We start from the raw sequence: 115343 nt of genomic DNA on the forward strand, positions 1-115343 counted from the left end.
CATAATCAAAAAAGAAGCCTATCTTGTGATAAGCTTCTCTTTTACACATTCATTGTATATCTCCATTAGTTCCCTGTCATCCATTGCAAAGACTTCCTCTTCTGTTAAACTTTTCATTGAATCAAGGACTATTTTTTCTTTCTGGAACCGTTCGATATCACTTAAGAAATAATGTTTTAATACTAGCATTTAGCTCTCCCTCTCTTTGTTACTCTATTTCTATTTTCGTCTGCTGCGAAAATTTTTAAACCATAAGCTATTTTTTCAGAAGATATTTTTGCCCATCTTCGATCTTTAAGCTTCTTAAAGCGTAACAATCAAAGGTCCATTATTTGTGATGATGATTGTATGTTCAATTTGAGCGACAAAACTTTTGTCTTTTGTAATATATGTCCAGCCGTCCCCTTTCTCAATCACTTCTTCGGCACCTGTTGAAATAAAAGGTTCGAATGCGATGACCATGCCTTCTTTTAGCAATTCTTTATCCCAGGAGTCATAATAATTTAAGATATGGTCCGGGGATTCGTGCAAACTTAAACCAATTCCATGCCCGGTTAGGTTTTTGATTACGGTAAAACCATGTTGTCTGGCGGTTTGATAAACAGCTTTTCCAATACCGCTTTTTCTTGAAGCCGCTTTGATTTTATTTAATCCTGCATCAAAGGCTTTTTTTGCAACTTCGCAAAGGTTAAATAAAACCGAATCTCCTTTTCCAACCACAAAAGATAACCCGGTATCTGCAAAATAGCCATTCTTGGAGCCGGAAACATCAATATTTACTAAGTCCCCCTCTTGAATGATACGCTGCCCGGGAATCCCATGTGCAACTTCTTCATTAACGCTTATACAAGTAAAGCCCGGAAAGTCATATTGACCTTTCGGCCCTGAAACTGCTCCAAATTTCTCAAAAAGCTTTCCTGCAAAATGATCCAATTCTTTTGTTGTAATACCGGGCTTTGTTTTTTGAATCATTTCATCCCGTATTGTTGCGACAATTTTTCCTATCTCTTGCAGCCCTTTAAGATCTTCTTCCGTTTTTACTATCACAACTAATAATCCTCCTGCATCTATTTATCAACATATTTTAAAATAAACAAATAAGTTCTATGTATATCCCTTGTAAAACGATAAATTTCGCTTTGTAATCACTGTTTTATTATTATACCTGTTTTTTAGTACACTGCTAAGAAAATTCTAAATACTTTTTCACATAATTAAGTTTTGCTCAAAAGGCTATCCATCACTCAACATTAATTGCATGAATTTCAAACGATCATCATAAAAATAATGATGGGAACACTCATCTGCGGAGGGAGCTGATAAATTGTATCCTTATTATTATCGTGTTAATAACTGGACACAAGTTTTAGGTTTGCTAAATCAAAGTTTATATGCGGAAGAAATGGTATGTGCTATGAGCAGTGAGCTGTACCATATTCCAGCAACAAAAGATTTAAAAGGAAATAGTGAAATGCATGATCATTTAATCCCTGCTTCCTATCATCGGGTTAGCGCAGCAGGTTCAGCCCAAAGGTTAGCAAATGGAGAGCAACGGAAATCCATTATAGACACACTTGTCACATGTATAAAAAATGCTGAGAACCAGGATAAAAAAGTACGTGATGGTTTAAAAGTAATGGAACAAAATGCGGCTCCTGAATTTAAACCATTCATGAAACTGATTATGAAGTGGCAGCAACAAGCTGAATCTACTTTAAATCAAGCAAAAGTAACTTTGCAGTCTATGGGTATTTCTTCTGCAAACGAAAGCGGGCAGCAGAGCGAGGAAGTAAATTTTTATTAGGTTGGTTCTGCCGGCCTTTTTCTTTTTTTAAAAAAATTAGTTATTTCTAAGCTTAATGCCGAAAGCCGCTCCCTTTTTGTGCTGTTTTGTATTTTTGCAACTTTATATTGTTTCAAAAAAAGAAGCCCATGAAGGCTTCTCTAAAAACGGTGCAGCGATCCGGCATTTTATTTTTTTAATCGATACGGCACCGTCGTGACTATCACATTTTTTTGATAAAGAAGGTATAACCTCAAAAGTAATCCTGATTGATTATGCAATATATCGTGCCATCTTTTCTTTGTGATGAACTGAGGTATTAACACTGTTAAGGTGTGATTGTTTTCTTCGGCTTTTTCCTCGACTAAATCAATAAATCGGGCAAGTGGTTTCATTACACTTCGGTATTGGGAATACAGGGTTACAAGGCGAATATCGGGCTTCCATTCCTTCCACTTTTCCTCCATCCGTTTTTCGCTTTTACGGTCAAAGGCGACATAAACAGCAATTACTGTATCCCCGATCAAGCGGGCGTAGTTCAATGAATTTTCAACCACTTTTGTAATCCCTGCAACCGGAACAATCACAACATTACCTTCCAGCTTCAAAGGTTCCTCATTTTGATTAATCCTGAGCTGTTCTCCTACAGCTTCGTAATGGCTTTTAATTCGATGAAACAAAAATACAATGACCGGTAAGAAAACAAGCACTGACCAAACTTGAGAAAATTTCGTCGTAAAGAAAATAATCACGACAGTTAAGGTAATAAGGGCACCAATTAAATTTACGGTCAGCTTATATACCCATCCTGTCGGCTTCTCTCTCACCCATTTGACAATCATGCCTGTTTGCGAAAGAGTGAAAGGTATAAAGACCCCAACTGCGTACAACGGAATGAGGTGTTCTACTTCCCCTCTAAAAGCAACAATAAGGATAATGGACGCGATGCCCAGGGTGATAATTCCATTGGAATAGCCAAGCCTGTCTCCGCGAATTAAAAACATTCTCGGTATATATTTATCAGAAGCCAGGTTGACGGCCAGCAGCGGGAAAGCAGAGAAACCTGTATTTGCTGCGAGAACTAAAATAAGAGCCGTAGTTCCTTGAATAAAATAATAGAAAAGATTTCTTCCAAAGACTTCAGATGCAATTTGAGAGACAACGGTTTCTTCAGCTTTCGGTGCAATTCCCAGCCAATAAGCGAGAAACGTAATGCCCGAGAAAAGAATTGCCAGGATAACACCCATCATGGCTAATGTATTGGCTGCATTTTTTGCTGCAGGTTCTTTAAAGTTTGGGACCGCATTCGAAATAGCTTCTACTCCAGTAAGGGCCGAACAACCGGATGAAAATGCTCTTAGCAGCAAAAATAAGCTAATCCCGGGAACAACTGTGCCGATAGGTGTATGCAAATCCGCCGGCCCTTGACCAGTGAGTATTTTCCATGTTCCCACACCTATTAAAAGTACTAATGCGAATACAAATAAATAAACGGGATAAGCGAGAACAGAGGCAGATTCCGTAACACCCCTGAGGTTTAAAATCGTTATAAAAACAACTAATAAACAAGCGATTACTACCTTAAAATCGTGTAATCCCGGAAACGCAGATGTTATGGCATCCGTTCCGGCTGAAACGCTTACGGATACTGTTAAGATGTAATCTACTAACAACGAACCTCCGGCAATGAGCCCGGGATTTTCCCCAAGATTGCTCCTGGAAACGATGTAGGCGCCGCCCCCGTACGGATAAGCATAAATAATTTGCCGGTAAGATAAAATCAAAGCAGTTAAGAGAACTAATACGCCTATCGCAATTGGAATGGAATACCAAAATGCAGCAACACTTATTGTCGCTAAGACAATTAAAATTTGTTCAGTGCCATATGCAACTGAAGAAAGGGCGTCTGACGACAAAACGGCAAGAGCCTTTAATTTATTTAGCTTCTGTTCTCCTAATTCACTTGTTTTGAGAGGTTTCCCAATAAGAACCTTTTTGACCATTGAAAAACGCATAGCAACACTCCTGTTTAACAAACCGAATTTTGAATAAGTATGTAATTAGTATGGAGACGCATCGCTCAATTAATGAGTACAATAATATGGTATTTTACTTATTTTTATTCCGTTTAAGTTGAATAGGGAAAAGCGGAAAAGGTATGTATTGAATTATTAATTTCACTCAGCAAAATATACCCCTGAAAAAGCTTTTTGTAAAGTAAAAATTTTATATAAATTATTTACGGCAGAAACATTTTAAAAGCAATACAACTGATTTTTTAGCTTTCAAAAAAAAAAAGAGGCTGAGCCATAAGTGCCTTGCTCCCTTAAGCAGTTGGGGCTGTCTCATAAGGGTCTGACCCTTAGGCTTTTGAGACAGCCCCAACTAAGGGTGCCTGGCACTTATTTTTCGGTCAGCGTTCATAAAATTTTGAGATGCGGTCCAATTATTTCATCCAATCCGGCCAGACGTAACCTTCGTACTTTTCGTTTTCCTCATTTAATTTCTTAAATTCTTCTGATTTATAAGCTTCTATAATGTCTTTGACGAATTGGGCGCCTTTATCTTTCCCTCTGACGGTTACTCCAATCATATAATGCGGCGGAGTTTTTTCCAATACGACGGCATCTTTCAACTTTAACCCCGAAGAAATGGCGAAGTTTCCATTAATAAAAGAGTAATCGACATCTTCAAGCGCTCTTGGAAGCTGCGCCGGTTCTAGCGGCTTAATGACGATCTTTTTATTATACTTGGCAATGTCTTTTTCAGACGCTTTTGTCGGATCAACTCCTTCTTTTAAAGTGATCCAGCCAAGCTGCTGAAGCATGATAAGGGCGCGAGCCTGGTTTACCGGGTCGTTGGATGTCGCTACAGTCGTTCCTTCCTCGACCTCGTCTATCGATTTATGCTTTTTGGAGTAGATTCCAATTGGAGCTGTCGGAACTTTGATCACCTCGACGATATCCAAGTTTCTTGATTTGGCAAACTCCTTCATATAAAGCTCGTTTTGAAACACGTTTGCATCAATCGACCCTTTATCAAGGGCGATGTTCGGCTGAACATAATCGTTAAACTCGACGACTTCGACCTTGTATCCTTTTTTCTCGAGGTAAGGCTTAATGCCCTCGGTTACCTGATCGCTGTATGGCCCTGCTGTAGCACCGATTTTAATCTCCTTTTTCTCTGAACCATTTGCCTCTTGGTCCGAGCCCGAGCATGCTGTTAAAGCCATAGAAAACAATAGCGCGACTGCAAAAAATACTATTTTATAAGCTCTCATTTGTTTTCCTCCTTTTTCAATTGAACATCATGTTTTTTATAATGGTTTAGCACCGGATATTCCACTTCAAATCGATTAATTACTTTATTTTATTGAAAATGTTGCAATGCATGTTTTGCAAGCAAAGAAATAACTGCATCATCCATCGGCGGATTGTGAAGCCCTGTCCTGACATCTCTGTAAAAACGCTGAAGCGGGTTGGATTTTTGCAGGCTTCTTGCCCCTACAATTCTCATCGCTAAATCAACCACCTTATTGGCGCTGTTGACTGCTATATGTTTGGCTGCTGCCAGTTCTCCGGCCATTCCATCACGTTTGCCGGGTTCTGTATCCCATCGTTGTGCCACAGAGTAAAGAACGTGTCTTGCTTTTAATAGCTCCAAATCCATTTCGCCAATTTTCCTTTGCACTTCTGGAACATTTTTAATTGGGCTTTGAAGACTGTTCGGCTGATATTCTGCCGCGAACGAAACCGCATAATTTCTTGCCGCTATCGCAACTCCGAGATAGCAGGCCGGAATATGAAGCAGCCACGCCCTTGGGGTATTAACATTGGGATTATCCAATTGATCCAATTCAACAAGCGCCTCCTCCGGCAGCTCGACTTGATCAAGCACAAGGTCATCGCTCCTCGTACCGCGCATCCCGAGCATATCCCAGTTTTCTTCCACACTGACTCCTTTAAGCCGATGATCAACCAAAAAGGAGCCGACCTCACCTGATTCTTCGATCGTTGCTGTTACAAGCGAATAATCAAGGGCAACTGCCATTGACGTAAACCACTTTCTTCCTGTGATGATCCACTTGCCATTCTTTTTAACTGCGGTCGTTTGCGGTTTGCCGCCTCTCGTTGGACTTCCTGTTGCAATCTCTGTCGCCGCGCGGTTAATCAACACCTTGTTTTGCACAATTTCGCGGCAAATCCGTTCAAACTTGGCGCTTTCCCATGTCTGTCTTTCTCTGAGGTCGTAAATAACCCCAACGTGCCAGCCAATACATAAAGCTGTCGATGCATCGCCCTGGGCGATCCGTTCCTGAAGCAGGAGAAATTCGTAAAGCGAAATCTCTTTGCCTCCATATTTTTCAGGAACAGAAAGAGAAACGTATGAGGAGTCTTTCAGTTCCTGAAAGTTTTCAAACGGAAACCTTCCCTTTTCATCGATTTCTGCCGCCCTCGTTTGAAAACGGTCTGCAAGCGCCGCTGCCTGACGAAAAAGCGCTGCCTGGCGGTCATTTTGAATAAACGGCTTTGACAATTCTTCTGATAGATCAATTTGTTTATGTTCATTAGCCAATATACTCAATTCCCTTCCCCTTTCGGTAATTTCCCTTAGCGCTTCACTGTTTTTCAAGGTTGAAATATCACCCGGCGACTCGCCGAGATACGATGATTTGATGACCCTTCTGGCAATTTTCCCGCTCTGAGTAAATGGAAGCTCTGAAACGATATGGACTTTATCCGGCTTCAAAGCTTTCCCGAGAGAACGTTCTGCTAAAGCTTGCAATTCCTGTTCCAATTCAGGATGTAAATCCTCACGTTTGTGTAAAACGGCAAAAACAACAGGAACTTCTCCTTTTACCGGGTGCGGGATTCCGACCGCTGCCGCTTCCTTTACCGCTTCATGAGCCGAGACCGCTGCCTCGATTTCTGAGGGGCCGATCCGTTTCCCGGCCACCTTGATTGTGTCGTCAGAACGTCCAAGCAAATACCAGAATCCATGGCGGTCCACTGCGGCAAAATCACCGTGCGACCAAGTTCCTTCCCACTTGGACCAATAGGCTTCTAAATAGCGCTTATCATCGTTCCAGAATGATTTCGTCATTCCTACAAACGGAGCAGTAATGGTTAAATCCCCGACTGTTTGGTTTACTTTTTCTCCACGGTCATTGACGACAACAGCAGCCATTCCCGGTATTGGCCCATGGAATCCGCATGGTTTCAGTGGAAAAATTGGAAAAGTACCCAATATTCCTCCAGACACTTCTGTTCCGCCTGAATAATTAACAATCGGACACCGCCCATTGCCGACATTTTCTAAAAACCAGTACCAAGCCTTCGGATCCCACGGTTCCCCTGTCGAACCAAGAATACGCAAAGATGGAAGAGTTGGCGCGCCAACATTTTTTGCCATCAGTGATCGGATGAGAGTAGGAGATATCCCAAAGATCGAAACTTGATGGCGGTCAATTAATTCCCATAACCGCCCCTCATGGGGAAAATCCGGGCTTCCTTCATAGAGGATAACCGCTGCGCCATGCACTGCGGCACCGAGCAGCAGCCACGGTCCCATCATCCAGCCAAAGTCTGTCAGCCAAAATATGCGGTCCGTTCTTTTTAAATCGAAACAAAAATACAAATCGAGCGCGCTCTTTAACGGAAATCCTGTATGCGTATGAACGGTTCCTTTCGGCCGTCCGGTCGTACCGGATGTATACAAAATCATGAAAGGATGATCAGAATCGACGAATTCGTTCTCTGTTGCCCGGGATAAATGATTTTTAATTAAGTCCCCATACCATATATCTTTACTCGGATTAATGGCAATTTTCCGGTTTAAGCGGTTCACAATAATCACTCGCTGCACCGATGGAGCCAGCTGAATGGCCCTGTCAGCTTCCTCCTTCATCTTGACCTCCTTTCCACGGCGGTAAAATCCGTCGGCTGTGATCAATACTTTTGCTTCACCGTCATTCAGCCTTGACGCGACGGCATCAGCCCCGTATCCTGAAAACACTGGTATGACAACCGCACCAATTTTTGCACAGGCAAATAAAGAGATTGGCACTTCCGGAATGGGCGGAAGGTAAATTCCGATGCGGTCTCCCTTAGAAACTCCAAGGGATTTAAGGGCAGCTGCAAACTCATTTACTTTTTCGTTTAGTTCTTTGTAGGTATAAGATATCGAGCAGCCATCTTCTCCTTCCCAGATCAGTGCAATCTTGTTTCCTCTTCCAAGGCTGATCTGTTTTTCAATGGTGTAATAATGAAGATTGGTTTTTCCCCCTGTAAACCATTTTGCGAATGCAATGCCTTTTTCAGTATTCAAAAGTTGTTCATACTGCTGATGCCATGGAATTTCAAGTTCTTCAAGTACGCTTTCATAAAACCATTCTAGGTTCTGTATCGACTTTCTGTGGAGTTCTTCGATGTTAGGGATATTGTGTTTGTTCATAAATAATTGGATGTTTGCATTTTCAGTGAGTGTTTTATCAGGATGCCATACCGGTTCTTGCTGGTTGAGGAAATCAAAAGTTTCTTGAATATTTGCTGTCATGCTACCACCTCTCCGGAACTTCTACTAGGACTGCTGTTCCCTGGCCGCCCCCGCCGCAAAGCGCCGCAATTCCCTTTCCGCCGCCGCGCCGTCTTAATTCATGAACAAGTGTTAACAGCAGCCGGAAACCGGTGCCTCCTAAAGGATGGCCGATGGCGATCGCTCCGCCGTTAACATTAACTTTTTCATAAGGAATCCGGAGTTTTTTGCAGCTGGCAATTGCCACACTGGCAAACGCTTCGTTAATTTCAAACAAGTCAATATCATCAACCTCAAGCCCCGTCTTCTCGAGGACTTTTTCAATTGCCTGAGCCGGTTTGAAATGGAGGCTCGTATCCGGACCCGCAATATCTGCCCAACCAATAATTCTTGCAAGCGGTGTGTATCCAAGTTTTTCAGCAAGCGTCTCACTTGCGACAATTCCGGCACTTGCTCCATCCGACATTTGCGATGCGTTTCCTGCTGTAATCGTTCCATCTTCTGTAAAAACGGGACGGAGTTTCGTTAATCCTTCAATAGTGGTGTTTGGACGAATGCCTTCATCTTCCTTTACCAATTCTTCATTCACGTATACAGGAGTGATTTCTTCCTGCAAACGGTTTTCTTTTAATGCTGAAAAGGCTCGTTGTTGTGAAAGGTATGCATATTCATCTTGTTCCTTTCGAGTGATTCCCAGTTCTTTGTTTTTCTTGTCAGTCAATACACCCATTGATTCATTTGAGAGGGAGCACCACAGGCCGTCATTGATTAATGTGTCCGTAAACTCTGCTTTTCCAAGAGGGACACTTTTTCGCAAGTTGGCTGTGTGTGGAGCGTTCGTCATCGAATCATAGCCTCCTACTATGTATAACTGCCCTTCCTGTAAAGCAATCCGGCGGGCAGCATCCGATACGGAAGCCAATCCGGCAAGACAAACATTATTAAGCGTAATGGCAGGTGCCGAAAGTTCCACTCCGGCCTCAACGGCCACTTTTCGTGCCGGATTTTGTCCTTCTCCGGCCTGAATTACTTGGGCAAGCAAAACTCCGTCAGCCTTTCTTGCTTCCGGAATGCGGCGAAGCAATTCCTTGACTGCAACGGTTCCCAGCTGTTTGGCTGTTACATCAGCCAGTTTTCCTCTAAATTTTCCAAATGGGGTGCGGACTCCTTCTAAAATTACGGTTGCCATATTTTCTTATCCTTTCCTGTTCAAATAATGGTTTGTAAAAATTGCCCCTGACAAAAGGGTTTTGCAATAATCCAAAAACCTTATCCAACGCAGAATTCTCATGGCACTAATATGAGCAATAAGAAAAGCCTCTTTCAATCTGAAAGAGGCTGCTTTTTTCCGATCTGTTTCACCTTATCTTTCAGAATGAAATTCTCATTCTGCAGGATTTGGCACCGTTCCATAAAGGAGGTTGCCGGACGTCATAGGGCCTGTTCCCTCGGTCACTCTTGATAAGACTTTATTTTATTTTTTAATTTTCTTGATAGTTTGAATATTAAAACCCGTTTGCGCTATTGTCAACCTTATTTTTTGCAAAATAAAAGTTAGAGAGCGTTTACATCATTGACACTGTAAGGAGAAAATTTTTTTCTTTTCTGCGTCAATTTTTCACGCCTTTTCAGTTAAGTGTGTGCTTTCGTTCCTTTTTGGCGATAACAGTAATAATCAAAATGGAGCGGAGGTTTAATATGCAAGGCATTTTTTTCATTAATGAGAGGAAAAGATTATTTGGCTTATCAATAAACGAAAGCATCCAACTGCAGAAAGAGGCACTTTTCGATTTTGCAGAAAATAAAAAAATACAAATGGTCAAGCTAAATCCCTATCAACTTTATGACCATTACACCATTCCGCATGCTCTTTTATATGATTTAAAGTTGAACAAACCCAATCTTGATTGCCTGGTAATGTACTCACTGGAAGTAATAGAAGATTTTATTCATTTTTATCCCGCCCGGTGGATTTTGCTAAAAAGTTATTTTAATGAAATATTAACTGCCAGGTCATGATCAAATTTTTATTAATCAGGAGGGTCAAAACCCCTCCCCTAAACATATAGACAAATTCTAAAAACCCATTCTATAATATTGTCATTGTCGGAAGGATCCAGACCATCTCCTTTTAATTTTCTGTCATTTTCTTAACCTTCTCGCGGACTTCTGCGATGTTTCGTACTTTGTTCTCCCAGCACTTTTGGCTCAAGTCAACCGGATATACCTCAGGATTCATCGTGCGTTTGTATTCGTCCCAAAGCAAAGCGAGGTTTTTCCGGACATACTCGCGTGACTCTTCAAGGCACGGCAGCTCATAAACAAGCTTGCCGTCTACGTAAATGTCTTCATGCAAATCTTTTGCGATAAAATTAGATACTGATTTGCTTATGTACCTATGGACCGGATGGAACATTTTCAGGTGGTCTTCCTGATGTGGATTCTCATCCTCCAACGCAATGTAGTCGCCCTCTGCTTTGTTGCTGACAGTATTAATGATTCGATAAACTTTTTTTAGTCCGGGTGTCGTGACTTTTTCAGGATTGGATGAAATTTTGATTGAATCAACCATGTTACCGTTTTCATCTTCGATAGCTACAAGCTTATAAACAGCTCCCAGAGCAGCTTGATCGTAGGCGGTAATCAACTTCGTGCCGATTCCCCAGCTGTTGATCTTCGCACCCTGGGACTTCAAGTTGCTGATCGTATATTCATCAAGATCGCTTGAAGCGACAATTTTTGTGTCATGAAAACCGGCTTCGTCAAGCATTTTGCGCGCTTCTTTTGATAGATAGGCAAGGTCGCCGCTGTCGAGGCGGATCGCTGTAAAATTAATTTTATCTCCAAGCTCTTTCGCCACACGAATTGCGTTCGGCACGCCTGAATGAAGCGTATCATACGTATCAACCAGGAAGACACAATCTTTATGAGCCTCCGCGTATTTAAGGAAGGCAGTATACTCATCTTTATATGCCTGCACCATAGAATGAGCAAGAGTTCCGGCAACAGGGATGCCAAACAATTTTCCGGCACGGACGTTGCTGGTTGAATTAAAGCCGGCAATATACGCCGCTCTTGTTCCCCATATCGCTGCGTCCATTTCCTGTGCTCGTCTCGTACCGAACTCCATTACTTCTTCATCTCCGACAACTTGCTTGATACGGGCAGCCTTTGTTGCAATCAGCGTTTGGTAGTTCACGATATTCAAGAGGGCCGTCTCAATCAGCTGCGCTTCTGCAAGCGGAGCATCAACCCTGAGAATCGGCTCATTCGCGAAAACCAATTCTCCTTCTTTCATGCAGCGGATGTTTCCAGTAAAGCGCAAGTCCTTTAAATAACTAAGAAAGTCCTCACTAAAACCGATTTCTTCCCGCAAATATTCAATATCGCTATCGGTAAAACGGAAATCTTGAATATATTGAATTATTCGCTCCAATCCGGCAAACACAGCATATCCGTTTCCAAACGGCTGTTTCCGAAAAAACATTTCAAATACCGCTTTCCTGTTATGAATGTTATCGCGCCAGTAAGCCTCAACCATATTAATCTGATAAAGATCGGTATGCAGCGTCAAGCTGTCATCCTTGTAAATCTGTTTCACTTTTTTCCCTCCAACCACTTTGTCCACATTGTCAAAATATTTCCTTTATCCAAACGAATTCGTCCCACAAAAGCATTCCCCTATTTATCCTGCATTGAATCTTATAAATGAAATATTTACCGGAATAGCAATTGCCTTCATTTCCCTTTATTATATGCTAAAAAACTTTATGAAAAAAACAATAGGTCTCTAACTCCAATAGAACTTCTTCAAACTATATCTACAATTTTTTAAAATAGGAAATTTTTAGAACTAGCGTTCGTAAAGTTATTTTAACATATTAAGAGTTTTTTTGTAATTAAAAATATTGCAAAAATACAAAAAAGTGCCATTCATTTCCCGCTTATCAGAGAGTTAGAGCAATAGGTGAATGGCAGGGAATGAGAAAAAAGAGATGAGACCGGGAGGAGGTTTCCTGGTACCATCTCATTTACAACATTTATTTATCTAAATTCGACAAGTACTTTCTTAATCAAATATTTTTATTGCATAATCAAATGTCGTTAAATAAAATGAAAGCCAGGCCCCTTTTCATAATGGGCGGTCTTGCGGACGAATTTTTTCAATTGGCACGAATACTTCGAAATGCCGGTACAGGTTTTCAAATTCCGCCGGAAGTAATCCACCGTATTCTCCGTCAAGGTTCAATTGAACTTTTTCTTTGGAATGAACCTTAACTCGGTTTGCTTTTGTATAAATAACATTTTCATCATTTATATGTTCACCGCGAATCGCCAATGTTGCGATACGGATAAAATCAGCAAGATTGATTTTTTTCAGGATTAATAACGTAAACAATCCGTCGTTAATAGATGCGTCAGGGGCCAGTTTTTCAAAACCGCCGACAGAATTCGTCAAGGCCACAAGGAACAGCATAGCCTCCCCTTCAAACAGCTTTCCGTCATATTCGATGCTGACTTCTGTTGCCCGGATGGACGGAAGCATCTCGATCCCTTTTAAATAATAGGCGAGCTGTCCAAGCACTGTTTTCAGCTTGCTCGGCACCTCATATGTCAACTCTGTCAGACGGCCGCCCCCGGCGATATTAATGAAATAACGGTTATTCATTCTTCCGATATCGACCGGAATCGTATCACCTTTTACAATAATATCCGCCGCCGCCTCGACGTCCCGCGGAATATGTAGAGCCCGGGCAAAGTCATTGGTTGTCCCGACCGGAATAATCCCAAGCTTTGGCCGGTAAGCCTGTTCCGCCATCCCGTTAACCACTTCATTAATTGTGCCGTCTCCGCCAGCAGCAATGACAATATCGTAGCGGCGCTCCACCGCAGTCCTTGCCGCTTGAATCCCATCACCCTCGCCGGTCGTTGCATGGCAGGACGTTTCATAACCGGCCATTTCCAGCTTTTGCAGCACTTCCGGAAGGTGCTTTTTAAACAATTCACGGCCCGAAGTTGGATTATAAATAATTCTTGCTCGTTTCATACCCATCATCCTATTAATAAAATTACTTATTAGGTTTATCAAAAAACAAAACTCTTATGAACTTTTCTTAAACATTGTCAGGTTTATAAGACGCACTTATACCCTGATCTACCGGACATTATCATATACCTTTTCAGGCAATTTGCCAAAAAAACAGCATTTTATAGCGATTTTTAAGAACATGACAAAGCATGTATTACTTTTATATAGACGAAATTAGCGATAAAAAGATGCCTTTATTCGAAAAAATTATTTGATTAGAAGTAAAAAATATAAATTACGAGAGCTAAAAGTATCCGATAAATCGCAAAAGGCACGAGTTTAATTTTATCAATGAGCTTAAAGAAAAACTTAATCGAGATCAAAGCAAATACAAATGCACTAATAAAGCCGACAGTAAAAAACGGCATAGCATCGAACGAAATATACTCAATGTTTTTAAATAATGAAATCCCGCTTGCCCCGGCCATAATAGGGACTGCCATTATAAACGTAAAATCAGCGGCAGCGCGGTGGCTCAGTCCTGTCAAAACGCCCCCGGAAATTGTTGCGCCTGAACGGGAAAATCCAGGCCATAAAGATAAGCATTGAATAAGTCCTATTATTAAAGCTTGTTTATATGTAATTTGGTCAACCGTGTGAACTTTCGGATTTTTGCCCCCAAATACGTCAGCAATAATCATCAAAACAGCACCAATGACCAAACCAATTAACACGGTAGCAGTCGAAAATAAATATTCATCAATATAATCTTCAAATAAAACACCTAAAATGCCGGCCGGGATTAATCCGACGATCACGTGTGATAATTTAAGTCGTCTTTGCCCTTCAGCTCCCTCTTTGCTGCGGCGCCCCAAGCCTAACAAATCAATAAATCGGTCCTTCATAGCGACCACTACAGCTAAAATCGAGCCGAGCTGAATAAAAACTTTGAACGTATTTGCCCCATATTTTGTTAAAAACTCCTTTGATTTAAGCCACATATCATCCACAATAATCATGTGGCCCGTTGACGAAATAGGTGCAAATTCTGTTAATCCTTCTACAAATCCTAAAATAATTGCTTTTAAAATCGTGATCAATTCCATATTCTAAGTTTCTCCTCTTTCCATTTTTACCTGAACAAAAAACGGGAGCGGCTTTTCTTTTTTGCTCCCCTCCGAGTGCAGAGCATATACCCGTTTCCCCTGAAACATTTTCTTCCAAGCAAATTCTTCATAGAACTTTTAACACTTTCTCTAAAATCATGCCATAGACTGAACGAAACTGCAAAAAGGAACCATTTCCACACCACAGTCATAAGTGGCCGGTTGCTGAAAACAAGGGCGAATCAAATGTTGACTATTTGCGAATATCCAGGAATACAAATTTTTCCCTTTCCAGCGTTCCCTACTTTATCGATTATACTTATTGCGCTTAAAACCGCAAAACCAATTCGCACCATTCCTATAATGTAATGCCAACTTCCTTTTCGTTTTTTGTCAATCAGAAGGGGTGATCTGATTACCTTTACAGAAAAAATAATTTTATTGCAAAAATTTTCCTATTATTGAATTGCAAAAAAATCAAGAATTTAGTCTCACTGTACAAAAAGAAAAAATCCCCGCAATAACTTGACCCAGTCATATTTGCGGGGTGATTTGCACTAACTTCTGATTCTGGTAAAAATTTATGGTAACCACACCTTGGTATGATTTCATACCAAAGTTTTTTTATGACTCAAACCATTTTATATTTCTTTACTTTAGGTATCCTCCTCTTAGCCTGCATAGTATGTTAAAATACGATCCACAGACGGGCCATAGGATTCACCAAACAAATTCAAGTGCACAAGCAAATAATACAACTGATAAAGCGGACGAACTTCCTCATAATTATCTGATAGCGGCTGTACATCACGATAGGCAGCATAAAAACGAGGGGAAAAGCCTCCAAACAGTTCGGTAAAAGCAAGTTCAAACTCCCTTTCCCCATAGAAAACAGCCGGATCGATCAGATAAGGTTCTCCCCGCGGGCCAGCCAACCAGTTCCCGCTCCACAGATCCCCGTGCAGCAGGACAGGCTGGCGATAATCGGGAACCCATTGCTCAAGTCTGTCTAGCAGCTTTTCCAGCCTTGTTTTTCGTCCTGCGGGGAGCCTTCCCCTTTTTTCGGCTAATTTTGCTTGAAAACCTAAGCGATGTTCTCTTAAAAAACGAGTCCAGCTCTTTTCCCACCTATTAGGCTGTGGCAGCCTGCCAATATAATTATTTTCAGCCAATCCATAGTGTGTATGGGTGTGCTGGTGTAATAATGCGAGGCCATGCCCTAAACGGGATTCGGTATTAGGTGCTGATTCTCCTTTAACCCATTCCATGATTATATAACCATCTTCGGCTGATGGGGGGCTGACATAATAGACCTGAGGAACAGGTAAGGCGCCTGCTTGGCGTAAAAGGTTTAGTCCCTCAGCTTCTTTCAGAAAGAAATCCTCAGGAGCCTTATCGTTGATTTTAATAAAATAGACACCATTGGCTGTTTTCGCTTGAAAGGCCCGGCTGATATCACCACCGGAAACTGGTGTCACCTCATTCAGCGCTGATTGGTCTCCCATTTCACGCAAAATGGCCTCTACTTTATTTTTCATAGCTGCTCACGCTGCCGGATATAGGATAACAAATGATCGCAACTCTCATTAATCAGCTTATACACATGCTCAAAGTTTCCTGTAAAATAAGGATCCGGGACATTCAGAGTGTCACTGCCGGGGAGAAGCTCCAGCAAACGGACAATTTTAAAATGGTGCTTCTCGGGCGCCAACTGCTTCAAATCGCGGACATTTTCCTCATCCATGGCGATAATATAATCAAACTCTTCCAGATCTTCCGCGTTTATCTGCCTGGCTCTTATCCCAGCATAGTCAATTTTGTTCTCAGTGAGGATCCGTCGGGTGCCTTCATGAGGAGGCTTCCCTATGTGCCAGCGGCCGATTCCGGCCGAATCTATTGAAATTTTATCCTCCAATCCTGCTTCTTTGACTTTTTGGCGAAAAACTGCTTCAGCCATGGGAGAGCGGCAAATATTGCCCAAACAGACGAACAGTACTTTAACCATGTTTGACCTCCTTTCAATCATAGGCATTTTTAGAGTAAAACAGTTTTGACGGAAAATTTTTTGATGTTTGCGAATTTAAAATACAAATATAACAGGCATAATGCAAGGATGAAACTATTTTTTTAGAATATTTTAAATTATCATTAAGATAAAAAATATTATATTGTAAATTGCTGTTGAATACAATTAAAATAGGGCACCCCTTGGCCTATTCAAAAAAAACGAATATTTCCTTGATAAGTAAATTCATTTAAACTCAAGAAAAACTTCTCTTATTTATCGACATACTTAAAAGAAAAAATCGTAAGAAAACCACTTTCTTTGCCGAATAAAAACTTGTTTTGTCAACCGGAAAGGAATTCCTCTAAGAATAGCGAACTGTTTTAAAAAAGAGGAGGGAATCATGATGAATACAAGTGCTGTTGCAAAGTTATTAGGAGTTTCACAAAGCACGGTTCAGCGGTGGGTAAAGCAGCTGAATCTTAAAATGGAACGAAATGAACTAGGCCATTATGTGTTTAAAGATGAAGATATTGAACTTTTAAAACAAGTTCATGAGCAGCTCAAAAACGGTGTTCCTCTTCAAGATCTTGCCGTTAATGCTAAAAAAATACGCAAAGGTACGGGTAAGATATCAAATGATAGAGTAAACGAGGAACTAGTCAACAAAATAAATGATTTGGAAAAAAGACTTGATGATAAAGCAGATTCCGTAGTCTCCTATCAGCTTCTCCAGCACCGCCGCGAAATCGAGGAACTGCAAAATGAAATAAAAAAACTCCATAAACGCATAGAACTTCTAGAGCAAAAGCATAGCGAGAAGAAAAAATCAGAAAACCTGCTTGTTTTTGATCAAACAGGCCAAAAAAAGAATCAGAGAAAAAAATTTATCAGCATGCTGTTTGGTTTTTAAAAGAGGCTGAACCCAAACTAAGAGCCAGGCACCCACAGTTATTAAATATAGAAACATGAGCAAGGTTTCTACAATATTTAGTAACTGCCGACGGGAGCCGGGAACTTGCGGGTCAGCCTCTTTATAGGTCATTTTTTCTTACTTTTTAATAATATTGAACATCAATTTTCTGACACTTTATGCATTTTCTGAAGCCCTCAAATTCAAGGAAAACATGTTTGCAATTTTTTTGAATGTAGTGAATTTGCTGTTCTAATTGATTAATATTTTCCTTGAGACGTTTCACCTCTTCCTGCAGCTCTTCGACAACAAGAGATTCCCGATCTTTATTTATATATAACTGATCCATTGTCGACAAACTCCTGTGCTTTTTCTTTCATTCCGGTCTTAATAAATTCATCTTCTGTCATGCCGTTTTCCTTTGCCATATTTCGAATATCCTGTGAAATCCGCATCGAACAGAACTTAGGACCGCACATTGAGCAGAAGTGAGCCGTTTTTGCTCCTTCGGCTGGAAGTGTTTCATCATGAAACTCCCTCGCCCGGTCAGGATCAAGAGAAAGATTAAACTGGTCATTCCAGCGAAATTCAAAACGTGCTTTTGACAATGCGTCATCTCTTATGCGGGCACCGGGATGTCCCTTTGCTAAATCAGCAGCATGCGCTGCAATTTTATACGCAATAACCCCTTCTCTTACATCATTTTTATTCGGCAAGCCTAAATGCTCTTTTGGCGTAACATAACAAAGCATTGCTGTGCCGAACCAGCCGATCATCGCTGCGCCAATCGCTGATGTAATATGATCATATCCCGGAGCTATATCTGTTGTTAATGGTCCCAATGTGTAGAATGGAGCTTCTTTGCAAATTTCCATTTGCTTTTCCACATTTTCTTTTATAAGATGCATCGGTACATGTCCCGGACCTTCAATCATTACTTGGACGTCATGCTTCCAAGCTATTTCAGTAAGCTCGCCTAACGTTTGAAGTTCTGCAAATTGCGCTTCATCATTCGCATCGGCAATCGAACCCGGTCTTAGACCATCTCCAAGTGATACCGAAATGTCATACGCTTTTAAGATTTCACAAATCTCTTCAAAGTGGGTATACAAGAAATTTTCCTCGTGATGGGCCAAACACCATTGAGCCATGATCGAGCCCCCGCGGGATACAATCCCTGTTGTCCGTTTTGCAGTGAGAGGAATATAGCGAAGCAACACTCCAGCATGAATCGTAAAGTAGTCAACTCCCTGCTCGGCCTGCTCAATTAATGTATCCCGGTAAACTTCCCATGTCAAATCTTCAGCCACACCTTTTACTTTTTCAAGTGCCTGATAAATTGGCACTGTTCCAACTGGAACCGGAGAATTTCGAATAATCCATTCTCTCGTTGTATGTATATTTTTTCCTGTCGATAAATCCATGATTGTATCGGCACCCCAGCGGACGGCCCAAGTCATTTTTTCAACTTCTTCTGAAATCGATGAGGATACAGCTGAATTCCCAATATTCGCATTAATTTTCACATGGAAATTACGCCCGATAATCATTGGCTCGGCCTCAGGATGATTAATATTTGCCGGAATGATTGCTCTGCCCCTGGCTACCTCACTGCGGACAAATTCAGGATCGAGCTGTTCTCTGATTGCAATGAACTCCATCTCAGGGGTAATAATTCCCTTTTTTGCATAATGCATTTGCGTGACATTGCTCCCTTTTTTCGCTCTCAGCGGCAGGTTGTTAGTATTTGGAAAAATCTCGATCTTCCGGTTCGCTTCTTCTTCGCTGCGGTAGCCATTGTCCTCAGGCTTAACAGATCTGCCTTGATATTCCTCAACATCTCCTCTTTCCAAAATCCACTTTCTGCGAAGCTTTGGAAGCCCTTTTTTCAAATCAACCTCATAATTTGGATCAGTGTATGGACCACTTGTATCATACACACGCACAGGTTTATTTTCCTCTTTTCCAAACATGGATTCTGTCGGGCTGAGCGAGATTTCCCGCATCGGAACTTGAATATCAGGTCTTGATCCTTCCACATACACTTTTTTGCTTCCCGGAAAAGTATACATCATTTGAGTCAAATTGGTTGTCATAAAATTGTTCCTCCTCAAAATTTATATATTTATTGAATACTGCAGCTTTCCAATAATCAAATCCTATAATTAAAAAATGTCTTTTAAATTAACTTCTCTTTCACCGCAGTATTTCTTAAGAAAACAGTCAGAATGACATAACTGATAAAAGCACCTGATAAGGAGCTGGCCATAAACGAAGGAATGAATCCAAATATTGTTGCTTCTTTTCCTAGCAAGAGTACTGCGATCGGATATGAAGCAAGAGCACCCATTAACCCGGTTCCGGTGACTTCACCAACAAAAGCCATTGATGTCTTTTTCGTCTTCGAAAATAAATAAGCTGCCAAAAAAGCGCCGATCATACTTCCCGGAAACGCAAAAACGGAGCCGGTCCCCATTAGATTTCTTAAAATAGATACGCAAAGCGCCTGAGCCACTGCGTAATACGGACCTAATAGAACTGCTGACATAACATTAATAAAATGCTGCATAGGGAAAACTTTGGTGAATCCTATCGGGATAAAAAACATGTGGCTTGTCAGTGTACCAATCGTAATCATCATGGCAGTTAACGTAAGCTTCTGTGTTTTTTTCACAAAAAAATCCCTCCAATGTTCAGGCACTGGGGGACAGGAAAAACTATGCAAATATTCACAATCGCCGGAGTCAAAAAAGCAGACTCCAACGGAAGGAATCTGCTTTTGTATGACTAAGTCAATACACTTCCCTACGCTGGTACTAACCAGATCAGGTAAAAGGGTCAAAGATTCGGATCTTTATCTCAGCCGGCCGTTCTCCGGCACCCCTAGTGCCAATTATATTATTGTCATAGTTTAATATAACACAGTCATTGATGATTGCAACAACTTTTTTGATTTTTTTCTCCCTTTTGAAAATTCCATTTAATAAAGAAACGGCAAAAAAGGGTCTGACCCTTTGCTATTGCGTCAGCCCCTTTTGAATATGATTATAACTCTTCAATATAAAAAATCGGGATAACAGGATTCGAACCTGCGACCCCTAGCACCCCATGCTAGTGCTCTACCAAGCTGAGCTATATCCCGACGGCACATATATTTTACTATATTCACTCGATATATGCCAATATCCTTTTCTACACCATTTTTCAAAAATCGATGAACAAATTATTAATCAAACGTTTGATTAAATTTCGAAAGAGTGCATGAATATCATACATTTTTCCCGGGAAATAGATGCTAAAATTGTCAAAAGCTGCTGAGCTCATTTCTACAAAAAAAATGCCGACCAGAAGACCGATCTTAATCTCTTAAAAATTAAAAAGAGGCTGTTTCAAAAACCTAAGGGTCAGACCCCATAACACAATATATAGGACATAACGTTGGATAAATGTGCTATATATTGATAAATGCACATGAGGTCAGACCCTTATGAGACAGCCTCTCCAGAATTATAGCTTTTGCAATTCTTGATTTAATAATTTATTGACCAACGGCGGATTAGCTTGCCCTTTTGTCGCTTTCATTACCTGGCCGACAAGGAAGCCGATTGCTTTGCCCTTCCCATTTTTAAAGTCTTGAACTGATTGTGGGTTTGCCTCAATGACATCAGCAATAATTTTTAGAAGCGCGCCTTCGTCGGAAATTTGAACAAGTCCTTTTTCTTTGACGATTTGCTCTGCTTCTCCGCCATTTTCAATTAACTCTTTAAATACTGTTTTGGCGATTTTCGAGGATATTGTGCCATTTTCGATAAGCTTAATCATGCCTGCGAGGCTTTCAGGTGTTAAAGATACTTCGTGAAGTTCTTTTTGTTCCGCATTTAAGTAAGCGGACACCTCTCCCATCATCCAGTTGGATGCTTGTTTCGGATCTGCACCGGCTTTGACGGCCGCTTCAAAGAAATCAGCCATTTCTTTTGTTACTGTTAAAACGGCTGCATCATAAACGGGCAATCCAAGTTCTTCGATGTATCGTTTTTTCCGCTGATCAGGCAGCTCAGGAATTTCCGCTCTCACGCGTTCTTTCCACTCTTCATCAATATGCAATTCCACAAGATCCGGCTCCGGGAAGTAGCGATAGTCATCCGAGCCTTCTTTCACACGCATTAAAATCGTCGTATTTGTCGCTTCATCATACCGGCGTGTTTCCTGTTGAATCGTTCCGCCTGCAAGCACAACTTCCCGCTGGCGTTTTTCTTCATACTCCAATCCCTTGCGCACGAAATTAAAAGAGTTTAAGTTTTTCAACTCGGTTTTTGTTCCAAATTCTTTTTGGCCAACCGGGCGGATTGATATATTTGCATCACAGCGAAGCGAGCCCTCTTCCATTTTACAATCAGACACACCTGTATATTGGATGATTGATTTTAATTTTTCAAGATAGGCATACGCTTCGTCAGGAGTACGGATATCCGGCTCCGAAACAATTTCAATTAACGGCGTGCCCTGGCGATTTAAATCTACAAGGGAATAGCCGTTTTCGTGGTTTAATTTCCCTGCATCTTCCTCTAAATGAAGGCGGGTAATTCCAATCTTTTTCTTTTTCCCGTTCACTTCGATTTCAATCCAGCCATTCTTGCCGATCGGCTTATCGAATTGGGAAATCTGATATGCCTTCGGATTGTCCGGATAAAAATAGTTTTTGCGGTCAAATTTCGTTTCTGTTGCCACTTCGCAGTTTAGTGCCATGGCCGCTTTCATCGCATACTCGACAGCCTTTTTATTCAAAACAGGCAGTACGCCCGGATATCCGAGTTCAATGACAGAAGTATTTGTGTTAGGTTCAGCGCCAAATTGGTTCGGGCTTGCAGAAAAGATTTTGGAATCAGTTTTTAATTCTACGTGTACTTCAAGGCCTATCACTGTTTCAAAGTTCATTCTTCTCACCCCTTACAATTGTGGTTTTTGTTTATGAAAATCAGTTGCCTGTTCGAAAGCATGGGCAACACGATATACGGTGCTTTCATCAAAATGTTTGCCGATAATTTGCAGGCCGAGCGGCAAGCCATTTGTAAAACCGCAAGGAATGGAGATTGCCGGAACACCTGCGAGATTGACAGGAATCGTTAATATATCGTTTGCATACATCGTTAACGGATCATCCACTTGTTCCCCGATTTTAAAGGCAGGCGTCGGGGTTGTCGGCCCGATAATTACATCATATTTTTCAAAAACATCTTCGAAGTCTTTTTTAATAAGCGTACGCACTTTTTGCGCTTTTTTGTAATAAGCATCATAATACCCCGAACTTAAAGCAAACGTACCGAGCATGATCCGCCGCTTGACTTCATCGCCAAAGCCTTCAGCACGGGTTTTTTTGTACATATCAATCAAGTTCTCCGCATTTGGAGTCCGGTATCCGTAACGGACGCCGTCAAATCGGGCAAGGTTGGCGGATGCTTCTGAAGAAGAAAGCAAATAATAAGTAGCCAGTGCATATTTTGAATGCGGCAAGGATACTTCTTCCCATGTTGCGCCTAATTTTTCCAGCATCTTGATCGCATCAAGGACAGACTGGCGTACTTCCTTTGTTACCCCTTCGCCGAGATATTCTTTCGGAACCGCGATTTTCAACCCTTTAATATCGCCTGTCAGTGCTTCCGAAAAATTCGGAACATCCACATTCGCTGATGTGGAATCCATTGGATCTACACCTGAAATAGCCTGTAATAAATATGCATTGTCTTCAACTGTTCGCGTGATCGGACCGATTTGATCAAGGGATGACGCAAACGCCACGAGGCCGAAGCGTGAAACGCGTCCATACGTCGGTTTTAGTCCTACCACTCCGCAAAACGCTGCCGGTTGGCGAATGGATCCTCCTGTATCAGAACCTAAAGAAAACAGCACTTCGCCTGCTGCGACAGATGCCGCTGACCCGCCGGATGACCCGCCGGGCACCGTTTCCAGATTCCATGGATTTCGTGTCTTTTGAAATGCGGAGTTTTCAGTTGAAGACCCCATCGCAAATTCGTCCATGTTCAACTTTCCGATTGTGATGGTTTCTGCATGATGTAATTTTTTCATGACCGTTGCGTCATAAATAGGATCAAAATTTTCAAGTATTTTGCTTGCACACGTAGTTCGCAAATTTTGCGTAACGATATTGTCTTTTATTCCGATTGGCATGCCAAACAGCAATCCTTTTGATTCATCCGCACCAAGCTTTTTGTCCATTTTTTTGGCTGCAGCACGGGCATTTTCTTCATCCAATGTTAAGAAAGCCTGCACTTTATTCTCAACCGTGCTAATTCGTTTATACGATTCATCAACAAGGTCGGAAACGCTGATTTCTTTTTTATGTAAAAGCTCATGGAGCTCTGAAACTTTATGTTCAAATAAGCTCACTTTTATCCCCCCTTATTCTAATATGGACGGTACTTTGAATTGTCCTTTCTCATGTTCCGGCGCATTTTTTAATACTTCTTCCTGTGGAAGTCCTTTCTCAGGCTTGTCCTCGCGCAGCACATTTTTCATATCCAGAACGTGCGAAGTTGGTTTTACGCCTTCCGTATTAAGCTCATTTAATTGCTCGGCAAACGAAATAATTGCATCTAGCTGTTTCGTAAATTTTTCTGTTTCTTTTTCTGTAATCGCGAGTCTTGCCAGATGGGCGACATGCTCCACCTGGTCTTTTGAAATCCTTGACATGCTGGTCACCTCCAAATGTATCCTTTTCACTCAAATAATTTGATCATATCAGACTTTATCGCTTTAGAGCAATATTGTTTGAAACACTTTCCTGCAATTATTCAAAAATGAAGAAAGGTTCAAAACACCATATCTTTCGTTATTTTACCATGAATTTAATCAAGTTCTTAGTGTTAGACTGCTCATTTTTCCTTATTTCTTATGAACATGAAAATAGCGTTTTCCATTAGATACGTCCAGCTGCTACTTTACTTTTTTAAATACGTTTCTGAATACTGACAGCAGGCCTTTTTTGCTTTTTCCTTTTTGGAATTGCTGCTTTTCCTCTTTCTGCTTCGAAAGATAAATATCTTTCTTATCGATTGCATAATCATAGGCAAGTACAAGGCCAATTTCTGTGTCATGGTCTTTATTTGCCACGATTGTAGACTCAATTCTGTATTTTTTTGCCACTTTCATATATTTGGACAAATGGGAATAATCCATATTCCCGTTTAAATAGAGGTGGGCTTTCGGGTTTTCCTTCATTAGAGTCTCAGCTTCTTTATAAATCCCGTTTTCTCTCACTTGCTTTTGTGTAAGGGCAACGACAATCCTTTCTCTCAGTGTGCCTAAAAATTTACGCCGTTCATCCGGTTTTGTTTCTTTCGGGCCATGAATCCCCTGCTGGATATAATCATCAACATTTTGTTTCGCCAACACCAATACCTCCTTTACCATATGGCTATTATTATGTATGTAGGTTCCTTAATAAAAGTGCATTCTCATGGTATCCATCAAGAAAAAAAAATCCTCCTTTACCACTTTAAAGCGGTGCGGGTCTGGCCCGCGGTGCTTTAAAGCGGTAAAGAAGGTAATTAATTTGGGAGATATATAGGTGAATTAAGGTGAAAAATCATGGAAACAAAGGTTAGAACTATTACTTTGCGACAACGGTGAATTGTTCTTCTTCTGTTGAGCCTTTCAATGCAGTTGTTGAAGAACTTCCGCCTGAGATTACCATTGCAACTTCATCGAAGTAGCCTGTTCCGACTTCACGCTGGTGTCTTGTAGCAGTGTAGCCGTACTTTTCGCTTGCAAACTCCGCTTGCTGCAATTCTGAGTAAGCTGCCATTCCACGGTCTTTGTAGCCTCGTGCTAGTTCGAACATGCTGTGGTTCAAAGTATGGAATCCTGCAAGTGTAACGAATTGGAACTTGTAGCCCATTTTTCCGAGTTCAACTTGGAATTTCGCGATTGTTTCATCATCAAGCTTTTTCTTCCAGTTAAAAGATGGTGAGCAGTTGTAAGCTAACAGCTTTCCAGGGAACTTCTCATGAATAGCTTCCGCAAAACGTCTTGCTTCCTCTAAGTTTGGCTCAGATGTTTCGCACCAAATCATGTCGGCATACGGTGCATACGCCAATCCGCGGGCAATCGCTTGGTCTAAACCGGCTTTTGTGCGGAAAAATCCTTCTTCTGTACGCTCTCCAGTAGTGAACGGAGCATCGTACGGATCCACATCACTTGTTACCATATCCGCTGCGTTCGCATCTGTCCGGGCAATTAACACTGTTGGTACACCCATTACGTCAGCTGCGAGGCGGGCTGCAATCAAGTTTTTCACTGCAGTTTGTGTTGGAAGCAATACTTTTCCTCCAAGGTGTCCGCATTTCTTTTCTGAAGAAAGCTGATCTTCGAAGTGTACTCCGGCAGCACCGGCTTCAATCATCGCTTTCATCAATTCAAACACGTTTAGCTGGCCGCCGAATCCTGCTTCCGCATCGGCTACGATTGGAGCAAACCAATCAATAGAATTGTCTCCTTCAGAATGATGAATTTGGTCAGCGCGCTGCAGAGCCTGATTAATTCGTTTTACTACGTGAGGCACACTGTTTGCCGGATATAAGCTTTGGTCAGGGTACATATGTCCAGCCAAGTTTGCATCAGCTGCAACTTGCCAGCCGCTCAAGTAAATAGCTTTCAACCCGGCTTTTACTTGCTGAACAGCCTGATTACCTGTAAGTGCACCAAGGGCATTAATAAAATCTTCTTCATTTACAAGCTTCCAAAGCTTTTCCGCACCGCGGCGTGCCAATGTATACTCAATGTCAATTGATCCTCGTAATTTGATTACATCTTCTGCTGAATAAGGACGGGTAATTCCTTTCCAGCGAGAATCCTTTTCCCAGCTTTCCTGCAATTGTTGTACTCTAGAATCTGTCATGTTTAAAATCCTCCTTAAAATTTATTAGTCTATTTATCTATAAAATTTCATAACCCGGAAGAGTTAGGAAATCAGCAAACTCATCTTCTAAAATCAGCTTGTCAAACAATTCTACTGCCTCATCAAAACGGCCATTTACAAAATTTTCCGCACCAATTTCCTGCTTAATTTTCTCAAGCTCTTCTTTCTTAATCTGCTCGTACATCTCAACTGTTGCTTTTCTGCCGTCATCTAATATACCTTTTGGATGGCGGAGCCATTGCCAAAGCTGCGCCCTTGAAATCTCGGCTGTAGCAGCATCTTCCATAAGATTATGAATTGGCGCTGCCCCTCTGCCGCCGAGCCATGATGCAACATATTGGATTCCGACATTAATGTTCATTCGGACACCATTTTCAGTAATCGTGCCTTCAGGAACTTCGAGCAAGTCGCCGGCTGAAACGGTAAGATCTTCAAGTTTTTTTGTTTCAATTTGATTGGCATCAGGCATCTCCCGGTTAAAAATTTCAAGCGCAACCGGAACTAAAGCAGGATGTGCTACCCATGTCCCATCATGACCGTCGCGTGCTTCCCGTTCTTTATCTGCGCGTACCTTTGCAAAAGCTTCTTCATTTGCTTTCGGATCATTTTTAACAGGAATTTGGGCCGCCATGCCTCCAATTGCCGGTGCTTTGCGGCGATGGCATGTTTGAATTGTCAAAAGTGAATAAGATCTCATAAACGGAACAGTCATTGTCACCTGTGATCTGTCAGGCAGGATGACATTCTCGTGATTGCGGAACTTTTTCAAATAGCTGAAAATATAATCCCAGCGTCCGCAGTTCAATCCGGCAGAATGCTCCCTTAATTCATATAAGATCTCATGCATCTCGAACGCAGCCAAAATCGTTTCAATAAGAACCGTTGCTTTAATTGTCCCTTGAGGGATGCCGAGCTTTTCCTGCGAATAAACAAATACGTCATTCCACAGTCTCGCTTCAAGATGGCTTTCAAGCTTCGGCAAGTAAAAATACGGACCGGTTCCTCTCGCAATCAGATTCTTCGCATTATGGAAAAAGTACATTCCAAAATCGAAGAAACTGCCGGAAATCGGTTTTCCATCAAGAAGCAAATGTTTTTCTTCAAGATGAAGGCCTCTAGGACGAACAAGAAGTACAGCTGTTTTTTCGTTAAGTACATATTTCTTGCCGTTTGGATTTTCGAACGAGATCGTCCGGTTCACTGCATCTCTAAGATTAATCTGCCCTTCGACGATGTTTTCCCAAGTTGGTGAAGTGGCGTCCTCACAATCCGCCATAAAGACTTTGGCACCGGAATTCAACGCATTTATAATCATTTTTCGATCGGTTGGTCCGGTAATTTCCACGCGTCTGTCACGGAGATCGTCCGGAAGCTGCGCAATTGTCCAATCTCCGTTTCGAATATACTCTGTTTCAGGAAGAAAGTCCGGGAGTTTTCCTTGGTTGATTTCTTCTTGCCGTATTTGCCGGAGCTGTAATAGTTCTTTTCTCCGCGGACCAAACTTTCTTTCTAATTCTTCAATAAAGTTGACTGCTTCAGTCGTTAGGATTTCTTCATATCCCGGTTTAATCGAACCAACAATTTCAATGCCTGTCGTTTGAGTGGACATGAGTTTTGATACACCCCTTTGTTATAATACACATATTTTTGATATTTTGTATTATATAACAGATTTTTTAAAAATGAAACCCCTTTAAAAATTTTTTAAAAAATATTTTAAAGCCTATCTTCTCGAAGTTTTTTGATTTATGCCAATGAATTTCTATTGAGGATTAGAGGATAGAAACAAGTTGGATGAAGCTAAAAAACCCCTTCCCAAAATGAGAAGGGGCTGAAAGTTCCTAGAACATTTCTGAAGTTGTTTTTGCTTGCATGTGAAGAAGCAAGTAGTCAGGACCTCCTGCTTTTGAGTCTGTACCGGACATGTTGAATCCGCCAAACGGCTGGTACCCAACGATGGCGCCAGTACATCCGCGGTTAAAGTACAGGTTTCCGACATGGAAATCTTCGCGCGCTTTTTCGATATGTTCACGATTATTTGAGATAACTGCACCTGTTAAACCATACTCGGTATTGTTCGCAATTTCAATTGCATGGTCGAAATCTTTCGCTTTTGCAAAACCGACAACGGGTCCGAAGATTTCTTCCTGCATGATGCGTGCATTAGGATCAAGGTCGGCAAATACAGTCGGCTTAATGAAGAAGCCTTTAGAGTTGTCTCCTTCCCCGCCTGTCATCAATTTGCCTTCCTGCTTCCCGATTTCAATATATTCCATAATTTTGTCATACGCGTTTTGATCAATCACAGGACCCATGAAAGTGTTTTGATCTTCAGGATTTCCTAGTGTTAATTGATTCGTTAACTCCACGACGCGGTTTAATACTTGATCATATACATCCTCAACGACAACCGCACGGGAACAAGCCGAACATTTTTGCCCGGAGAATCCGAACGCAGACGCTACGATCGATTGCGCTGCCAGTTCAAGATCAGCTTCTTTATCAACGACAATGGTATCTTTTCCTCCCATTTCAGCGATCACTCGCTTCAGCCAAATTTGGCCCTTACTTAATTTCGATGCGCGTTCGTATATGCGTAAGCCCACATCGCGGGATCCCGTGAAGGAAATGAATCGAGTATCTTTATGATCAACTAAGTAGTCGCCTACTTCTGCACCGCTTCCCGGAACAAAGTTTAACACGCCTTTTGGAAGGCCTGCTTCTTCCATCACTTCTACGAATTTCGCTGCGACAACCGGAGTTGCAGAAGCAGGTTTTAACACAACTGTGTTTCCAGATACAATAGCCGCAACCGTTGTTCCCGCCATGATCGCTAACGGGAAGTTCCAAGGGGAAATAATAACTCCGACTCCTAATGGAATGTAGTCGTAGCGGTTGAACTCATTTGGACGGCTGTTTACCGGTACACCATCTTTGATACGAAGCATTTGGCGTCCATAGTATTCAAGGAAGTCAATCGCTTCTGCTGTATCGGCGTCCGCTTCTTTCCATGGCTTGCCCGCTTCTTTTGTCAATAACGCTGAAAATTCGTGCTTGCGGCGGCGAATGATCGCTGCAGCTTTAAACAGCACATCTGCACGTGTTTCCGGCTTCACTTTTCTCCAAGTTTTGAACGCTTCTACGGCAGCCTGCATCGCTTCTTCAGCAAGCTCTTTGTTTGCTTTTGAAACCCGGCCGATAACTTCATCTTTATTGGAAGGATTGATGGAAACAATCTTATCTTCTGTTGAGATGCGCTTCCCGCCAATAACTAAATCATAGTTTTGACCTAAATAGCTCTCAACTGTATTTAAGCCTTGCAGGTACGCTTTGCGGTTTTCTTCCACAGTAAAGTCTGTAAAAGGTTCATGTTTGTATGGTTGTACCATTTTCCTGCCTCCTTATGAATTAAGCGTTTACATACAGTTACCATTCTATCATGTTTCTTTTCTTCACTTCAAACAGAGGAAATATTCTTATTTTTCCTAGTATTCCTAAAGATTAATATCCAAAATAAAAAAGGAGGCTGCCTCGTAAGGGTCTGACCCTTAGGCTTTTGAGACAGCCTCGCGCATTTTACTCGTAAATATGAACAAACGGTTCATCTTGTTCGGCCTTTCGGACAATTAGTGCTTCCGGACCGTTTACAGAGGTGATGCTCACACTAACGGAAATATAGTCAGGAAAATGTTCCATTACCAATCCGGTTACATATTGGGAAAATCCTACTGCTTCGGCTTTTCCATAGAATTGGATCGGAATATTAATATTTAGTTCCTGCAGCTGCCCTTCTGCATAAAAAGCTTTTCCGATAACGCCGTTAAAGTTAGGAAAATATTCTTCTACATCCTGTTTAAAGTTTTGAAACATTGTCCAATCCTCACGGTGTTTCTCTTCCGCCTCCGGAGAAGGAAACAGCATATAATCCTCATTCACTTTTTCCCATTCACCGATACTTGAACTGCCTTCCGCTACATTTGTGTAAGCAAAAAAGTTGCCGGGTACGACAGAAGTACGGCTTTCCTGTTCAAACAACCCTATCATAATGGGCACATCCTTTAATCCATCCATTTTTCTTAACCGTTTGACCACTTCTTCAGCTATTTTTTTCCCTTCTCTCTCAAGTTCCTCATGTGGGATTTTCTTTTCAAAAGTGGCTCCAAATTGTTCTTTTTGATAATAATGGACTGAATTTAAAGCCAGGCCGATCACAACACCGCCAAGATGGTATGTTTCATTTTCTCCCTTTTCGAGATAGTCGTGTTCTAAAATATGGGCAAGGTAAATCGGATTCCTATTATTCCGTTCTTTTATATCGCCTTTTCCGTCATCAAGCGGGTTAAGCCCAATGTTTTCTTCTTCGCTGAGATTTTCTTCCTTTAACTGTTCAGATGTAAATTTTCGGTTTAACCAGAGTTGTACGGTTTTCCGGTCAAGATTTTGTCCTTCTTTAAATACATATTTATCAGGATCAAATGTATTTTGGGCCAGCCTCATCAAGCCTGTTTCAAACTCACTAATGTCATATCTCGTATTAAGATTGTTCACAACAAGGCCGCGAGCTTTACTCGGCTCAAAAGGAATAATCGTCCGATAGTATTTTTCCGAAATTTTGTATTTAGGAATAATCGCTTTTTCTTTTTTCGATTCGTCTGTTTTTTGAACGACTTCCTCCTGCTTTTGAAAATTCGGTGCACATGCAGTCAGCAAGAGGACAAAAGATAACGCGATTATTGAGAGTTTTCTCACCGTATTTCCACCTCTTATTTCGTTAATTCTTCAAGCAGTCTCTCCTCATTCCAAACCTCAATTCCCAGTTCCTCTGCCTTTGCAAGTTTCGAACCGGCATCTTCTCCCGCAATGACAAGATTCGTTTTCTTACTCACGCTTCCGGAAACATTTCCTCCAAGAGCCTCAATTTTTTCCTTTGCTTCATTTCGTGTGAGCTGTGCTAATTTCCCTGTTAGCACAATCGTCTTTCCGGCAAAGTATGAACCTGATTCTGCAGGTGATGCTGGGATTGTCCCTTTATATTCCATATTAACTCCGGAAGCTTTTAATTCCTTGATTAATTCTCTGACTTCTTCCATTTCAAAAAATGCCACAATGGAATCAGCCATTTTTTCCCCAATTTCATTTATGGCTGTCAGCTCTTCCCTGGTTGCAGACGCCAGTCTGTCCATTGTACCGAATTCTATCGCAAGCGTTTTGGCTGCTTTTGCACCGACATGGCGAATTCCAAGCCCGAAAAGGAGTCTTTCAAGTGAATTTTGCTTCGATGCTTCAATGGCCTGAAGCAGGTTGTTGACGGATTTTTCACCCATTCGTTCCAATCCGAGCAGCTGTTCCCGGGTTAATTTATAAATGTCGGCAACATCATGGACAAGATTTGCAGCAAAAAGCTGGGAAATGACTTTCTCCCCAAGCCCTTCAATATTCATCGCATTTCTTGAGACAAAATGAATAAGGCCCTCACGTATTTGAGCCGGGCATTTCGGATTTATGCAGCGAAGAGCCACTTCTCCGTCAAGCCTGACTAATTCACTCTCGCATTCCGGGCAATGGGCAGGCATGTTGAAATCTTTTTCTTCACCGGTTCTCATATCTGCCAGCACATTTACAACTTCCGGAATAATGTCACCGGCTTTTTTCACGACGACATGGTCACCGATCTTGATATCTTTTTCCCGTATTAAATCTTCATTGTGCAAGGATGCCCTTTGCACCGTTGTCCCTGCAACCCGGACGGGTTCTAAAATGGCTGTCGGAGTGATCACACCTGTACGCCCTACACTCAATTCGATATCTTTTAAAATCGTAACAACTTCCTCTGCCGGAAACTTATAGGCAATCGCCCAGCGGGGGCTTTTGGCCGTTGTTCCAAGCTTTCTCTGCTGCTCTAAAGAGTCTACTTTAACTACAATGCCATCGATGTCATATTCAAGAGCCGGGCGTTTTTCAATCCAGCTGTTGACATACTTAATCACTTCATCAATGTGTGCAAGTTTCTTGCGCTCTTTGTTCGTTTTAAATCCGAGCTTTTCAAGTAAATCAAGGCCTTCACTATGGCTGACAACACCGGTTTCCCCAGGATCACCAATTCCGTACAGGAAGATGTCAAGATTGCGGGAAGCAGCAATTCGCGGATCAAGCTGCCTCAAAGAACCGGCAGCAGCATTTCTCGGGTTTGCAAACGGTTCTTCGCCTCGTTCCTCCCGGACTTTGTTTAACGCTTCAAAAGACCGCTTAGGCATGAAGGCTTCCCCTCGAACTTCGATTGTTACAGGCTCGTTAAGCCTCAATGGAATCGAGCGAATTGTTCTTAAGTTTGCCGTAATATCTTCTCCGGTTGAGCCGTCCCCTCTAGTTGCACCCAACACAAACAAGCCGTCTTCATAACGAAGAGACACGGCAAGGCCGTCGATTTTCAGTTCGCATACGTATGAGAAGTCGTCACCGATCATTTGGCGGATGCGCCGGTCAAAATCACGCAAATCCTGCTCGTTAAACGCATTGGCAAGACTGAGCATTGGCGTCCGGTGCTCCACCTTTTTAAACATGTCAAGAACTTCTCCGCCGACACGCTGGGTTGGTGAATCAGGAGTCTTGAATTGCGGAAATCGGGATTCCAATTCAATCAGGTCACGCAAAAGGCGGTCATACTCGGCATCTTGTATGGATGGCTTATCGAGGACAAAGTATTCATAATTATATTGGTTAAGAAGATTTTGCAAATCTTTTATTCGCTTTTCAGCTGTTTGTAAATCCATAAGCCCAACCCTTCCATATTAAGATTTAGAAATTAAATGTGAAAAGGACCTTATGCTTTCTTAATCGGTGCAAATTTTGCCAGCAGCCGCTTGATTCCAATCGGGTTCGGAAATGCTATATCAAGCTCCGTTCCTTCACCATCGCCTTTTACGCTGACAACGGTGCCTATCCCCCATTTGCCATGCTCGGCCTTGTCTCCCACTTTCCAGTCGATACTATCGCCTCCGGTAGAGGCTGCCACCGGTCTCATTACCGGACGCCTCTCGGGTTGTCTGAATGGTATTCCAAACGACGCAGCCTGGTTCTGAACCTTATGCATTTCCTCTAATAGATCATCAGGGATCTCTTTAATAAAACGGGATTCAGGATTCATTTTCGTCTGTCCAAAAAGCGTCCTCATCTGAGCATTGGTTATATAAAGCTCTTCTTCGGCGCGTGTGATTCCGACATAGGCAAGACGGCGTTCCTCTTCCATTTCCGCTTCTTCCATTAACGAACGGCTGTGCGGAAATACTCCTTCTTCCATGCCAATTAAAAAAACTACCGGAAATTCAAGCCCTTTTGCAGAGTGCAATGTCATTAACACGACCGAATCTGATTTTTGGCCGTCTTCATCAAGACTGTCAATATCTGCAACAAGCGCTAAATCTGTTAAGAAAGCTATTAAGCTTTTATCTTCGCTCGTTTCTTCAAAGTTTTTTGTAACAGACAGAAATTCTTCCAAGTTTTCCAGCCGGCTCTGGGCTTCAAGTAATTTTTCCGCTTTCAGCATTTCGCGGTAGCCTGATTTATCAAGAACTTCATCAACGAGTTCCGTTACAGATAAATACTCTTGCATTCTTGTATAATTTTGAATGAAATCGCGGAATTCAGCCGCCGCTTTCGCAATTTTAGGGCTCAAGCCAATCATGTCAATTGCCTCCAGCGCCTGATACATCGACATGTCATGGGTAACCGCAAAGTTCGCGATTTTATCAATCGAGCTTGATCCTATACCTCTTTTCGGCACGTTAATAACACGCTGCAGGCTGATATCATCATCCGGATTGGCAATCAAGCGAAGATAAGAGAGGATGTCTTTAATTTCTTTGCGGTCATAGAATTTAATCCCGCCGACAATCGAATATTCGATGTTCGATTTCAGCAGCACTTCCTCTATAACACGCGACTGGGCATTTGTCCGGTACAAAATGGCGATATCAGATAGCCGCCGCTTTCCGCTTTCAACCATTTCTTTAATTTTTCCCGCAACAAACTGTGCTTCTGCCTGTTCGCTAACCGCTCTGTAATAAACAATCTTATTTCCTTCAGCGTTTTCCGTCCAAAGATTTTTAGGCTTGCGGTTTTCATTATTGGCAATCACTTCATTTGCCGCTGACAAGATTCTTTTTGTCGAGCGGTAATTTTGTTCTAATAAAATAACCTGGGAATTCGGGTAGTCTTTTTCAAATGATAAGATATTGGCAATATCCGCTCCGCGCCAGCGGTAGATTGACTGATCCGAGTCTCCGACAACACAAAGGTTCTTAAATCGTGCTGCCAGCATCTTTATAAGCATATATTGTGCTTTATTCGTATCCTGATACTCATCGACATGAATGTACTGAAATTTTCGCTGATAATATTCTAGAACTTCAGGAACGCGCTTGAACAGTTGAATGGTTGTCATAATTAGATCATCGAAATCAAGCGCCTGATTTTTGCGGAGCCGTTTCTGGTATTCAGTGTAGACATCACTGACAACCTTTTCGTAATAACCTCCGGCTGTCTTTGCAAATTCTTCAGGATCAATTAATTCATTTTTTGCCGAACTGATTGACCCTAAAATCGCCCGTGGGTCAAACTTTTTCGGATCTATGTTTTTGTCTTTCAAAATACCTTTAATCACTGATTGCTGATCTGTTGCATCGAGAATGGTAAAATTTCTGTTAAATCCGATCCTGTCAATATCTCTTCGCAAGATTTTTACACACATGGAATGGAAGGTTGATATCCAGATTTCCTCCCCGGCACCGCCCATCAAATTTTGAATCCGTTCCTTCATTTCACGGGCAGCTTTGTTTGTAAACGTTATCGCCAGAATATTGTACGGATTTACGCCTTTTTCAACCATCAAATAGGCAATGCGGTGCGTCAGCACTCTCGTTTTTCCGCTTCCGGCTCCGGCCATAATTAAAAGAGGCCCGTCCGCTGCCTTGACGGCCTTTTGCTGCTCTGGATTCAATCCGCTCAACAATTTTTCAGTTAAAAATTTCATTTTATTTTTTCACCACCAAACGAACGCTTGTTCTCATTTTACATTAGACACTATACCTTCTTCAACCGGTATTTAATGATTTAACTGCTGAGACTGTTTTTAAGGCCTCGTCCAAATTTTTATAAACAGCATTACCGACGACGATTACATCCGCATGGACTGCCATTACCTTTGCCTGTTCTTCTGATTCAATTCCGCCGCCATAAAAAAGAACCGTTTCTTGAAGCACTTCTTTTACCTCGCGGACCAATTCCGGATCACCGTATTTGCCGCTGTACTCAAGGTAAAAAATCGGCAAATGGAACATTTTTTCAGCCATCATCGCAAATGATGCGACATCCTCTTGATCGAGGTATACATCTGCGCTTGTTAGCCGGGCAACCTTACAGTCTTCATTTAAAATACAGTAGCCCTCCATAATAATTTCTTCCCAGTTCATAATCTTCCCGTATTCCTTCACTGCCTGCCGATGCAAGCCGGTAATCCACTTAGGGTCGCGGCTGTTTAAAACTGTTGGGATAAAATAGAAATCAAAACCCGGTGTGACAGAATCAATGGTTGAAACCTCCAGTACACACGGAACCGAAAATTTGCGAATCCGAGACATTAAATCAAGAACATTTTCGAGGGTAACGCCGTCCGTTCCCCCTACAATAACGGCATCGGTGCCAGATTCACAGATTCTTTCGAGATCTTCATCGTTTATGGATTTATTTGGATCGAGCTTAAACACATGGCGCCACTCGCGAATATCATACATTGCCAACTGCCTCCTAATATTACTTCCATTACACCATTATAGCATTGATAAAAGTGAACCAAAAAGAAAAAACCGAAGCCAGTCTTCGGTTTAAGAGATATTTATTCACTTACAGTTTCTTGTTCTTTTATTCGATCTAATGCAATTGCATAGGCATCGTTTCCGTAGTTTAAGGAGCGCTTCACGCGTGAGATCGTAGCAGTGCTGGCTCCTGTTTCTGTTTCAATCTTATGATACGTATTTCCTTCACGGAGCATGCGGGCCACTTCTAAACGCTGGGCAAGCGACTGGATTTCATTGACTGTGCAAAGATCATCAAAGAAACGGTAGCATTCTTCCAAATCTCTTAAAGAAAGGATTGCCTTAAACAATTGATCAAGTTGCTTTCCTCTTAGTTTATCAATTTGCATATTTTAATACTCCTTTTTAAGCTAGAAATATTATTTTAGCTGGATTCAAAAGAAACGGATTCCGTTAATCCCGGATCAGATGGAATCACATTGACCCATGTTTTTCCGGGCACGAAGGATGCTTCTTTCCCATTAAAATATGGAACAATTTTGCCGTCCTCGTTTCTCCATTCTACTTCGTTCCATTTCCCTTTTTGCAGCAAATATCCTTTTCCGCCTGAAGTTAAATTGATATCACGCCTGCCGTAATTATCAACCACTTTATGTTCCATTTCAAGAATTAAAATATTGTCAATGAGCACAGGCTCTTTTGATTCATAGTCTGCCGTAAGTTCTTCATTTGTATAGCGTCTGTATTTCTCAAGCTCAGGATCATATTCGTAGCTGACATTAAAAAAGTCATTGAAAAAATAAGAAATCATAACGGAACCAGCTTCCTTGCCGGTTATCTGGTCAAGCTCTTCTTTTTGATAAAATTTCAGCGGATCAGGACTTTCCATTAAATCATAATTGTTTAGTTCAGCTCCCTTTGTAATATTTGCAAACGAAATATAAGAATTATGAGGAGCTTTTCGAAAATCTGCCCGCTTGAACAAAGTGCCGTCATACTTCATCCCGTTTAGGTTGTCAATATATCCTTGTTCAAGCATTTTTTTTGCTTCAGGGCTGTAACCGTGCGCAATAAACAAGCTGTTAAAACCTTTGGCAAGTTCGATAAGATAGTCCCTTGCACTTCGGACAGGTCCAACTTGATCAGGCATTTCACTTTGGAAAACAGCGAGAAATCTTGTTACATCTCCTTCTGCCAGCACCTCATAAACAATGTCTGCTTTTTGCAAGCCTGACTGCGGCCTGGCAGCAGGGTGATTATTAATCACAACAGCGATTGCCCGGTGTTCCGATTGTTGTTCTGTACCGATTCCCGTCAATGGGAATTGGTAGGAAAACTCATTATCTGTTTCTGCTTCCTGAACCACTTCATCCGATTCTTTTTCCCCGGTTACTTCTGCTTTTTCCTGCTTGTTGCATCCTGTCAAAAGCAGAAGCATAATGGATCCGGCAACGACCCATTGTTTTAACATAAAAACACGCTCCTACATACCCTAAAATTTTCTCAGTTATTAAATTTCCTTTATCACTTTTATATTTTAACGCATTATCGACGGAAAGAGTACTATTTTATTCATGACATCGCACATTCCTTGCTGGGTAATCCGTATATAGGACAAGTGGGTTGAAGAAAAAAACAACAATGAATAGATCGGGTCGGCAAACCGGTATCCTTTTTTTTCGCAAGTATTGTAACAATTGTTTTTCTTCCTCAATCAAATCCTCCACTTTTTCGAAGACATAATTCCCTTAATTTGAAGAGGAATTTCAATTAATCAATGTTTTAGTGCCGAATTGTGATGCATACCGTGCAAATGAATGGGAATTATATAACTGAAATGGATGTGCATCCGGTTCAATATCGCAAAAGAAAGGCCTTACATTTAGGGTTAATTAATATATTATCATATTTCGTTGTTTAACGCATTAAAGTATGAAAATAATTATTACAATTTTGTGAGGAGTGTTTTCGTTGATGAATGTAAAAACAAATATCGGAATTGTTAATGCATTAATTAGGATTACAATTGGCTTGACAATTCTATCATGGAGCACTGCAAAGCTTGTAAAAAGACCTTGGCGGGATTCTTATCTTTTTATAGCTTTGCTCGGGGCAATGAAGGTGGCAGAAGGAATTGTTCGTTTTTGTCCTGTGACTGCATTGTTTGAGAATGCTCAGAAAATGACGTTTAACAGTGAGAGCCACGGCAACAACGAACAAGACATGGATCAAATTCTTCCATATAATCCATCGTAAACTCCAATTTTCGCGATTTTTCAAAAAGCATAGATAGGGGCTGGCATATAGCAAAAGGGTCGCCCCTCCGATACAACATATAGACAAACCATTCTATACATTGTCATTATTGGAGAGAGTCAGACCCTTATAAATCAGCCCCTTAATGAAAGGAGATGATTTTAAATGTTTCTTGAATATGTGATGGATATGTCGTTTGTTTTAATTACGTTAATTGGAAGTATTGTTGCCCTAATTTTTGTTTATGTCCGAAAAACTAATAAGAAGCGAGTCTGATAGCTTTATAACCGATGTCTTTACGGTAAAACACGTCACTGCACTGTAAATTTGCAAGCCCTGTATAAACTTTATCCTGCGCTTCTTTTAAGGTTTCCGCTTTTGCCCCGGCAAGTAGCACCCGTCCGCCATTTGTAATATAGTGACCTTCATCATTTTTCTCTGTCCCGGCGTGAAAAACAGCCAGTTCTTTTTCAAGCTTATCGAGCCCTTTTAAAACAGAACCTTTTTTGTATGACTCAGGATAACCCTCTGCCGCGACTACAACTCCAAGCATTGCCTGGTTATCCCACTCGACTTCAGGTATTTTTCCATCTAATAAATCCAAAATCACGGCTACAAGATCCGATTTCATTCTCGGCAAAACCACCTGCGTTTCCGGATCGCCAAAACGGGCATTGAACTCAATTACTTTCGGACCTTTTTCCGTCTTAATAAGGCCCGCATAAAGGATGCCGGTGAAGATTCTTCCTTCCGCAACAAGCGCTTTTGCAGCCGGTTTTAAAATCGTTTCAATCGCTGTTTTAACAGTATCCTCACCTATGTGCGGAACCGGAGAATACGCCCCCATTCCCCCTGTATTGGGACCCTTGTCCCCATCATAGGCACGTTTATGATCTTGTGCGATTTCAAGGGGAACAACCGTTTCACCATGGACAAAAGCCATAAGAGAAAATTCTTCGCCGCTGAGGAATTCTTCAATCACTACACTGGAGGATGCAGCACCAAACTTTTCATGAAGCAGCATTTCTTCAAGGCTTGTGAGCGCCTCCTCTTCCGTAAGGGCGACAGTTACTCCTTTTCCTGCAGCTAACCCATCCGCTTTGATGACAATCGGAGCGCCTTTTTCCAAAATATATTCCTTTGCTTTCTCATAATTTGAAAAAACCTGATATTCTGCTGTCGGAATTTCATATTTTTTCATAAGTTCTTTCGCAAAGGATTTGCTGCCCTCGATTAGGGCGGCTGCCTTTTTCGGGCCGAATACTCTTAATCCGGCTTCGCTGAAGCAATCGGCCAGCCCTTCAAGAAGTGGAACTTCCGGTCCGATGATTGTGAGGCCTATATCTTCTTTTTTTGCGAACTCGAGGAGTTTTTCATGATCATGTTCCTCAATGAAAACCCGTTCGGCCCCATTTTCCATTCCTGGATTCCCAGGAGCAACAAATACTTTATCAACTAATGAACTTTCGCGGACTTTTGTACAAATGGCATGCTCTCGGCCGCCCCGTCCAATGACAAGTACCTTCAATTTTTCCACCTCGCAAGCGTGACTTCTATTTATAATTTTTCGCCAGTTCTAGGTTTATGAACCAGTTTTCATGATTTTATGAGCAAGTTCTCCAGTCTTATGAGCCAGTTCCTTTTTTATCAGTTGATTATTAATGTTTAAAATGCCTTACACCAGTGAATACCATGGCGATTCCGTACTCATCCGCTTTTTTAATTGAATCTTCGTCACGGATCGAACCACCCGGCTGAATAATTGCTGTAATTCCGGCTTTTGCTGCCGCTTCAACTGTATCATCCATTGGGAAAAATGCATCAGATGCCAGCACTGCTCCGTTTGCTTTTTCACCAGCCTGTTCAAGGGCGATTTTCGCAGCCCCGACCCGGTTCATTTGCCCTGCGCCGATACCGAGCGTCATGTCTTTGGCAGCTACTACAATTGCATTTGATTTTACATGCTTAACAACTTTCCAGCCAAGCTTTAATGCCTGCCATTCTTCTTCAGTTGGTTCCCGCTTTGTTGGAACAGAAATCGTTGCATCATCTAGTGTAAACGCGTCCTGTTCCTGAACAAGCAAGCCGCCTTCAATTGATGTAAGCTTTAATTCGCCGGCTTGCTGTTCACCAAACGGAATAGTCAACAATCGCAAATTCTTTTTCGATGCTAAAATGTCAAGAGCTTCTGTTGAAAAAGAAGGCGCAATAATAATTTCTAAGAAGATTCCATGAAGCTTTTTTGCCGTTTCAGCGTCCACTTCGCGGTTCAAAGCAATAATTCCGCCAAAAATTGAGACAGGATCTGCCTCAAACGCTTTTGAAAACGCGTCATAAATCGTTTCGCCTGTGCCAACGCCGCAAGGATTCATGTGTTTTACGGCCACAGCTGCAGGTTCTGTAAATTCTTTTACAATTTGCAGCGCGGCATCTGCATCGTTGATATTGTTATAGGAAAGCTCCTTTCCATGCAATTGCTCGGCATTTGCAATAGAGAATTTTGAACCTAGCGGCTTCCTATAAAAAGCAGCTTTTTGATGCGGGTTTTCCCCGTAACGAAGCGGTTGTTTCAGCTCATATGTCACCGTTAATTTTTCAGGTGTTTTTTCCTCCACCAATTGCGTCATATATTCCGCTATTAGCGCATCATAAGCGGCTGTATGGCGGAAGACTTTTGCCGCAAGCTTCCGGCGCGTCTCTTTTTGCACTTCTCCGGAATTTCTTAATTCAGATAAAACTGTTTCATAATCAGCCGGATCAACCACGACTGCCACATGTTCATGGTTTTTCGCTGATGCTCTCAGCATTGTCGGACCGCCGATGTCAATGTTTTCTATTGCATCCTCGACCGTTGCATCAGGCTTTGCAATCGTCTCCTGGAACGGATAAAGATTCACGCAAACAAGCTGGATCGGCTTAATCTGATGATGGGCAATTTGCTGTTGATGGTCTTTATCATCAAATTTAGCTAAAAGAGCTCCGTGGATTTTCGGATGAAGCGTTTTAACCCTTCCTTCCAAAATTTCCGGAAAATCAGTAACATCACTGATGCCAATTACAGGGATTTTATTTTCCTGAAGCACTTTTTTTGTACCGCCCGTTGAAATAATTTCAAAACCGAGTTCGTCCAGCTGTCTGGCAAATTCCACGATATTCTCTTTATTTGAAACACTGATTAGTGCACGCTTGCTTTTCATTTATCTTCCTCCTTTGATGCAGAAAAGAGCTCTTGCAATACTTCCGGATATAGCTTGTGCTCGACGGCCTGAATTTTTCTTTGTAAACTTTCGCGAGTCTCACAATCTTCAATGCTTACAGCCTGTTGGGCAATTATTGGCCCTGTATCCATCCCTTCATCAACAAAGTGAATAGTCACTCCGCTCACCTTCACCCTTGCCGCTAATGCCTGTCCAATCGCATCCTTGCCCGGAAAAGCAGGAAGCAAAGATGGATGAATATTGACGATACGGCCCTCATATTCCTTTAATAAAGTTGGACCAATTAACCTCATATAGCCTGCTAGAACGATAAATTCGACGCCATATTTCTTTAGTTCGTGCACGATTTCTTTTTCGTATTCTTCTTTATTGATATAATCTTTTGCTGTAAAAACAAATTGCGGGATTTGGGCTGCCTTTGCCCTTTCAATTGCATACGCATTTTTCTGATCGCTTACAAGAAGCTTGATAGTGGCTTTAAGGCTCCCATTGTTAATGGCATCAAGTATCGCTTGAAAATTGCTGCCGCTTCCCGAAGCAAATACGGCGATGTTTTTCATGACTATCCTCCGTTTTTCAACGAATTTCGATTCCGTTTTGATCCGTAACAATTCCGATTTGATAAGCTTTTTCTCCACTATTATTGAAATGCTCGATCACATCAGCTGCTATTTTTTCATCCACAGCTAAAACCATGCCGATACCCATATTAAAAATATTGTACATTTCGCCGCGCTCTAAGTTTCCGACAGACTCCATCACATGGAAAATCGGCAGCACCGGCCATGAACCTTCGTGAATTTCTGCACCAAGCCCTTCCGGCAGCATGCGTGGAATATTTTCAATAAACCCTCCGCCGGTTATATGGGCCACCCCTTTTATCTCAAAGCTTTGAAGGGCTGATAGAATCGGCTTAACATATATCCTTGTCGGACGAAGCAGCTCTTCCCCTAATGTACAGCCCAAATCTTCAACATGATCAGAAATGGACATTCCGGCATCTTTGAAAAAGATTTTTCGAACGAGTGAATAGCCGTTACTATGGATTCCGTTTGAGGCTAATCCTATTAACACATCGCCGGCCTTAATCTTTTCACCTGAAATGAGGTTTGCCTTTTCTGCGGCACCGACTGCAAATCCAGCCAAGTCATATTCTTCTGCTTCGTACATTCCCGGCATTTCTGCTGTTTCTCCGCCAATCAAGGCACATCCGGCCTGTTCGCATCCATCGGCGATTCCTTTCACAATGGCTTCAATCCGTGCAGGGTCTGCCTTCCCGCAAGCAATATAATCTAAAAAGTAAATCGGTTCTGCTCCTTGAACAACAATGTCATTCACACACATGGCGACTGCGTCGATTCCGATCGTATCATGCTGATCCATTAAAAACGCAATCATTAGTTTCGTTCCGACTCCGTCTGTACCGGAAACAAGCACAGGCTCTCTTAGTTGAAGGGATGAAAGATCAAACATGCCTCCAAATCCGCCCAGGCCGCCTAATACACCGGCACGCATCGTTTTTTGCACATGCTTTTTCATTCTCGAAACTGCTTCATATCCTGCTTCTATATCCACACCTGCTTGTTTATAAGCGTTCGCCATCGATGATCCTCCTTGGAAAGTCTCTTGGAAAGGAAAAACGGCATTAAGGGCTCAAATGGCCCTTCTGCTTTTCGTTAACTTTCTTGATAATAATACTGGAGCGTATCCGGATATATTTCCGTCGGATATTTTCCTGTAAAACAAGCGAGGCAGTGTCCCCGGTTTTCGCCGTCTTCATTCTTGCCAATCGCCTCAATCATTCCCTCTACCGACAAGTACGTAAGCGTATCAGCGCCGATCAACTGTCGGATTTCTTCAACCGAATTGTCTGAAGCAATCAGTTCTTCTCTTGTTGAAGTATCGATTCCGTAAAAACAAGGATTTTTAATCGGCGGAGAACTGATCACAACATGAACTTCTGTTGCGCCCGCTTCTCTAAGCAACGACACAATCCGCTTGCTCGTTGTTCCCCTTACGATCGAGTCATCGACCATGACAACCCGTTTTCCTTCAACAACCCCGCGGACCGCAGAAAGCTTCATCTTTACTCCCTGTTCTCTAAGCGACTGGGATGGCTGAATAAAAGTGCGTCCGACGTAGCGATTTTTGATTAGACCCATTTCATAAGGAATGCCCGACGCTTCCGCATATCCGATGGCGACGGAAATGCTTGAATCAGGTACACCCGTAACCACATCTGCTTCAATCGGCGCTTCCATTGCCAGCCTTTTCCCGAGTTTCTTTCTTGCTGTATGAACGTTGATGCCGTGAATATTGCTGTCCGGGCGGGAAAAATAAATATATTCCATCGTACAAATAGCCCGGGATGTATTCATCGAAAACTGCTCAGATTTCATTCCATCATCATTGATTATCAAGAGCTCACCCGGCATTACATCCCGTAAATATTGCGCTCCTACTACATCAAATGCACATGTTTCAGATGCCACAACATAGGCATCCCCTAACATGCCGATCGAGAGCGGTCTGAGACCATGCGGATCCAGCGCGACCATTAATTCCGTCTCCGTCATAACCAGAAACGCATAAGCCCCTTTCAACATCGTCAAAGAATTTTTAACGCGGTCTTTGAATTCAGGCAATCCGGCGCGTTTTATTAAATGGGCAAGAACTTCCGTATCAGAGCTTGTTTGAAAAATGCTCCCCTGCGCCTCTAATTGGAACTTGAGCGCATTGGCATTCACAAGGTTGCCGTTATGAGCAACAGCCAATCCGCCGCTCTGGGATTGGAAAAGGAGAGGCTGGACATTTTCATATCCTCCTCCGCCGGCAGTTGCATAACGGACATGGCCGATAGCAGCTTTGCCGTTCAGCTTTTCCATCGAATTTGCCGTAAATACTTCGGTAACCAGCCCTTCACCTTTCACACCTGTAAGATGGCGTCCATCTGTCACGACAATCCCGGCACCTTCCTGTCCACGGTGCTGGAGGCTGTGTAGCCCGTAATAGGTGATTTGTGCGGCATCAGGGTGTCCCCAAATGCCAAAAACCCCGCACTCTTCATTAAGGCCTTTTATTTCAGCAAGCATGGGATGGCTCCTTTCCAAACACTTTCCAACTCTTTAACATCTGCTGCGATAACAGGGTCATTCGTTTCAGACACGATCCTGAGAACAGATGAATCGGTCACTTCTCCAATTAGAGTTGCATTAACAAGCTTTTCAAAAGCTTCCTTGTTTTCTTTTTTCACTGAAAGCAAGAAGCGGGACTGGGTTTCACTGAATAATGCAGACGTAAAGTTTCCGGAAATTTTCACATCTGCTCCTAGCCCGGCTGTTCCGAATAAGCTTTCTGCCACAGCTACGGCAAATCCGCCTTCTGCTACATCATGGGCAGAAGCTACAAGGCCGGCTCTGATTGCATTCAATATTTGCTGCTGTCTTGCTTTCTCTGTTTCGAGATCCAATTCAGGCGCCTTTCCGAAAATACGTCCGTATGAAAGCTTTTGAAGTTCGCTGCCGCCGAACTCGTCTTTCGTTTCCCCGACAAGGTAGATAAGGTCTCCGGCTTCTTTAAAGTTTTGCGTTGTCACATGCTTTAAATCTTCCACAAGCCCGACCATACCAACAACAGGAGTCGGATAAACAGCCGCACCGCTTGTTTCATTGTATAAGGACACATTTCCGCCGATAACCGGGGTGCCTAACATGCGGCACGCATCACTCATTCCGTCGACCGCTTTTTCAAGCTGCCAGAATATCTCCGGCTTTTCAGGATTTCCAAAGTTCAGGCAATCCGTAATGGCGAGCGGCTCTCCCCCCGAACAAATGATATTTCTCGCTGCTTCTGCAACGGCAATCTTTCCGCCTGTTTCCGGATCGAGATAAATATATCGGGAGTTGCAGTCCGTCGTCATTGCCAAAGCTTTTTTCGTGCCGCGGATACGAACAACGGCAGCATCTGAACCAGGCGTGACAACTGTATTCGTTCTCACCATATAATCGTATTGGTCATACACCCATTCCTTGCTGGCAATCGTCGGCTGCTTTAAAAGGGCAAGAAGTGTTTCCTTATAATCAGCCACTTCCGGAATATCGTTTTCCATCGCTTGAAATTCACGGAAGTATTTCGGCTCTTTGGACGGTTTATGATAAACAGGTGCATCTTCCGCAAGCGCATCAACAGGAACGTCTGCAACTACTTCTCCTTTATGAAGAAGGCGAAGCATTTTATCATCCGTTACTTTGCCGATAGCAACCGCTTCAAGTCCATATTTAGAAAAAAGATCAATGATTTCCTGTTCGCGGCCTTTTTTTACGACAATCAGCATACGTTCCTGAGATTCAGACAGCATCATTTCATATGCCGTCATTCCTGATTCCCGCTGCGGTACAAGATCCAAATTCATTTCAATACCTGAACCTGCTTTACTCGCCATTTCAGCCGATGAGCTTGTAAGGCCAGCCGCACCCATGTCCTGGATTCCGACAAGAGCATCCGATTGAACGAGCTCAAGGCAGGCTTCAAGCAGCAATTTCTCCATAAATGGATCCCCGACTTGTACGGCCGGACGTTTTTCTTCAGACTGTTCGTTTAATTCTTCTGACGCAAAGGTTGCCCCGTGAATTCCGTCCCGGCCTGTTTTTGCACCAACGTACATAACGGTATTTCCTACACCGTGCGCCTGCCCTTTTTTAATATCTTTATGGTCAATAATGCCTACGCACATAGCGTTTACGAGTGGATTGCCGTCGTAGGCTGGATCAAATTGCACTTCGCCGCCTACTGTAGGAATTCCAATACAGTTGCCGTATCCGGCAATTCCTGCAACTACTTCTTTAAATAGGTACCGGACACGGGAAGAATCAAGTTCACCAAACCGTAAAGAGTTAAGGAGAGCGATCGGTCTTGCGCCCATTGAAAAGACATCGCGAATAATGCCGCCCACACCTGTTGCAGCACCTTGGTAAGGCTCAATCGCAGACGGATGGTTATGGCTTTCAATTTTAAAAACAACCGCTTGTTCATCGCCGATATCAACAATTCCGGCGCCTTCACCCGGTCCCTGCAGCACATGTTCTCCCGTTGTCGGAAACTTTTTTAACACAGGCTTTGAATTTTTATAGCTGCAATGCTCTGACCACATGACTGAAAAAAGGCCCGTTTCTGTATAATTCGGAAGGCGTCCGAGAATTTTTTCAATCATCGCAAATTCTTCATCAGACAAGCCCATTTGCTGATAAATTTTCTCTGATTTAATTTGTTCTGGACCCGGTTCAAGCGTTAACAACATATGCTTCCCTCCAATGTTTTACGATTGATTGAAAAAGTTTCAGACCATCCGCGCCGCCAAGAAGCTCATCAACCGCCCGTTCTGGATGCGGCATCATACCCAGAACATTCCCACGTTCATTCATAATCCCGGCAATATTCGCAAGACTGCCGTTCGGATTCGTTCCATGATACGTAAAAACGATTTGGTTATTCGCTTTTAATTTGGCCAGCGTTTCTTCATCACAATAGTAATTTCCTTCTCCATGAGCAATTGGAATGGTGATAGTTTCGCCTTCCTTATAAAGGGAAGTAAACATGGATCGATTGTTTTCCACTTTTAACTCGACAGGACGGCAAATGAATTTTAAACTTTCATTGCGCCGCATTGCACCAGGCAGCAACCTTGCTTCCAATAAAATTTGGAATCCGTTGCACACCCCTAAAACAGGCTTCCCTGCTTCCGCAGCTTTCACGACTTCATTCATCACTTTGCTAAAACGGGCAATCGCTCCGGAACGAAGATAGTCTCCGTATGAAAAACCGCCCGGAAGTAAAATTGCATCGTATTCTTCCAAACTTTCGGCATTATGCCACACATATTCTGCTTCTTCGCCAAGCTCATCTTTAATGGCATGGTACATGTCCACGTCACAATTTGATCCTGGAAAGACGATGACCGCAAATTTCATTGAGCAACACACTCCTCAATTTCGTAGCGATAGTCTTCGATAACCGGATTCGCCAGCAGGCGGTCGCAAATTTCGTTTACGATTGTTTCTACATCCCGGTCAGTTTCGCCGATCGTTAACTCCATATATTTGCCGATTCGTACATCCGCTACTTCACTGTAGTTTAAGGAGTGAAGAGAATTTTTCACGGCAGTTCCTTGAGGATCTAATACACTTTCACGTAATGTCACGTAAACTTTTACTTTGTACATGCTTGTTGGCCTCCTAATCTGGCAAGAATTTTTTCATAGGCTTCCGTTAAATTTCCGAGGTCGCGGCGGAACACATCTTTATCCAGCTTTTCATTAGTCTTTAAATCCCACAGCCGGCATGTATCCGGTGAAATTTCATCAGCAAGAAGAATGCATCCGTCAGCGTCTTTCCCAAATTCCAATTTAAAATCCACAAGGCGGATTCCAATTTCTTTAAAAAAGCCAATTAAGATATCATTTACTTTTAAAGCCTTTTTTTTCAGCTCTTTCAGCTCTTCTTCAGTGGCAAGCTTCAGCTCAAGAACATGGGCATCTGTTATAAGTGGATCGCCAAGTTCATCATTTTTTAAGTAAAATTCCACAATCGGTTTAGAGAATGGTGTTCCCTCCGCAATTCCTAATCTTTTTGAAAAACTTCCTGCAGCAACGTTTCGAACAACTGTTTCAAGAGGGATAATCGCAACTTTTTTCACCAGCTGTTCTGTTTCTGACAAGCGCTTGATAAAATGGGTTTCAATTCCTTCATCATGAAGCTTTGAAAATAGCAAACTGGTAATTTCATTGTTTAAACGTCCTTTTCCGGTGATTTCTGCTTTCTTTTCACCATTAAAGGCGGTAGCAGAATCTTTGTACTCAATCCAGACGACATTGTCATCTTCCGTTAGATAAACCTTTTTTGCTTTACCTTCATATAACAGTGCTCGTTTTTCCATCGCGGGAGCCTCCTTAGCGCGAAAATTAGGAATCTTCAGTATAATAGGGTTTGAAAAAGGTAAGGGAAAATCCTTACCCTTGTAATAGTAATCGTTCAATGAAAGTGGTCTGGTCTTTCACTTAGTATTTTTTAGAAAATCCTTTCTTTTATAATCCTAACCGTTCAAAGATCGTGTCTACATGTTGTAAATGGTAATGATAATCAAAGCAATCATCGATTTCAGCCGGCGTGAGGTGAGAAGCGATTTTTTTCGTCCATCTCAATTAAACTGCGAAACGGCACTTGCTTTTCCCAAGCATCCATTGCTTTCGGCTGAACGGTATCATATGCCTCTTCGCGGGAGAGTCCTTTATCGATAAGCGCTAGAAGCACGCGCTGCGAATAGATCAAACCAAGTGTCCGGTCCATATTGCGCTTCATATTTTCGGGATAAACAGTCAGGTTTTTCACAATGTTCCCGAATCGATTCAGCATGTAGTTTAATGCGATCGTTGCATCCGGCAATATGATCCGCTCGGCTGAAGAATGAGAAATGTCTCTTTCATGCCAGAGGGCAACATTTTCATACGCCGTTATCATATAACCACGGATGACGCGAGCCATTCCGGTCATATTCTCCGAACCGATCGGGTTTCGTTTATGCGGCATAGCCGAAGATCCTTTCTGCCCCTTAGCGAAAAATTCTTCGACTTCGCGTGTTTCACTTTTTTGCAGACCGCGAATTTCAACGGAAAATTTTTCAATTGATGTCGCAATCAATGCAATTGTTGACATGTAATGGGCATGGCGGTCGCGCTGTAATGTTTGGGTGGAAATTGGCGCAGGATTTAACCCAAGTTTTTCACATACGTATTTTTCAACAAACGGATCAATGTTTGCATACGTTCCAACCGCTCCGGAAATCTTTCCGACTTCAATGTTTGCGGCTGCTTGCTTGAAACGCTCAAGATTTCTTTTCATTTCTTCATACCAAAGTGCGAGCTTTAGGCCAAACGTTGTCGGTTCTGCATGGACGCCATGGGTGCGCCCCATCATCACTGTATACTTATGTTCCTGCGCTTTGTTTTTAAGAATTTCAACAAATTTTTCAATATCTTTTAAAAGAATTTCATTCGCTTGCTTTAAGAGGTAAGAAAGAGCTGTATCAACAACGTCTGTTGACGTTAATCCATAGTGGACCCATTTGCGCTCTTCACCCAATGTTTCGGAAACGGCACGAGTAAATGCAACAAGATCATGTCTTGTTTCTTCTTCGATTTCTTTAATGCGCTCAATATTGAAGGACGCGTTTTCACGGATTTTTTTTACATCCTCTTTCGGTATAACACCCAGTTCCGCCCAAGCTTCACAAGCGAGAATTTCAACCTCAAGCCAAGCCTTAAAGCGATTTTCTTCCGTCCAAATCGCTCCCATTTCAGGTCTTGTATAACGTTCTATCATGTTTTAGCCTCCGATCTTAACTGCACTGTTCCATATTGCGCTTTGTTCTATTTCTGTTAGAGCCGCCTCAAGCGAATCCCGCATAATAGTTACATGCCCCATTTTCCGTTTTTCTTTTGCTTCATCTTTTCCGTACAAATGGATTTTCCAATCAGGCAGCTGCGGGAGTTTCTCAATGATGCTTGACTGATGTTCCCCTAATATATTGACCATTACAGCCGGTTTTAACAGCTTTGTACTTCCGAGCGGCCAATTGCAGATAGCCCGGATATGCTGTTCGAATTGTGATGTCTCACACGCTTCAATTGAAAAATGGCCTGAATTGTGCGGGCGAGGAGCAAGTTCATTAATAAAAATTGTTCCGTTTGCTGTTAGGAACATTTCAACTGCAAGCGTTCCCACCAGTCCTAGCGATTCAGCGAGACCAACCGCCTTTGCCTCTGCATCCTTTTTTATCAAATCAGGGATTCTCGCAGGCACGATTGTTTCGTGAAGAATATTGTCCCGGTGGATATTTTCTGCGACCGGAAAAACGGCAGTTTCTCCCCGCGGATTCCTTGCAACAATCACTGATATTTCTTTTTCAAACGGAATCCACTTTTCAAGAACACATACGCTCGTTTCTAAAAGCACTTTTGCGCCTTCAATATCCTTCTCTGCTTTGATCACCAATTGGCCTTTGCCATCATAGCCGCCTCTGGCTGTTTTTAAAACCGCAGGGTAGTCAAGCACCTTTATATTATCATAAATATCTTGTACCGTTCTGATGACTGCATAAGGAGCAACCTCAAAGCCTGCAGCCTGAATCGCCGCCTTCTCTTGAATGCGGTCCTGTGTAATATACAATAAGTTTGAGCCTTGTGGAACATATGCATTTTCGCAAAGCCATTCCAATGCCTCTGCATTTATATTTTCAAATTCATAGGTAATAACATCACTTACCCGCGCTAATTTTTGAACAGATTCTAAATCGCCATACCGGCCAATGATTTTGTAATCGGCTACCTGTCCGCATGGCGAATCCTCGACAGGATCCAGCACCGCAATTCGAAAACCGCTTGCTTTTGCAGCAATTGCCATCATCCGTCCAAGCTGCCCGCCGCCAATAATCCCTATTGTTTGTCCAGGTAATATGGTTTTATCAAACAAGTCCATCCCTGCTTTCTAAAACTGACTTTTTCGTTTCTTCTCTTAGGTTATCAAGCCTTTCGGCAACTGCCGGGTCAAATGCTCCGATTATTTGGGCCGCAAGCAGTCCGGCATTCGTTGCGCCAGCCTTGCCGATTGCCACGGTTGCAACAGGAACTCCTCCGGGCATTTGGACAATTGACAAAAGAGAATCAAGTCCGTTCAGAGCCCTCGATTGTACAGGAACCCCAATAACGGGCAAAGTCGTTTTGGCTGCTACCATTCCAGGCAAATGGGCTGCTCCGCCTGCTCCGGCTATAATCACTTTTAATCCCCGCTTGCGGGCATTTTCTGCGTATTCAAACATGAGGTCAGGAGTCCGGTGGGCTGACACGACGTTTTTTTCATAGCAAATTTGTAATTGATCAAGCACATTACACGCATGTTTCATCGTTTCCCAATCAGAAACGCTCCCCATAATTACCCCAACCTGAACTTCCATCTTTTTCCCTCCAGATTTCAAAATAAAAACCCGTAACAGACACTTCTCTAAACTAAAGAGAAAGTGATCTGCCCGGGCATAAATTGCAAACATAAAAATATATATCTTCAAAAAAGATACTAGTCTTATCCGGCCATATCAACTTTCCCTCATAGTCCGGCAATTTACGGTCGCCGGGTAGAGACTTATGGGCCATATTCCCATGATTATATGAGGGGTTAATACTTAATTTATGTCTTCATCATATCAGCTTACAAATGAAATTGTCAACCGAAAATCGAACAATGTTTTATTTTAGCAAAAAAATGTTCGGCTTTTTCTAATCGATTTTTTTTGCCTCAAACACAATTTGCCTTCCAATCGGCTCATATTGAATCGAATCGTCTGTCTTCACTTCTTGAAAAACAGGCTTTTCCATTCTTCTTACCGGAGTGTATCCTTCTTTCTTCATCCGATCAAGACATTGATCAATCGTTTCATTTTCTTGAACTTCAAATAGCATTTTCTTTTTTTCTTTGCTCATGTTAATGATTTTCCTTTCTTGACAGAATTTACTCAAAAATCTCTGTAAATGGTTTTAGGTTTACTAAATGCACCAATGCCGTAAATTTAACCTTCACAATGATCATACGCTAACGAGGGGTCTTATGTCGGAATATAGGCTTTTATTTTGGTACGAGGGCTCATGTTTTGGACGAAGGATCAAAGGTAGGAACAAAGGAATATATTTTGGAATGAAGGCTCATAGGTCGGAACAATGAATCATTTTTTCGGAATGAAGGATCTATGTGGAGGAAGGCTCATTTATCTGAATGAAGGATCATAAATCAAAACAAAGGCTCATATATCTGGACGAAGACTAATATATCGGAATGAAGGCTCATTTATCTGGATGAAAGGCTCATATATCAAAACGAAGACTCATATATCAAAATAAAGGCTCATATATCAAAATAAAGGCTCATAACCTTCCGAAAAGTAGAATTTAAAACGAGTATACCTCCAAAAATCAGGTGTCGTCTTTTTTATGATAAAATCACCGTCAAAATGCAAAAAGAACAACCGAAACAGGTTGTTCTTTCATTTTGCCTAGCAGCGTCCTACTCTCGCAGGGGCAATGCCCCAACTACCATCGGCGCTGAGAAGCTTAACTTCCGTGTTCGGCATGGGAACGGGTGTGGCCTTCTCGCCATCGCCACCAGACTTAATTTCTTTGAGAATTCATTCTCTCAAAACTAGATAATGATTGAAGAAGATGGAAGATTGAGTATCGTTTTAATGGTGTCCGGTTCCGGCTCCTAGCCTCTCGAGGTTGCTTCGCTTCTTCTGTCAAAGTCTTTAGGACTTTTCCGCCAGAAGCTCCGGCACTTGTCGAGGCTAAACAGTCGACCTCCACCTTTCTTATAGGTTAAGTCCTCGATCGATTAGTATCTGTCAGCTCCACGTGTCGCCACGCTTCCACCTCAGACCTATCAACCTGATCATCTTTCAGGGATCTTACTAGCTTGACGCTATGGGAAATCTCATCTCGAGGGGGGCTTCATGCTTAGATGCTTTCAGCACTTATCCCTTCCGCACATAGCTACCCAGCGATGCCTTTGGCAAGACAACTGGTACACCAGCGGTGCGTCCATCCCGGTCCTCTCGTACTAAGGACAGCTCCTCTCAAATTTCCTGCGCCCGCGACGGATAGGGACCGAACTGTCTCACGACGTTCTGAACCCAGCTCGCGTACCGCTTTAATGGGCGAACAGCCCAACCCTTGGGACCGACTACAGCCCCAGGATGCGATGAGCCGACATCGAGGTGCCAAACCTCCCCGTCGATGTGGACTCTTGGGGGAGATAAGCCTGTTATCCCCGGGGTAGCTTTTATCCGTTGAGCGATGGCCCTTCCATGCGGAACCACCGGATCACTAAGCCCGACTTTCGTCCCTGCTCGACTTGTAGGTCTCGCAGTCAAGCTCCCTTATGCCTTTACACTCTGCGAATGATTTCCAACCATTCTGAGGGAACCTTTGGGCGCCTCCGTTACTTTTTAGGAGGCGACCGCCCCAGTCAAACTGCCCGCCTGACACTGTCTCCCGCCCCGATCAGGGGCGCGGGTTAGAATTTCAATACAGCCAGGGTAGTATCCCACCGGCGCCTCCACCGAAGCTGGCGCTCCGGCTTCTCAGGCTCCTACCTATCCTGTACAAGCTGTACCAAAATTCAATATCAGGCTGCAGTAAAGCTCCACGGGGTCTTTCCGTCCTGTCGCGGGTAACCTGCATCTTCACAGGTACTATAATTTCACCGAGTCTCTCGTTGAGACAGTGCCCAGATCGTTACGCCTTTCGTGCGGGTCGGAACTTACCCGACAAGGAATTTCGCTACCTTAGGACCGTTATAGTTACGGCCGCCGTTTACTGGGGCTTCGATTCAGAGCTTCGCGTAAGCTAACCCCTCCTCTTAACCTTCCAGCACCGGGCAGGCGTCAGCCCCTATACTTCGCCTTGCGGCTTCGCAGAGACCTGTGTTTTTGCTAAACAGTCGCCTGGGCCTATTCACTGCGGCTTTTCCGGGCTATGCACCCAGAAAAGCACCCCTTCTCCCGAAGTTACGGGGTCATTTTGCCGAGTTCCTTAACGAGAGTTCTCTCGCTCACCTTAGGATTCTCTCCTCGCCTACCTGTGTCGGTTTGCGGTACGGGCACCTTTTCCATCGCTAGAGGCTTTTCTTGGCAGTGTGGAATCAGGAACTTCGGTACTATATTTCCCTCGCCGTCACAGCTCCGCCTGATGCTGACGGGATTTGCCTCGTCAGCGGCCTAACTGCTTGGACGCGCTAATCCAGCAGCGCGCTTGCCCTATCCTCCTGCGTCCCCCCATCGCTCAAACGGAAAAGAGGTGGTACAGGAATATCAACCTGTTGTCCATCGCCTACGCCTTTCGGCCTCGGCTTAGGTCCCGACTAACCCTGAGCGGACGAGCCTTCCTCAGGAAACCTTAGGCATTCGGTGGATGGGATTCTCACCCATCTTTCGCTACTCATACCGGCATTCTCACTTCTAAGCGCTCCACCAGTCCTTCCGGTCTGGCTTCAACGCCCTTAGAACGCTCTCCTACCGCGGACACCGACGGTGTCCACCCACAGCTTCGGTGATACGTTTAGCCCCGGTACATTTTCGGCGCAGAGTCACTCGACCAGTGAGCTATTACGCACTCTTTAAATGGTGGCTGCTTCTAAGCCAACATCCTGGTTGTCTAAGCAACTCCACATCCTTTTCCACTTAACGTATACTTTGGGACCTTAGCTGGCGGTCTGGGCTGTTTCCCTTTTGACTGCGGATCTTATCACTCGCAGTCTGACTCCCAAGGATAAGTCTTTGGCATTCGGAGTTTGTCTGAATTCGGTAACCCGATGAGGGCCCCTAGTCCAAACAGTGCTCTACCTCCAAGACTCTTGCACTTGAGGCTAGCCCTAAAGCTATTTCGGAGAGAACCAGCTATCTCCAAGTTCGATTGGAATTTCTCCGCTACCCACACCTCATCCCCGCACTTTTCAACGTGCGTGGGTTCGGGCCTCCATCCAGTGTTACCTGGACTTCACCCTGGACATGGGTAGATCACCTGGTTTCGGGTCTACGGCCGCATACTCATTCGCCCTGTTCAGACTCGCTTTCGCTGCGGCTCCGTCTTTTCAACTTAACCTCGCATGCGACCGTAACTCGCCGGTTCATTCTACAAAAGGCACGCCATCACCCATTAACGGGCTCTGACTACTTGTAGGCACACGGTTTCAGGTTCTCTTTCACTCCCCTCCCGGGGTGCTTTTCACCTTTCCCTCACGGTACTGGTTCACTATCGGTCACTAGGGAGTATTTAGCCTTGGGAGATGGTCCTCCCTGCTTCCGACGGGATTTCACGTGTCCCGCCGTACTCAGGATCCACTCGAGGAGGGAACGAAGTTTCAACTACAGGGTTGTTACCTTCTCTGACGGGCCTTTCCAGACCTCTTCGTCTACTCCGTTCCTTTGTAACTCCATACAGAGTGTCCTACAACCCCAAGAGGCAAGCCTCTTGGTTTGGGCTGTTCCCGTTTCGCTCGCCGCTACTCAGGGAATCGCGTTTGCTTTCTCTTCCTCCGGGTACTTAGATGTTTCAGTTCCCCGGGTCTGCCCTCCTAACCCTATGGATTCAGGTTAGGATCCTATCCCATTACGGATAGGGGGTTTCCCCATTCGGAAATCTCCGGATCAATGCTTACTTACAGCTCCCCGAAGCATATCGGTGTTAGTCCCGTCCTTCATCGGCTCCTAGTGCCAAGGCATCCACCGTGCGCCCTTTCTAACTTAACCTAAAAGGTTTGAAACCTAAAATGGCGATACTCGGTTCTTCTTTTGCCTTCTTCAATACGATTATCTAGTTTTCAAAGAACGAAGTTGTGAGGAATTGCTCCCTCAAAACTAAACAAACAAAAGCAATCAACTTCATGATTAAAATCCTTAGAAAGGAGGTGATCCAGCCGCACCTTCCGATACGGCTACCTTGTTACGACTTCACCCCAATCATCTGTCCCACCTTAGGCGGCTGGCTCCTTAAAGGTTACCTCACCGACTTCGGGTGTTACAAACTCTCGTGGTGTGACGGGCGGTGTGTACAAGGCCCGGGAACGTATTCACCGCGGCATGCTGATCCGCGATTACTAGCGATTCCGGCTTCATGCAGGCGAGTTGCAGCCTGCAATCCGAACTGAGAATGGTTTTTTGGGATTGGCTCAGGCCTCGCGGCTTAGCAGCCCTTTGTACCATCCATTGTAGCACGTGTGTAGCCCAGGTCATAAGGGGCATGATGATTTGACGTCATCCCCACCTTCCTCCGGTTTGTCACCGGCAGTCACCTTAGAGTGCCCAACTGAATGCTGGCAACTAAGGTCAAGGGTTGCGCTCGTTGCGGGACTTAACCCAACATCTCACGACACGAGCTGACGACAACCATGCACCACCTGTCACTCTGTCCCCCGAAGGGGAACGTCCTGTCTCCAGGATTGTCAGAGGATGTCAAGACCTGGTAAGGTTCTTCGCGTTGCTTCGAATTAAACCACATGCTCCACCGCTTGTGCGGGCCCCCGTCAATTCCTTTGAGTTTCAGCCTTGCGGCCGTACTCCCCAGGCGGAGTGCTTAATGCGTTAGCTGCAGCACTAAAGGGCGGAAACCCTCTAACACTTAGCACTCATCGTTTACGGCGTGGACTACCAGGGTATCTAATCCTGTTTGCTCCCCACGCTTTCGCGCCTCAGCGTCAGTTACAGACCAGAGAGCCGCCTTCGCCACTGGTGTTCCTCCACATCTCTACGCATTTCACCGCTACACGTGGAATTCCGCTCTCCTCTTCTGCACTCAAGTTCCCCAGTTTCCAATGACCCTCCACGGTTGAGCCGTGGGCTTTCACATCAGACTTAAGGAACCGCCTGCACGCGCTTTACGCCCAATAATTCCGGACAACGCTTGCCACCTACGTATTACCGCGGCTGCTGGCACGTAGTTAGCCGTGGCTTTCTGGTCAGGTACCGTCAAGGCACCGCCCTATTCGAACGGTACTTATTCTTCTCTGACAACAGAGCTTTACGACCCGAAGGCCTTCTTCGCTCACGCGGCGTTGCTCCGTCAGACTTTCGTCCATTGCGGAAGATTCCCTACTGCTGCCTCCCGTAGGAGTCTGGGCCGTGTCTCAGTCCCAGTGTGGCCGATCACCCTCTCACTCGGCTACGCATCGTCGCCTTGGTGAGCCGTTACCTCACCAACCAGCTAATGCGCCGCGGGCCCATCTGCAAGTGATAGCCGAAGCCATCTTTCAGCTCTTTCCCATGCGGGAAAGAGGATTATCCGGTATTAGCTCCGGTTTCCCGAAGTTATCCCGGTCTTGCAGGCAGGTTGCCCACGTGTTACTCACCCGTCCGCCGCTGACTTCAGGAAGCAAGCTCCCATCAGTCCGCTCGACTTGCATGTATTAGGCACGCCGCCAGCGTTCGTCCTGAGCCAGGATCAAACTCTCCAAAAAAGAGTAAGATAAGCTCAAAAATATTAGAATTAACGTTGACGCTTTTGTTTGTTCAGTTTTCAAAGAACAATTTTTATTCACCGCTCAGAAGCGACTCTATTAATATATCATGTTACCAATACTAAGTCAACTACATTTTTTATTTTTGTGAAGTTGATGATTAAATTGTAGTTGGCAGCGACAATGCTTTCAAATAGTATCACCCTATATAAATAAAGTCAATACAATTTATGATGAAATATTATTACTAATTTTTCCCAAAATTAGAGCGGCTGCCAAGGAAACAAAACTCCCGGCAGCCAGTTGCCTCAAAAAATCATTTTTACTTGCTAATTGAAATGATGTTCTCTTCTTTTAGGTCTACATTTCCGGTTTTATTGATAACAATTTTTTCTCCCTCGGAAAAGTTTGTGAATATGATCGGAGTGATCGTCGATTTTGCATTCTTTTTGACATGTTCTAAATCAACTTTTAATAAAGGCTGTCCTTTTTGAACACGGTCATTTTCAGAAACAAGCGCTTCAAAACCTTCACCTTTTAAATTCACTGTATCGATTCCGAAGTGAATAAGAATTTCCAGGCCTGAATCTGAAAGTAAACCAATGGCGTGTTTTGTCGGGAATAAGTTTATAATCTTTCCGTCTACAGGAGAAACAACTGTACCTTCTGCCGGAACAATCGCAAATCCGTCACCCATCATTTTCCCTGAAAAAACTGCATCTGGAACTTCGGTAATCGGTTTAATTTCCCCTTTTATTGGAGATACAAACACATCATTGGGATTGTGTTCTTTCTGCAATGCCTTTGGATTTACTTCTTCTATTTGCTGTTCAATCTCTTTGGCAAGATCCATTTTCATAACCCGGGGTTTCTTCCCATCCATAATGTCCTTCATTTGTCCTTTAATGGTTTCAGAGCGAGGGCCAAAGATTGCCTGAATATTGTTTCCTACTTCAAGCACCCCAGCCGCACCAAGTTTTTTCAATTGTTCTCTATCTACATTTTTAACGTCATTAACTGTAACACGCAGACGAGTAATACAAGCATCTAAATGGGAAATATTTTCCTTTCCTCCCATCGCTTCAAGAATATCGTATGCAAGATCGCCTGCCTCACCTTTTGAATCTTCCACTTCTTCTTCAGCTTCTTCGCGTCCAGGTGTCATCAGGTTAAATTTACGGATTGCGAAACGGAAACCAAAGTAATAAATAACTGCAAAGACAAGACCTACCGGGATTACCAGCCAAGCATTTGTTTGCGGGTTAATTAAACCAAACAAGATATAGTCAATTAAACCGCCTGAGAATGTCATCCCGATTTTAACATTTAATAAATGCATCGTCATAAAAGATAAGCCGGCAAAAATCGTATGAATTGCAAATAACACAGGTGCTACGAATAAGAACGAGAATTCAATCGGCTCTGTGATACCAGTTAAGAAAGATGTTAAGGCAGCAGAAGCCATTAAGCCTCCAACGGCTTTCTTTCTTTCGGGACGAGCTTCATGGTAAATTGCTAAAGCTGCAGCAGGAAGACCGAACATCATGAACGGAAACTTACCTGTCATAAATGTACCGGCAGTCAGATTTTGAACATTATCAGCAATTTGCGCCATGAAAATTCGTTGGTCACCACGAACCACTTCTCCTGCTCTCGTTACATATTCACCGAACTCATACCAGAAAGGCGAGTAAAAAATATGATGCAAACCAAATGGAATCAGTGCCCGTTCGATTACTCCGAAAATGAAAGCTGATAATGTTAAGTTAGCATGAACCATGTTTTGCGAGAATGCATTTAGACCGGACTGTATTGGCGGCCAAATAATCATCATAATCAAACCTAAAATAACCGCAGTTCCTGCCGTAATAATTGGAACAAAACGTTTTCCGGCAAAAAAGCCTAAATAGGGAGGCAATTCAATTTCATAGAATTTATTGTATAAGGCTGCAGCAATAATACCGACGATAATACCTCCGAATACTCCCGTTTGAAGAGTTGGAACGCCAAGAACATTGGCATAGTTTAAACCATTTACGTCTTCTGCGGTAATGCCAAGTACTGTTCCCATAGTAACGTTCATGATCAAATATCCGATAATCGCAGCAAGGCCTGCCGTACCTTCTCCTCCCGCTAGCCCAACTGCAACACCGACAGCAAACAGCAACGGAAGATTTCCAAAAACAATATCCCCTGCTTTTTGCATAACAGCAGCAACCATATCCACTCCGCTGTTATCTAAAAACGGGGCTAATTCTAATAAAGCCGGGTTTCTGAGAGCAGCCCCCAAAGCGAGAAGGATACCCGCTGCAGGAAGTAATGCAACAGGCAGCATCAATGCTTTACCGACTTTTTGCAAAACACCAAAAGCTTTTTTAAACATAACAAAACCTCCAATATTTATTAGCCCATTAAGCGTTTTCATTTTTGAACAAAATAAAAAGGCATGAGAAAAGAAAATAATATGACAAAGTCCTACGGATATAGTACCCATAAAACTTTATTCCAATTATCTTCTTAACTCATGCCTGATCGAATCAGTAACACGTATTAAGTTAATTGCTATTTTATTTTTTTCTGAAGCCTTTGCAGATGCATAGTTAAATAGACTGCTTCAGCTTCAAACACTGGTTGTTTTAATGTTTGCTGCATAACCTTAATGAGCTTCCATGAAAGATTATAGCACAATGGATATTCTTGTTTCAATAACAATGATATTTTTTCAGGTTCTTCAACTTTTTCGCCATTTTTTACCCGTTCGATCGTAAAGCGGAGATGGCGTACGAGCCTCGTATAATCTATGCTTTCTTTATCAATTTTAATATCCATTTGCTCTTCAATCATATTGATTAGTTTTGTGATAAGTTGAGAATGTTGATTCACTTCAGACAAATCTTTATTGGCCGCTGCACTGTGGATATGAAGGGCAATAAAGCCTGCCTCGCCTTCAGGCAGTTGAATCCCCGTCTTTTTCGTAAATAAATCGACAACTTCTTTTGCAATTCCAAATGCTTTTGGATATAAAGCTTTTGTTTCAACAAGAAACGGATTGCGTATTTCCATTCCTTTTGAGAACCGGTTAACCACAAACATAAGATGATCTGTCAGTGCTACATGTATATGTTCACTTAGTTGTGAGGCCGTTCTCTCTTTTATTAGTTCAATTGCTGAAATGATGACTTCTTGTAAATCATCCTCCAAAAATGGCAACAGCTTTAAATAGTTTTTCTGTTCTTTTTCGTTTCGTAAAACAAAAAGTTTTTCAGCTGCCGAAGCTTCAATAAGATCTTTTTGTTTCCGGTTAAACCCGATCCCTTTTCCAATAACTACGACTTCTCCGTAAGCAGGATGTTCGGCCATAATGACATTATTATTCAAGACCTTGTTAACAACTAAACTCGGCATCCGTATCCTCCGATTTTCGACAGCATTCGATTTAACCCTATTATGTTATAAAAGAGAAAAAGAAGTCAATCAAAAAAGTAAACGCATTCATTTTTGTCTGAGACAAAAAGACAATAAAAGAGGAGGCAGCTTTAATCTGACTCCCCGCAAATATTATTCTGTTAAAAACATGAAGTAAAGGACAAAGATAACAAAGAACACATACATAATTGGATGAATTTCTTTTATGCGCCCTTTCACCATCATTGTGATAGGATAAAATATGAAACCTATTGCAATTCCTGTGGCAATACTGTATGAAAGAGGCATTGCAATCATCGTTAAGAAAGAAGGCACCGCAATTTCAAAACGAGTCCAATCAATTTTTCCCAAGGAAGAAACCATTAAAACTCCGACGATTATTAAAGCAGGTGCCGTTACCGGTGATGTAACGACTGATAATACCGGGAAAAAGAAGAGTGAAAGGATAAAAAGCCCGGCTGTTACCAGGGAAGCAAAGCCAGTTCTTGCACCGGATGCAACCCCTGCAGATGATTCAATATAAGATGTTGTTGTTGATGTTCCAAAAATGGACCCTACAATGGATGCGATCGAATCGGAAAATAATGCTTTGCCTGCACGCGGAAGTTTGTTGTCTTTCATCAAACCGGCCTGATTGGCTACCGCTACCAATGTACCTGCATTGTCAAAGAAATCTACGAATAAAAACGTTAAGATAATACCCAGCATTGTTGTCGTAAAGAAAGAAGGATCTCCAAAGGAAGAAAAAACGGCTCCGAATGTCGGCTCCAAACTTGGAACCGCACCTACCACTTGTTTCGGAACTTCAATCAAATTAAAAATCATCCCAACGATAACGGAAATGATCATTCCATAAAACACTGCTCCGTTAATCCCTCTTGTCATCATGATTACAGTGACCACGAGACCGAAAATCGCAAGCAGCGTATTTGGGTTTGATAAATCCCCTAAACCTACAAGTGTCGCATCATTATTTACGATAACGCCTGCACTCTTTAGCCCGATAAAAGTAATAAACAAACCAATTCCTGCTCCTACCGCATATTTTAAGTCAACAGGAATGGCGTTAATAATCTTTTCACGAAGTCCGGAAATTGTTAATAACAAGAAAACCACACCTGAAATAAAAACAGCTCCAAGCGCATGCTGCCAAGGTACTCCGTGTCCTAAAACAACCGTATAGGCAAAAAAGGCATTTAGACCCATACCGGGTGCAAGTGCAATCGGATATTTACCGACAAGCCCCATAATGATGGAACCGACAGCAGCTGCAAGCGCTGTTGCCACAAATACTGCTCCGTGATCCATTCTTAAGGCATCAGGCAAGTCTTTAACATCCGCAAGTGTCAATATATGCGGATTGACAATCAAAATATAAGCCATAGCCAAAAAAGTTGTCAGCCCGCCTAAAATTTCGCGTCGATAATTCGTTCCAAGTTCCTCGAATTGGAAGTATTTTTTCATTATTTTTCCCCCTATAAAATTGCGTCATAATTGGCCGGCCCAAAACAAAAACGCTCCGATTACCGGAGCGCCGACAACAGGTTTGTGCAAAAATAAGGGGCTTTAAAATAAAAAAATAAAGACATGTATATTAATAACCCCATTTTCAAAACACTTACCTCGTAGTCGAGCTATTTACGGCAGCTCGGTAGAAACTTTTGGGCCATATCCCCAAGACTATACGACGTAATGAGACAAATTATTCATTTCGTTTTTTATTTTAACAGGGCTTCAGAAGCACGTCAACAAAAAAACGAACATTAACTGTTCGCTTTTTTGTTTTGTTCGTGTTTTTTGTTTTTCCTTGTTATGCTTATTCCCACTCAATTGTCGCAGGCGGTTTGCTTGTGATGTCGTAGACGACTCTGTTCACATGGTTTACTTCATTCACGATCCGTGTTGAAATGACTTCAAGAACATCCCACGGTATTCTTGCCCAATCGGATGTCATGCCGTCAATTGATGTAACAGCGCGGATGCCGATTGTATAATCATATGTCCGGGCATCACCCATTACTCCGACACTGCGGATGTCAGGCAGAACTGTGAAATATTGCCAAATTTCGCGGTCAAGGCCGGCTTTTTTAATTTCTTCCCGCAAAATCGCATCCGATTCACGGACAATTTCTAATTTCTCTTCTGTAATTTCCCCAAGCACGCGAATGCCAAGTCCCGGACCAGGGAAAGGCTGCCTCCAAACAATTTCATCAGGAATTCCAAGCTCTGTTCCTAAAGCGCGCACTTCATCTTTAAAAAGCGTGTTAAGAGGTTCAATCAGCTTAAACTTCATATCTTCCGGCAGACCGCCTACATTATGGTGGGACTTAATAGTCTGAGCAGTTGCCGTACCGCTTTCAATAATATCTGTATAAAGAGTGCCCTGTGCTAAAAACTCGATTCCTTCAAGTTTTGCAGCTTCATCATCAAATACATAAATAAATTCATTTCCGATAATCTTCCGCTTTTGCTCAGGATCGGTGACGCCTTCCAATTTATTCAGGAAGCGTTCCTTTGCATCGACTTTAATAACATTCATGTTAAAGCCGTCAGCAAAAGTTTTCATCACGCTTTCTGCTTCCCCTTTGCGAAGCAAGCCGTGATCAACAAAAATGCAAGTTAATTGATCACCGATCGCTTTATGAACTAAAACGGCAACAACGGATGAGTCGACACCGCCGCTAAGTGCGCAAAGAACTTTCTTATCCCCTACTGTCTGACGGATCTTTTCAATTTTCATTTCGATGAAATTTTCCATCGACCAGTCGCCTCTACAGCCGCAAACTCCGAAAACGAAATTTTTCAGTATTTCATTTCCGTAGACAGAGTGGCGGACTTCCGGATGGAATTGAACCGCATATAAATTTCGTCTCTCATCGCTTATTGATGCAATAGGGCACGAAGGATTAACTGCATCAACTGTAAAACCTTCCGGCGCCTCGACAACTAAATCGCCATGGCTCATCCACACAACCTGTTCCTTTGGAAGCTTTTCAAACAGTTTGCTTTGATGCTCAATATTTATGGCAGCTTTTCCGTATTCCCGATGCTTTGCTCTTTCTACTATCCCGCCGAAATGCATTGTCATTAACTGCATTCCATAACAAATTCCAAGTATCGGCAAGCCCAATTCAAAGATTTCTTCATCACAGCGAAACGCATTGTCTTCATAAACGCTGTTTGGTCCGCCGGAAAAAATGATTCCCTTAGGATTCATTTTTTTTATCTCTTCAGCTGTAATTGTGTGAGGATGAAGTTCACTGTAGACGCCGAATTCACGGATTCTTCTCGTAATCAATTGATTATATTGACTTCCAAAATCGAGAACAACGATCATTTCATGGTTTTGCAATTCTGTTTTTCCTGGCAAGCTGTTCACCTCATTGAAAAAAATATTATTCAATCACTAATTTCTAGTGTTCTCAGCGATTGTCGAAACTTTTCATTTTTTCTGCAATCCCTAATGATGAATAAAAAGAAAACTAGAACTCTCCTTCCGATAAAAAAGCAGAATTCTAGTTTCGGTGCGTGAGCAACATTTAGAATCATCTGCCTTCATAGTCAAATCATTTACGGTGATTTGGTAGAAACTTTCGATCCATATTATCGAGGATATATGAAGGTTTTTTGCGTACAATATTCATATATAAATTTATTGTAACAATAGGGTGAAATCGCGGTCAAGCAATCGTTTTTTTAATTAAATTTTCCCATAATTCTTTCGACTCATCCCACGAACCGGTTTGAAGCTTCCCTCTATATAAAAATTGCTCATAACGGTTCGTTAACTTGCTCATTTCCCTTGAAGAGAAAAAGGTGTCAACATAGCGGGCGTATTCTCTTAACGTCTGGCCATTTTTTCGCTTTAAACCAATCAGTTCCAGCTGTTTCAACAATGCAGAATACGCTTTTGCAAACTGTTCATCCTTGTCAATTCGTTTATATTTCCAGATTAAATAGTATGGAAGCCACCTTGCCCGTTTTTTAAAAACTCCTAACACAATAGCTATTAAAAGAACTCCAACAAGAAACATCTCGAGCCAGCGTTCCTTAAAAAATATCTTTACTTTATTCCATAATTCTGAAAACAAGAAAGAAGACTTATTATTTGTTTTATTATCCGGTTTTTCCGGTTTTGGCGTATCCTGCGGCTCCTCTAGCTGTTCTGTATCTTCTCTTGTTGTCTGATTGTTTTTATACGTATCAAAATTTAAGTGTACATTGCCTGAAAAACCTTTCGTCGGTTCGAACGGAACCCAGCCGGCATTTGGGAAATAGACCTCAACCCAGGAATGGGCATTGTTATTCGTAATTTCAAAAATACGCTGATTTTGTTCACCAAGCTCCTTAAATTCTCCCTCTGTGTATCCTTTTACCCATCGAGCCGGAATGCCGAGAGTCCGAAGAAGTACAGTCATGGAACTGGAAAAATTATCACAATAGCCGCGTCTTGTTTCAAATAAAAATTGATCAACATAATCGTCGCCTTCCCCGGGAATCGGGACATTCAGCTGGTCGTATATAAACTCCGGGCTGCGGAGAAAGTAATCCTCAACTGCCCTGGCTTTCTCAAACCATGTCTTTTTTCCGGAAGTTATTTGTATAGCCAGCTCCCTGACCCTTTCCGGCAATTTGTCCGGCAGTTGTGTATACCTCTGAATAAATTCCTCACTCATCACGCTTGTATCCGTACTAACTGTTTTCATTAATGCGGAAACGCTGAACGTCGGAATTTCGTAGTCTAACGAGTATTGGGTTAAAGGTTCGGCCTGTCCGTCCTTAAGTGAGTAAATTTTTTCCGTGTTTCTATCCATCTCAAACGAAACATTAGGACTGGCATGAATATTCTGTACACCGGCGGGATAGACGATATGAGGATACCTCTTGCTAAAGAATAAAGAAGCTGTTTCTTTTTCTGTTTTAACTCCTGCTGCAAATGATGATAAAGGCACTATCTCTTCCTGACGGATCGTAGCTCTTTTAGGATTGTCGTCAGAAGCTTTCCAACCCTTCCCCGTATATACATCTTTTGTTTCAACCTTCCAATAATGCCTCGATTCTACCTGAGCCCTGAAAACAACTTGATTATCACCGAGAAATGGCCCGCCGAGCCGCGAATCATCCGTTTTATATCCTATACGCTGAACAGAGCCTTTTCCATTTCCGTTATTTTTTAGGCTGTACGATTTAATATAAGGAACAGGATCAGGCCAAATCGGTTCGGCTTTTGGTGAAGCATAACCAAAAAGAACACTAAAAGCAATCATTCCCGCTAACGGAATCATCCATTTTCTTGAAAAATTATCTCCTTTACTTATTGCTTCTTTTTCAATTAATCGGTAATAATTCAGTATCCCCATGATCGCAAAACCACTGACGACAGTCCGGACAATTGCAGTATCAGCGGCATAAGGCGTGAACGTATCAAGCACTGTGACGTACACTAATGTCATAAAGAAAAAGATAAAAATCTTCCTGCGGATAATTAGCCAGTAGTGCAAAAGATACGTCATCAGCCATAGCAAAATAAATAACAGCAAACTTCTGAACACATCGGTAAGGCTTTGCCAATCCATTTCAAACAGATAACCAATGTTTTCCTGTGAATCAGCAATCAAAAGGGGAATCCATTGAAAGCTGAAGAATGATCCTTCGAAATACAAATAATTCAGGATATACAAAATATATATAATCTTCACTGAAGCACCAATAGCCATTTTTATTCCCAAAAAAGACATGGCAAGCGAAAACAATAGAAAAAGCAAAAAAACCCAAATGTATCCTGTGTCGGTTAACTGCTCTAAAGGTCTCAGCCACTCCCACAACAGTAAAAATGCGAAAGCATACAGAAGAAAATGTGCAGCATTTCTCTTTGTTTCGTTAGCGTTCACCGCAGGCTCACCTCCGAAAACGCATCTTGAAATTGGCCCTCCTGAACCATGACAACTTTGATCCCCCGGGCATTAGCGGCAGCTTTTAAGGAGAGCTCTTGCTTGGAAGCAGGTTCCCTCGCTTTTTTTATTAAAAAGAGTATGCAGGAAGTTTTTCGCTGAGTGTAAAACCCTGCTTTTTCAATTAATGGCTTCGTTAATTGGGCAGTTACAAACATAAGCGTAACATTTTGTTGTGTGAAAAACCTCTCAGATTCAATTATTCGATCTAAAGTAACCGGGCTGTTATCCTTTACTTTTGCAAGGTGGTAAAACAGCTCTGACTGCTGGCTTTCTCCGCCCCGAATCGGAAAAGCGCCGCGTTCAGCGCCTGATGAGAGAAGGCCTGCTTGTGCTCCTTTCTTTAAGATCGCTCTTATGATGGATGCTGTAAATGAAACAATGACCTCAAAACGAGGATCAGGCGCACAGTCCATAATGATATAAACATCGTGGGATTGGCGTTGTTCAAATTCTTTTGTCATAATATCGTTCCGTTTTGCGGTCGCTTTCCAGTTAATCCATGAAAAACGGTCGCCCGGCTGATACTCCCTGATTCCGATGGCCATGGAAGTATCCCTTTGCACCCGTTCCTTCGATGCGGTCATTCCTTGGTCATAATGATTTTCAAGAGGCCTGTAAATAAGTTCTTCATACGCCGGATAGACGAGAATCTTATTTTCTAAAGGAAGCATCCTTTCTTTTTCGATTAAACCAAGCAGATCGCCCGTTTTTAACCGGATCGTCCGGAAAAAATGTTCTCCCCTCGGTATTTCTTCGATCAAATACTCTATGAAAATCTCTTTTCGAAAGCCGGGAAAAATAAAAGTTTTCGCTTTTTTCTTCTGGCGGGAGTATGAAAGCGGATTTTCCGGACCATCCTCAATGACCATATAAAATAAAGGAAAACCTTTTGCCCTCGTAAAATGGATCTGAATCTTTACTGTTTCTCCGGCATTATACTCCGTCTTAACAAAAACCCTCTCAGCTTTCATATCTTTTAATGAATAAAAAGACAAAGCAAGTGCATAAAGCGCGAAAGGCAGAAAGTTAAAAAACAAAAACCAACTGACAAACCCTCCTTGAAACATGGCATATGAAAAAGCCAGAAGGATTAATAACAACAACACGATTAATTTCCAAAGTCCTTTAAGTGCCGCAAAAAACGTCCTCATTGTTATTTCACTAACCTCTGTACGGGAACAGGAACCCTTGCCATGACCCGGTTCACAATTTCTTCAGCTAAAATGCCTTCAAATTTTGCTTCTGATTTTAAAATAATCCGATGTGCAAAAACATACGGAGCCAGGTACTGAATATCATCCGGAATGACGTAATCTCTTCCATACATGAATGCATAGCTTTGAGCCGCTTTCATTAAAGCAATCGATCCGCGCGGGCTTGCCCCTAAATAAACGCTTGAATGTAATCTTGTCCCGTTGGCAATGTCCACAATATAACGTTTAATGGTTTGATCGACATATACATTTTTTATTTGATTTTGTAATTCTCTTAGTTCTTCAAGACTGATGACCGGCTGCAGATCTTCAATCGGCGGAATTTTTTCAGCACGGTTCAGTACTTCCATTTCTTCATCGATTTCCGGATAACCCATCTTCATTTTTAATAAGAACCGGTCAAGCTGAGCTTCCGGCAATGGATATGTTCCTTCATATTCAATCGGGTTTTGAGTCGCCATGACAAAGAACGGTTTCTCAAGCATTCGGGTAACACCGTCAACTGTCACACTGCCCTCTTCCATCCCCTCTAACAAGGCAGATTGGGTTTTTGGAGACGTTCTGTTAATTTCATCGGCAAGAATGATATTCCCCATAATAGGACCCGGCCTGAATTCAAATTCCAATTCCTTAGGATTATAGATCGAAACACCTGTTACATCTGAAGGCAACAGATCGGGAGTAAACTGGATCCTCTTAAAGTTTGCATTCACGGATTTTGCAAGGGCCCGGACCATCATTGTTTTCCCGACTCCGGGAACGTCTTCAAGCAATACATGTCCTTCCGCCAATAAGGCAACAAGGCACAACTCAGCTACTTTTCTTTTTCCGATCATGACTTTCTCAATATTTTGCAAAATTCTTTCAATTGTTGGGTTCATTTGATCGAATGACATTATTTAATCCTCCAGAATCTTTTTTAAAAAGTATTTTGAAACCCGGAAATGCAAGGATATGGTTTGAAAAGGGAAGAAACAATAAAATATATTCGCCAAAATTTGTAAAAATCCTGTAAAAATTATAGGGAAATTCCCGATAAATTAATAGACGGCTTACCACTAAGTAAAGTTTCATTTATTTCAAAAAACAAACCATTGGCCAATTACCTTAACTGAAAACACAAAAAACCCGTCTATTTCCTTTCAAAAATAGACGGGTGATTACTCTCGTTTATGGTGCTTTTACTCTCGTTCAGCTGGTGGCTGCTCTCGTTCAACAAGGTTTTACTCCCGTTCAACAGAGGTTTACTTCCGTTCAGCAGATATTTGCTCTCGTTCATACGAATTTTCATTCAAAATTTGACGGTTTTCATATTTTATTTTTTGAAAACAAAATATTTCTGCCCCAGATAATTGAGACCAGTATAGATGACTGATCCTATGATAACAGCAAAATCTTTTTCATGTAATGGAAAATCATCTCTTGTTCCCTCCGCCAGCATTCGGCTGATCGTATAGGAAAAGAAATAACAGGAACAAATCACCACTGCAAATCGGAAACCTCCTTTTGCGATCGCAACATGGCTGCCAAACGTAAAACTCCGATTCAAGAAGTAACTCGCAATCGCACCGGCCATGTTTCCGAGAAAAGTGGACAGCCAATAAGACAATCCAACAGCATGCATAAGCAAAAACATGATCGTCAAACCAATCAATGTATTGACGAATCCAACTGCCAAAAAACGGACAAACGGATTAGTTCGTTTCAGATACGTTTCGAAGATCATAGTGAAATGACTCATCATTTATCTCCTGGTTATCTCTTAGCGACAGCTTCATTGGCATGTTGAAGGAGTCAACATCAATAATAAACCGAGGACGGCGCTTTGACTCTTTATAAACTTTCCCAATATATTCACCAACGAGCCCGATCGCAATCAGCTGCAGCCCGCCAATCAGCCAAATCGAGGCAATTAACGAAGTCCAGCCAGTTTCCGTCTGACCGAAAAATTTTAACCCTAAAAAATAGACTCCGAAAACAAGACTAATAAAAAATGAGGCAAGGCCGATAAATAACACGAACCGGATCGGCGTCACAGAAAAAGACGTGATTCCGTCAAAGGCAAACGCGAGCATCTTCTTTAAAGGATATTTCGTTTCCCCGGCAAATCGCTCTTTACGTTCATAGTAAACCGACGTTGATTTGAATCCAATCAAGGGAACAATCCCCCTTAAAAACAGGTTCACCTCTTCAAATCGCTCAAGCTCCTGAAGCGCCCGCCTGCTCATCAGCCGAAAATCGGCGTGGTTATAGACAAGGTTCACGCCCATTAATTGCATTAATTTATAAAAACCTTGTGCCGTGTTTCGCTTAAAGAACGTATCGGTTTCACGCTTTTTGCGGACGCCGTACACAATTTCATAGCCTTCGTTGAACTTTTGGATAAATTCGCGAATAACAGATATATCATCCTGCAGATCTGCATCGATGGAAACAACGCAATCCGATGACTCTTTCGCCGTAAATAAGCCCGCCAGCAATGCATTTTGGTGCCCAACATTCCGCGACAATTTCAATCCCCGGATCAAATCCGTTTTCAAACTCGCTTTATGGATGAGCATCCATGTCCTGTCTTTGCTGCCATCATCAACAAATAAGATTTTGCTGTTTTCGGCAACAAGCTCCTCATTCATCAAATCGATTAGAAGGCTGTGAAGCCGGGAAAAAGTTTCAGGCAAAACCTCTTCCTCGTTATAACAAGGAACAACAATCGTAAGAACCGGTTTTTTCATGGCTGTTTTCCTCCTGAGAGTCTACATTGCTTTGTATAAATAAATTTTCCAGGCTGATTCTTTTGATTCAAAAATTTTTTCGAGATGAAGCTGATTGTCTTCTGCATTCTCGATCGGCACGGCAGAGAAAATATAGCGCCCTCCCATTTCCTTAAAAGGCTCGATATTCAATTCCAGATGTTTCAGCCGTTTTTTCGAAGTTTTTTTAAACATACAGTGCTTCCCGAGCTCATCCGTAAAAATGTAGCAGCGGCCGCCCCACTCGTCAAAATAAGTCCGGATCGTTTTATTTTTTTCCAATTCTTTCTCTATAATCTTTCGAAACTGATATTTATATGAAAGCGGGTAGAAGTTGTTATACGTATCCAATGTATAAAATCCGTTGTACTGGGCAATTGCCGGATGTATCCCGATCGACGCGACCCGGTATTGATCCTGGGGAAGCCCAATGTATTTCTTAATATCCTTGAATTGCTCTTCTGCGAAAAACTGTTTCACCGTAGGCTGATTTTGAAAAATAATTTCTTCATTAAAAAAGCTTAAAAGGATCACCTGGGCAAAGATGCTGGCGATTGCCGCTTGTCTCCACTTCGGACCTTGCATCCACATAATCCGAAGCCCGAGGGCAAACAACAGATAAATGACAAGGGGCCTTAAGAAATGGTATCTGGCAAAATTGAATGTATCCAGAAAATGGAATCTTTCGGTAAGCGGGAGCCATGCCTTATTAAACCAAAACGCATACCAGGCGGATAAGGCAAAGTTTAACCAGAATAAAAACACAAACACTTTTTCCTTTTTCCAGAGACGATGTTTTTTTACAAAGTAAAAGGAAATAAAAATAACCGGGAGAATAACAAACGTATGTACCGTCATCACATGGTGATGGCCAAGCACAAAATTTTTGAAAGTCAAGCGGAGAGATCTCCAAAATTCATGCCGAGCATGAAAATACTCGTCCCTGCTGTTCGGCTCTTTTTCGAACAGAAATGAATAGACTAGCCGGTACTCCACAATGAAAAAAACAATGGTCATATAAACGATCGACCAAAGGAAACGCAGATTCCATCTTTTTCTTCTAATAACATCAATCAGCCAGAGAAGCCCCATTGCACTTAAGAAAAAGAAAAACCCGAGCACAAAGCTTGAGTAAAAAGGCAAAAGCGTTAATACAAGATAATTTTTCCATGACTTTTCACCATTGCGGATATTCAAAAATGCCCAAAGTGCAAGCGGCATTCCAAGCGTACTTAGCATGCCGGATGGCCAAAATGGCGGGAGCGCAAATGCCAGAGCCACCCCGACCCGAATCCATGCCCATTCAGGTTTTTGAATAAAATGCTTTTTCAAGAGGAGATACATACCTAAAAAAGCGATAAATCTCGTAATTGCCTGACTCAATCCATAAGCAACCATCGTTGGAAAAAGAGCATACAGCCAAACAATCCCGCTAAACTCCGTTCCAAATGCATTTCTCGACAAGTTTCCATTAATTATTTGTGGAATCGTTGCCTCGATCGGACCAAAGATTTCCCCGCTCTCTGCCAACACCTTATACCAGGCAATATTGGAATCGAGATTATCATGAACCCGAATGTGAGCATTTTCTCCGAGAATGAATAAAGGGGAAAGAAATACTGCAATAAATAGAAGAGCAAAAACTACAAGCCTTCGCTCCGTTTGAATGAATTTTGAAGCCACGCCTTACACCTCGAATCGAAGGGTTACTTATAAAGTTTGCAATATCGAGGAAATTATTCCATTCTTGCACATAAAAAAGCGGGGCTGACTCATAAGCAAAAGGTCAGACCCCTCCAATACAACATATAGACAAACTTTGAAAAAGCCATTCTATATATTGTCATTGCCGTAGCAATGAAAGCACAAAACACAATATAAAAAGATAGGTAAAATAACCAATCCAACGCCAAACATCAAAAGAAAACGTATATACAGAAAATGGTCAATGACCATTGATGATATATATTAAATGCAATAAATAAAATAAATGAATGGAAAGAAACTATTAAAAATGATTTAAAAATTATGTAGTGTGCCTATTCAATTAAACTAGCTAATAATTTGTCAACATTTTATCAACATTAAAATTTAACAGAGCCTTATAATAAAATATAAAGGATTTACAGAGCAAGAATGTTTACTTATTGGGTAAACGTCAGGAGAATGAGGTTTACAACGTAAAGAATACTTCAATTTTAATAATCCGAATTTCTCACTGATAACACTGAGAAATTTGGATTTTATTACTTCGCAATGGCGCCCGATTGTTGAAAGATTGCTACAGAATATTTCGGTCCTTATGGAGGTATGGAAAACCTTAGAAGCACCCACCAGCTAGGAGTTATCCGGAGACTGTTGGTCCACTGAAACGGAATAAGCCGGAACCCGCGAGTGCAGCTGCTGCACTTGTGCTCCGGCTTATGTCATGTTGCTCAACCTTTATTCTGTAACGGCATGGACCTCTTTCTTCTCTTTATCCCGATGAATTCGACCGCCACCGACAAAAGAAGCGGTCAGAACGCCGAGGGCGATAATGCCCAATCCGACAATGAAGACGAAGCTGAAGGAATCGGTCCAAGCGTGCTTCACGTAACCGACGATCTGTCTGGTCAGCTCCTCCGGCATCTTCAGCGCGTCCGGGGCAATCATCACGCCGAACAGACTGTCGGTGTTCTCCGCAAGCTTCGCCAATACCGAGTGGACAGCCTGGTTGGAAGCGACATCCGGATCTGAGAGCACCTTCTGCATATTGTCACTGATGCTGTGGTTCATCACCACGTTAAACAGCGTGACGCCGATGGTACCCCCGATGGACCGGAAAAAGGTGGCAGCCGAGGTTACGGTTCCGAGCTGGCTTTTCGGGAAGGCTTCCTGAACCACAATAGTCAAGGTTGGCATGACGAGACCCATGCCGATTCCGAGAATGATCATATAAAGGTAAGTAATAAACAAGGAAGTGTCCACACCCATGGTGCTCATCAAATAAAATCCCAGCGAAGTGATCAGCATCCCCGCAACCAGCACATTCCGGTACCGGGTGCGCAGAAGGATCTGGGAACCGATTATGCTTGCGGCGATCAGGGAGATCATCATAGGGGTCATCGTGGAGCCGGCTTTCGTCGACGATACGCCCATGATGGCCTGCATGAACATCGGAACGAACATGATTGCGCCGAACATGCCCAAACCCAGCAGGAAACCCAGCACGTTCGAAACAGCGAATACGCGGTTTTGGAACAGCTTGAGGTCGAGAATCGGTTCGTTTGCCCGGCGTTCCACCCAGCCGAACAGAATAAACAAAGCGGCGGATGCACCGAAAATACTGTAGCTGGCGGCAGAATCCCATGCAAATTTATCTCCGCCGAAGGTCAGTCCAAGCAGCAGAAGAACCAGTGCTGGAACGAATACTGCAATACCCAAGTAGTCGATGGGAGCATCGGTGTTACCTGCCGCTTTTTCCCTCTTCAAACCAATAAAAATCAGAATGCCGGACAACAAGCCAAAAGGTACGTTAATTAAGAAAATCCAGTGCCAGCTGACGTGATCCACAAGGAAGCCACCAATAAACGGTCCAACAATGGAACTTAGGGCGAACAAGCCTCCGAATACGCCCTGCCATTTGGCCCGTTGCTCCGCCGAGAAGATGTCCCCTATGATCGTCTGGGACAAAGGCATGATCATGCCGCCTCCCAGGCCTTGAAGGCCGCGATATAGCACCAGTTGCTCCATGGTAGTGGCAGTAGCGCACAGCCCCGAGCCCAATACGAAGATCAGAATACCCGATAAGTATAGAACCCTTCTGCCGAACATGTCGGACAGCTTGCCCACGATTGGTACCACCGTGGTAGATGTAATAAGGTAAGCCGTTGTTACCCATGAGAAAATCGAAAATCCGTTCAACTCGCCGACAATGGTCGGCATGGCAGTTCCCACGACGGTTTGCTCCAGAGCGCCGAAAAACATCCCGAGTAACAGTCCCAGAAGGACTAGCTTTTTGTTGACTCCTGATTGCTCTTTCTCCACTTTAATTCCCTCCGTTTAAGTTCCCGATAGAATTTCTGGATAATTTTGGATTATTCAATTTAATAATGGCAAAACCGCAATTCTATTCTTAATTACATTGGTACATTTAAAGACTACCGACCAGTCCCGTGTTAATTCATGCTCAGAAGTAAACTCCCCGGTGCAACGTTGCACAAAAAGGGGCTCGGTTCGCCTACACTGTAAAGCTGTAAGTGATGCATAGCCCGGGTGCAGGCGGTGTAGAACAATCTGCGCAAGTTCTCATCGCCGTACACTTGCGCCGATGCGTCATAAATGATGACGGCGTCGAATTCGATGCCTTTGGCCAAATACGCCGGTATGACGACAACGCCTTGCTCGTATTCAATCGAGCCGCTCTTCACAAGCTTGATTTCTTCCACACCGCTCAGGGCGTCGTATGCGGCGGTGCTTTCCGCAGCGGATTTACATATAATCGCGATCGTATTATACCGCCGATTCCGCAAGTCTGCGACTTTGGAAACAATGCAGCGGTGCAGTTCGGCGTGATCGGACAATTGCGTCAGCACAGGCCTCTCTCCGTCGCGTTCAAAAGCGGTAATCCGTTCGCCTCCGGGCACGAGTCCGCGCGTAAATTCGACGATCTGTCTTGTGGATCTGTAGCTGCGGGTCAAGGTTATCGCATCCGTTTCATCCGGCCCGTATAAGCCGGTAAGCGTGTGGAAATCAACCGTTTCGCTGGCATGGGCGAATATCGCCTGGTTAAAGTCGCCGAGCACGGTCATCCTTGCCGAAGGAAACAAACGTTTCAAAAACTCGAATTGAAACGGAGAATAATCTTGCGCTTCGTCTACAATCACGTGTTTGATCGAGACGTTCGTCTGAAAGCCTTTAATCAGCTCTTTCAAAAATAAAAACGGAGTAGCATCTTCGTAAAACAGTTTGCCTTCGTCTAGCATTTTCACAGTCGATAGGCAAATATCCTCCCACTCCTCAGGTGTTTCCCCCTCCATCCACAGTTTGATCCGCTTTGGATCGGCGAAAAATTGCTTGTATATTCCCTTAATATCGATGAAACGAAGCGTCCGGATCCGTTTGCGCAACGGCTTCAACTTCTGGCGAACGATCATTCGTCCGAGCGCATTGCGCTCGATCTCATAATCGTCAAATAATTCTCCTTTAAAGCCGCGTTTTTTCCGTAAGTGGGTATAAGCCTTATGGTAATCCTCGTTGCTAAGCAGCTCGATTTCTTCCTGTACCCATGGCTTGGTCCGTTCATGCTTCTCGGCTTCATCTAATTGCTTGTTTAGCCAATCCGTCAACTTCTCAAGTCTGTTGTGAAAGCGGAGCGAGGTGTCGCTGCTATAAAACCTTTCCGCGATTTGTTTGGCGGTGACGATCGGTTTTCCTCTGAATATAATATCTTTGAATAGCATGCCGGATAATTCCAGCGACTCCCTGTATGTTTTGATTGTCTCGAAAAAACGGATCGATGCCTTGAATCGGATGCTCGCAGTCCTAGTCCGGCATGAAGGGTCATCCGCTGCAGTCAACACATATTCCAATTGCTCGTAAGGTCCCTCGCCTTGAAATTCGTTGCTCAGCCGATGGTCCAAGTATTCCTGGAATGTGACCTGCTGCATATTTTCTTCGCCGAGTTCGGGCAACACATTGGATACGTAGCTATTGAACATCGAATTAGGTGAAAATAGAATGATTTGATCAGCTTTCAGCCTATCCCGATACTTATAGAGCAAGTAAGCGATCCGCTGCAGGGCGGCCGATGTTTTGCCGCTGCCAGCGGCGCCTTGAACAATGAGAAGCCGTCCACGATCGTGCCGGATAATCCGGTTTTGTTCCCGTTGAATGGTGGCCACTATGCTGTGCATATGTTTGTCTGTGCCTTTGCCAAGTACCTGCTGTAAAATTTCGTCTCCAATGGTGAGACTGGTATCGAACATCAATTTGATAATGCCGCCGCGGATGATATATTGCCACTTTTTCTCCAGCATGCCACTGATTACTCCTCCGGGCGTAGCGTATTCGGCCGGACCAGGCGGGTAATCGTAGTACACACTTGAGACCGGCGCCCGCCAGTCGTAGATAAGGAATTTCTCTCCGCTTTCATCCGTGAGCGTGGAGATGCCGATATAGATTCGTTCAGCAGCGGAAGTTCCTTCTTCAGTGAAATCGATTCGGCCGAAATAAGGCACCTCCTGCATGCGGCGCAGCGCGGACAACCTCTTGAAGGCTTGTCTGTGGGTGCTTTGGCTTATGGATAGGACCTGAGCCTGTTGTCTCAAACTGATGATCGTCTCAAGATAATCGTCGAAAGTATCTATATTAACCTTGACGTCATCCCAAAAGTGTTTTCGGATATCAACCACTTCTTTCCGAAGCTGGGCGGTTTCGTCTTCCAGCTTGCTGATTTGCTCCGTAATTGTCTCCATTACACTGTCTAATCGTTCTTGCTCCTGCCGAAGTTCTGTATTCATATCAAGCACTCCTTTAAGAAAATGAAAATAGAGGTTGACGGAAGGCAATTTATGTTATATAATTATAATTGGGTTATTATGTTATAATAAACTAATAAAATGTGTTTCTATACTAATTTATCACAGTTTCTTAATTTTATCAATGTATTTAACACTACCGACGCTATGATGGATCGTACTTGTTGCAAATTAAAAGTAAGAAAAACCCTATTTATCAAGATAAATGACTACTATTTTATGTCCCATTAATGGAATAACATCTTTATTGTCATTCAACAGATCCAAGCATGGCAGAAAAGTGTTTGTTAGACACTCGTGAATTTAGCCATGAGTGGGAACTTCCAACACCTCCTTTATACATTAATTTGAACGTTCGGACACATAAAGGAAAAGCTTCAAGGAAGCAAAGAAGAACATTCGTTTTTTGCTAACCTGAAGCCTTTAGATCCAAAATAATATTCGTGATTATTATCGATATTTATCTTTCATTTCTTCCCCTTTTTCATCAATAGCATCTTTTAATTTTCTTCCTTCTGTTTCGACTGTCTCAATTAAACTTTTATATTTTTCCTGAATGTACTCATCTAAAATCTTACGACGTTGTTGAATAAGACTTTCTACTTCATCCAGTGTTTCAGGACTAATTTGTTCTTTGTCACGCAAATAGAATACGGCATCAGTTAAATGAGCTTTTTCATCATAAATTAAGTTTTGAAATTTTGACTTATAGCTGTAAAGAGCATTTTCTTTCTCGTTTTGTTCTCTTGATACATCATTCCAATTTTCAACACTCCAAGAACTCCACTCATTGTACAAACGAACACGTTCCCTTTCCCAAACTTGTTTGAAGTCTTCTGCTGTATCCACTGTTTCAAATTCTCCGCCGCCGGCTTCTGCAACCGAAAGTAATTGTTTTTGACCATTACTGTCTACATCAAAGCCAATGATATTGACAACGGCTTTAATATTGGAATCATGTAGTTCCTTTGCTGCCTTTACCGGATCGCCGTCACATGTTTCAATTCCATCACTTACCACGTAAATGATATTTTGTCCTGGCTTATTTGCTTTTTCAAAGTCCTTTTTTGTTTCCGTAATTGCTAAAGCAATTGGAGTCCAACCTGTAGGTTGGAATTTCCCTAATGAAGCTTTAAAGTCGGCAGCATTATAAGGCTTTAAATCATAAACCATTTCTGTGCTTCCGCATGAAAGTTTTTTATCTTTGTCGCTGTTACTTCCTTTATGTCCATATACTCTTAGGGAAACATTTGCTCCTTCCGGCATGGAAGAGACAAACTGATCAACAGCTTCTTTTGCAAGATCCATTTTTGTTTTACCGCCGATTTTTTGAGCCATACTTCCACTGGCATCAAGCAAAATAGCGATATTAGCTGTTCCGTTGACTACTTGACCGTTATCTAACTTCATTCCTTCAGGTGTTTCCGAAAGGGCTGTTTCAATGTGGGGGTTAAAATTCTCCGCAAAATCATAATATTCTTTATAACCCTTTGATTCATTCATGAGCTTTAACAGTTGGTTATAGACTTGAAAACTATCTTTATCTTGGAAGTTCTGCTCGTCCAATGCTCTATGCACCACGGCTTCATTATATGCATTACCTGAATATTTTCCTTTCTTCTCTTTCACAATTTCTTCTATACTCGTAGCAATTTGTATTTCCTCTTCTGAAGCAGCTTTTTCTTTTTTTGTTTCTTCCTTATTAGCTTCTTTGGATTCCTCACTTTTTGCATCAGTAGATGCTTGATCCTTTGAACCACAAGCAGTTAAAGCAAATGCTAAGAGTAAAACTAAAAATGAAAACAGTAACCGTTTTTTAATTACTTTCATTGTAACCCTCACCTTTTTAAATGTAGCATTATTTTCATATGCTCTCTCGTATTCACTATCCCGTTCTCATGTACAGCTTATTAGAGTTTCTATGCAAATTAGACTATTTTTATGACGTTACCTGCTAGTGGGAAATAAGAATTAAGTCTAGCTTATTGATTTCAAATATGCCAGTTCTTCAGCAGATCTTACGACAAAAATTCAATTCTTCATTTTCTCATGGCAGTATACCAGTCTCAGTATAAACACTCTCCAGATATTTAAGCGTTGGGCCATATCCTTCTTGCGGGATATCTTCCAAGAACTTCGAAATAAATTTATGATCAGAAATAGATTCAAATGTTGTGGTAGATTTAATTTCGAGGCGCCATTTTTCTTGTGAGAACTCTATTTCTGTATCTCCGGTATTTGCTTTATTTTCAATAATAATGTCTTGTACAGTCGAACGAACTTTATCCGGAATTTCAGAGCCGGAACTGCCAAAGCGTTTCGTAAATTCATATTTCAAAAGTGAGTATTTCTGTAATTTTTCAGGTAAGATCTCATTCGCTGCTTTTATATAAGCATCTGCCTCATCTGCTCCGTTGTCCATGTACTCCTTCTTCTTTTCCTCAATTAGATCCCCGACGCTATTTCCATTATCAGTGGACTTTTGAAGGCCCGATTGTATTAAATATAAAGGGTCAGTACTTGTATCAAATTCCTCAACGGCTTCCTTCGTTTTCTCTAACAAAACAGCTGTACCGGCCAATGCCGCCTGTTCAACGGCAAGATTGGCATGCTCTTTTACTATGTATACTTTAACAATATTAATAATAAGGACAAAAATGATCGCCACTATGCCCAGGAGCCAGAGCAGATAAAATGTAGCATTGCCTTTTTCATTTTGGACATATTTCATGGCTTTGGCACCAGCACCTTGCCGATGGCTTCCTGCTCCAATTCTAAAGAAGCTTTTTCTTTCCATTGTTTCGGAATAAACGTAAGGGAGTGATCCGTATACAAAACTAATTTAAACTTCCCGTTTCCTAAATCCGTGGGGACAAGGTCTTTATATTTTATAACGTTACTGCTGCCGAGAGTTTCTTTAGCAGATTTCTCTGCTTGATCTATCTTATTTGTAGCCGCATACGTTTTTGCCGCATTATTGACCGCTGTTTTAGCAGTGAATACCGCATACCCTGAAGCTACCACCTGCCAGAGAAGCAGGAAAAACATAAAGTAAAACGGAAGGATACCGAGAAATTCAATGCTTACAGAGCCTGTTTCATTATTGGCTTTTTGATTTTTAAACATTGTCATGATCCCTACTTTTCTCCAAGCTTATTTAGTTTGTATTGAAGATACCAAATATGAAAAATAACGAGCAGCCAAGGTTTGAAAATACTTTCATTTAAATGATTTTCTATCATCTCTCTGGCACGAAATACAGAATAATAAAGACAGCCTAAAAAATAAAACGTAATAATCACATCATAACTGTCTAATATAGCTAATCCATAGTCAGTAAACACCAAGCTCCCCATAAAAGAGTAAAGAAAAGAAATTGTGGTGAAAACAAGGAAAAATATCCACCATTTATACGGAATCCAATCTTTGGCCTGCAGTTTTGTAAATGAATCTTTACGGCTTAAAAACCAATAACATATATATACCCCGAAAGTAATGAAAGACATTAATACAATGAAAATCACATTTGTTTTTTTAAATCCGCTTTCTCTCATCAACACTTCGTTATTCATTGTTAAGCAATCTCCCTGTCTGTTTTATATGAAACTTCACCGTATTTTCTAGTGATATATATATAAAAGAACGGAAACAATAAAGTATTGACCAAGACTCTAAGCGCAATATATACAAAAACATTGTTATCAAATTGGTCTACTAACAATGCGGCAAGAAGCCACACTAATAGCTGAAGAGAGACTAGCATCATAATGTCTATTAGAATAAAAATGTTCTCTGTTTTTAAAGAAATCCATACTTTCGAAAAATTATCTTTTAAGCTATTAGAATGTAAATAAACCGGAGTTAGAAAAATAAATACAGCACCCAAAAGAGTCGGAATGAACAAAAACACTGCTCCAACTAGAGAAAGAGCAAATACGATAAATGTAAATATAAGAAGGAATGAAAAATTCCCAATAAAAGCAAGAAAATAATCCTTTAACCCGCTTTCTCGATCTTCCAAATCATTCATGGTCATTAAACTAAATGGCGGAAAAAGGATAATAAAATTAATGAGTAATATACATAATTTCACAAGACCTGGGTAGCTAAAATGATCTGAGGCGGAAACATAAATAACAAACATCATCGAAATAAAATTGACTGGAATAACGAGAATTAAACAGAGGATGATAATACTTATGAGATTTCTGTTATACGTATCCAATATATCTTTAAGCATTTTGAGTCTCCCTATTTCTATTCTTCTTTCTAATGATTAAAAATAAATAAGTAATCATAAGTGAGAAACTCGTACTAAACACTAACGCTCTATTCATCCCTTCTGAATTCGTTAATGTATCAAAACCAAATAAATATTGTCCTGATAGAATATTTAGAAAGCTTAGGGTAAGACTAGATAAATAACTGGAAAAATAAGGCGTTTTAGAGTTCCAATACGGACTAAAAATTCCCGTGAAAAGATAGCTCGGAATGAACAGAAGTAAAATGATCATTTGAAAACTTCTTACATTTAAAAAACCCAAAATCAAACCAGCGATTATTAAATAAACTAAAGGGATGCTAAGCGTTTTTAAAAAGCCTGTAAAGTCAAACATATCTTTACCCCATTCTAATGGATTTAAGAGAGAGCAAAAGCTCCCTCTATTTTTGTGCGATTACTTCTTCCGGCTTTTTTAAAAAACCAGGAAGAATAACCAACAGGATCATCGAGAGAATATACATAAGAAATCCGCACATCATAAAAGTAGCATCTATTCTAATAAATTGTTGCAATACTAAACTCCCAATCATGATCAAAAAAGGCGCAGCTATAACTATTAAGAACAATAATAGGTGAAGGGCAATACTTGCTTTTGATTTATTAGGTTCAGAAAAAGAATGGAAAATCTTTTCTTTCATAAGGGTAGTGATTAATAGCACTGTTACCCATAAAATGATTAACAATATCCAAATTTTACTTCCAGCTATAATCATTAAACGAATAATCGGTTGTGAAAAACAAAAAGCCATTGTAAAAAGAAGCAAATAACTCATAATCGAAAAATAGCGTTTTGAATGATCCCTTTTCATCCATGATCTAATAATCAATAGTATTGATACCGTCGCTAAACTTAAATTTACGAGTCCGTAAGCCCAAGACCAGTCAGGAAGAGCACTTGCTAAAAGCGCACAAAAATAAAGAAAGAAAAATGCAGAACCTATTTTACTGTCTTTTAACTTAATTCGTTCCTGTCTATCCAAACATACCACCTAATTTCTTCAGACCAGACTTCAATTTTGCGCCGACCTCAGATATTTTACTCCCCATTGCTTTACCGGCCGAAGACAATTTGTCATAGCCCCATTTAAATCCGTTACGAATAACAGAGCGAAGTGCTTTCCCAGGTCGTGAATTCATAAAGAAATATGAACCTATTCCAACAATTAAACCTGCCGCTGCTCCAGCAATAGTGCCTGCACCAGGAATTACTGATCCTCCAACCGCACCGACTGCAATACTGCTTGCAATGGCAGAAACTAAAGTCGTTCCTGCACCTATAGTGACATCTGTTGATAAATCGGCATAAAAGTCAGTTGTATTAAATTTATCTTTTTTGCTTCCTAGAGTGTAGTCATAAATTGTTTGTCCAGTTGTCAAAATCCAATTAGTTACACCATTACCTTTTAACATCTTTGACACTTTGAAAAAATCTTTGTTTATTGCCCATTTTGTTTCAATTTTCGGTATTTTCTGTCCCTTTATCTTAACTTGTGTTTCTTTTTTATAAAAAGGGATCCAACTATCTCTAATGCTCTTTTTAAGGGTTTCTTTAAATCCTGCCAGACCTTTGCTTTTTAAAAATTCTTTCTTTTCAAAATCATTATAGTTTCGTTTGTTATTTTTAATATCCTTTGAGTATCGATCTAAAAACCATTGCATTATTTTGTTATCGGATTTTCTATTCCCAAGAAATTTGTACCCGCCCTTTTTAGGATGGTCGATAAATTTATATCCCGCTATACTGGCAACAACCCCTTGGGCTATGTTATCTGCTGCAAAAATAACATCAGTTCCAAATTTCTTGATCTTATTTTTGTAGAATTCAAAAAGTGTTTGCCCCCAACCACCTTCACTCGTTTGGGAACTTGTACTCCCTTCATTTTTAGATGAGCTGATATTCTCCGGAAGACTACCTCCATTTTGGCTCTGACCGCTATTCGGTCCCCGGCCTCCATTAATACCTTTACCTCCATTTGGAGCGCCTCCACTTAAGCTTTGACCACCATTTAGTCCCTGACCCCCGTTAATACCTTGGCCGCCGTTTTGAGCTTGACCCCCATTTAACCCTTGGCCTCCGTTCGGTGCTTGACTACCATTTATACTTTGACCGCCATTTGGCCCCTGGACTCCATTTATTCCTTTACCGCCGCTCGGACCTTGGCCGTCTACAGAACTATTTCCTCCATTTATAGGGGTTCCCCCTTGAAGTGCGCCACCTGTCTCTAAATTCCTTAATTGCCAGTATAGAGATCCAGGTGGAACCTGCGGTGCGTTTGGAATGATAAATGTCCCATTTTGATACGGGCTCTTCGGTAGTATCGGCTGGCCGGAAGCTCCCCCTGTTTTCCCTGGTGCTGCCGCTTCTCCCGTTGCAATTGCTTTTCCGGGATTATATACCTGACCCGGAATGATAAATTGGCCTCCCTTAATCGGTTGCCCAGGAGTCAATGCTTTCCCTGGATTTATTGGCTTTCCAGGGGTGATAAAACTTCCTGCACAGCTGATGATCGGAAAAGAGTTCCAAAATAGAAAGACAGCAATCATCAAAAGAGCAGCTAGCCTGCTTAAGATCCTTTCACTCATTTTTTCACCCCTTTACTGGGTATTTTGCTGATACTTTTCTTCCAAAGTTTTTATTGCTTCTGCATAACTTTTTTCATTAAGTTTTTTCAATTCTTCTTTAAACTTACCAACTTCAGATAAGATCCAATCATGATATTCCTTATTTTTCTGATCTAAATATTGCTGAGAATCATCATCCATTTTTCCACTTTGCTCTAATATACTAATAATTAATTCAATCTCAGTCCTTTCAAATGAAGCATTGTATTCTTCACCTGTAATGTAGCCAAAGATATCAAGTTCATTTTGGATTTTTTTGCGTTCTATCTTTTGCATGTTTTTTTCTTTCCAATCTATCCACGTTTCAGCCAAGTCCGTTATTTTCTCAAGCTCTTTTTTTAGTTCACTTTCATCATTTACTTTCTGATAGATACCCTCAGTTGCATCAGCAATTTGAATTAGTTGATTTTGACCTTCAGCATCTACATCAAATCCAATTACATTGATAATAGGAGAGATATTTGAATTGTATAAATCTTTTGCTGCTTGAACAGGATTGTCATCACATGTAGACACTCCATCACTTACAAGGTAAACAATATTTGTGTTATTCGTTCCCTCAAATTGATCCAAATCTTTTTTTGATTCTCTAAGAGCCAATCCGATTGGCGTCCAACCGGTCGGCTTGATTTTATTAAGAGCAGATTGAAATTTTCCTTCATTATATGGTGAAATTGGATACATAATTTCACTGCTGCTACAAGATAGTTTCTTATCTGAATCTGCATTGCTGCCTTTATGCCCGTAAACTCGTAGCCCGACTTTCGCTCCTTCAGGAAGCTGGTTCACAAAATCTAGAATCGAATCTTTTGCAGCATCCATTTTCACCTTTCCGCCGATTGATTGGGCCATACTTCCTGATGCATCCAAAATAATTTCTACATTCAGGTTTTCTTTGAACTGATATCTTGAATCTTCAACATCCGGGTTTCCAATTGATTGGAACCGCAACTGTCTAATAAGGGCCTCCGGCCCTTTAAAATCTTTCTGCACCATTTTTAACAATTCTCTATAAAAATGGTCCAACTCTTTTTTTGAAGGATTAGATGAAATATCAGGCAAACCTTTAAAGGCCTCAAGGGTCTTTTCAGGTTCGCCCAATTTAGGATTAAAATTAACGTGTTCACCAACTGGAAGAGCAGCTAACTCCTCATATGTGCTCGGAAGTGGTTCTGGTTCAATACTCTCATCCTCATGTCTATTTTTGTTTTCATCTTCTTTTTCAGATACTTGTTTTGTTGGTTGGTCAGCAGCTTGCTGTTTTACTTGGCCATCTACTTCTTTCTCTTCCTTGTTACATGCTGATAAAACGGTTAGTATTATAAGAAATAAAAATAGGGATTTTAATAATGTCTTCACTTTTCAACCAGCCTTTCAATATAAATGGGTAAATCCCCTTTCTATCCAACCATTTGATTAATTTTATTTAATATATTTTCAATTACTTTTCCAATTCCATCTTTTTGGCCATCCACTGCCTGGGATATAATCCCTAACACCAAAATCAACAACGCCGCCAATCCAAGCCACTCTAAAGACTGAGCACCTTTTTCATTTTTCACCGGATACATCATTTTCGTCCAAACTTTCATCATCATTTTTTTCATGTCAATCTCTCCTTTTAAATTTTTTTATTTAAATAAATTAAATAGATTACGATTATCATTAAACATATTGATCACCATTAAGCCGCCAATTAAGATAAGGGCGGAAGGCATGACGATGAACGTCGTGATCAATGTTACTTTCGGAGATGCTTTCGCTGCCTGTTCTTTTATTTTTTCTTTCTTGATTTTCCTCATTTCTTCAGCCTGTTGTTTAAACGTCCTGGAAATCGGAACCCCGAGTCTCTCTCCCTGGATAAGCGATTTAATCAGCATTTGAAATTCCCGGCTGTCGTTTCGGTCAAGGAGCGACCGGTATGCTTCTGTCCTCGGAACGCCAACATCTGTTTCCTGAATAAATCGGCCAAATTCATCCTTGATTGGTCCTTCAAAATAAGGAACGATATCACGCAAAGCTTGATCCAAGCCGACACCCGCCTGAAGGGTGACACTCATTGTGTCCAAAAAATCAGGCAGCTGAAACGATAATTCCTCCTGACGGTTTTTCGCCTTTTGTTTAAGCCAGAAAATCGCCCCCATATAGCCGGCAACAGGGAACAAAATGACGGCAATCTCTGCAAAAGGCAGCCTTAATACGAGTGAAATTCCCCCAATGATCAGACCGACGACGAGAAGAAAAATTTTTAATCCCTGGAATCTCTCTACTGTTAATTGATAAGGAAAACCTGCCTGCATCAGCAGTTTTTGAACATCGTGATTCTCACTGAAAAAATTTATCCTCTGTCCTATCGCGGTAAAGTCATCGGCATATTGCAGCATTTTCGAAATGGCCTTATCTTTTCTCGTAACTTTCTTTTCAAAAGCATTGTAGATAAACGTTTTTTCCTTAATTTCCTCTTTCAGTTTTTCTTTCGATACTAAATAGTTATAAAAACTTCTCAAGGAAAGGACTAGAAAAATGAGGGACAAGCTAATAACAATGACAATTAATCCATCCATCTTTTCACACCCTTATATTGGTTACCTTTCTAACAAGAATGAATGTTAAAACAGTCCCTCCCAAGAAAAATATCAAGAGAATAATCCCTATCCCGGAAAATAAAGGATCCAAAAATCCATCTACCACATTGTTCATCATTAAAACTAGAAAAATAGGGATAGCTGGAACAAGATACGAAATATATCTTTGCTCGGCTGTCATCGTTTTAATTTCCTGCTGCAGAATTTTTCGTTCTTCGAGAGTCTGGCTCATTTCATCCAACACAGAGAAAAGGTTTCCTCCTGCTTTCTTTTGGATCAGCAAAGTGGCGACAAACAACTGAAATTCCCTGCTTTCAATTCGTTTTTCCATTGCTTTTAGTGCTGAATTAAAATCAATGCCTAAAGCAATTTCCTGTGCTAGCCTTTGAAATTCCCCTTTAGCCGGCTGACTTACTTCCTGGGCAACGAGATTGATTCCTTGGGTTAGCGTCATTCCTGACCGGGTAGCATTTGCAAGAGTACGGCAAATTTCGGGGAGCTGCTCAACAATCCGCTGCTTCATCCGATTCTTTCTCACTAGAAAAAGCACCCTTTTTCCAGCCTCTAGCACGAGCCCTGCAACAACAAAGTTAATCGGAAATTTAATACTGAAAAAATTTTGCAAGATAATGATGATGCCCATATAGGAAACGATCAACGCGCCTATATATTCGGAAGGCGTGAACGGTATGTTTGCTGCCCGCAGCTTTTCATAAATCGGCTGGGCCGCTTCCGTTTGATCAAACCGGTCTCCCATTAAAACGATGATGCTTTTTCGCTTTTTTCCTCCATGATAAAAATCGTTTACGGTCTTTCTCCATTCCCGCTTATCTTTCCGATAATCCAAAAAGTAATAGATCGAGAGAATAAAAGAAAAAGCTGCTGCAGTGGCGATCATGAACGGTATCATTGATTCACCTCCTCATATACGGGAGTAAAGGCTGCCTCCGGAATTGAAATTCCGAAAACTTTTAATCTGTCCAGGCATTCAGGAATGTAACCTGTCGGTGTAAAATATCCTTCAATCGTTCCATCCGATTTCAGTCCTATTCTTTTAAAATGAAATATTTCTTTTATCTCATGGGAACCGTTCGATCTTTTAATTACTTCAGAAACGGAAATAATTTTCCGGGTTCCATCAGTAAGCCTTGCAGCCTGAATGATAATATCGAGTGCACCAATGATATATTCTCTAATGATATGGCTTGGAAGCTCCATGCCGGCCATGACAACCATTGCTTCCACACGCCGGAGGGCATCATCAGGTGAATTGGCGTGAACGGTTGTAATCGATCCTTCATGACCTGTGTTCATGGCCTGAAGCATGTCAAATGCTTCTCCGCTTCGCACCTCTCCAACAATGATCCTGTCCGGTCTCATCCGGAGTGCGTTTTTCACAAGCTGCCGGATGGTAACTTCCCCTCTTCCCTCTACGTTTGCCGGTCTCGCTTCCAAACCGACAACGTTTGGGCGGTCCATCCGCAGCTCTGCAGAGTCCTCAATCGTGATGACCCGTTCTTCGTATGGAATAGAAGCAGCAAGAACATTTAAAATCGTTGTTTTCCCGCTTCCCGTACCGCCGGATATTAACGTATTCATCTTCGCCTTAACAATGCCGTCAAGAAAATCGGCCATTGCGGAGTTAAGAGTATGAAAGTTTATAAGATCCTCCATCTTAAACGGTTCTTTTCGGAATTTCCGGATGGAAACTAATGTGCCGTTTAAACTAATCGGCGGAATGACCGCGTTTACCCGGCTGCCATCAGGCAAGCGGGCATCAACCATCGGTGAACTTTCATCGATCCTTCTTCCAATCGGAGCGACAATCCGGTCCACGATATGGCGAACATGGTCATCGTCACGAAATTTCACTTCCGTTAGTTCAAGTTTTCCAAACCGCTCTACATACACTTCGTTCCAGCCGTTTATTAAGATCTCTGTAATAGACAAGTCATTGATTAAAGGCTCCAGGGGGCCATATCCCACTGATTCATCAAGAATGCGGGTAATCAAAATTTCTTTATCATGGCGGGAGATAATGACTTTTTCTTCCGCCATAAATTGGCTTACAAGCTGTTCAATCCTTAACCTCATCTCTCCCTGGGAAAGCTTAGTAAGCGCCTCAAGGTTTGTATCCCTAAGCAATCTTGCCTTATAATGTTCTACCAGTTCATCGACAAGATGGTTCTCATATTGATAGGATTGAAGCTTTGCTGAACTTATCATTTTCTCTTTGCGCTTTTCAAATAAAGATGCCATTAGCAAATCCCCCTATTTCAATACAGAAAGCGCCCATTTTTTCACATCTTTCGCAAAAGGAATGAGTCTTTTCTCTTTTGCTGTTTTTCTTACCGGCTCCCCTTTATTTAGGAAAGGCTGAAGCCCTTTATGATCAAAGCGAACGGATGCAGCAATTGGAAATCTGAGAACACTTTTTAAATCCTTTTCCTGGATTTCATTTTCCTTTCCGATTTTGTTAAGGATGATCGACGTTCTTGAAGGAAGTTCAATTCCCAATCTGACTGCAAGTTCTTCAAATTGTTTTAATACTTTCAAAGCAGGCGTATCCGGAGTAAGGACATAGAAAATTTGATCGGATTCTTCCAGTGCGGTAACAACCTGGCTGTTGATAAAGGATGGCAAATCCACAACGACAAAATCAAAGCTACGTCTGCAAGTTCTAAGCAGTTTGGCGACAAATTCTTCTGTAATTATTTCTGAAGCTTCAGCATCACACGGACTGATGAGCACATCGAGCTTAGAGGTGTCAAGTTTCTGCGAGACATTGCGGATATGGCTTTCGTTTAACTCATTAATAACCGGAGTCAAGTCTGCAATAGATCGGTTGGATTGAATGGAAAGAAGCGTTTCAATCCCGCCGAATTGCAGATTCAAATCAATCAGAATAACCTCCGCCGTCGACTCGAGCTTGATGGTTTGCGCCAAGGCTGCAGCAAGATTCGATTTCCCGCTGCCCCCGTTTCCGCTAAAAATAGAGAGAATTTGCCCTCTTCCCCTGGCAAAAGGCGAAAAAATCTCATCTTTTTTTATTTTCTGAATTTCATAGTTTTGAAAAATTGTAGGAAAGCGGCTCACAAACAAACTATGTTCTTCAGGATAAACAAAAAATTCGACAGCTCCCGCTTTTGTAATGTTTCTCAGCTGGGTAAAATCGTAGCCTTTAGCGATAAAAATCACTAATGTGGACGGGCTTACCGACTTAATATACTGAATGCTTTCTACAGCAATATCACTTTCAGGCTGTACATAAATCACAATATCCTGAACATCTCTGTTCACTTCGCGGACCACATCTCCGGTGTTGATTAATTGAACAGTATAACTGCCTGAAACAGCATTTAAAATTTGATTGTGAATGACCTCATCATCACTAACTAATAAAATTTTAAGTTTCGGTTCCATCGTATTCCCTCATGCTTATTATTTTGGCTTTTTGCCATTTGCAGGCTCTGTTTTTTGTTCAGAAGGATTAGCAGCTGGTTTTGTATGTGGTTGATTCCCATTTGATTGTTTCTTTACTGCCGCTTGCTTAGCAGCTTCTTGCGATTCATTGGTTAAGGCTTCTGAATCGTCCTTACCTACATTTGCTTTTAGCACTCTAACTTTATCTGCATAATTTTGAATATGTATCAGTTTCGGAGCATCCTCTATACTGACTTCCAGGGCAACCCCTGCAAATTTCTCTCCTTCCCCTTGTGCAAATGCTACCGGTACATCTCTCATAAAAATTTCCGTTGTTGGCTTTCCGTTATTTTCAGTGGAAACAATAATATCAACTCTATCTAAAGTTTCGATCACCTGATCAAACTGGACTTTTTCAGAAGGATACATGGCCACTAATCGATTGTTCTCTTGACGTAATTCAGAAAAAGGCTTGAGCATGTTTTTGGCGATGATCTCTTCTTTAGATAAAGGTACAACCAGTACCATATTCACTAAATCATCTTTATCCGTCACATGAGCCTTATTCACGAACCTGTTCGGTATCTCCATTGTTGTAATTTGACTTTCCTGAATAAGAGTCCGTGCCGGAATGTCTTCCTTGGCAACATAAATTTTTGTCATTCCTCCCAGTTCAGCATTTAGATCCTTAACCTTCTGTAAAACTAAATATCCCGCCGCCAAAGCTAAAAGGAAGGCAAGAATTAAAAATATTGAGGCTCTTCTCTTCGACTCCAACATCCTGCATCTTCTCTCCTAAAATACGTTATTTTTTGATATATATACAAAAACTGGAGAATAATTCTTTACTTTTTATCAAACAAACCCAATATTTAGAAAAAAATTCTTGCTTTTTACTTAATTTACTACCATTTGTTCACAATGCTGTCAAACTTGCGAATGAGTTTGTCGAAGTTTGTCTGGTATATTTTCCTTACAAAATTTAGAAATCAAGATTTTTTTTAGGGAAAAAGTCGGATTGGGAAGTAGGAGGAAAAGAGAGGAAATTTCAAAATGTTTTTTTGTTTTTATTAATTTTTTGTAATTTATGTTACAAATGTTAAATTTTGTAGGACTTATTTCTCTTTTTTGGTGTGCAATAAAAGGATCGGCTGCGATTGAAAAATCACTAAAAACAAGAAAGACATCCTTTTGAGTGCATGGTTTCCTTCCTTTTTAAAAAATAATGTTCCCAGCTTCATTAGACACTATTCGTTAAGGAATATATAAAACCAATTATGTTTAAATTACAATATATTCCTTTAATAACCATCATAATAAATGGCGAATAGCGTCTTTCTTTTTTGGGATTATAAAAAACGTGACCATACGTTGAGAAAGGGAGGTCGCAAAATGGATATATTTAAACTAGGGAGGACAATTATGGGAATATTAAGTGATAATCCACAAAATGAACCGATGCACTACGGTGAAGTTTTTGGTGTTTGGAGTTATCTATCTGGTACAAAAGGCTATTTAGCTGGGTACCAAACATTAATCAACCATGCTGGTGATACTGACCTTAAAAAGTTTCTTGAGGATATTATCCAAACGATGAAGCAAGAAATAGAACAAATAGAAGATTTGTTAAAAGCCAATGGTATTGGTCTACCACCTTCCCCACCTGAAAGACCATCAGCGTCATTAGAAAGTATTCCAGTTGGGGCAAGATTTAGTGATCCTGAAATTGCTGCGTCTGTAGCTAAAGATATTGCGGCTGGACTAGTTGCATGTAGTCAAGTTATGGGGCAGTCGATAAGAGAAGACATTGGCATGATGTTTGGACAATTCCATATCACAAAAGCACAATATGGAGTAAGATTATTACGGATAAATAAAGAAAAAGGGTGGTTAATTCCTCCACCTCTTCACGTACAAATTCCTGAACCTGCACACGTATAGAAAGTTTTCATTTAGCCTCCTTAATTTAGGGGGCTTTTCCCTTTATTTCCCTAATCTCTAATAATTTCGCGTTCGTTTAAAGGTCGAACCGGGCGATGGTTATCAGGGAAGATTTGCTGGAATGCCTGAATTTGTTCTTTTGACATTTCAATTGGCTGCTTAAAAATGACCCATTTTACTTCTTCCGTACAAGGAGGCGTCGTTAAGGAACCGTTATAATGGAAAGACGTTTTGTCTTGAGGCAGTAAAGCTTGTAAATCTACCGATTCTTTTATGGATATTTCTTTTTCTGTTTCTTTCTTAGGCAATACATCCCAAACAGATGCCAGCTTTTCATTTTCTTTTCCTTCTTGAATCATCACTCCAAGGACGGCAAGCTTTCCATTTGCGTCTTTATGTACGAGGTGCAGTTCCATATCATAATTATTTCCATTATATTGATGTTCACTCGGAGTATGGAAATGAAATTGAACGAGTTTGTACTCATTACCTTCAACGACAATGATGTTGCTATCTGTTTTGGCATTACCCTGAACTGTATGACCGTTGTTTACGAGTGAAAAAGGTGTCGGCTTATACTGAATATGAATACTTTCTAATTTTTTATCTGCTTTCACATGGGAGAACTCAATATTAATTGGTGATTGTTCGCTTCCATTGACACATGTTGAGTTTGCCGGATCTAATTCTCCCCAGTGTTCAGGTCCTGTTTCCCCTTTATAGGACCAATGAACAGTGTGTGTACTTTTAACCTCTTTTGCTTCGCTTTGATTCGTACCAGTTGTTTCCGCAGTTTTTTCCGAACAAGCTCCTAATGACAAACTTAAAGATACAGCTAAAAATGGATATATCAGTATTTTCTTCATCATTGATATCTTTCTCCTTTTTCCTGTTTTTTCATAATTCTTCTTAAAATTATACGAACCAAGCAAATTATTTAAAGCTACTAAAGAAGCATCCGAATAAGATCGGAAACACGAACAATGGGTCTAGCGGCACGGTAACAAGAAATTATTTCCATTTTTTGTTCATTAAACACAAGAAAGGACTTTCATACAGAACAATATCAGGCATTCATGGTACGGCACGGATGATCTTTAAGAGAGCGATGAAATTTGATTAGCATGTCCAAATGAGGGGGGCTGTCCATAAAGTCAGATACCCTGACTTTTTGGACAGCCCCACCCGTTTGAAAAAAGAACATCGTTGCTATTTGAACAAAACACCCCAAAACTTAATTAATGGGAATAGATACTTTGCTTAACTGATGACCTTTAGAATCATAAGCCACTAAGAAATATTTAGTTTGTTCGAATTTTAACCCATAAAAGCGAACAAAAGACACATCACCTAAATTATTGGAAGTAAAAGCTGATGAATATGGCTTCAGTATACCATCCTTAGATTGGATTTTAAAATAAACATTCTCGCTCTTACTTTGTGACAAATCATAATATACAGTTGTTGAAATAGGTGTTGTCACTACCTTTTTAATGGTTACATTTTCTCCATTATTTAACGTGATTGTTTTATTTATTTCAAACACTTTTTTCTCTTCTAATAATTTTGCTTGTGATACTTTTACATTAAACGTCCAAGGTTGTTCAATTTTTGTATCAAAATTCCAGGTGTCATAGCTAATTTCAATTTGAACGTTTTCTGTTTTTATGGGGTGTTCCAAATCAATATCATTATAAATCATGAACATTTTATTATTTAATTCAACAGACTGTCCTCCTGTTGTGACCGTATAAACCTTACCGTTGATTTTTACTTTTGGTGTAATATACGTCTGGTAGTCAAAGTCTACATGCTCTGCTGGCTCGAATGTGGCACTTAAAAATAATTGTCGGTCGTCCATCACGACTTCATTTAATGTTAATTTTCCAAGTTCATTTTCAGCCGTTTCTCCAATAGCCGTTTTATATGTCGAATAATCGAGATTTTCATTTGAATTTATATATTTTTCAATGACTCCACCTACAAACGGCATGCTTGCGATAGTTCCTTTATCAATTGTTAGAGATAAGCTAAGAATACAAACAGCAACAGAAGCAATCCCTACTCCTAGCCATTTTTTCTTCGGTTTCCTTGAATAAATTTCCTTTTTTACCTTTTTTAAAATTCTTTTTTGTTCATGTTTTGACAGTGGCACTTCTTCAAATTCACTTAAATCTAATTTGACATCATTTAGGTCTTTAAAAATAGACATATTATTATCCCTCATCTCTTAATAAGATGTTTTTTAACTTTTTTCTACCTCTAGACAGCTTATTATGCACCCAAGACTCCTTCGATTTAAAATAAGCCGCAATTTCTCTAGAGGGTACGCCCTCGATATAATATTTATTAAAAATAGTCCGTTCGACATCAGAAAGTTCATTTAACAAGATTTCCATATCGAACATGTATGTCTCTGAAACAGATTGACCAGATAACCTTTCATCCAATTCAAATTTACTTATATGTTGCTTTTCTTTTTCGGACTTTCGTACATAATCAATTGCTCTGTACTTAGCAATAGCTGCAATCCACTGCTTAAATTCATTTTTTGTAGGGTCAAATGAATCAATATGAAACCAAACCGAAACTAATACATCTGCCAAACATTCCTCTACGTCTAATTCATTTCCTTGAAGATATTTTCGAATAATTGCATTGAGTAGACCACCATATGTTTTAAGTACATAAGAAATGCTTTCTTCATTTTTTAACTTTAATTGCTGAACAACATTTTCTTCTGTTACACGCACCTTCAGTCCTCCTTATTTGATTTTCCGTATCCGTTTAATAATACGTTGGTTATTATTAAATCCTATCAAATTTTAAAAATACAGTATGCCCTTAGAATAAACTAAGAATGATTTGTGGAAAGAGAGGTGCAATAGTCCACAAATTTCCCTAAAGTCATTTCATAATTTTTGATATTCGTTTTAGTCGTGTTCTTGAAGCGTCTGTCATCCAAAAAGTCTTGATAAGCGAATTTTAACAACAAAAAACCACTCCCTAAATTTTCATAGGAAGTGGTTATTGCTAAAGTGGTTATTGCTATTGATATAAATTATTTACATGACTACTTCTCAAAATGGGGAGAAATAGCCGTAGCTATTTCTCCAATGAAAGGCTCAAAAGCCTTACATCATGCCGCCCATTCCGCCCATGTCAGGCATTGCTGGGCCTTTGTTTTCTTCCGGTTTGTCAGCAACAACTGCTTCTGTTGTTAAGAACATAGCCGCAACAGATGCAGCGTTTTGAAGAGCAGAACGAGTTACTTTTGTTGGGTCAACGATACCGGCTTCGATCATGTCTACCCATTCGCCAGTAGCAGCATTGAAGCCTGTTCCGACTTTTTCGCCTTTTAAGCGTTCAACGATCACAGAGCCTTCAAGGCCTGCGTTTTGAGCGATTTGACGTACTGGCTCTTCCATTGCGCGTAATACAATGTTCACACCAGTAGCTTCGTCTCCTTCAGATTGGATAGAAGCAACTTTATTGTATACGTTAAGAAGTGCAGTACCACCACCCGCTACAATACCTTCTTCAACAGCAGCACGAGTAGCGTTTAATGCGTCTTCGATGCGAAGTTTGCGCTCTTTTAGCTCAGTTTCTGTAGCAGCGCCAACTTTGATTACAGCTACACCGCCAGCTAGTTTAGCTAAGCGCTCTTGTAATTTTTCGCGGTCAAATTCAGAAGTAGTTTCTTCTAATTGAACGCGGATTTGGTTAACACGAGCAGCGATTTGTGCAGAATCGCCGGCACCTTCTACGATTGTCGTATTTTCTTTTGTTACAACAACTTTAGAAGCGCGTCCTAATGAATTGATTGTTGCAGATTTAAGGTCGCGGCCAAGCTCTTCAGTGATCACTTCACCGCCAGTTAAGATTGCGATGTCTTCAAGCATAGCTTTACGGCGGTCACCGAAGCCAGGAGCTTTAACAGCTACTGCATTGAAAGTTCCGCGAAGTTTGTTCACTACTAATGTAGCAAGTGCTTCACCTTCAACATCTTCAGCCACAATCAACAATGGTTTGCCTTGTTGAACAACTTGCTCAAGTACAGGAAGAATTTCTTGAATGCTGGAGATTTTTTTGTCAGTGATTAAGATATATGGATTTTCAAGAACTGCTTCCATTTTGTCAGAATCAGTTACCATGTAAGGGGATGCATATCCACGGTCGAATTGCATACCTTCTACAACATCTAATTCAGTTGTGAAGCCTTTCGATTCTTCGATTGTGATAACGCCGTCTTTGCCAACGCGCTCCATTGCTTCAGCGATTAATTGGCCAACTTCTTCATCAGCAGCAGAAATGGAAGCAACTTGTGCGATAGATTCTTTTCCTTCGATTGGTTTAGAAATAGCTTTTAATTCTTCAACAGCTTTCGCAACCGCTTTTTCGATACCTTTGCGGATTCCCATTGGGTTCGCACCGGCTGTAACGTTTTTAAGCCCTTCACGGATCATCGCTTGAGCAAGAACAGTAGCAGTAGTTGTACCGTCACCGGCTACATCATTCGTTTTGCTTGCTACTTCTGCAACAAGCTTAGCACCCATGTTTTCAAAAGGATCTTCTAATTCGATTTCTTTCGCGATAGTAACACCGTCATTTGTAATTAACGGAGAACCGAATTTTTTCTCAAGAACCACGTTGCGTCCTTTTGGTCCAAGAGTTACTTTTACTGCATTTGCAAGAGCATCTACACCGCGAAGCATCGCACGGCGTGCATCTTCACTGAATTTAATCTCTTTTGCCATTATTTAAAAACCTCCCCTAATTTTTATCATATCGTTATGACGTTCTAGCTGAGTAGTTTGGTCTTGCCTCTAAAAGTTTAGAACGGTTAAATTTTCTTACTCTACTACAGCAAGGATGTCGTTTTCGCGCAAAATTAAATATTCCTTACCATCATACTTTACTTCTGTACCAGCGTATTTTGAGAAGATAATGCGATCGCCTACAGAAACCTCAAGAGCTACACGCTCGCCGCTGTCAAGAACGCGTCCGGTTCCGACAGCTACTACTTTGCCTTCTTGAGGCTTTTCTTTTGCTGTGTCCGGTAAAACAATACCGCTTGCAGTTTTTTCTTCGGATTCGACAAGCTCAATTACAATGCGATCACCTAATGGCTTTAACAAGTGAAACAACCTCCTCAAATTTAAATATATTATGGTCATTATTAGCACTCGCACCCGTTGAGTGCTAACACAATTATTATATTAATTAAATCGAATCTCTTTTGCAAGCCTAAAGAAAAAAATTTTTGAAATTATATCCCGATTTTCTTCATTGATTTTTGCTGCATATGAAATTATGCTTCAATGATTCTAAATTATTCCTTTAATTACGTAGAATTTGAAACAGCCCGCCGTCAATAGTAGAATGGTACAGAGTCCATTAGTTTTCTAACAAAAGGAGTTAATTACTATTGAAAAAAGAATATTGGTTTATATTAATAACGTATATTGCCATGCAGCTGTCCAGTCTGATTGGGATTCCGCTTATCACTTTATTGGGAGCTTTCTTGGGCAAAAGTATCAGAGAAATGCAAGTGCTCGCTGTCCCTTATTGGCTGGTTTTCAGTTTTACTGTTACATTCATTATTGTTTTTTTACTATTAAGAAAAGAGATCAAAGCAGGTTCAAATAAAAGGAATGCAGCCTCCGCAATTTCATCAATCTATTGGTCTGTGGGTGGCGTCTTCATGGCCCTTTTTTCCCAATACATTGCAGCCAATATTGAAAGATTAATCGGAATTGAAATGGGTTCGGAAAATACTCAGCAAATTATTAGCATAATTGAGTCTTTTCCCTTTGTTATTTTAGTAAGTTCAGTTATTGGTCCGATTTTAGAGGAAATTGTTTTTCGCAAAATTATTTTTGGAGCGCTTAATAAGAGGCTGAACTTCTTTCTATCCGCACTGATCAGTTCTTTAATATTCGCTCTGGCCCATTCTGAACCTGAGCATATCATTTTATATTCTGCAATGGGCTTTACATTTGCTTTTCTTTATGTTAAAACCAAACGGATTATCGTTCCCATCATAGCCCATGTAGCAATGAATACATTCGTCGTATTAGTTCAATCCGTATACAGGGAAGATATAGAAAGAATTCTGCGCGAAGCGGAAAAAATACAAAGTTTTATTGGAGGATTTTAGATGAGGCAGTCTCCCTTGATTTCAGGCATCTTTTATATTATGCTGGGCACTTTGTTCACCTTTTTTGCCATCCAAAATGTGAATGAAACCGGCTGGGGATTTTTTACTTACTTGCTTGTGCTATTAGCAACATTTGATATTGGATCAGGAATCAGAATGATTACTTTTCATTTTAAGATTAAAAATGCAAACAAATTATAAAATCGCAGCCAGACAATGGCACAACTACGAGGCTGTTTCTTAAGGGTCTGACCTCATGTGCATTTATCAATATATAGCACATTTATCCAACATTTTGGGGTCAAACCCTTAGGCTTTTGATACAGCCTTACCTTGCATCGGCTTTATTATAAGAACAATTTCTTAGTTAATCTTCTTCTGGCGGATAGTGCTTTAAGAAATAAACTAATGACTGTAATTCGACTGCTAAATCGATATGATGGACACGGACCGATGACGGAACATTTAATCTTGCCGGTGTAAAGTTTAAAATTCCTTTTACATTCGCATTAACTAGGCGGTCTGTAACCGATTGTGCTTCCGGTACAGGAACGGTTAAGATGGCAACCTGTATATCCGTTTCGATCATTTTTTTTTCAAGATCATCCATATGATAGACAGGTACTTGCCCTATCATTTTTCCAACTTTGTTTTGATCAATGTCAAATGCGATTTCAATTTTCGTGTTATTATTTTTAAGAATATTATAATTTAAGAATGCGGTCCCTAAATTCCCGACTCCGACTAAAGCAACCATTGTCAGCTCATCCTGATCAAGCGCTTTGCGAAAAAAAGACAGCAGATAGTTCACATTATAGCCGTAACCTTTTTTTCCTAAAGCACCAAAATAAGAAAAATCCCTGCGGATTGTTGCTGAATCCACTTTTACTGCTTCACTCAGTTCAGCAGATGAAACCTTTTGTTTTCCGGAAGAATGAAGGTTTTTCAAAAAGCGATAATATAAAGGCAGCCTTTTGGCCGTTGCTTGAGGAATTTTTACCATTTCATTTGACATCTTTCGTTCACCGCCTTTTTGTTTATTTACGTCCTTTCTCTCTAAAATAATCTCCGTTTTTTCCGCCTGTTTTTTCAATCAAATACGTTTCCCCAATGACCATGCTTTTGTCGACAGCTTTACACATATCGTAAATCGTTAGAGCACAGACGGAAGCAGCCGTTAAGGCTTCCATCTCTACTCCTGTACTCCCCTTTGTCTTAACCGAAGCTATAATATTTAGAGTATAGTTTTCTTGATCATTCTCCCAGAAAAATGAGATATCTACTCCTGTAAGAGGAATAGGATGGCACATCGGAATGATTTCCCATGTTTTTTTTGCTGCCATAATTGCAGCAACTTGAGCAACTGACAGAACATCCCCTTTTTTCATTTTGTTATTTGTAATTTTTTCATATATTTCTCTATTTACTGTAATACTCGAATGTGCTAATGCAGTTCGCACCGTTTCCGGCTTACTGCTTACATCTACCATTTTCGCTCTGCCTTCTTCGTTAAAATGAGTAAACTCAGCCATAAAAAACACCTCACAACAAATCATACACTATTTTGACATTTCTGTGTGATAACTTTGTAACATTGTTCACAAAATCACATGTTGCCGACAGAATATGAATAAGATACACTAGTTTTATAGTAACCTGAGGTGAGAACAGATGATTTTATTACAAGTTAATCAATTAACGAAATACTATGGTGCTGATCTTATTTTATCGAATATAAAGCTTGAAGTTCAAAACCATGACAGAATTGCCCTTGTCGGAAGAAACGGTGCGGGGAAGTCTACTCTTTTAAAAATCATTGCCGGGCACCTGTCGTACGATTCAGGCGAGATAATAAAACCAAAAGACGTTTCAATCGGATATTTAGCACAAAATACCGGTCTTGAATCCGAATTGTCCATTTGGGATGAAATGATGACTGTTTTTGAACCGCTTCAAAAAATGGAAAAAGAGCTGCGAAAATTAGAAGAAAATATGGCGGATCCGGCGGTGTTTGAAAATGCATCTGCCTACGAACGTATTCTCAAAGAGTACGATCTTTTACAAGTTCAGTTTAAAGAGCAAGGCGGTTATCAATATGAAGCGGATATCCGTTCTGTCCTTCACGGGCTAAATTTTCATGACTACGATTATTCCACTAAGATTTCAAGTCTGAGCGGAGGCCAGAAAACAAGACTTGCTCTCGGAAAGCTGCTCTTAACAAAGCCGGATATTTTAATCTTGGACGAGCCGACTAACCACCTTGATATTGAAACATTAACGTGGCTTGAGCAATATTTGCAGAACTATGATGGAGCGGTGTTGATCGTTTCCCATGACCGTTACTTTTTAGATAAGGTCGTAACACAAGTTTATGAAATTTCCCGCCACCAAATCCAAAAATATCATGGCAATTACAGTTCATACCTTCAGCAAAAAGCGGAAAACTTTGAACGCGAAATGAAGCAGTACGAAAAACAACAGGAAGAAATAGCGAAATTACAGGAATTTATTGCGCGAAATCTGGCCCGGGCATCAACAACAAAACGTGCGCAAAGCCGGCGTAAACAACTTGAAAAAATGGAGATCATGGACCGGCCTCTCGGCGATGAAAAATCTGCTTCTTTTTTCTTTGACATTGAACGGCAAAGCGGAAATGACGTCCTCAAAGTACATGAGCTAGCCGTAGGATACAAAGGGAATAAGGTATCAGAAAACATCTCGTTCCGGATAACCCGCGGGGAAAGCATCGCTTTAGTCGGTCCAAACGGAATCGGCAAATCTACTTTATTAAAATCGATCGTCAAAAAGCTTGCAGCTCTTTCAGGAGAAGTTCATTATGGCTCAAATGTAACGATTGGGTACTATGACCAGGAGCAAGCTGAGCTGACATCAAATAAGCGCGTTTTAAATGAATTATGGGATGAGTATCCGTTAAAAACTGAAAAAGAGATCCGTACAGTGCTCGGGAATTTCTTATTTTCCGGGGACGATGTACTAAAGCCCGTTTCTTCCTTGAGCGGAGGAGAAAAAGCAAGGCTCGCACTGGCAAAATTAATGATGCAAAAAGCAAACTTTCTTGTTCTTGATGAGCCGACTAACCATCTGGACTTGGACAGTAAAGAAATTCTTGAGAATGCTTTAATTGACTATCCGGGAACCATTCTATTTGTATCCCATGACAGGTATTTCATTAACCGGATTGCAACGAAAGTTCTGGAGCTCAGTTCAAATGGAGCCGTTGAGTACTTAGGCGATTATGATTATTTTTTAGAAAAGAAACAGGAAAAAGAAGAAATTCGTGCGCTTGAACAACAGGAAACAGGCACGGCCGATCCTATAAAAAAAGAAAAAAACACGTATCAGCAAGACAAAGAAGCCAAAAAGCTTGAAAGACAGCGCAAAAGGCGGATCGAGGAGATTGAAGCCATGATAGAGTCGCTGGAAGAACAAATAGCAAAAAATGACCAGCTTCTTTGTGAACCTGAAATTTACGAAGACCATGAAAAAGTAATGGAAATCAATTTACAAAATGAAAAAGCGAAGTCAGAGCTTGAAGCCCTATTGGAGAAATGGGCAGAGCTGGCCGAATAGAAAAATAGTGCCGCGGTCATCCCGACTGCAAGGGTCTGATTCCTTTGTCTTATGTTATATTTGAGGGGTTTGACCCTTTTTTATTTTTTGGTTTTATGTTTCTCAAAAATTCCGAAAAAGTTGTTCTCAAATCTTATCCACAAAACGATTACTTATTTTAAAAGTTTTTTTCAATTTTTCCACAATGTCCACAATTTTTGATTGTTTTATCCACAAAATTAACAATTTTTTAAAATTATCCACAAAAAAACTCCCTGTTTAAAAGGAGTTTTCCTTGTTAGTTGTGGATTGTTATGTCTAAGCCCGGACTTGCATTTAAAGCCAAATCTGCCCGTTTTCCTTTTTCAAACAACACGCTTCCTGCCGCAGCGATCATGGCTGCATTATCCGTGCAAAGAGAAAGCGGAGGTATAATTAGTTCGATACCCGGCAATTTCTTAAATGCTTCCTCTAAAGCAGCCCTTAAGCCCTTGTTTGCGGCTACTCCGCCTGCCAATAGCACTTGTTTTACATCATATACTTGTGCTGCTTTTACTGTTTTGGTTACAAGAACATCAATCACGCTTGCCTGAAAACTGGCTGCCAAATCTTCCGGGGCAATCGTTTCACCGCGCTGTTCCGCGTTGTGAACCGTGTTGATAACAGCTGATTTCAGTCCGCTGAAACTGAAATCATATGAGTCTTCTTCAAGCCAGGCTCTCGGCAGTTCGATTTTAGGCTCTCCTTGATGTGCAAGCCGATCGATATGCGGCCCTCCTGGATAAGGCAAGTTTAATGTTCTTGCGACTTTATCATATGCCTCGCCGGCAGCATCATCTCTCGTTTCCCCGATTACTTCAAAATGCCCGTGTTCTTTCATATAAACAAGTTCTGTATGGCCGCCCGATACAACAAGGGACAAAAGCGGGAACTTCATTTCAGCTACAAACCGATTAGCATAAATATGGCCGGCAATATGGTGCACCCCAACAAGCGGAATCGAATGGGCAAAAGAAATAGCTTTTGCAGCATTTACTCCAATCAAAAGTGCTCCAACCAAGCCGGGCCCTTCCGTAACAGCAATCGCATCCAGATCTCTGTATGAAATACCTGCTTGTTTCATCGCTTCTTCTAATACGATGGTTATTTGTTCGACATGGTGGCGGGAAGCTATTTCAGGAACCACTCCGCCAAATCTCTTATGGCTGTCAATTTGCGATGCGACTACATTAGCCGCAATCTCCCGGCCATTTTTAATTATTGCCACCGCTGTTTCATCACAGCTCGTTTCGATTCCCATAATCCATTGATGTTTATTCATCTAATTTCACCCACATTACTAATGCATCTTCCTGGTTATCTGTATAATAATTTTTTCGTATTGCTCCATTTTGAAAACCAAGCTTTCGGTATAATGATTGCGCAACATAATTCGTTACCCTTACTTCAAGCGTCATAGTCTTTGCCCCAAGCTCCCTCGCAAGCTCCATTACCTTTCGCAATAAAGCTTCTCCAAGCTTTTTCCCTCTATATTCCGGAAGGACAGCAATATTAGTAATGTGAGCCTCATCAACAACAACCCACACTCCGCAATAGCCGACGACTTTTTCATAATCTTCGACCACGATATAAACAGCAAACTGATTTTTCCTCAGCTCATTATAAAAAGCTTCCCTGCTCCAAGGGAGACTAAAAGATGCATGTTCAATCTCCAATACCTGGTCAATATCTTTTTCTTCCATAAATCGAAAAGTTATAGAATCATTCATACAATTTTCTTCCTATCCAATTACCCGTTATTCGTTTTCTTCGATTCAAGCCATTTCGCCTCGGCTTCAGCCAGCCTGATATAATTCGGTACAAAAGAATGAATATCTTCCCCAGGCTGATCCTTTCCTATCAAAGCCAATTCGGAAGGCCGCGGATTATGTTCCGTTATTTCCGCAAATACAGCCTTTTCTTCAAGATTTGCTTTAATTGAATCCAGATGGAGAGGCAGATCATTCCCTGCAAAGAGAATCGGTTTATCAAGTTCCCTTAATTGATTTACCCAATCATCAGTTAAGATGATCCCGTCTTTTTTAACGGTAACCAGCTTCCCATTCTGATATTGGTACAACCCGGTATAGATTTGTCCTCTTCTCGCATCAAAAAGTGGAGATACATACCCATTAAAATATCTGCCTGCACCTGAAGCAATCACCGCCAGGCTTGAAACTCCAACAAGCGGAATATTTAATGTCCATGCAAGGGTTTTGGCAATCGTCACTCCGATTCGAACTCCCGTATAAGACCCTGGACCTTTTGCAACAACAACTTTTGTCAAGTCTGCGGGAGTAATATCACATTCCTTTAGTAAAGCTTCAATTGCCGGCATTACTCTAATCGAATGGTTTTTCTTAACATTCGTAATATATTCGCCCGTTACTTTCTCTTCATTGATTATGGCAATCCCTAAAGGATAATTAGATGTATCAATAGCTAATACATTCATGAAAAAATCTCCTTACACAATTCCTCGTAACGCTTCCCTTTTGGCTGTAAAACAATACGCCTTTTTTCATCATCTTTCCTGTAAATCGAAATCGTTAATATTTCAGATGGAAGCTGCTCTTCGATAAGATGAGCCCACTCAACAACGGTTATTCCATCTCCATCAAAATACTCATCAAAGCCTAAGTCTTCATAAGCGTCTTCGACCCGGTATACATCCATATGATAAAGAGGCAGCCTTCCGTTGTATTCTTTAATAATCGTGAATGTTGGGCTATTTACATTTTTCTTAATACCCAGCCCTTCTGCCAGCCCTTTTGTAAAAGTTGTTTTTCCGGCTCCTAAGTCTCCTTCAAGAGCAAGAACATCACCTGGTTTTAAAAACTTTGAAAGCCGCTTGGAAAACTCCAGCGTTTCACTTGGTCCTCCGGAGAGGTATTCATATTGCTTCATTGGGCAATCACCTTTGCTACCTTTTCTCAAATTGTTTACATGATTGTTTAAAACTATTAATTTTTATATAAAAAAACCTTAGGAATCAACCTAAGGAGCTCACTCTATATGTAGTTTACATGATTTTATGGAGATGAGCAAAAATGTTCATACCGTTTATAACATTTCATACTTGCAAAATTATTCAGATGTACCCCTCAATATTAATCTTTTCCGTATCTCAAAAAGAAATGTTATGAATAAAACTGCCGTATTCTAATGATTTATTTTTTTTCTAAATTCACTTGCATTTATCCCAAATCGTTTTTTAAACGCTCTCTCAAAGCTCCCTAAACTGCCGAAACCAACTTCATAGGCAATCATCGTGATGTCTTTTTTAGTATGCTTCAAAAGGTTTACTGAATGATCCAACCTTACTTTTGTTATATATTGGCTTGGAGTAAAGCCTGTTACTTCTTTAAACAAACGAAGGAAGTAAAATCTACTGATTCCAGATTCCTCAGAAAGTTGATCCAATGTAATTTCACTATTATATTGCTCATGAATGAAGTCCACTACTCTTTTTAACAACGGATGATTCGGCAACGTAACCTCTTTCCTCCAAAGCTCATTATGAGGGCCTTCATGTTGAGAAAATACTAAATTTGCTAATTCCCATTCTAGTTGTTGGATTTCAATTTTATTTGTATTGCCAAAAAGATTTTGTCTGACTGCAGTTTCAGCAATTTTTATAAATAATTCAGATGAACCCACATTGATAGAAGAAAATGAAATTTCGTTTGATTGACCGGCTAGACGTTCAAAATAGACTTTCTCCAAAAATTCCTTTTTTATATTAATTAAAAGAACTTTCCCCTCATCTTTATCGGTAAAATGAATATGTTTTTCTCCTGGGGCAGTTATAAAGCGATGTTGTTTTTCTAAAATGACGGTTTTGTTATTTATTTCAATAAATGTAGACCCAAATAAAGGAATACTCATTTGAAAGTCGTTCCCATGACTATGCTCTAAAGGATCAGATGAGTTTGGTTTAAGATGAATCATCATAAACTTACTGTTTTCTAACTTTAAATTAAGATACCTCATACGAAAAGACCCCATTCTAACTAGTGCTTTGTTTTGACTGTCGTTAAAATATTGCTATTAAAGAAATCGCAATTAATGAACAGCAATATAAAGTACAGATTGTTAATCTATATATAAAGTTCAATCTTGAATACTACAGTGTTTAGAGGGTTATTATGAAAAATTTTTTAAAACCAATCTGATCTGGCTTATGTTCATAATATTAAGAAACTTGTGTCATGCGCAATCCTTAATCTCGTAATTTTGTAAATTTCATATTTACCGAAAACCCATACAACTCCCTTATATAAGGAAAAAAATAAATCCGAGGTGATTTTTGTGTTTTATAATGATTATATTATTAAAAAGATTTATGATTTACGTATGGCTGAATTAAGTGAGAAGTTAAAACATGTGAATCAACTTCAAAGAAAAGAAAAAATAGGTGAATCTAAAATCCAATATCGAGAACGCAAAAAAGAGCTTATTGAGGTGGAGCGACATGTTGGAAAAGTTAAATAATAAATTGGAACTAAAAACCGTTATCTTGCTCTTTCCTATCACGTTTTTGATTCATGATTCTGAAGAAATCATAACTATGGAAAAATGGGTGGATAGTAATATTGCCTATCTCTACTCTGTTGTACCAAAAAGGCTTCAGTTCGTAATTGAATCCGTTCATTTGACAACCCCTCAAATTGCAATTGCAGTTTTTGTTGAGTTTATCATACTTTTTTTTGCAACATTTATGTTGCTTCGATCTCTATGTTCAGGGGTATGGTTGATATTTTTCACAGCACTATTAACTATGTTGTTTATTAATGTTTTTACCCATCTGGGGCAGTGCATTGCCTTTCGCGGATACACGCCAGGTGTTGTAACTGCGGTTTTTGTTTCTCTGCCTTATTCACTATATTTGTACTATAGGTTATTTAAAGCCAAATTGATCAATTGGCGGACTGTTACTATTAGTTTTTTTGTTGCACTTGTCTTGTTTCCTATCGTTCCCTTTGCTCACTTTATAGGGCGAACATTCGTTTAAGAGATGTGAGGGATATTAATTTTTTTCGAAAAGCTTTTATAACAGCTTAACAATTCAATAAGCATTCCATAAAGATTTTTTTAATGTTTATTTCCTTAAACCAAAAAGAGGCTGTCTCATAAGGGTCTGACCCCATGTGCATTTATCAATATATAGCACATTTATCCAACATTATGTCCTATATATTGTGTTATGGGGTCTGACCCTTTGGCATTTGAGACAGCCTCAGATCCAGAATTTTATATTTTCTTTTAAAAAAGAAATATCTTTTCGTTCAGTTTTTCGAACATCCTATAAAACTGGCGGTCCCGACGGGAATCGAACCCGCGATCTCCTGCGTGACAGGCAGGCATGTTAACCGCTACACTACGGGACCTTGCTTATGTATTCAAGAATATGGATTATTGCGGGGGCAGGATTTGAACCTGCGGCCTTCGGGTTATGAGCCCGACGAGCTACCGGACTGCTCCACCCCGCGTCGATATTAATATATTTAATTTTTCTATGCGCCTTTTTTAGCTTTCAGACTGTCCCGACCTCAGTAAGCTAAACCAAGAAGCCGCTCGGTCGGTACAACTCGCTGTTTTTTCGGTGAAGTAACGCTCGTTGCTCCACCCCGCGTCGATAAATTCAAAAGCCTGGCAACGTCCTACTCTTGCAGGGGCAATGCCCCAACTACCATCGGCGCTGAGAAGCTTAACTTCCGTGTTCGGTATGGGAACGGGTGTGGCCTTCTCGCCATCGTCACCAGACTTATTTCCTTGAGAATTCATTCTCTCAAAACTAGATAATGATCGAAGAAGTAAGAAGAACGAAGTTCACCATCATATGACTAGGTTAAGTCCTCGATCGATTAGTATCTGTCAGCTCCACGTGTCGCCACGCTTCCACCTCAGACCTATCAACCTGATCATCTTTCAGGGATCTTACTAGCTTGACGCTATGGGAAATCTCATCTCGAGGGGGGCTTCATGCTTAGATGCTTTCAGCACTTATCCCTTCCGCACATAGCTACCCAGCGATGCCTTTGGCAAGACAACTGGTACACCAGCGGTGCGTCCATCCCGGTCCTCTCGTACTAAGGACAGCTCCTCTCAAATTTCCTGCGCCCGCGACGGATAGGGACCGAACTGTCTCACGACGTTCTGAACCCAGCTCGCGTACCGCTTTAATGGGCGAACAGCCCAACCCTTGGGACCGACTACAGCCCCAGGATGCGATGAGCCGACATCGAGGTGCCAAACCTCCCCGTCGATGTGGACTCTTGGGGGAGATAAGCCTGTTATCCCCGGGGTAGCTTTTATCCGTTGAGCGATGGCCCTTCCATGCGGAACCACCGGATCACTAAGCCCGACTTTCGTCCCTGCTCGACTTGTAGGTCTCGCAGTCAAGCTCCCTTATGCCTTTACACTCTGCGAATGATTTCCAACCATTCTGAGGGAACCTTTGGGCGCCTCCGTTACTTTTTAGGAGGCGACCGCCCCAGTCAAACTGCCCGCCTGACACTGTCTCCCGCCCCGATCAGGGGCGCGGGTTAGAATTTCAATACAGCCAGGGTAGTATCCCACCGGCGCCTCCACCGAAGCTGGCGCTCCGGCTTCTCAGGCTCCTACCTATCCTGTACAAGCTGTACCAAAATTCAATATCAGGCTGCAGTAAAGCTCCACGGGGTCTTTCCGTCCTGTCGCGGGTAACCTGCATCTTCACAGGTACTATAATTTCACCGAGTCTCTCGTTGAGACAGTGCCCAGATCGTTACGCCTTTCGTGCGGGTCGGAACTTACCCGACAAGGAATTTCGCTACCTTAGGACCGTTATAGTTACGGCCGCCGTTTACTGGGGCTTCGATTCAGAGCTTCGCGTAAGCTAACCCCTCCTCTTAACCTTCCAGCACCGGGCAGGCGTCAGCCCCTATACTTCGCCTTGCGGCTTCGCAGAGACCTGTGTTTTTGCTAAACAGTCGCCTGGGCCTATTCACTGCGGCTTTTCCGGGCTATGCACCCAGAAAAGCACCCCTTCTCCCGAAGTTACGGGGTCATTTTGCCGAGTTCCTTAACGAGAGTTCTCTCGCTCACCTTAGGATTCTCTCCTCGCCTACCTGTGTCGGTTTGCGGTACGGGCACCTTTTCCATCGCTAGAGGCTTTTCTTGGCAGTGTGGAATCAGGAACTTCGGTACTATATTTCCCTCGCCGTCACAGCTCCGCCTGATGCTGACGGGATTTGCCTCGTCAGCGGCCTAACTGCTTGGACGCGCTAATCCAGCAGCGCGCTTGCCCTATCCTCCTGCGTCCCCCCATCGCTCAAACGGAAAAGAGGTGGTACAGGAATATCAACCTGTTGTCCATCGCCTACGCCTTTCGGCCTCGGCTTAGGTCCCGACTAACCCTGAGCGGACGAGCCTTCCTCAGGAAACCTTAGGCATTCGGTGGATGGGATTCTCACCCATCTTTCGCTACTCATACCGGCATTCTCACTTCTAAGCGCTCCACCAGTCCTTCCGGTCTGGCTTCAACGCCCTTAGAACGCTCTCCTACCGCGGACACCGACGGTGTCCACCCACAGCTTCGGTGATACGTTTAGCCCCGGTACATTTTCGGCGCAGAGTCACTCGACCAGTGAGCTATTACGCACTCTTTAAATGGTGGCTGCTTCTAAGCCAACATCCTGGTTGTCTAAGCAACTCCACATCCTTTTCCACTTAACGTATACTTTGGGACCTTAGCTGGCGGTCTGGGCTGTTTCCCTTTTGACTGCGGATCTTATCACTCGCAGTCTGACTCCCAAGGATAAGTCTTTGGCATTCGGAGTTTGTCTGAATTCGGTAACCCGATGAGGGCCCCTAGTCCAAACAGTGCTCTACCTCCAAGACTCTTGCACTTGAGGCTAGCCCTAAAGCTATTTCGGAGAGAACCAGCTATCTCCAAGTTCGATTGGAATTTCTCCGCTACCCACACCTCATCCCCGCACTTTTCAACGTGCGTGGGTTCGGGCCTCCATCCAGTGTTACCTGGACTTCACCCTGGACATGGGTAGATCACCTGGTTTCGGGTCTACGGCCGCATACTCATTCGCCCTGTTCAGACTCGCTTTCGCTGCGGCTCCGTCTTTTCAACTTAACCTCGCATGCGACCGTAACTCGCCGGTTCATTCTACAAAAGGCACGCCATCACCCATTAACGGGCTCTGACTACTTGTAGGCACACGGTTTCAGGTTCTCTTTCACTCCCCTCCCGGGGTGCTTTTCACCTTTCCCTCACGGTACTGGTTCACTATCGGTCACTAGGGAGTATTTAGCCTTGGGAGATGGTCCTCCCTGCTTCCGACGGGATTTCACGTGTCCCGCCGTACTCAGGATCCACTCGAGGAGGGAACGAAGTTTCAACTACAGGGTTGTTACCTTCTCTGACGGGCCTTTCCAGACCTCTTCGTCTACTCCGTTCCTTTGTAACTCCATACAGAGTGTCCTACAACCCCAAGAGGCAAGCCTCTTGGTTTGGGCTGTTCCCGTTTCGCTCGCCGCTACTCAGGGAATCGCGTTTGCTTTCTCTTCCTCCGGGTACTTAGATGTTTCAGTTCCCCGGGTCTGCCCTCCTAACCCTATGGATTCAGGTTAGGATCCTATCCCATTACGGATAGGGGGTTTCCCCATTCGGAAATCTCCGGATCAATGCTTACTTACAGCTCCCCGAAGCATATCGGTGTTAGTCCCGTCCTTCATCGGCTCCTAGTGCCAAGGCATCCACCGTGCGCCCTTTCTAACTTAACCTAAAAGGTTTGAAACCTAAAATGGCGATACTCGGTTCTTCTTTTGCCTTCTTCAATACGATTATCTAGTTTTCAAAGAACGAAGTTCTGAGGAATTGCTCCCTCAAAACTAAACAAACAAAAGCGATCAACTTCATGTTTAAAATCCTTAGAAAGGAGGTGATCCAGCCGCACCTTCCGATACGGCTACCTTGTTACGACTTCACCCCAATCATCTGTCCCACCTTAGGCGGCTGGCTCCTTAAAGGTTACCTCACCGACTTCGGGTGTTACAAACTCTCGTGGTGTGACGGGCGGTGTGTACAAGGCCCGGGAACGTATTCACCGCGGCATGCTGATCCGCGATTACTAGCGATTCCGGCTTCATGCAGGCGAGTTGCAGCCTGCAATCCGAACTGAGAATGGTTTTTTGGGATTGGCTCAGGCCTCGCGGCTTAGCAGCCCTTTGTACCATCCATTGTAGCACGTGTGTAGCCCAGGTCATAAGGGGCATGATGATTTGACGTCATCCCCACCTTCCTCCGGTTTGTCACCGGCAGTCACCTTAGAGTGCCCAACTGAATGCTGGCAACTAAGGTCAAGGGTTGCGCTCGTTGCGGGACTTAACCCAACATCTCACGACACGAGCTGACGACAACCATGCACCACCTGTCACTCTGTCCCCCGAAGGGGAACGTCCTGTCTCCAGGATTGTCAGAGGATGTCAAGACCTGGTAAGGTTCTTCGCGTTGCTTCGAATTAAACCACATGCTCCACCGCTTGTGCGGGCCCCCGTCAATTCCTTTGAGTTTCAGCCTTGCGGCCGTACTCCCCAGGCGGAGTGCTTAATGCGTTAGCTGCAGCACTAAAGGGCGGAAACCCTCTAACACTTAGCACTCATCGTTTACGGCGTGGACTACCAGGGTATCTAATCCTGTTTGCTCCCCACGCTTTCGCGCCTCAGCGTCAGTTACAGACCAGAGAGCCGCCTTCGCCACTGGTGTTCCTCCACATCTCTACGCATTTCACCGCTACACGTGGAATTCCGCTCTCCTCTTCTGCACTCAAGTTCCCCAGTTTCCAATGACCCTCCACGGTTGAGCCGTGGGCTTTCACATCAGACTTAAGGAACCGCCTGCGCGCGCTTTACGCCCAATAATTCCGGACAACGCTTGCCACCTACGTATTACCGCGGCTGCTGGCACGTAGTTAGCCGTGGCTTTCTGGTCAGGTACCGTCAAGGCACCGCCCTATTCGAACGGTACTTGTTCTTCCCTGACAACAGAGCTTTACGACCCGAAGGCCTTCTTCGCTCACGCGGCGTTGCTCCGTCAGACTTTCGTCCATTGCGGAAGATTCCCTACTGCTGCCTCCCGTAGGAGTCTGGGCCGTGTCTCAGTCCCAGTGTGGCCGATCACCCTCTCAGGTCGGCTACGCATCGTCGCCTTGGTGAGCCGTTACCTCACCAACCAGCTAATGCGCCGCGGGCCCATCTGCAAGTGATAGCCGAAGCCATCTTTCAGCTCTTTCCCATGCGGGAAAGAGGATTATCCGGTATTAGCTCCGGTTTCCCGAAGTTATCCCGGTCTTGCAGGCAGGTTGCCCACGTGTTACTCACCCGTCCGCCGCTGACTTCAGGAAGCAAGCTTCCATCAGTCCGCTCGACTTGCATGTATTAGGCACGCCGCCAGCGTTCGTCCTGAGCCAGGATCAAACTCTCCAAAAAAGAGTAAGATAAGCTCAAAAATATTAGAATTAACGTTGACGCTTTTGTTTGTTCAGTTTTCAAGGAACAGTTTTTGGAGCGGGTGATGGGAATCGAACCCACGACAACAGCTTGGAAGGCTGTGGTTTTACCACTAAACTACACCCGCATTTTCTATTATGTTCTCGAATGGTCGGGAAGACAGGATTCGAACCTGCGACCCCATGGTCCCAAACCATGTGCTCTACCAAGCTGAGCTACTTCCCGTTGAATATTAATGGCGCGCCCGACAGGAGTCGAACCCATAACCTTCTGATCCGTAGTCAGACGCTCTATCCAATTGAGCTACGGGCGCTTTTCAAAAGCAACTTTATTATAATATCATGACTTTAAGTTGTTGTCAACAACTTTTTTGGTGCGGCCGAGAGGACTTGAACCTCCACGGGGTTGCCCCCACTAGGCCCTCAACCTAGCGCGTCTGCCATTCCGCCACGACCGCTTATTAAAACGACGAAATTTATACTACCATAAATCACTTCGATTTTCAACTAGTAATTAATGGTGCGGGTGAAGGGAGTCGAACCCCCACGCCTTGCGGCGCCAGATCCTAAGTCTGGTGCGTCTGCCAATTCCGCCACACCCGCTAAATTTTCATGGTGAGCCATGGAGGATTCGAACCTCCGACCCTCTGATTAAAAGTCAGATGCTCTACCGGCTGAGCTAATGGCTCTTGTTTCTATTACACTCCATGTTTTTCTTCGATGCTACTTCTAAGAAGCAACTCATCGTTAAGTTCAACGACGTCCCGATCTCGGCAAGCTTATTCAAGCAGCGGCTCGATCGGTACGCTGATGCCGATTCAAGCAGCCTCTCGGTCGTGCTCTACCGGCTGAGCTAATGGCTCTTTAACTAACTGGGCTAGCTGGATTCGAACCAGCGCATCACGGAGTCAAAGTCCGTTGCCTTACCGCTTGGCTATAGCCCAAAATGAAAACAACTAGAATATTTTATAACAAGAAAAGAAAAAATACAACAAGTAAATACTGGCGGTCCCGACGGGAATCGAACCCGCGATCTCCTGCGTGACAGGCAGGCATGTTAACCGCTACACTACGGGACCCGACTCAAAAGATAATAAACCATATGCGCCTTGCCCAATAATCAACAAGTGGCAAGGCGCTTTAGTTCTTATGATGACCCGTACGGGATTCGAACCCGTGTTACCGCCGTGAAAGGGCGGTGTCTTAACCACTTGACCAACGGGCCATATTGAAATATTTCTGGCGGAGAAGGAGGGATTTGAACCCTCGCGCCGCTTGCACGACCTACACCCTTAGCAGGGGCGCCTCTTCAGCCACTTGAGTACTTCCCCATATGGCTCCGCAGGCAGGATTCGAACCTGCGACCGTTCGGTTAACAGCCGAATGCTCTACCACTGAGCTACTGCGGAATAGTTAGTATTTCTCCCAAAATTTTGTCTGGCTTTGGCCGAATGTCCATATCTAAGCAAGCTAATCAAGCTTCGGTTCGATGGGTAAAAATTCGCAGCTTACTTATTGAAGCTTTGCTTGTTGCTAAACCGCTGAACTATTGTGAAATAATCACCATCTTATCGACTCTTTATATTATAGAGACGTGTACCTTGGAATGTCAAGATGATTTTCAATTGAAAAACGCACTTTCAAACCGGTCACGATTCAATAATTTATCATTGTTTTACTCTGCCGTCAACTCCTTTAATTTTTTCAATTTCCCTCTGCATTTTCCGCATACATATCTTGATGTATCAATAGATCTTCTCCGCTTATAAACCTGATTGCAGCTTTTGCAAGAATAGATAATTATTTTTCCCGATTTTCTTCTTTTTCTATACTCAGGAAGAGGACTGCAAAAACGAGGACCATCCACTTCTTTTAGCAGGATTCGAAAATCCCGGTCACGATGGCGGTATCCTTTTCCCTCAAGATGCAAATGATAATGGCAAAGTTCGTGTTTTATTATGCCTACTAGTTCCTTTTCGCCAAATTGTTCATAATATTTTTTATTGATTTCAATGTTATGGGAATGGAACAAATATCTCCCTCCTGTTGTCCGAAGCCTTGAGTTGAACAATGCACGGTGGCGAAATGGCTTATTGAAATAGGCAAGAGATAATTCTTCAACAAGTTTTTGCAATTCTGATTCTTTCATGTCTTTTCTTCTCCTCTTTCTGTAAACATGACAACCTATGATAGCATACATTATAAATACCTATTTAGAGGATTACTTTTCAGGAGGTTTTAGTATGCCAACCTGGTTTCAAAACCAAATGAAGAAAGCTTTCTACGAAAAGGATCGATATCAAATAAAGATTTTAAACCAATGTTGGTTTTTTTACAGAAAAAAGAGGCTGTCTCAAAACCCTAAGGGTCAGACCCCATGACACAATATATAGGACATATTATTGGATAAATGTGCTATATATTTATATTACACATGGGGTCAGACCCTTATGAGACAGCCTCCCTCTTCACTCATTATTGATCGTTATTTTCAGATGGCGCCAACATCGTTAACGCAATCCTTCCTTTAATTGCGTCCACGTTATCCACCCATACAGTCACGACATCGCCGACTGAAACGATATCTAAAGGATGTTTAACAAATTGCCTGCTTAGCTTTGATATATGAACAAGCCCATCCTGTTTTACCCCGATATCAACAAATGCACCAAAATCCACTACATTTCTGACAGTACCTTGAAGCTCCATTCCCGGCTTTAAAT

The 115343-nt window shown here is 41.9% G+C and carries 93 protein-coding genes, 14 tRNA genes, 6 rRNA genes, 2 pseudogenes and 5 riboswitches (1 of these 120 running past the window's edge); of the genes and pseudogenes, 12 read left to right on the top strand and 103 right to left on the bottom strand.

Annotated elements, in window-relative coordinates:
* Positions 1-18: 18 nt before the first annotated feature.
* Both PB1_RS17790 and map read right to left on the bottom strand, forming a co-directional pair.
* The gene (locus PB1_RS17790; RefSeq protein WP_003351160.1) at positions 19-189 is read right to left on the bottom strand and encodes a hypothetical protein; all 171 of its coding nucleotides are present in this window, start codon (positions 187-189) and stop codon (positions 19-21) included.
* Between the two features lie 114 nt (positions 190-303).
* Positions 304-1047 (bottom strand): type I methionyl aminopeptidase, encoded by a 744-nt coding sequence (gene map / locus PB1_RS05025; RefSeq protein ID WP_003351161.1) that lies wholly within the window; start codon positions 1045-1047, stop codon positions 304-306.
* Between the two features lie 277 nt (positions 1048-1324).
* Between map and PB1_RS05030 the strand changes: the two genes are divergently transcribed.
* The gene (locus PB1_RS05030) at positions 1325-1804 is read left to right on the top strand and encodes a hypothetical protein (protein ID WP_003351162.1); all 480 of its coding nucleotides are present in this window, start codon (positions 1325-1327) and stop codon (positions 1802-1804) included.
* A 167-nt stretch (positions 1805-1971) separates the two neighbouring features.
* On the opposite strand, the gene PB1_RS05035 is transcribed toward PB1_RS05030, so the two are convergent.
* From PB1_RS05035 to PB1_RS05055, 5 genes and pseudogenes are all read right to left on the bottom strand, one after another.
* The gene (locus tag PB1_RS05035) at positions 1972-3798 is read right to left on the bottom strand and encodes an APC family permease (protein ID WP_003351164.1); all 1827 of its coding nucleotides are present in this window, start codon (positions 3796-3798) and stop codon (positions 1972-1974) included.
* A gap of 431 nt (positions 3799-4229) precedes the next feature.
* Entirely contained in the window at positions 4230-5063 is an 834-nt protein-coding gene (locus PB1_RS05040; RefSeq protein WP_003351165.1) for a MetQ/NlpA family ABC transporter substrate-binding protein, read from the bottom strand.
* An 89-nt stretch (positions 5064-5152) separates the two neighbouring features.
* On the bottom strand, positions 5153-6367 hold the full coding sequence (locus tag PB1_RS17880) for an acyl-CoA dehydrogenase family protein (protein ID WP_034645062.1): 1215 nt from the start codon (positions 6365-6367) through the stop codon (positions 5153-5155).
* Between the two features lie 168 nt (positions 6368-6535).
* A pseudogene (locus PB1_RS17390) lies at positions 6536-8338 on the bottom strand (AMP-binding protein); the annotation flags it as partial.
* 1 nt (position 8339) lies between these two features.
* On the bottom strand, positions 8340-9506 hold the full coding sequence (locus tag PB1_RS05055; RefSeq protein WP_003351168.1) for an acetyl-CoA C-acyltransferase: 1167 nt from the start codon (positions 9504-9506) through the stop codon (positions 8340-8342).
* Positions 9507-9677: 171 nt separating this feature from the next.
* A riboswitch (SAM riboswitch) is annotated at positions 9678-9785 on the bottom strand.
* 230 nt (positions 9786-10015) lie between these two features.
* Here PB1_RS05055 and PB1_RS05060 point away from each other — a divergent pair.
* A complete protein-coding gene (locus PB1_RS05060) occupies positions 10016-10336 on the top strand; it encodes a hypothetical protein (protein ID WP_003351169.1) in 321 nt (106 codons plus the stop codon).
* Positions 10337-10448: 112 nt separating this feature from the next.
* On the opposite strand, the gene PB1_RS05065 is transcribed toward PB1_RS05060, so the two are convergent.
* From PB1_RS05065 to PB1_RS05085, 5 genes are all read right to left on the bottom strand, one after another.
* The gene (locus PB1_RS05065; protein WP_003351170.1) at positions 10449-11918 is read right to left on the bottom strand and encodes a nicotinate phosphoribosyltransferase; all 1470 of its coding nucleotides are present in this window, start codon (positions 11916-11918) and stop codon (positions 10449-10451) included.
* 531 nt (positions 11919-12449) lie between these two features.
* Complete coding sequence (locus PB1_RS05070; protein WP_003351172.1) at positions 12450-13364, bottom strand: diacylglycerol kinase; 915 nt, start codon at positions 13362-13364, stop codon at positions 12450-12452.
* A 257-nt stretch (positions 13365-13621) separates the two neighbouring features.
* A complete protein-coding gene (locus tag PB1_RS05075) occupies positions 13622-14452 on the bottom strand; it encodes an undecaprenyl-diphosphate phosphatase (RefSeq protein WP_003351173.1) in 831 nt (276 codons plus the stop codon).
* Positions 14453-15123: 671 nt separating this feature from the next.
* Positions 15124-15990: a fructosamine kinase family protein gene (locus tag PB1_RS05080; protein WP_003351176.1), complete on the bottom strand. Its 867-nt coding sequence runs from the start codon at positions 15988-15990 to the stop codon at positions 15124-15126.
* Positions 15987-16457, bottom strand: coding sequence for a low molecular weight protein-tyrosine-phosphatase (locus tag PB1_RS05085; RefSeq protein ID WP_003351177.1), 471 nt, complete (start codon positions 16455-16457; stop codon positions 15987-15989). The genes PB1_RS05080 and PB1_RS05085 overlap by 4 nt, the downstream gene beginning before the upstream one ends.
* A gap of 406 nt (positions 16458-16863) precedes the next feature.
* On the opposite strand from PB1_RS05085, the gene PB1_RS05090 reads away from it, so the two are divergent.
* Positions 16864-17370 (top strand): MerR family transcriptional regulator, encoded by a 507-nt coding sequence (locus PB1_RS05090; protein WP_003351178.1) that lies wholly within the window; start codon positions 16864-16866, stop codon positions 17368-17370.
* A 145-nt stretch (positions 17371-17515) separates the two neighbouring features.
* Here the strand turns inward: PB1_RS05090 and PB1_RS05095 are convergent, their stop codons facing one another.
* The 18 genes from PB1_RS05095 to PB1_RS18415 all read right to left on the bottom strand — a co-directional run bounded on the left by PB1_RS05095 (position 17516) and on the right by PB1_RS18415 (position 37828).
* Entirely contained in the window at positions 17516-17719 is a 204-nt protein-coding gene (locus PB1_RS05095; RefSeq protein WP_003351179.1) for a hypothetical protein, read from the bottom strand.
* On the bottom strand, positions 17697-19466 hold the full coding sequence (gene thiC, locus PB1_RS05100) for a phosphomethylpyrimidine synthase ThiC (RefSeq protein WP_003351180.1): 1770 nt from the start codon (positions 19464-19466) through the stop codon (positions 17697-17699). The genes PB1_RS05095 and thiC overlap by 23 nt, the downstream gene beginning before the upstream one ends.
* Before the next feature lie 83 nt (positions 19467-19549).
* The gene (gene thiW, locus PB1_RS05105; protein WP_003351181.1) at positions 19550-20044 is read right to left on the bottom strand and encodes an energy coupling factor transporter S component ThiW; all 495 of its coding nucleotides are present in this window, start codon (positions 20042-20044) and stop codon (positions 19550-19552) included.
* Positions 20045-20155: 111 nt separating this feature from the next.
* Positions 20156-20265: riboswitch (TPP riboswitch) on the bottom strand.
* A gap of 173 nt (positions 20266-20438) precedes the next feature.
* Positions 20439-20512 (bottom strand) — tRNA-Pro (locus tag PB1_RS05110).
* 365 nt (positions 20513-20877) lie between these two features.
* On the bottom strand, positions 20878-22305 hold the full coding sequence (gene gatB, locus PB1_RS05115) for an Asp-tRNA(Asn)/Glu-tRNA(Gln) amidotransferase subunit GatB (RefSeq protein ID WP_003351182.1): 1428 nt from the start codon (positions 22303-22305) through the stop codon (positions 20878-20880).
* Between the two features lie 12 nt (positions 22306-22317).
* Positions 22318-23775, bottom strand: a complete 1458-nt coding sequence (gatA, locus tag PB1_RS05120; RefSeq protein ID WP_003351183.1) for an Asp-tRNA(Asn)/Glu-tRNA(Gln) amidotransferase subunit GatA — start codon at positions 23773-23775, stop codon at positions 22318-22320.
* Positions 23776-23787: 12 nt separating this feature from the next.
* A complete protein-coding gene (gatC, locus tag PB1_RS05125) occupies positions 23788-24078 on the bottom strand; it encodes an Asp-tRNA(Asn)/Glu-tRNA(Gln) amidotransferase subunit GatC (protein WP_003351184.1) in 291 nt (96 codons plus the stop codon).
* Positions 24079-24321: 243 nt separating this feature from the next.
* On the bottom strand, positions 24322-24777 hold the full coding sequence (locus PB1_RS05130) for a YueI family protein (RefSeq protein WP_003351185.1): 456 nt from the start codon (positions 24775-24777) through the stop codon (positions 24322-24324).
* 220 nt (positions 24778-24997) lie between these two features.
* Entirely contained in the window at positions 24998-26284 is a 1287-nt protein-coding gene (gene aceA, locus PB1_RS05135) for an isocitrate lyase (protein WP_003351186.1), read from the bottom strand.
* Between the two features lie 37 nt (positions 26285-26321).
* Positions 26322-27914 carry a malate synthase A gene (gene aceB / locus PB1_RS05140; RefSeq protein ID WP_003351188.1) on the bottom strand — a complete coding sequence of 531 codons (1593 nt, stop codon included), beginning with the start codon at positions 27912-27914 and terminating at the stop codon, positions 26322-26324.
* 232 nt (positions 27915-28146) lie between these two features.
* Positions 28147-29694, bottom strand: a complete 1548-nt coding sequence (gene pruA, locus PB1_RS05145) for an L-glutamate gamma-semialdehyde dehydrogenase (protein ID WP_003351189.1) — start codon at positions 29692-29694, stop codon at positions 28147-28149.
* Between the two features lie 187 nt (positions 29695-29881).
* A complete protein-coding gene (locus tag PB1_RS05150) occupies positions 29882-31054 on the bottom strand; it encodes a CamS family sex pheromone protein (RefSeq protein ID WP_003351190.1) in 1173 nt (390 codons plus the stop codon).
* Positions 31055-31068: 14 nt separating this feature from the next.
* Positions 31069-33075 (bottom strand): NAD-dependent DNA ligase LigA, encoded by a 2007-nt coding sequence (gene ligA, locus PB1_RS05155; protein ID WP_003351191.1) that lies wholly within the window; start codon positions 33073-33075, stop codon positions 31069-31071.
* Positions 33076-33125: 50 nt separating this feature from the next.
* Positions 33126-35333 (bottom strand): DNA helicase PcrA, encoded by a 2208-nt coding sequence (pcrA, locus tag PB1_RS05160; RefSeq protein WP_003351192.1) that lies wholly within the window; start codon positions 35331-35333, stop codon positions 33126-33128.
* Positions 35334-35394: 61 nt separating this feature from the next.
* On the bottom strand, positions 35395-36093 hold the full coding sequence (gene pcrB, locus PB1_RS05165) for a heptaprenylglyceryl phosphate synthase (protein WP_003351193.1): 699 nt from the start codon (positions 36091-36093) through the stop codon (positions 35395-35397).
* A 101-nt stretch (positions 36094-36194) separates the two neighbouring features.
* Positions 36195-36503: a YerC/YecD family TrpR-related protein gene (locus PB1_RS05170; RefSeq protein ID WP_003351194.1), complete on the bottom strand. Its 309-nt coding sequence runs from the start codon at positions 36501-36503 to the stop codon at positions 36195-36197.
* 35 nt (positions 36504-36538) lie between these two features.
* Complete coding sequence (locus tag PB1_RS05175; RefSeq protein ID WP_003351195.1) at positions 36539-37585, bottom strand: DUF3048 domain-containing protein; 1047 nt, start codon at positions 37583-37585, stop codon at positions 36539-36541.
* 66 nt (positions 37586-37651) lie between these two features.
* Complete coding sequence (locus PB1_RS18415; RefSeq protein ID WP_337999017.1) at positions 37652-37828, bottom strand: adenine deaminase C-terminal domain-containing protein; 177 nt, start codon at positions 37826-37828, stop codon at positions 37652-37654.
* A 260-nt stretch (positions 37829-38088) separates the two neighbouring features.
* On the opposite strand from PB1_RS18415, the gene PB1_RS05180 reads away from it, so the two are divergent.
* Both PB1_RS05180 and PB1_RS18420 read left to right on the top strand, forming a co-directional pair.
* The gene (locus tag PB1_RS05180) at positions 38089-38370 is read left to right on the top strand and encodes a YgaP family membrane protein (RefSeq protein ID WP_003351196.1); all 282 of its coding nucleotides are present in this window, start codon (positions 38089-38091) and stop codon (positions 38368-38370) included.
* A gap of 189 nt (positions 38371-38559) precedes the next feature.
* Complete coding sequence (locus PB1_RS18420; RefSeq protein WP_337999020.1) at positions 38560-38646, top strand: EYxxD motif small membrane protein; 87 nt, start codon at positions 38560-38562, stop codon at positions 38644-38646.
* On the opposite strand, the gene purD is transcribed toward PB1_RS18420, so the two are convergent.
* The 43 genes and pseudogenes from purD to PB1_RS05395 all read right to left on the bottom strand — a co-directional run bounded on the left by purD (position 38627) and on the right by PB1_RS05395 (position 91068).
* Entirely contained in the window at positions 38627-39898 is a 1272-nt protein-coding gene (purD, locus tag PB1_RS05185; protein ID WP_003351198.1) for a phosphoribosylamine--glycine ligase, read from the bottom strand. The two genes, PB1_RS18420 and purD, sit on opposite strands and share 20 nt — an antisense overlap.
* Before the next feature lie 130 nt (positions 39899-40028).
* Positions 40029-41567, bottom strand: coding sequence for a bifunctional phosphoribosylaminoimidazolecarboxamide formyltransferase/IMP cyclohydrolase (purH, locus tag PB1_RS05190; RefSeq protein ID WP_003351200.1), 1539 nt, complete (start codon positions 41565-41567; stop codon positions 40029-40031).
* A complete protein-coding gene (purN, locus tag PB1_RS05195; protein WP_003351201.1) occupies positions 41564-42148 on the bottom strand; it encodes a phosphoribosylglycinamide formyltransferase in 585 nt (194 codons plus the stop codon). The genes purH and purN overlap by 4 nt, the downstream gene beginning before the upstream one ends.
* Positions 42149-42164: 16 nt before the next feature.
* Positions 42165-43190 carry a phosphoribosylformylglycinamidine cyclo-ligase gene (gene purM / locus PB1_RS05200; protein ID WP_003351202.1) on the bottom strand — a complete coding sequence of 342 codons (1026 nt, stop codon included), beginning with the start codon at positions 43188-43190 and terminating at the stop codon, positions 42165-42167.
* Between the two features lie 74 nt (positions 43191-43264).
* Positions 43265-44680: an amidophosphoribosyltransferase gene (purF, locus tag PB1_RS05205; RefSeq protein ID WP_003351203.1), complete on the bottom strand. Its 1416-nt coding sequence runs from the start codon at positions 44678-44680 to the stop codon at positions 43265-43267.
* On the bottom strand, positions 44665-46884 hold the full coding sequence (gene purL, locus PB1_RS05210; protein WP_003351204.1) for a phosphoribosylformylglycinamidine synthase subunit PurL: 2220 nt from the start codon (positions 46882-46884) through the stop codon (positions 44665-44667). The genes purF and purL overlap by 16 nt, the downstream gene beginning before the upstream one ends.
* A complete protein-coding gene (purQ, locus tag PB1_RS05215; RefSeq protein ID WP_003351205.1) occupies positions 46868-47554 on the bottom strand; it encodes a phosphoribosylformylglycinamidine synthase subunit PurQ in 687 nt (228 codons plus the stop codon). The genes purL and purQ overlap by 17 nt, the downstream gene beginning before the upstream one ends.
* Positions 47551-47805, bottom strand: a complete 255-nt coding sequence (gene purS, locus PB1_RS05220) for a phosphoribosylformylglycinamidine synthase subunit PurS (protein ID WP_003351206.1) — start codon at positions 47803-47805, stop codon at positions 47551-47553. The genes purQ and purS overlap by 4 nt, the downstream gene beginning before the upstream one ends.
* Positions 47793-48518 carry a phosphoribosylaminoimidazolesuccinocarboxamide synthase gene (gene purC / locus PB1_RS05225; protein ID WP_003351207.1) on the bottom strand — a complete coding sequence of 242 codons (726 nt, stop codon included), beginning with the start codon at positions 48516-48518 and terminating at the stop codon, positions 47793-47795. Before purC ends, purS begins: the two co-directional genes overlap by 13 nt.
* Before the next feature lie 148 nt (positions 48519-48666).
* A pseudogene (gene purB / locus PB1_RS05230) lies at positions 48667-49960 on the bottom strand (adenylosuccinate lyase).
* Between the two features lie 3 nt (positions 49961-49963).
* A complete protein-coding gene (gene purK / locus PB1_RS05235) occupies positions 49964-51115 on the bottom strand; it encodes a 5-(carboxyamino)imidazole ribonucleotide synthase (protein ID WP_174269849.1) in 1152 nt (383 codons plus the stop codon).
* Positions 51102-51590: a 5-(carboxyamino)imidazole ribonucleotide mutase gene (purE, locus tag PB1_RS05240; RefSeq protein ID WP_003351210.1), complete on the bottom strand. Its 489-nt coding sequence runs from the start codon at positions 51588-51590 to the stop codon at positions 51102-51104. The genes purK and purE overlap by 14 nt, the downstream gene beginning before the upstream one ends.
* Before the next feature lie 132 nt (positions 51591-51722).
* A riboswitch (purine riboswitch) is annotated at positions 51723-51824 on the bottom strand.
* Positions 51825-51909: 85 nt separating this feature from the next.
* Positions 51910-52113, bottom strand: coding sequence for an NETI motif-containing protein (locus tag PB1_RS05245; protein ID WP_003351211.1), 204 nt, complete (start codon positions 52111-52113; stop codon positions 51910-51912).
* A gap of 564 nt (positions 52114-52677) precedes the next feature.
* Positions 52678-52793 (bottom strand): 5S ribosomal RNA (gene rrf, locus PB1_RS05250).
* A 201-nt stretch (positions 52794-52994) separates the two neighbouring features.
* Positions 52995-55928 (bottom strand): 23S ribosomal RNA (locus tag PB1_RS05255).
* Positions 55929-56079: 151 nt separating this feature from the next.
* Positions 56080-57631: ribosomal RNA gene (locus PB1_RS05260) — 16S ribosomal RNA — on the bottom strand.
* The 16S, 23S and 5S rRNA genes sit together here, the layout of an rRNA operon.
* Positions 57632-57953: 322 nt before the next feature.
* Positions 57954-60014 (bottom strand): glucose-specific PTS transporter subunit IIBC, encoded by a 2061-nt coding sequence (gene ptsG / locus PB1_RS05265; protein WP_003351212.1) that lies wholly within the window; start codon positions 60012-60014, stop codon positions 57954-57956.
* Positions 60015-60193: 179 nt separating this feature from the next.
* Positions 60194-61036, bottom strand: coding sequence for a glucose PTS transporter transcription antiterminator GlcT (gene glcT, locus PB1_RS05270; RefSeq protein WP_003351213.1), 843 nt, complete (start codon positions 61034-61036; stop codon positions 60194-60196).
* Positions 61037-61189: 153 nt separating this feature from the next.
* Positions 61190-62521, bottom strand: a complete 1332-nt coding sequence (locus PB1_RS05275; protein WP_003351214.1) for an NCS2 family permease — start codon at positions 62519-62521, stop codon at positions 61190-61192.
* A gap of 142 nt (positions 62522-62663) precedes the next feature.
* A riboswitch (purine riboswitch) is annotated at positions 62664-62765 on the bottom strand.
* A gap of 108 nt (positions 62766-62873) precedes the next feature.
* Positions 62874-64394 (bottom strand): glutamine-hydrolyzing GMP synthase, encoded by a 1521-nt coding sequence (guaA, locus tag PB1_RS05280; RefSeq protein ID WP_162829154.1) that lies wholly within the window; start codon positions 64392-64394, stop codon positions 62874-62876.
* A gap of 201 nt (positions 64395-64595) precedes the next feature.
* Positions 64596-64697: riboswitch (purine riboswitch) on the bottom strand.
* 40 nt (positions 64698-64737) lie between these two features.
* Positions 64738-66948 carry a DUF4129 domain-containing transglutaminase family protein gene (locus tag PB1_RS05285; RefSeq protein ID WP_003351216.1) on the bottom strand — a complete coding sequence of 737 codons (2211 nt, stop codon included), beginning with the start codon at positions 66946-66948 and terminating at the stop codon, positions 64738-64740.
* Complete coding sequence (locus PB1_RS05290; protein ID WP_003351217.1) at positions 66945-68162, bottom strand: DUF58 domain-containing protein; 1218 nt, start codon at positions 68160-68162, stop codon at positions 66945-66947. Before PB1_RS05290 ends, PB1_RS05285 begins: the two co-directional genes overlap by 4 nt.
* 2 nt (positions 68163-68164) lie before the next feature.
* Complete coding sequence (locus PB1_RS05295) at positions 68165-69121, bottom strand: AAA family ATPase (protein WP_003351218.1); 957 nt, start codon at positions 69119-69121, stop codon at positions 68165-68167.
* A 419-nt stretch (positions 69122-69540) separates the two neighbouring features.
* A complete protein-coding gene (locus PB1_RS05300; protein ID WP_003351220.1) occupies positions 69541-69951 on the bottom strand; it encodes a GtrA family protein in 411 nt (136 codons plus the stop codon).
* Positions 69920-70957 carry a glycosyltransferase family 2 protein gene (locus PB1_RS05305; protein WP_003351221.1) on the bottom strand — a complete coding sequence of 346 codons (1038 nt, stop codon included), beginning with the start codon at positions 70955-70957 and terminating at the stop codon, positions 69920-69922. The genes PB1_RS05300 and PB1_RS05305 overlap by 32 nt, the downstream gene beginning before the upstream one ends.
* 21 nt (positions 70958-70978) lie before the next feature.
* Positions 70979-72658 carry a DUF6044 family protein gene (locus PB1_RS05310; protein ID WP_003351222.1) on the bottom strand — a complete coding sequence of 560 codons (1680 nt, stop codon included), beginning with the start codon at positions 72656-72658 and terminating at the stop codon, positions 70979-70981.
* A 759-nt stretch (positions 72659-73417) separates the two neighbouring features.
* The gene (locus PB1_RS05315) at positions 73418-75001 is read right to left on the bottom strand and encodes an MDR family MFS transporter (RefSeq protein WP_003351223.1); all 1584 of its coding nucleotides are present in this window, start codon (positions 74999-75001) and stop codon (positions 73418-73420) included.
* 131 nt (positions 75002-75132) lie between these two features.
* Positions 75133-77475: an RNA polymerase recycling motor HelD gene (gene helD, locus PB1_RS05320; protein ID WP_003351224.1), complete on the bottom strand. Its 2343-nt coding sequence runs from the start codon at positions 77473-77475 to the stop codon at positions 75133-75135.
* 468 nt (positions 77476-77943) lie between these two features.
* Positions 77944-79323: a VWA domain-containing protein gene (locus PB1_RS05325; protein ID WP_003351226.1), complete on the bottom strand. Its 1380-nt coding sequence runs from the start codon at positions 79321-79323 to the stop codon at positions 77944-77946.
* Between the two features lie 217 nt (positions 79324-79540).
* Entirely contained in the window at positions 79541-80224 is a 684-nt protein-coding gene (locus PB1_RS05330) for a hypothetical protein (RefSeq protein WP_003351227.1), read from the bottom strand.
* Positions 80221-80619 carry a TadE family protein gene (locus PB1_RS05335; RefSeq protein WP_034645067.1) on the bottom strand — a complete coding sequence of 133 codons (399 nt, stop codon included), beginning with the start codon at positions 80617-80619 and terminating at the stop codon, positions 80221-80223. The genes PB1_RS05330 and PB1_RS05335 overlap by 4 nt, the downstream gene beginning before the upstream one ends.
* 11 nt (positions 80620-80630) lie before the next feature.
* The gene (locus PB1_RS05340; protein WP_003351229.1) at positions 80631-81065 is read right to left on the bottom strand and encodes a hypothetical protein; all 435 of its coding nucleotides are present in this window, start codon (positions 81063-81065) and stop codon (positions 80631-80633) included.
* A gap of 2 nt (positions 81066-81067) precedes the next feature.
* The gene (locus PB1_RS05345) at positions 81068-81733 is read right to left on the bottom strand and encodes a hypothetical protein (protein ID WP_003351230.1); all 666 of its coding nucleotides are present in this window, start codon (positions 81731-81733) and stop codon (positions 81068-81070) included.
* The gene (locus tag PB1_RS05350; RefSeq protein ID WP_003351231.1) at positions 81726-82109 is read right to left on the bottom strand and encodes a hypothetical protein; all 384 of its coding nucleotides are present in this window, start codon (positions 82107-82109) and stop codon (positions 81726-81728) included. Before PB1_RS05350 ends, PB1_RS05345 begins: the two co-directional genes overlap by 8 nt.
* Positions 82110-82155: 46 nt before the next feature.
* Positions 82156-82764 carry a hypothetical protein gene (locus PB1_RS05355; RefSeq protein ID WP_238533098.1) on the bottom strand — a complete coding sequence of 203 codons (609 nt, stop codon included), beginning with the start codon at positions 82762-82764 and terminating at the stop codon, positions 82156-82158.
* Positions 82748-84358, bottom strand: coding sequence for a hypothetical protein (locus tag PB1_RS05360; protein WP_003351233.1), 1611 nt, complete (start codon positions 84356-84358; stop codon positions 82748-82750). Before PB1_RS05360 ends, PB1_RS05355 begins: the two co-directional genes overlap by 17 nt.
* Before the next feature lie 12 nt (positions 84359-84370).
* Positions 84371-85756 carry a vWA domain-containing protein gene (locus tag PB1_RS05365; RefSeq protein ID WP_003351235.1) on the bottom strand — a complete coding sequence of 462 codons (1386 nt, stop codon included), beginning with the start codon at positions 85754-85756 and terminating at the stop codon, positions 84371-84373.
* 41 nt (positions 85757-85797) lie between these two features.
* A complete protein-coding gene (locus tag PB1_RS05370) occupies positions 85798-86004 on the bottom strand; it encodes a hypothetical protein (RefSeq protein ID WP_003351236.1) in 207 nt (68 codons plus the stop codon).
* Between the two features lie 24 nt (positions 86005-86028).
* The gene (locus tag PB1_RS05375; RefSeq protein ID WP_003351237.1) at positions 86029-86961 is read right to left on the bottom strand and encodes a type II secretion system F family protein; all 933 of its coding nucleotides are present in this window, start codon (positions 86959-86961) and stop codon (positions 86029-86031) included.
* Positions 86962-86965: 4 nt separating this feature from the next.
* Positions 86966-87892, bottom strand: a complete 927-nt coding sequence (locus PB1_RS05380; RefSeq protein WP_003351238.1) for a type II secretion system F family protein — start codon at positions 87890-87892, stop codon at positions 86966-86968.
* On the bottom strand, positions 87889-89241 hold the full coding sequence (locus tag PB1_RS05385; RefSeq protein ID WP_003351239.1) for a TadA family conjugal transfer-associated ATPase: 1353 nt from the start codon (positions 89239-89241) through the stop codon (positions 87889-87891). Before PB1_RS05385 ends, PB1_RS05380 begins: the two co-directional genes overlap by 4 nt.
* A 12-nt stretch (positions 89242-89253) precedes the next feature.
* Complete coding sequence (locus PB1_RS05390) at positions 89254-90405, bottom strand: CpaE/TadZ family protein (RefSeq protein WP_003351240.1); 1152 nt, start codon at positions 90403-90405, stop codon at positions 89254-89256.
* Between the two features lie 18 nt (positions 90406-90423).
* Positions 90424-91068 (bottom strand): SAF domain-containing protein, encoded by a 645-nt coding sequence (locus PB1_RS05395; RefSeq protein ID WP_238533100.1) that lies wholly within the window; start codon positions 91066-91068, stop codon positions 90424-90426.
* A gap of 729 nt (positions 91069-91797) precedes the next feature.
* Between PB1_RS05395 and PB1_RS05400 the strand changes: the two genes are divergently transcribed.
* Positions 91798-92346 carry a DUF3231 family protein gene (locus PB1_RS05400; protein ID WP_003351242.1) on the top strand — a complete coding sequence of 183 codons (549 nt, stop codon included), beginning with the start codon at positions 91798-91800 and terminating at the stop codon, positions 92344-92346.
* A 50-nt stretch (positions 92347-92396) separates the two neighbouring features.
* Here the strand turns inward: PB1_RS05400 and PB1_RS05405 are convergent, their stop codons facing one another.
* From PB1_RS05405 to groES, 5 genes are all read right to left on the bottom strand, one after another.
* A complete protein-coding gene (locus tag PB1_RS05405) occupies positions 92397-93215 on the bottom strand; it encodes a carbonic anhydrase (protein WP_003351243.1) in 819 nt (272 codons plus the stop codon).
* Positions 93216-93580: 365 nt separating this feature from the next.
* A complete protein-coding gene (locus PB1_RS05410; RefSeq protein ID WP_003351245.1) occupies positions 93581-94558 on the bottom strand; it encodes a DUF4179 domain-containing protein in 978 nt (325 codons plus the stop codon).
* Between the two features lie 4 nt (positions 94559-94562).
* A complete protein-coding gene (locus tag PB1_RS05415) occupies positions 94563-95099 on the bottom strand; it encodes a sigma-70 family RNA polymerase sigma factor (protein WP_003351246.1) in 537 nt (178 codons plus the stop codon).
* Positions 95100-95480: 381 nt separating this feature from the next.
* Positions 95481-97103, bottom strand: a complete 1623-nt coding sequence (groL, locus tag PB1_RS05420) for a chaperonin GroEL (protein WP_003351247.1) — start codon at positions 97101-97103, stop codon at positions 95481-95483.
* Between the two features lie 96 nt (positions 97104-97199).
* Positions 97200-97484, bottom strand: a complete 285-nt coding sequence (gene groES, locus PB1_RS05425) for a co-chaperone GroES (RefSeq protein WP_003351248.1) — start codon at positions 97482-97484, stop codon at positions 97200-97202.
* A gap of 290 nt (positions 97485-97774) precedes the next feature.
* Between groES and PB1_RS05430 the strand changes: the two genes are divergently transcribed.
* Both PB1_RS05430 and PB1_RS05435 read left to right on the top strand, forming a co-directional pair.
* A complete protein-coding gene (locus tag PB1_RS05430) occupies positions 97775-98506 on the top strand; it encodes a CPBP family intramembrane glutamic endopeptidase (protein ID WP_003351249.1) in 732 nt (243 codons plus the stop codon).
* Complete coding sequence (locus tag PB1_RS05435; RefSeq protein WP_003351250.1) at positions 98507-98707, top strand: YdiK family protein; 201 nt, start codon at positions 98507-98509, stop codon at positions 98705-98707. It begins immediately after the preceding gene.
* 166 nt (positions 98708-98873) lie between these two features.
* On the opposite strand, the gene PB1_RS05440 is transcribed toward PB1_RS05435, so the two are convergent.
* Positions 98874-99521: a redox-sensing transcriptional repressor Rex gene (locus PB1_RS05440; RefSeq protein ID WP_003351251.1), complete on the bottom strand. Its 648-nt coding sequence runs from the start codon at positions 99519-99521 to the stop codon at positions 98874-98876.
* A gap of 22 nt (positions 99522-99543) precedes the next feature.
* Positions 99544-100038, bottom strand: a complete 495-nt coding sequence (moaC, locus tag PB1_RS05445; RefSeq protein WP_003351252.1) for a cyclic pyranopterin monophosphate synthase MoaC — start codon at positions 100036-100038, stop codon at positions 99544-99546.
* A 139-nt stretch (positions 100039-100177) separates the two neighbouring features.
* On the opposite strand from moaC, the gene PB1_RS05450 reads away from it, so the two are divergent.
* Entirely contained in the window at positions 100178-102097 is a 1920-nt protein-coding gene (locus tag PB1_RS05450) for an ABC-F family ATP-binding cassette domain-containing protein (RefSeq protein ID WP_003351253.1), read from the top strand.
* A gap of 277 nt (positions 102098-102374) precedes the next feature.
* On the opposite strand, the gene tsaD is transcribed toward PB1_RS05450, so the two are convergent.
* The 5 genes from tsaD to PB1_RS16540 all read right to left on the bottom strand — a co-directional run bounded on the left by tsaD (position 102375) and on the right by PB1_RS16540 (position 106108).
* The gene (gene tsaD, locus PB1_RS05455) at positions 102375-103397 is read right to left on the bottom strand and encodes a tRNA (adenosine(37)-N6)-threonylcarbamoyltransferase complex transferase subunit TsaD (protein ID WP_003351255.1); all 1023 of its coding nucleotides are present in this window, start codon (positions 103395-103397) and stop codon (positions 102375-102377) included.
* The gene (gene rimI / locus PB1_RS05460; RefSeq protein WP_003351257.1) at positions 103390-103845 is read right to left on the bottom strand and encodes a ribosomal protein S18-alanine N-acetyltransferase; all 456 of its coding nucleotides are present in this window, start codon (positions 103843-103845) and stop codon (positions 103390-103392) included. Before rimI ends, tsaD begins: the two co-directional genes overlap by 8 nt.
* Before the next feature lie 20 nt (positions 103846-103865).
* Complete coding sequence (gene tsaB / locus PB1_RS05465; protein WP_003351258.1) at positions 103866-104570, bottom strand: tRNA (adenosine(37)-N6)-threonylcarbamoyltransferase complex dimerization subunit type 1 TsaB; 705 nt, start codon at positions 104568-104570, stop codon at positions 103866-103868.
* A complete protein-coding gene (tsaE, locus tag PB1_RS05470; protein WP_003351259.1) occupies positions 104567-105022 on the bottom strand; it encodes a tRNA (adenosine(37)-N6)-threonylcarbamoyltransferase complex ATPase subunit type 1 TsaE in 456 nt (151 codons plus the stop codon). Before tsaE ends, tsaB begins: the two co-directional genes overlap by 4 nt.
* 255 nt (positions 105023-105277) lie before the next feature.
* On the bottom strand, positions 105278-106108 hold the full coding sequence (locus PB1_RS16540) for a helix-turn-helix domain-containing protein (RefSeq protein WP_003351260.1): 831 nt from the start codon (positions 106106-106108) through the stop codon (positions 105278-105280).
* A 318-nt stretch (positions 106109-106426) separates the two neighbouring features.
* Between PB1_RS16540 and PB1_RS05480 the strand changes: the two genes are divergently transcribed.
* Together PB1_RS05480 and PB1_RS05485 are read left to right on the top strand one after the other, a co-directional pair.
* On the top strand, positions 106427-106609 hold the full coding sequence (locus PB1_RS05480) for a hypothetical protein (RefSeq protein WP_003351261.1): 183 nt from the start codon (positions 106427-106429) through the stop codon (positions 106607-106609).
* Entirely contained in the window at positions 106590-107129 is a 540-nt protein-coding gene (locus tag PB1_RS05485) for an HXXEE domain-containing protein (RefSeq protein WP_003351262.1), read from the top strand. The genes PB1_RS05480 and PB1_RS05485 overlap by 20 nt, the downstream gene beginning before the upstream one ends.
* 300 nt (positions 107130-107429) lie before the next feature.
* Here the strand turns inward: PB1_RS05485 and PB1_RS05490 are convergent.
* From PB1_RS05490 to PB1_RS05570, 17 genes are all read right to left on the bottom strand, one after another.
* A tRNA-Asp gene (locus PB1_RS05490) sits at positions 107430-107505 on the bottom strand.
* Positions 107506-107533: 28 nt separating this feature from the next.
* Positions 107534-107607 (bottom strand) — tRNA-Met (locus PB1_RS05495).
* 158 nt (positions 107608-107765) lie between these two features.
* A 5S ribosomal RNA gene (gene rrf / locus PB1_RS05500) occupies positions 107766-107881 on the bottom strand.
* 81 nt (positions 107882-107962) lie between these two features.
* Positions 107963-110896, bottom strand: a 23S ribosomal RNA gene (locus PB1_RS05505).
* 151 nt (positions 110897-111047) lie between these two features.
* Positions 111048-112600: ribosomal RNA gene (locus tag PB1_RS05510) — 16S ribosomal RNA — on the bottom strand.
* 74 nt (positions 112601-112674) lie between these two features.
* Positions 112675-112748, bottom strand: a tRNA-Gly gene (locus tag PB1_RS05515).
* Positions 112749-112769: 21 nt separating this feature from the next.
* A tRNA-Pro gene (locus tag PB1_RS05520) sits at positions 112770-112846 on the bottom strand.
* A gap of 11 nt (positions 112847-112857) precedes the next feature.
* Positions 112858-112934: transfer RNA gene (locus PB1_RS05525), tRNA-Arg, on the bottom strand.
* 58 nt (positions 112935-112992) lie between these two features.
* A tRNA-Leu gene (locus PB1_RS05530) sits at positions 112993-113078 on the bottom strand.
* Between the two features lie 60 nt (positions 113079-113138).
* Positions 113139-113223 (bottom strand) — tRNA-Leu (locus tag PB1_RS05535).
* A 10-nt stretch (positions 113224-113233) separates the two neighbouring features.
* A tRNA-Lys gene (locus PB1_RS05540) sits at positions 113234-113309 on the bottom strand.
* Positions 113310-113492: 183 nt separating this feature from the next.
* Positions 113493-113564: transfer RNA gene (locus tag PB1_RS05545), tRNA-Gln, on the bottom strand.
* A 59-nt stretch (positions 113565-113623) separates the two neighbouring features.
* Positions 113624-113699 (bottom strand) — tRNA-Asp (locus tag PB1_RS05550).
* Between the two features lie 74 nt (positions 113700-113773).
* Positions 113774-113845 (bottom strand) — tRNA-Glu (locus PB1_RS05555).
* A gap of 15 nt (positions 113846-113860) precedes the next feature.
* Positions 113861-113951: transfer RNA gene (locus PB1_RS05560), tRNA-Ser, on the bottom strand.
* 3 nt (positions 113952-113954) lie between these two features.
* Positions 113955-114029 (bottom strand) — tRNA-Asn (locus PB1_RS05565).
* 266 nt (positions 114030-114295) lie between these two features.
* Complete coding sequence (locus PB1_RS05570) at positions 114296-114769, bottom strand: SprT family protein (RefSeq protein ID WP_003351263.1); 474 nt, start codon at positions 114767-114769, stop codon at positions 114296-114298.
* A 94-nt stretch (positions 114770-114863) separates the two neighbouring features.
* On the opposite strand from PB1_RS05570, the gene cmpA reads away from it, so the two are divergent.
* Entirely contained in the window at positions 114864-115001 is a 138-nt protein-coding gene (gene cmpA, locus PB1_RS17395) for a cortex morphogenetic protein CmpA (RefSeq protein ID WP_003351264.1), read from the top strand.
* 94 nt (positions 115002-115095) lie between these two features.
* On the opposite strand, the gene PB1_RS05575 is transcribed toward cmpA, so the two are convergent.
* On the bottom strand, positions 115096-115343 hold the end of the coding sequence (locus PB1_RS05575; RefSeq protein WP_003351266.1) for a Tex family protein. The gene runs 1942 nt beyond the window's last position; the window shows 248 of its 2190 coding nt (coding positions 1943-2190); the start codon falls outside the window, past its right edge; the stop codon is at positions 115096-115098.

The organism is Bacillus methanolicus PB1 (assembly GCF_000262755.1).
Taxonomy (GTDB): domain Bacteria; phylum Bacillota; class Bacilli; order Bacillales; family Cytobacillaceae; genus Bacillus_Z; species Bacillus_Z methanolicus.

What these genes read in the sequence shown, in the direction of transcription:
- PB1_RS17790 (WP_003351160.1), bottom strand. Translation starts at nt 189, where the DNA reads ATGCTAGTATTAAAACATTATTTCTTAAGTGATATCGAACGGTTCCAG.
- PB1_RS05035 (WP_003351164.1), bottom strand. Translation starts at nt 3,798, where the DNA reads ATGCGTTTTTCAATGGTCAAAAAGGTTCTTATTGGGAAACCTCTCAAA.
- PB1_RS05040 (WP_003351165.1), bottom strand. Translation starts at nt 5,063, where the DNA reads ATGAGAGCTTATAAAATAGTATTTTTTGCAGTCGCGCTATTGTTTTCT.
- PB1_RS05055 (WP_003351168.1), bottom strand. Translation starts at nt 9,506, where the DNA reads ATGGCAACCGTAATTTTAGAAGGAGTCCGCACCCCATTTGGAAAATTT.
- PB1_RS05060 (WP_003351169.1), top strand. Translation starts at nt 10,016, where the DNA reads ATGCAAGGCATTTTTTTCATTAATGAGAGGAAAAGATTATTTGGCTTA.
- PB1_RS05070 (WP_003351172.1), bottom strand. Translation starts at nt 13,364, where the DNA reads ATGAAACGAGCAAGAATTATTTATAATCCAACTTCGGGCCGTGAATTG.
- PB1_RS05075 (WP_003351173.1), bottom strand. Translation starts at nt 14,452, where the DNA reads ATGGAATTGATCACGATTTTAAAAGCAATTATTTTAGGATTTGTAGAA.
- PB1_RS05080 (WP_003351176.1), bottom strand. Translation starts at nt 15,990, where the DNA reads ATGAAAAATAAAGTAGAGGCCATTTTGCGTGAAATGGGAGACCAATCA.
- PB1_RS05085 (WP_003351177.1), bottom strand. Translation starts at nt 16,457, where the DNA reads ATGGTTAAAGTACTGTTCGTCTGTTTGGGCAATATTTGCCGCTCTCCC.
- PB1_RS05090 (WP_003351178.1), top strand. Translation starts at nt 16,864, where the DNA reads ATGAATACAAGTGCTGTTGCAAAGTTATTAGGAGTTTCACAAAGCACG.
- PB1_RS05095 (WP_003351179.1), bottom strand. Translation starts at nt 17,719, where the DNA reads ATGGATCAGTTATATATAAATAAAGATCGGGAATCTCTTGTTGTCGAA.
- thiC (WP_003351180.1), bottom strand. Translation starts at nt 19,466, where the DNA reads ATGACAACCAATTTGACTCAAATGATGTATACTTTTCCGGGAAGCAAA.
- gatB (WP_003351182.1), bottom strand. Translation starts at nt 22,305, where the DNA reads ATGAACTTTGAAACAGTGATAGGCCTTGAAGTACACGTAGAATTAAAA.
- gatC (WP_003351184.1), bottom strand. Translation starts at nt 24,078, where the DNA reads ATGTCAAGGATTTCAAAAGACCAGGTGGAGCATGTCGCCCATCTGGCA.
- aceA (WP_003351186.1), bottom strand. Translation starts at nt 26,284, where the DNA reads ATGACAGATTCTAGAGTACAACAATTGCAGGAAAGCTGGGAAAAGGAT.
- aceB (WP_003351188.1), bottom strand. Translation starts at nt 27,914, where the DNA reads ATGTCCACTCAAACGACAGGCATTGAAATTGTTGGTTCGATTAAACCG.
- pruA (WP_003351189.1), bottom strand. Translation starts at nt 29,694, where the DNA reads ATGGTACAACCATACAAACATGAACCTTTTACAGACTTTACTGTGGAA.
- ligA (WP_003351191.1), bottom strand. Translation starts at nt 33,075, where the DNA reads ATGGATTTACAAACAGCTGAAAAGCGAATAAAAGATTTGCAAAATCTT.
- pcrA (WP_003351192.1), bottom strand. Translation starts at nt 35,333, where the DNA reads ATGAAATTTTTAACTGAAAAATTGTTGAGCGGATTGAATCCAGAGCAG.
- pcrB (WP_003351193.1), bottom strand. Translation starts at nt 36,093, where the DNA reads ATGTATGATATTCGCGAGTGGCGCCATGTGTTTAAGCTCGATCCAAAT.
- PB1_RS05170 (WP_003351194.1), bottom strand. Translation starts at nt 36,503, where the DNA reads ATGCAAATTGATAAACTAAGAGGAAAGCAACTTGATCAATTGTTTAAG.
- PB1_RS05175 (WP_003351195.1), bottom strand. Translation starts at nt 37,585, where the DNA reads ATGTTAAAACAATGGGTCGTTGCCGGATCCATTATGCTTCTGCTTTTG.
- PB1_RS05180 (WP_003351196.1), top strand. Translation starts at nt 38,089, where the DNA reads ATGAATGTAAAAACAAATATCGGAATTGTTAATGCATTAATTAGGATT.
- PB1_RS18420 (WP_337999020.1), top strand. Translation starts at nt 38,560, where the DNA reads ATGTCGTTTGTTTTAATTACGTTAATTGGAAGTATTGTTGCCCTAATT.
- purH (WP_003351200.1), bottom strand. Translation starts at nt 41,567, where the DNA reads ATGAAAAGCAAGCGTGCACTAATCAGTGTTTCAAATAAAGAGAATATC.
- purN (WP_003351201.1), bottom strand. Translation starts at nt 42,148, where the DNA reads ATGAAAAACATCGCCGTATTTGCTTCGGGAAGCGGCAGCAATTTTCAA.
- purM (WP_003351202.1), bottom strand. Translation starts at nt 43,190, where the DNA reads ATGGCGAACGCTTATAAACAAGCAGGTGTGGATATAGAAGCAGGATAT.
- purF (WP_003351203.1), bottom strand. Translation starts at nt 44,680, where the DNA reads ATGCTTGCTGAAATAAAAGGCCTTAATGAAGAGTGCGGGGTTTTTGGC.
- purL (WP_003351204.1), bottom strand. Translation starts at nt 46,884, where the DNA reads ATGTTGTTAACGCTTGAACCGGGTCCAGAACAAATTAAATCAGAGAAA.
- purQ (WP_003351205.1), bottom strand. Translation starts at nt 47,554, where the DNA reads ATGAAATTTGCGGTCATCGTCTTTCCAGGATCAAATTGTGACGTGGAC.
- purS (WP_003351206.1), bottom strand. Translation starts at nt 47,805, where the DNA reads ATGTACAAAGTAAAAGTTTACGTGACATTACGTGAAAGTGTATTAGAT.
- purC (WP_003351207.1), bottom strand. Translation starts at nt 48,518, where the DNA reads ATGGAAAAACGAGCACTGTTATATGAAGGTAAAGCAAAAAAGGTTTAT.
- purK (WP_174269849.1), bottom strand. Translation starts at nt 51,115, where the DNA reads ATGGACTTGTTTGATAAAACCATATTACCTGGACAAACAATAGGGATT.
- purE (WP_003351210.1), bottom strand. Translation starts at nt 51,590, where the DNA reads ATGGAAGTTCAGGTTGGGGTAATTATGGGGAGCGTTTCTGATTGGGAA.
- PB1_RS05245 (WP_003351211.1), bottom strand. Translation starts at nt 52,113, where the DNA reads ATGAGCAAAGAAAAAAAGAAAATGCTATTTGAAGTTCAAGAAAATGAA.
- ptsG (WP_003351212.1), bottom strand. Translation starts at nt 60,014, where the DNA reads ATGTTTAAAAAAGCTTTTGGTGTTTTGCAAAAAGTCGGTAAAGCATTG.
- glcT (WP_003351213.1), bottom strand. Translation starts at nt 61,036, where the DNA reads ATGCCGAGTTTAGTTGTTAACAAGGTCTTGAATAATAATGTCATTATG.
- PB1_RS05275 (WP_003351214.1), bottom strand. Translation starts at nt 62,521, where the DNA reads ATGAAAAAATACTTCCAATTCGAGGAACTTGGAACGAATTATCGACGC.
- guaA (WP_162829154.1), bottom strand. Translation starts at nt 64,394, where the DNA reads ATGATCGTTGTTCTCGATTTTGGAAGTCAATATAATCAATTGATTACG.
- PB1_RS05290 (WP_003351217.1), bottom strand. Translation starts at nt 68,162, where the DNA reads ATGAGGACGTTTTTTGCGGCACTTAAAGGACTTTGGAAATTAATCGTG.
- PB1_RS05295 (WP_003351218.1), bottom strand. Translation starts at nt 69,121, where the DNA reads ATGTCATTCGATCAAATGAACCCAACAATTGAAAGAATTTTGCAAAAT.
- PB1_RS05300 (WP_003351220.1), bottom strand. Translation starts at nt 69,951, where the DNA reads ATGATCTTCGAAACGTATCTGAAACGAACTAATCCGTTTGTCCGTTTT.
- PB1_RS05305 (WP_003351221.1), bottom strand. Translation starts at nt 70,957, where the DNA reads ATGAAAAAACCGGTTCTTACGATTGTTGTTCCTTGTTATAACGAGGAA.
- helD (WP_003351224.1), bottom strand. Translation starts at nt 77,475, where the DNA reads ATGAATACAGAACTTCGGCAGGAGCAAGAACGATTAGACAGTGTAATG.
- PB1_RS05325 (WP_003351226.1), bottom strand. Translation starts at nt 79,323, where the DNA reads ATGAAAGTAATTAAAAAACGGTTACTGTTTTCATTTTTAGTTTTACTC.
- PB1_RS05330 (WP_003351227.1), bottom strand. Translation starts at nt 80,224, where the DNA reads ATGAAATATGTCCAAAATGAAAAAGGCAATGCTACATTTTATCTGCTC.
- PB1_RS05335 (WP_034645067.1), bottom strand. Translation starts at nt 80,619, where the DNA reads ATGTTTAAAAATCAAAAAGCCAATAATGAAACAGGCTCTGTAAGCATT.
- PB1_RS05340 (WP_003351229.1), bottom strand. Translation starts at nt 81,065, where the DNA reads ATGAATAACGAAGTGTTGATGAGAGAAAGCGGATTTAAAAAAACAAAT.
- PB1_RS05345 (WP_003351230.1), bottom strand. Translation starts at nt 81,733, where the DNA reads ATGCTTAAAGATATATTGGATACGTATAACAGAAATCTCATAAGTATT.
- PB1_RS05350 (WP_003351231.1), bottom strand. Translation starts at nt 82,109, where the DNA reads ATGTTTGACTTTACAGGCTTTTTAAAAACGCTTAGCATCCCTTTAGTT.
- PB1_RS05360 (WP_003351233.1), bottom strand. Translation starts at nt 84,358, where the DNA reads ATGAGTGAAAGGATCTTAAGCAGGCTAGCTGCTCTTTTGATGATTGCT.
- PB1_RS05370 (WP_003351236.1), bottom strand. Translation starts at nt 86,004, where the DNA reads ATGAAAAAAATGATGATGAAAGTTTGGACGAAAATGATGTATCCGGTG.
- PB1_RS05375 (WP_003351237.1), bottom strand. Translation starts at nt 86,961, where the DNA reads ATGGATGGATTAATTGTCATTGTTATTAGCTTGTCCCTCATTTTTCTA.
- PB1_RS05380 (WP_003351238.1), bottom strand. Translation starts at nt 87,892, where the DNA reads ATGATACCGTTCATGATCGCCACTGCAGCAGCTTTTTCTTTTATTCTC.
- PB1_RS05385 (WP_003351239.1), bottom strand. Translation starts at nt 89,241, where the DNA reads ATGGCATCTTTATTTGAAAAGCGCAAAGAGAAAATGATAAGTTCAGCA.
- PB1_RS05390 (WP_003351240.1), bottom strand. Translation starts at nt 90,405, where the DNA reads ATGGAACCGAAACTTAAAATTTTATTAGTTAGTGATGATGAGGTCATT.
- PB1_RS05395 (WP_238533100.1), bottom strand. Translation starts at nt 91,068, where the DNA reads ATGACAAAAATTTATGTTGCCAAGGAAGACATTCCGGCACGGACTCTT.
- PB1_RS05400 (WP_003351242.1), top strand. Translation starts at nt 91,798, where the DNA reads ATGGATATATTTAAACTAGGGAGGACAATTATGGGAATATTAAGTGAT.
- PB1_RS05405 (WP_003351243.1), bottom strand. Translation starts at nt 93,215, where the DNA reads ATGATGAAGAAAATACTGATATATCCATTTTTAGCTGTATCTTTAAGT.
- PB1_RS05410 (WP_003351245.1), bottom strand. Translation starts at nt 94,558, where the DNA reads ATGTCTATTTTTAAAGACCTAAATGATGTCAAATTAGATTTAAGTGAA.
- groL (WP_003351247.1), bottom strand. Translation starts at nt 97,103, where the DNA reads ATGGCAAAAGAGATTAAATTCAGTGAAGATGCACGCCGTGCGATGCTT.
- PB1_RS05435 (WP_003351250.1), top strand. Translation starts at nt 98,507, where the DNA reads ATGAGGCAGTCTCCCTTGATTTCAGGCATCTTTTATATTATGCTGGGC.
- PB1_RS05440 (WP_003351251.1), bottom strand. Translation starts at nt 99,521, where the DNA reads ATGTCAAATGAAATGGTAAAAATTCCTCAAGCAACGGCCAAAAGGCTG.
- moaC (WP_003351252.1), bottom strand. Translation starts at nt 100,038, where the DNA reads ATGGCTGAGTTTACTCATTTTAACGAAGAAGGCAGAGCGAAAATGGTA.
- PB1_RS05450 (WP_003351253.1), top strand. Translation starts at nt 100,178, where the DNA reads ATGATTTTATTACAAGTTAATCAATTAACGAAATACTATGGTGCTGAT.
- tsaD (WP_003351255.1), bottom strand. Translation starts at nt 103,397, where the DNA reads ATGAATAAACATCAATGGATTATGGGAATCGAAACGAGCTGTGATGAA.
- rimI (WP_003351257.1), bottom strand. Translation starts at nt 103,845, where the DNA reads ATGAATGATTCTATAACTTTTCGATTTATGGAAGAAAAAGATATTGAC.
- tsaB (WP_003351258.1), bottom strand. Translation starts at nt 104,570, where the DNA reads ATGAATGTATTAGCTATTGATACATCTAATTATCCTTTAGGGATTGCC.
- tsaE (WP_003351259.1), bottom strand. Translation starts at nt 105,022, where the DNA reads ATGAAGCAATATGAATACCTCTCCGGAGGACCAAGTGAAACGCTGGAG.
- PB1_RS16540 (WP_003351260.1), bottom strand. Translation starts at nt 106,108, where the DNA reads ATGAGGTATCTTAATTTAAAGTTAGAAAACAGTAAGTTTATGATGATT.
- PB1_RS05485 (WP_003351262.1), top strand. Translation starts at nt 106,590, where the DNA reads ATGTTGGAAAAGTTAAATAATAAATTGGAACTAAAAACCGTTATCTTG.
- PB1_RS05570 (WP_003351263.1), bottom strand. Translation starts at nt 114,769, where the DNA reads ATGAAAGAATCAGAATTGCAAAAACTTGTTGAAGAATTATCTCTTGCC.
- cmpA (WP_003351264.1), top strand. Translation starts at nt 114,864, where the DNA reads ATGCCAACCTGGTTTCAAAACCAAATGAAGAAAGCTTTCTACGAAAAG.